Genomic DNA, 114,268 nt, shown 5'->3' with positions numbered 1-114,268 from the left:
GATCCTGGCAGCCTTCACCTAAACCCTATTCGTCAGCTTCATCTGGCTAAAAATATCCTCGGGGGGAATCGCGCCCAAGGCGCGATGGGGGGCAGACAGCCCCCCTGCTCCGGTGGGGATCAGAGCCGCTCGAACGCGATGGCAATACCCTGTCCGCCGCCGATGCACATGGTGACCAACCCTTTGGATCCACCAATGCGCTCCAACTCATACAGCGCCTTCAATGTGATGATCGCGCCCGTCGCTCCGACCGGATGACCCAAGGCGATCGCGCCACCGTTCGGATTCACCTTGCCGGCGTCCAAACCCAGCTCTTTGTTCACAGCCAATGCCTGAGAAGCGAAGGCTTCGTTGCTTTCAATCACGTCAAAGTCGTCCACGGTCAGGCCAGTACGCGCCATAAGGTTCTGCACGGCGGGCACCGGTCCGATCCCCATGACCTCGGGGCGGACACCTGCGTGGCCATAACCCAGAATGCGCGCCTTGGGTTTAAGACCCGCTTTTTCCGCAGCCTCCGCCGTAGCGAGTACCATCGCTGCCGCACCGTCATTGATCCCCGACGCGTTACCGGCAGTCACGCGTCCGTCTTTCTTGAATGCCGGACGCAGACCAGCCAGAGCCTCAACCGAGGTCTTTTTCGGGTGCTCGTCGACCATGAAATCGACCATGTCGCGCTTTACTTTGATCTGAACCGGGGCGATCTGGCTTTGGAAATAGCCCGACTCGATGGCCGCTGCTGCGCGGGTCTGGCTGGTCAGGGCAAACTCGTCCATCTGTTCGCGAGTGACCTGATGTTCGTCAGCCACGTTTTCAGCCGTCACCCCCATATGGCCGGTGCCAAAGGGGCAGTTCAGCGCGCCCAGCATCATGTCCAAAGACGTGACATCGCCCATTTTGGCACCCCAGCGCGCCTGAGGAACGATGTACGGGCTGCGCGACATGCTTTCCGCGCCGCCAGCCACGGCGAACTCTGCATCGCCCAGCATTAGTGACTGCACGGCGGAAACAATCGCCTGAGCCCCCGACCCGCACAACCGGTTTACGTTCATCGCTGGAGTCTCGTTCGGAATGCCCGCCTGTTTTGCGGCTGCACGGGACAAATACATGTCACGCGGTTCGGTGTTAATGACATGACCAAAAACCACGTTGCCGATCTGGGCCGCCTCGACCCCGGACTTCTCCATCGCCGCCTCGGTCACGACGGTTGCAAGATCAATCGGTGCGGTTGACGCCAGCGCCCCGCCAAACGTGCCGATCGCGGTGCGGGCACCATCAAGAATCACGATGTCTTTCATGTCTCTTCTCCTCTGGGGTTTGGCGGAACTATGCATCTGCGGCATCAGGCTGTCCCATGGAACGTACCGTCACAAGCAGAATTGACATCCGCAGGTCAAAAGCGCATGAGATTCCGTCATGACGGAAAACTCAGACGATATCCTGACACGCCTGCCTGCTCGCCTGAAAGAGGCACGCCGCGCCAAGGGCCTGTCGCTTGAAGCCGTTGCAAACCTCAGCGGTGTATCCCGATCCATGGTCAGCCAGATCGAACGGGGCGAAAGCAGCCCGACGATTTCGACCCTGTGGAACCTGACCCGCGCCTTGCAGGTCGATTTCGCCGGGCTGCTGGAAGAAGCGAACAGCGCGGACCAGATCGAGGTTCTCAGGAAATCCGAAGTGCCCAGCATCGACAACATGGGCCAGAATTGCCGGATTCGCATTCTGTCGCCACCCGAAGAGGCGGGTGGTCACGAGGTCTACGACATTGAATTCGACAAAGACGGCGCCCTGAACAGCCAGCCCCATGCTCGTGGAGCAAGAGAGCAACTGACTGTGCTGGAAGGCGCCGTACGCGTGACCTCTGGAACTGCTGTCAGTGACATGCAGCAGGGTGACACCGCACGCTATGCGGCAGATGTCGCGCATTCGATCATCGCCAATGGGCCTGCGCGGGTCTTCCTGATTGTAAAAAACGCCTGACGCCGGCAAAAATCCGCCTTCACGGATTTTTTTCTCGTATATTGTAATTCCCCCATTTGGGAATTACGTCCGTTATGTTAGATATGCGACTCAGACAAACGGAGACCGCCATGGCTGATGCATTCCTGTCCCACATCACGGACACCCTCGCGCAGATCGAATCTGAGGGTCTGTATAAACGCGAACGAATGATCACCTCGCCTCAGGGCGGTGAGATTACGGTGGGCGACAAACAGGTGATCAACCTGTGCGCCAACAACTATCTGGGTCTGGCCGACCACCCTGCCCTGATAGACGCCGCCAAAGGCGCGATGGAGCCCAAGGGGTTCGGCATGGCCTCGGTCCGCTTCATCTGCGGCACGCAGGACATTCACCGTGAGCTTGAGCAGAGGTTGGCAGGGTTCCTGAACAAGGACGATTCGATCCTGTTCGCCGCCTGTTTCGATGCCAATGGCGGACTGTTTGAGCCCTTGTTAGGGCCGGAAGACGCCATCATCTCGGACAGTCTGAACCACGCCTCGATCATCGACGGGGTGCGGTTGTGCAAGGCGAAACGCTATCGCTATCTGAACAATGACATGAACGACCTCGAAGCCTGGTTGAAACAGGCGCGCGAGGATGGCGCACGGCACATCATGATCGCCACCGATGGTGTATTCTCGATGGACGGCTATCTGGCCAACCTGCCCAAAATCCGGGAACTGGCCGACAAATACGACGCCATCGTCATGGTGGATGACTGCCACGCCACAGGCTTCATGGGGCCAAACGGCGCGGGCACACCGGATCATTTCGGTGTCGATGTGGACATCCTGACAGGGACTTTGGGCAAGGCACTTGGGGGGGCAATCGGCGGTTATATCGCCGGGCCGCAGCCAGTGATCGATCTGCTGCGGCAGCGGGCGCGGCCCTATCTGTTCTCAAACTCGCTGCCGCCATCCATCGTCGCCGCAGGTATTGAGGCGATCCGTTTGGTCGAAGAGGGCGATATGCTGCGCGCCCAACTGTTCGGTAATGCCAAATACTGGCGCGCGGGGCTTGAGAAGCTGGGCTTCGACCTGCTGCCGGGTGAACATCCGATCATCCCTGTCATGCTGGGTGAAGCAACGCTGGCGCAGGAGATGGCATCCCGTCTGTTCGATGAGGGTGTCTATGTTTCGGGCTTCTTCTTCCCCGTCGTCCCGCGCGGGCAAGCGCGGATCAGAACGCAGATGAATGCGGCTCTAACAAAAGGCGAATTGGACCGTGCACTGGCGGCCTTTGGGAAGGTCGGCAAGGAACTGGGAGTGATCTGATGCGACCCAACACGATGAAAGCCCTTGAGAAATCCAAGCCTGAGGAAGGCCTGTGGATGGTCCAGGCCCCGGTGCCTGATATCAACGCGGACGAAGTTCTGATCCGCATCAACAAAACCGGCATCTGCGGGACGGATATTCATATCTGGAACTGGGATGAGTGGGCCGCAGCCACGGTGCCAATCCCGATGATCACCGGCCACGAATTCGCAGGTGAGATCGTCGAGATTGGCCGCAACGTGTCCGGTCTTGAGATCGGTCAGCGCTGTTCAGGCGAGGGTCATCTGATCACCACCGACAGCCGCCAGAGCCGCGCCGGGAAGTTCCACCTCGACCCCGGCACTCGCGGGATCGGCGTGAACGAACAGGGCGCTTTTGCCCAGTACCTGAAACTGCCCGCTTTCAACGTAGTACCATTGCCTGATGATGTGCCTGATGAGATCGGCGCGATACTCGACCCGTTGGGCAACGCCGTTCACACCGCGCTCAGCTTTGATCTGCTGGGCGAAGACGTTCTGATAACCGGCGCAGGCCCTATCGGGATCATGGCCGCCGCCGTTGCGCGCCATGCCGGCGCCCGGCATGTGGTAATAACGGATATCAACCCCGATCGCCTGACGCTTGCCGAACATGTGGTACCAACGGTACGGACGGTCGATGTCAGCAAAGAAGACCTGCAGGACGTGATCGCGGAACTGGGCATGAAAGAAGGCTTTGACGTTGGCCTTGAAATGTCCGGTTCGCAAATCGCGCTGGACCAGATGGTCGAGGCGCTTGTGATGGGCGGCAAGATCGCTTTGCTGGGCATTCCGCCCGGAAAATCTCCGGTCGATTGGTCCCGTATCGTGTTCAAGGCAATCACCATCAAAGGCGTTTACGGCCGAGAGATGTTTGAGACCTGGTACAAGATGATCGCCATGCTGCAGAACGGTCTGGACGTGAGCCGGGTGATCACTCACCGCTTCGGTGTCGATGATTTTGCCGAAGGCTTTGCGGCTATGAAATCGGGTCAATCCGGCAAGGTCGTTCTGGACTGGACCTGATGCTCTGGAACTGCGCCGGTTCAGCCCCTAAACAGGGGTGAACTCAGGCGTTGGAGGGGCAAATGGGTGACAAAAAAGAAGACAGGTTTCAGGAGCGCGGGATCGAGGACTCGCTGGTTACCGATTTCGCAGAAGCCCATCGCAACAGCTATGGCGATTTCCTTCAGCTTAAGACCCTGCTGAACCTGCAAAAGACCTTTCAGGACCCGGCTCAACCGGATGAGATGTTGTTCATCATCATCCATCAGGTCAGTGAGCTGTGGCTGAAACTGATGCACCACCAATTGCTCGAGGTGCGCCGGTTCCTGCAACAGGACGATTTTGGTCAGGCGATGAAAAATCTCGACCGGATCAAGGCGATCCAGCGGCAATTGATCGCCGCGTGGGAAACGTTGCTGACCATGACCCCCGCCGACTACATGACCTTTCGGCAGGCCTTGGGCAGTTCCTCTGGCTTTCAGAGCTATGGCTATCGCCAGATTGAGTTCATTCTGGGCAACAAGGACGCCTCGACCCTGAAGGTTCATGAACATGATCCCGAGGTCATGGAGATGCTGAACGCCGCCCTGACCAAACCATCGCTGTATGACGAGGTGCTGTTCATGCTGGCCCGCCAAGGGTTTGACGTGCCGCGGGAACTACTCGATCGCGACTTTGCGCAGCCCTATTCCGGCGATCCGCGCATCGTGAAAATATGGGTTCAGGTGTTCCAAAACACCGAGAAACACTGGGATTTTTATGCGCTGGCAGAAAAGCTTATGGACGTAGAATCGCTGTTCCAGCGTTGGCGCTTTGATCACGTCACGGCGGTGGAACGCGTGATCGGCAACCAGCCGGGCACCGGCGGTTCCAGTGGCGTGTCCTTCTTACGTAAAGCCTTGGATTTGCGATTCTTCCATGATCTCTACGACATGCGCACCGAACTGATGTATGCCGAACAGGAGTAAGTGATGCTGTACCGTGGATTTTCTCAGGACGAGTTGGAACGGGAATACGCGCCCAGTTCGATGATCGGCGGCGACTTGACCCCATATCTGGAAAGCTACGCCGCACTCAGCGCGCAACATCGGGCACAGATGGAGGTGATCGGGAACGTCTCGTACGGTGAGCCTACGGCGCAGGTATTGGATTTCTTTCCTGCGAAAGGTGCGGGCGCGCCGCTGCATGTCTTTATTCACGGCGGCTATTGGCAGGCTCTAAGTCAGCGAGAATCGGCGATTATGGCCCCGGCATTGGTTGAGGCCGAACAGTCCTTTGCGACCCTGAATTACACGCTGGCCCCGGATGCACGGATTGGCGACATGATCGATGAATGCCGCGACGCCTTACTGTGGTTGGCAGCCAACGCGCCTGATCTGGGGTTCGATCCATCCCGCGTCACACTGTCGGGACACAGCGCCGGGGCGCATCTGGCGGCAATGGTCATGGCGACCTCGGCCGATGCATTGGCCCGCGCAGGATTACGCGTGCGCGATGTGATTCTGATCAGTGGTATCTATGACTTAGAGCCTATCAGCCAGACATCGGTAAACGACCCTCTGCAACTGACCCCAGTCGAAGTGCATGATCTGTCCCCAATCCTGCATCTGCCCACCCCCGGCTCGCGCTATCACGTGACAGTGGCCGAGCGTGACACGCCCGAATTCATCCGTCAAAGCCGGGACTATGCGGAATTGCTGCGCAAGGGCGGACACTCGGTCAGTTTCGACCTGAAAAAGGGCATGCATCATTTCGATATCATCCTGCATCCCGGCACCTTCCTACCCGCGTCGCAGTAATTCTTTACCGCACGAAAGACCCGCAACCGTGTTTCAGTGTTCTCTGAGCGGCTAGGCCGCCACGGCCTTCGTCACGACGGAAGGGATCGGCACATCCCAGATTGGCCCGGTTCCATGCTTTTCCAGCACCCGGTCAATGACAGACTTGCGGATTGCAGAGGCGTATTCTTCCGGCTGCGGGCGCAACAAGCCCCCCCCGCGCGCGGTGCCTTCGCGAAAAACTCAAAGGGCGCACCAGGGTCGTCCACGCGCCACATCGAATCGACCGTTACAATTGAGAAATCCTCAAACCCGGCGGTAGACAGGGCCGGAAAGGACAGCGCAGGGTCTGCGTAGTCGTTCGCACCAGGCACGGGCGGTAATGTGATATCAGGGTGGCCGTGCTCTGCAATTGCATCAAAGACATACCCGAGCGCGGAATCTACCTCGGGTCCACACCAGACTGAGAAAGCCAGTTTTCCCCCGGGGCGCAAAACGCGACGGGCCTCTTCAAAGACCGCCAGAGGATCGGGGACATGCGGAATGCCGAACCCGATGGTAACGGTGTCAAATTCTTCATCATCGAAATCCAGGCCCATCGCGTCGCCCTCTACAAATCGCGCCCCGGGCACCGCGTCCCGCGCCATTGCGAGCATAGCTGGCGAGAAATCGACACCAATTGCGTTTGCCCCGGCGCGAACCAGTCCAGCGGTCACATTGCCATGTCCGCAGCACAGGTCGAGCGATTTGGTGCCCGGTCCGGATGCAACTGCCGCGATGAGATGGGGAACCACCATGTTGGCGGCCCGGGCGAAAGTCTGAGCGTAGGATCGCGCAACATGCGCATCCGATCACTCGCGCTTTTCAAGCGCCGCGAAACTATCTGCTTCCGCCATCGGCTGTCCTTTCCGGCACCATTTGCAAGCTTAGCACATTTCTCGGCTATTCTCGCCCCGCGCAGGTCAGGCGTCGCCCGTTGGTCAACACCCTGAATGTTTGAAGGATTCGGACTGCCGGGGCATGTAGGTATCCCACAAAAAAAGCGGCCCCGAAGAGCCGCTTATTTCTGTTTCCATGCTGTACCAAATCAGTCCAGCGTACGTGTGACCTCTTCGCGCTCGAAGATTTCGATTACGTCGCCGGCGCGGATATCGTCGTAGTTTTCGAACGCCATACCGCATTCCTGACCCGACTGAACCTCGGCCACTTCGTCCTTGAAGCGCTTCAGCGTCTTCAGCGTGCCTTCGTGGATCACCACGTTGTCGCGCAGCAGACGGACGCCTGCGGAACGGCGGGCAACGCCTTCGGTAACCAGGCAGCCGGCAACCTTGCCAACGCCAGTGACCTTGAAGACTTCTCGGATCTCTGCGTAACCGATGAACTTCTCACGGATCTCGGCGCTCAGCAGGCCGGAAGCGGCGGCTTTCACGTCGTCCACGAGGTCATAGATCACTGAGTAGTAGCGAATCTCGACGCCCTTCTGGTTCGCGGTATTCCGCGCCGACGCGTTGGCACGGACGTTGAACCCGAAGATCGGCGCGCCTGAGGCTTCGGCAAGACCAACGTCTGTCTCAGTAATCGCACCAACACCCGAGTGCAGAACGCGCACGCGCACTTCGTCATTGCCGATCTTCTCCATCGCCTGAACGATGGCTTCGGCGGACCCTTGCACGTCCGCTTTCATCAGAATCGGCAGCTCGGTGACGTTTTCATCTTCCTTGGCCTTCTGCATCAGTTGCTCAAGTGTGGTCGCGGCACCGGCGGCGGCGCGTTTGTCCTTGGCGGCCTGTTCGCGATATTCGGCGATCTCGCGGGCTTGCGCTTCGGTCTCGGTCACGTTCAGAACGTCACCGGCCTCGGGCGTGCCGTTCAGACCCAGAACCTCGACCGGAACCGAGGGGCCAGCTTCCTTGACGCGTTCGCCTTTGTCGTTGATCAGCGCACGAACCTTACCGTACTGCTCACCCACAACGAAGATGTCACCCTGATGCAGCGTGCCGTTCTGAACCAGAACGGTGGCCACAGGACCACGACCCACATCCAGCTGTGCTTCGATCACAGCACCTTGGGCGGCGCGGTTCGGGTTGGCTTTCAGTTCAAGGATTTCGGCCTGCAGCGCGATGGCTTCCAGCAACTCGTCCAGACCCTGGCCGGTGATGGCGGACACTTCGACGTCCTGAACCTCACCCGACATTTTCTCAACGATCACTTCGTGTTGCAGAAGATCGGTGCGGACCTTGTCCGGGTTTGCATCCGGCTTGTCGACCTTGTTGATCGCCACGATCATCGGCACACCGGCCGCTTTCGCGTGGTTGATCGCCTCGATCGTCTGCGGCATCACCGCGTCGTCTGCGGCAACAACCAGAACCACGATATCCGTGACCTGAGCACCGCGCGAACGCATCGACGTAAAGGCCGCGTGGCCCGGCGTGTCCAGGAAGGTCAGCGTGGTGCCGCCATCGGTTTTCACCTGATAGGCGCCGATATGCTGGGTGATGCCACCGGCCTCCCCCGCCACAACGCGCGCGTCGCGGATCGCATCCAGTAGCGAGGTCTTACCGTGGTCAACGTGGCCCATGATGGTGATGACCGGCGGACGCGGCTGCAGATCGCCTTCGTCGTCTTCGACCTCTTTGATGACGTCTTCCACGTCCGAATCAGAGACGCGAGTCACCTTGTGGCCAAATTCTTCGATGATCAGCTCGGCAGTATCGGCGTCGATGGTCTGGTTCTGCGTGACCATCATGCCCATCTGCATCAGCGATTTGACAACGTCAGCCACACGCTCGGCCATACGGTTGGCCAGCTCCGAGACCATGATCGCCTCGGGCAGTTGAACGTCGCGGATCACCTTTTCCCGCTCGACCGGGCCGCCCATGGCCTTCTGACGCGCGCGCTCCTGCTTGCGCTTCATCGACGCCATCGAGCGTTGACGGTTGCCTTCGCCACCGGTCGCCTGACCAAGTGTCAGCTTGCCCGAGCGACGGTTGTCGTCACGACCCTTGCCACGACCACGCTGTTCGCGTTCGCGGTCCTGTTTGCGCGGAGTTGCAGCCGGTGCAGGTTTACTTGCCGGGGTGCGGGCCGCTTTGGGCTCTTCCGGTGCAGGCGCTGCAGCAGCGTGTTTGGCGGCTTCTTCCGCTTCTTTGCGCTTGCGTTCTTCTTCTTCGGCCTTGGCGCGTGCACGTTCTTCGGCCTCACGCTGTTCGCGTTCCTTGGCCTCTTGTTCCGCACGGCGGCGGGCGCGCTCTTCTTCACGCGCCTTTTCCGCGGCTTCGCGCGCAGCGGCCTCTTCGGCCTCGCGGGCCTTGGCGGCCTGCAACGCCTTCATCCGGCGTGCCATTTCCGCGTCAGAGATACCCGCAGGGCGACGCGACGGATCACCCGAGGGCGTTGCTCCGCCACCCGGTTTGCCGGCGCCCGGCTTGGGAACCACCACGCGTTTGCGTTTGGTTTCCACCACGACATTCTTGGTGCGTCCGTGGCTGAAACTCTGTTTCACATTTCCGGGACGTGCCCCGCCACGAAGACCCAATGTCTTTTTGCCGTCATTATCGCTCATAAAGCTTCTTACCCTTCCGCGCGGCCCCTGCCGCCGTCATCCGTTTCGCGCAAGCCACGCAGGCGCTGCGCTTCCTCTACAACACGTTTGGCGAGTCCACCAGAGGCCAAGGCCGCATGAATCACCGTTTGGCGCCCAAATGCCTGTCCTAACTCGTCCGCAGTCAGCCAACCGATGTATTTTCCGAAATGCGGCGTACTCAGTTTCGACTTGCCGCGTCCCGATCCATCAGAGGCCTGTATCAGCACCTGGGCCTCTTCCCGGTCCAGCCACGTTTTGACCTTTTCATATCCGGCGACCGCATCGCCGGACTTGCGCGCAAGGCTCAGCAACTCGATCACACGGCGCGCAACCTGACGTTCCACTTCATCCGCCAGATCCCTTGGCACGCTTACTTGCGCCTTAAAACCTCGCGCAAACAGCTTCTTACCAACGGCCTTGTCCAAGGCGCTGCGATCCGCAGCAACATAGACACCACGCCCCGGCAGCTTCGCCGCGACATCCGGAAAGACCTGACCGTCCGGTCCCGTCACAAAGCGGATCAACCCAAATTTCGGTTGAACTTCGCCCGTGGCGATGCACTTGCGTTCAGGTCCTTCGGACCGATCCTTATGGATACCACCGCGACCCATATGCGCCACCCGAGGCCTGAAATCAGGCCTCGGCCTCCTCTTCGGCAACTTCACCGTCAACGTCTTCTTCGGCCTGTTCCAGCTCAGCCGGATCGACCCAGCCCAGCATGACACGGGCGGTCATGACCAAATCCTGCGCTTCTTCCAGCGAAACGCCGAATGGTTCGAGTACACCGTCATCCTTGATTCGCTGGCCGTCGACCGTGGTCCAACCACCGGCCAGTTCCCAGTCGGCGCAGGTGGCGAAGTCTTCCAGAGTCTTTACATCGTCCTTGGCCAGTGCCTCAACCATCTGGGGTGTCAGGCCTTCGAATTCAATAAGGCTGTCTTCGGCACCCAGTGAACGGGCGCTTTCCAGTGCGGCCTTGGCCTGAGCCTCAAGGAACTCGCGTGCACGAGTTTGCAGCTCTTGCGCGGTGCCTTCGTCGACGCCGTCGATGACCAGAAGTTCGTCAATCTCGACATAGGCAACCTCTTCGAGGTTGGTGAACCCTTCCGAGACCAGCAGCTGCGCGAAGAACTCGTCCAGATCCAGACTGTCCATGAACAGCTTGGTACGGGCTTCGAATTCCTTCTGACGACGTGCTGATTCTTCGGCTTCGGTCATGATGTCGATATCCAGACCGGTCAACTGGCTGGCCAGACGCACGTTCTGGCCGCGGCGACCGATGGCCAGCGAAAGCTGCTCTTCCGGAACAACCACTTCGATCTTGCCGGCTTCTTCGTCCAGAACCACCTTGGAGACCTCGGCGGGCTGCAGCGCGTTCACCAGGAAGGTCGGCTGATCTTCGTTCCACGGGATGATGTCGATCTTTTCACCCTGCAGCTCGTTCACAACGGCCTGCACGCGGCTACCGCGCATACCTACACAGGCACCGACGGGGTCGATCGAGCCATCATAAGAAATTACAGCGATCTTCGCGCGCGAGCCGGGGTCACGGGCCACAGCTTTGACCTCAATGATGCCGTCATAAATTTCCGGCACTTCCATCTTGAACAGCTCGGCCATGAATTCCGGCGCGGTGCGCGACAGGAAGATCTGGTGGCCACGCACTTCGCGGCGGACTTCCTTGATGTACGCACGCACGCGGTCATTCGGGCGATAGCTTTCGCGACCGATCTTGTCATTGCGGCGCAGAACAGCCTCGGCACCGCCCAGGTCGACGATGACATTACCAAATTCTTCGCGCTTGACCGCACCGTTGATGATGGTGCCCGCGCGATCCTTGAATTCTTCGTATTGACGATCACGCTCGGCTTCGCGAACCTTCTGCAGGATCACCTGCTTGGCGGATTGAGCAGCAATACGGCCCATTTCAACCGGCGGAACCTCTTCGACGAAGACATCGCCAACTTCGGGAGCTTCCATGTACTGCTTGGCTTGCTCGACGGTCATCTCGGACTGATAGTTCTCCAGCTCTTCATCCTCAACCACGGTGCGGACGCGGGTGAAGGTCGCCTTTCCGGTCTTGCGGTCGATGGAAACGCGGATGTCCATTTCCGCGCCGTAGCGGCTCTTGGCGGCGCGGGCGAGCGATTCCTCCATCGCTTCGACAACCAGACCGGGGTCGATCATCTTTTCGCGGGCCACGGCCTCGGCGGTCTGCAGCAGCTCCAGCTGGTTGGCTGAGGTGATTGCCATCAGTTCGTCTCCTCTTCGGACCCTTCGGTCTCAATCTCGTCGAAAGCGTTTTCGTTCAGGGCACCGGCGTCTTTGCGCTGGCGCAGCATTTCCTTGATCAGGTCATCGGTCAGGACCAGCTTGGCATCACTCAGCCAGTCGAATTGAAGACCGATGGTAATCGTCTCGTCCCCTTCCGGGATATTGATCAGAACCTCATCCCCTTCGATCCCGGCCAGTTCGCCTTTGAAGCGGCGGCGGCCATCGATCAGTTCAGCCGTTTCAACCTTGGCCTCATACCCCTCAAAGGTCTCGAAGTCTTTGAGGCGCGTCAAAGGACGGTCGATACCGGGGCTGGATACCTCAAGCGTATAGGCGTCGAGGATCGGGTCCTCGACATCCAGCGTGGCGCTGACTGCGTTCGAGATTTCGGCGCAATCATCCACTTCGATGCCGCCATCGGGCTTGTCTGCCATGATCTGCAGCGTGGTCTGCTTGCCGCTCATCAGGCGGATACGGACCAGCTCATACCCCAGATCCTCGATCACGGGGGTGATGATCTCGGCCAGTCGCCGATCAATGGCCGCTTTGGCTATCAGGTCGTTTGTCATCTGGTACTCTACCCTTCAACCGGGCACAAAAAAACGGGCGCGCGGCCCGTCGATCTTTTCCGGTGGTGCCCCGGACCGTAGCCCGACACGCCGCTGTTAACGGCCATATAGCCGCGCAAATGCGAGATTGCAAGCCCACAGCACCCGCTTTAGCAATCACAATATCATTCCGAGATTATCCACTCGCCATCGTCACAGACATAAGGGCCAACGCGATCCCCGTCTTCGTAAACTTCGCCGTCAAAAAGGCATTGCCTGCTCTGTGCCATTGCGGCACTGGTCGGGGCGACAGTTAACACTGAGATGGCAGCGGCCAGAACAACGAATCCCTTCATTCCAAGCTCCTATTCCGCCGATGACGCAAAAAGCGCCGGTTGCGTGTTGCGCGGGTAGATGATCACGGACAACGTCCCCCTACCCAATAATTGTTCGGACTGCGCCAACCTGGGTGGGAACAACTGATCGAAGGCGGCACGGTTCAACCCCAGCTTCATTTCCGACCCCGAAAGAAACTCGAACGGAGTCCGGGCGGCACAGGAATGAAAAACCGCGTTTTGGTTCAAAGTGAACTGGCGCATGATGTTGGATGAACCACCTGTCGATTTGACCAGAACGGTGATCCCCTGTTTCAGAAAGCTGTCCGGACAGGTGAACACCATCGGTTTGCCGCTTCCATCCGTCTGAGACAGCAATACGCCTTCGGCCGTCACCTCATGCTTGAAAGGGCTGAATACGGTCTCCTGTTCGATGAAGTTGGTGTAGAGCGTCGCAAACAGCTGGCTGTCGTCATGCGGTTCGGCCTTTAGCCCGTCATACAGGTCGGCAATTGCTTGCCACATCCGGGAATCAGCCCCGCGCAAGGTTCCCGGCAGAGAGAATGGGCCCTCCAGATCATATAACACGTCGCGGAGCCGGACCGACAAAGGATGATCTTTCTCCAGATCTCGTATCCGGTCAGCCAACGCCGTATCGTCCACCGAATAGTAGCCGTGCGACTGCAATGTCCGCGTCAAAGCCCGCATATCCGAGGTCTTTTGAGCGATGCTTTCGCTGTCGTCGCCAGGCGTTGGCTCAACAGCTTCAAACCCGATATCCAGCAGTTGGGTCAGTGACTGCCCATCGCGGGCATCGAAGACGATTGTGCCGTCTTTGCTGACTTTTACCGTCACGTCTTTGCCCGTTTCCAAGGCAAACAGAGCGACATAGGCAAGAACGCCCGATAAAACGATTATTGTTATGTTCTTTAATACTTCGACCTTCATGGGACTTCTCCCATTCGCGAAACATTTAAACTAATGAAGTGTACACAATAGCAAATATTTGCACAAAGTTGAAGTCAGGCGAGTTGTCGGCGATTAAATCAACCACCACCGTTCAGCGACTCGCCCATCGTCCAGTGGTCGGTCCGTTCCGACCTGACGCGGCATGCCGACATGCCCGGCAACGGCCAGCGCCATGTCCGTTTCGCTTGGGAAAAAGCGCAATCCGCGTTGACCGTTCAACCCCTGACCATGCGGCAGCGCTGCGATATCCACATAACCGTCGCGCAAGGCTTCGGCGCGGACGCGCGCGTCGGGAATCACGATGATCTCCAAGGTTTCAGCCCAGCCTGCCGAACCGTCCTTGTAGTGACCCGCGATCCGACGCCCAAAGAAGTGGCGATCGTCTTCCGCGCGCTCGACGCGATAGCATCCCGTGCCATTTGCATTCTGCAAGGGCGTCACACCCTGCCCGTCTTGGGTAATGACAAATCGGCTGTCGGCAAGCAGGAACGGCAGGCCCGGATTGGCCTCGGTCAACTCCAGCCGCACGCGGTTGTCAGCCAATGCTTCGACCCGTCCGACATCGCCCAGCACCGCCATCACATCTTGTAAATCCAGACGGGCACCATCGTGGAACACAGCGTTATCACGCAGGTCAAAGGTCCAGACACGGGCCTGCGCGTCGGTCTGCCAGCCGGTGGCCAGCTCACCCCGCAGGGTTCCGTCGGGCGCAATTTCGGTGAGTGTATCGAACACTGCGCCACGGGCGACCTGCTCAAGGCTGTCATCGCGCGGCACCGCCAGACGCAGCGATCCGCCGACCTTGGGTGTATCCGCCAGCGAAGCACCCGTTGCGGCAAGCAGGGCAGCAGCGGCACCAGATGCAAACAAAGCTCGGCGGTCGATCCGGGTCATGATGCGCCCTCTACCACACGGTCCATGATGCGGACAAGTTCAGCGCTGATTCCGGGTTCGGACAGGGCGTGGCCTGCCTGACGAACCATCTTCAGCTCGGCATTCGGCCAGCGCTCGGCCAGGTTCCAAGCGGCCTGAGGCGGACAGATCATGTCATACCGTCCTTGCACGATGTGGCCGGGAATATGCGCGATCCGGTCCATCTGATCCAGAATCTGACCGTCCCATTCCAGAAACGCCTTGTTGATGAAATAGTGATTCTCAAGCCGCGCAAAGGCCCGCGCATATTCACCCGGACTTTCACCGGTCGCACCGTGCGAATGGATCGAAGCCAGCGCGTTTTCCCAGCTGGACCAGGCCCGCGCATACAGAATCTCCGTGGCGCGATCGCCCGAGAACAGACGTTTGTTATAAGCGCTGATGGCATCGCTCAGCTCATTTTCGGACAGCAGGGCTGTGAACTTGGACCATTGCTCCGGCCAGAACTTGCCTGCGCCACCTCCGTAGAACCAGTCCAGCTCGGCTTGCGTCGCCAGAAATACACCGCGCAGCACCAGCCTGTTCACCCGGTCCGGGTGAGATTGGGCGTAGACCAGCGCCAGAGTCGCCCCCCAGCTGCCGCCAAAAACGGTCCAGTCTTCGATGTCCAGCAAGGTCCGCAACCGTTCGATATCGGCCACCAGATGCCAGGTGGTGTTGTCCGTGACCGAGGCGTGCGGGCGCGATCGTCCACATCCGCGCTGATCAAACAGAATCACCCGATAGACGTTCGGATCGAAATAGCGCCGCATGGCAGGGCTGCAGCCGCCGCCCGGTCCCCCGTGCAGAATCACCACCGGAATGCCGTTGGGACTTCCGCATTGCTCCATATAAATACGGTGCCCGTCGCCCACATCGACCATGCGCTGGTCGAAAGGGTCGATCGGCGGGTACAGATATTGAACTGCGCGCTTTTGGTCCGGGTACTTGTCCATTATGGCCCTATATAGTCCTTAAGCGTAAAAGAGCATACGGAGACAGGAATGCAAGCGCATCCGAACACGGTTGACCCTTCCGAGATCGCAAAATTCGAAGCGATGGCTGCGGAATGGTGGGACCCGCATGGAAAATTCAAACCGCTGCACATGCTCAACCCCTGTCGTCTGGATTATATCACACAGCAGATCGCAGGCGAATTTGATCGCGATTTGAAGTCGCCAAAGCCCTTCGAAGGTCTTCGTTTACTGGATATCGGCTGCGGCGGCGGGTTGCTGAGCGAACCAATGGCGCGGTTGGGGGCCGAGGTCGTGGGAGCCGATGCCGCCGAGGGCAACCTTCCCGTCGCCCGCATTCACGCGGAACAGTCCGGGTTGGACATTGACTATCGCCACACCACTGCCGAGGACATGGCCGCTGCGGGTGAGCAGTTTGACGTGGTTTTGAACATGGAGGTGGTCGAACACGTGGCCGACCCCCTTGGCTTTCTGACCGCATCGCAAGACTTGCTGAAACCGGGCGGATTGCTGATCTGTTCGACCATCAACCGCAATCCGAAATCCTATGCGATGGCCATCTTCGGGGCCGAGGTCGTCATGCGTTGGCTGCCGCGCGGCACGCATGAATGGAACAAGTTCATCACCCCCGATGAGTTGTTCGACCTATTGCGCCAAGCTGGGTTGGAGCCGGTGGACCGCAAGGGATTCGTGTTCAACCCGATCTTGTGGAGCTGGTCGATCTCGGACCGGGATTTGAGCGTGAATTATGTGACGGCGAGTGTGAAGCCGGGGTAAGATGTGTTTTCAACCCATCTTGCAAGCTTTTTTGATCTTGAGCGATGGGTTAGAAGCCCATCCTAGGCTTGCCGGGCTTTTCTAAAGTTTAATCGGCAAGCTCTGTTTATTCCTCCCTAATAAACTTGTTTCGAGTCAACTCTGCCGCAAGCGAATCAAAGAATTTGTCATTGGAACCACGGGCCAAGGCCGCTTTTCTCATTGCGGCTCCGTCTCTGAAGAAGTCACTATTCAACACCGCCTCAACACGCCCTTTAGTCAAAGGTTCTTCCGTCACCTGAATTGTAACTCTGCTAAGCGAATAACCATTGTCAAAGGCTGCGGCGATATTAGCGGGGTCAAAAAGTTCAACCGAAGTTGGATTCTTAACATCTTTGTAAGTGACCAATCGTGGCCAAAGCTTCATGGGCAAATCTAAGGGCTCGGTCTGTTTTTTGATCCAGCGAATAGAGCTTTTAAATGACTGCCCCTTTTTGTCTGGAGGTAGCGCACGCACAATCATCCTGCCTGCGTCTTCTTCTATCAACGCAAACAAATACCGTCCGCCGAGATCAGCGACCACTGCTTCACCTGTCAGATCAGTGTGATCATGATCCAGATCACCAGCCCATTCCATAGCACCGGTGAAATCCACCCGGATCACGCTCGACGCGGTCATGGGACCGTCGGGTGTGTCGAAATACAGCACCATTTTCTGATGCCAGTCCGCCTTTTTGGTGCAACCTGTCAACAAAGCGGCCATGATAGCGAACAAGGCTATGTAATATCTCAATCCACTTCTTCCCGCCGGGGTTGATACCCAGCCTGAACAGCTCAATCAATGGGAAGAAACTCTACTCCCCCTCCAACTGCAACCGCAAATCCCGCAGCACCGGCAAGGTACTCCGCACCCGCTCCAGCCCCAACTCTCCGACCACGCGGTTTATCAGCGGGGCAATCGACGAAATCGCCTGATCGCGCGCGCGGCGGCCGGCTGGGCTGATGGCGACCATCTTGCGGCGGGCGTCGTCCCAGTCGGGGCGGATATGGATGTATCCGGCCCATTCCAGTTTGGCCAAAGTGTTGGTCATCGCGCCTCGGGTCACGTGGAACGTATTGGCCAGTTGTGCCGGGCTGCGTTCGCCCCCAACGAACACCAGATGGTTCAACACCGAGAAGTGCGAGATTTCCATGCCCTTGGGCAGCACCCGGCTGAGCCGGTTACGCAATAGCTGGTCTGCGGTCAAAATCTCGCTGAACAGCGTAACCGCGAGGGCATTGGTGTCGTCTGTCATAGTCCGGTTCTGGGTCAGGGCCCGTCGAAGGGCCGCACGTGAGTCAGTGAGGGCACGCGACTGCGCGCCTCTGTCACAGAACTATCATCCAAATCGAAAAAGTGAATGCCCGGATCGGTCCCTGCGTCGATGACGACGTCCCCCCAAGGCGCCACCACCATGCTGTGGCCGTAGGTATAGCGCGTTTTTCCGCGGGTTTTGGGATGTTCCCCGGTTTGGGCCGGGGCCAGTACCCAGCAGCCGTTCTCGATCGCGCGCGCGCGCAGCAGGGATTCCCAGTGTGCAGCACCCGTCACCGGCGAAAAGGCTGCCGGGACCGTCAGAATGCGCGCTCCGGCTTTTGCCAATGCTGAATAGAGATGCGGGAACCGGACATCGTAGCAGACCGTCATCCCGACTTTGCCGAAATCGGTGTCGGCAATCACGGCCTTGTTGCCGGGTCGGTAGTTTTTTGATTCGCGGAAGGTCTCGGATTCGGTGACCTGCACGTCGAACATGTGAATCTTGTCGTACCGCGCCACGATCTGCCCCTGCGGGTCGATCATGAAGGATCGATTGGCAAAGCGGCCATCCGCGTCATGGGTCTTGATCGCAAGAGAGCCAATCAGCAACCAGACACCCAGCGCGGCGGCCCGTTCCCGCAGGCCCGCCAGCGTCTGGTCATCTTCTTCGTGCTGCAGGACTTCGTGCTGCCGCGTGATGCTGGTGGACACGCAGTTCGTCACCTCGGGCGTGAGGATGAACCGCGCGCCTTGCTCCGCTGCCTCGGCCATCATGGCGCGAACCCTGTCCATATTTTCGGCCGGATCGTCCGACGAGGTGATCTGCAGCAGCGCGGTTTTCATCAGGCTGCGAGCAGGCTGTCCAGCTTGCCCTGGCGCTCCAACTCATACAGGTCGTCGCAACCACCTACATGCTGCGTACCAATAAAGATCTGCGGCACGGTCCGCTTGCCACCGGCGCGCTGGATCATCTCGGGCTTGCGCTTGGGATGCATCAGCACGTCGACTTCCTTAAATTCGACGCCTTTCTGCTTCAGCAAGCGCTTGGCCGCGTGACAAAAGCCGCAGAGCGGTGAGGTGTAGATTTCTACCGGTTTCATATTCCGTACCTTCGCGTTTCGCATAACCTTGGGCGAATTAGGCATCCTTGGCAACGCGCGCTAGGGTCAACACGAAAATATGATTTGCCCCGGATGCAAGACAGACACGCGCACAGGCGGCCAAGGTTGCGCCAGAGGTCATCACGTCGTCGACCAGAAGAACATCGCGCCCCTGCATCCGATGTACCCGCTTTGGGTGGGCTGTAATGGCATTCCCAAGAGTCTCTGCCCGCTCAGCCGCTGTCTTGCCGTCCAAAACAGGTGTCCGAACACGGCGAAGCAGAAGGTCCGGACATACCTCAAGCCCAACCTCTTTCCCCAGATGCTGCGCCAGCAAGGCAGATTGGTTGTAGCGGCGCTTAAGCAGCCGGGACCAATGCAGAGGCACCGGCGCGAACAGCATACCTTCCCGGAACAACTCTCGCCCGGCCTGGGCCATCCAGCGGGCGGCAGGACGCGCCAGTTCCGGCCTGTCACCGTGTTTCAGCGCCAGAATCAACGACCGCGCCTTGCGGTCGTACAAAAGGGCCGAACGACCATCCCGCCACGGGCGCGGCGCGGCCATGCAATCGTCACACTCGATCCGATGCCCATCCGAAGACCCCGGCAGCGGCACGCCGCAACTTTCGCAGACGACCCCACCGATGAAAGGTGTATCGCGCCAACAGAACCCGCAGAGGCCAAAATCTGCTTCGGTCAGATCCCCACATCCCAGACAACGCGGGGGGTAGATCAGCGCGACAGCGGTTTGAATTCGCTGCCACATGCGATAATTGCGCCCTATGAAACTGCCTGAGTCCAAAGCACCCTCATTGTTTGATCGCCCGACACTTGCCCGGCACCGCGCCCGCGCGCAGGACGATGCGCTGTTCCTGCACCGCGCTGCTGTGGACGAGGTGGAGGATCGGCTCTCCATGGTTAACAAAACCTTTACGGCTCCGGCGATCGTGACGCCGTTTGCCCCTATCTGGCGTGATTTTCTGCCGGGTGCCGAAGTCGTTGCGGATGATGACGTGCTGGCCCTGACCCCGGGCGCGCATGATCTGGTGATCCACGCCATGGGGTTGCATTGGGCCAACGATCCGGTGGGGCAGCTGATCCAGTGCCACCGCGCCCTGCGACCCGATGGCTTGCTGCTGGCGGTATGTCTAGGCGGTGAAACCCTGCACGAGCTGCGCGCAGCCCTCGGGCAGGCCGAGATCGAGGTGTCCGGAGGCCTTAGCCCCCGCATCGCCCCCATGGCCGAGCTGCGTGATCTGGGAGGATTGCTGCAAAGGGCGGGCTTGGCCCTGCCGGTAGCGGACTCCGCGCGCCTTACGGCGGAATATCGCGATCTGACCCACCTGATGCACGATCTGCGTGCGATGGGTGAAACCAACAGCTTGTCCGGGCGTATCAAACAGCCGACCCGACGGCAGATCTTTGCCCGGGCACAGCAAGTATACGCCGACCATTTCACAACACCTCAGGGGCGTCTGGCAGCCACTTTTGAACTGATATGCCTGACGGGCTGGTCGCCCGACGACAGCCAGCAAAAACCGTTGCGCCCCGGATCAGCTCAGGCGCGCCTTGCAGACGCGCTTGGGACAAATGAAGGCAAACTGTCCAATTGACGATTGGACGATTCCGGTTATCTCAGCCGGAACAGAGAAATCTCAGGAAGCATCAAATGTTTGACGCCACTCGCCCCGATCATGCCCCCGCCGACCACCCCAAGGTCAAAATGGGCCGCGTCGGCATTCTGCTGGCCAATCTAGGCACGCCGGATGACTACAGCTATTGGCCGATGCGCCGCTACCTGAACGAGTTCCTGTCGGATCAACGCGTGATCGACTATCCCAAGTGGAAATGGCAGCCGATCCTGCAGGGGATCATCCTGACCAAACGCCCGTTCAGCTCGGGCGAGGCGTACAAGTCGATCTGGAACCACGACAAGGGCGAAAGCCCGCTGATGACGATTACCAAGGATCAGACGGCCAAACTGCGGGACGCAATGCAGGAACGGTATGGCGATCGAGTGATGGTCGATTTTTGCATGCGGTACGGCAACCCATCGACCAAATCCAAAGTGCGCGAGATGGTTGCAGCAGGCTGCGACCGCATTCTGTTCTTCCCGCTCTACCCACAATATGCGGGCGCAACGACCGCCACGGCAAACGATCAGTTCTTTCGGGCGTTGATGGAGGAAGCCTGGCAGCCGGCCTCCCGCACTGTTCCTGCCTATTTCGACGAACCCGCCTATATCGCCGCTTTGGCGGAATCTGTTGAAAAAGCCTATGCAGCGATGGAAACCAAACCGGACATTCTGGTGTGCTCCTATCACGGTATGCCCGAGCGGTACTTGCAGCAAGGCGACCCTTATCACTGCCAATGCGCAAAGACGACCCGGCTGCTGAAAGACCGGCTGGGATGGTCAGACGAGCAGCTTGTCTCGACCTTCCAGTCGCGATTCGGGCCGGAGGAATGGCTGAAACCATACACGGTCGATCACGTGGCGGATTTGGCGCGTCAGGGAAAGAAAAACATCGCCGTCATCGCACCGGCATTTTCCGCCGATTGCATCGAAACGCTGGAAGAGATCAACGAAGAGATTAAGGAAAGCTTTGAGGAAGCGGGCGGTGAAACCTTCACCTATATCCCCTGCCTCAATGACGATGATTCGCACATCGCAGCGTTGGGCAAAGTGATTCAGGACAATCTGCGCGGCTGGCTGGATTGACCGGCCCGATCATCCGGACGTGAAAAAAGGCGGTGGAGCGATCCACCGCCTTTTCTCTAGATTGTGCTCGTCAAATTAGCTTGCTGCAACAGCTGCGGCAACGACGACCAGCAGGATCAGCGGCAGGATGATGCCCTGCGACGTACCCTGAGTTTCCTCAACAACAACCGGTGCTTCAACAACCGGCTCTTCCAGGTTGCCAGCATATGCGGTCGAAGCAGCAGCAGTCAGTGCAGCGGCGAGAACGAGTTTCTTCATATTAACCTCCAGAATTTGCACGATTCCATATAGCGAAACCGCACACTCAAGACTTACCTCGTGGTTTTTTCTAATCAGCTATCCGGCTGGAATGCAATTGGAACTTAAACCGCAAGCGGGTTCGTGCGCGGAAATGTCGTCAAATTAGCAACACTTGCGTGCCGACCTTCGCCATTGAGAACAGTTCGGCAATGTCCTCGTTAAACAGACCAATACAGCCGTTTGACGAACGGCGCCCGATTTTGCGCGTATCGTGCGTTCCGTGAATGCGATAATACTTCCAGCTGAGGTACAAAGCGTGTGTTCCCAACGGGTTATCCGGACCCGGCGGAATATAGTCCGGCCATTCAGGATTTCTTTTCTTCATTGACGGCGTCGGCGACCAGCTTGGGCCTTCGACCTTGCGAATGACGCTGGTGCGTCCGCGACGAGTCAGTTCTTCGGTCAGTGGAACTGAAGAAGGATAGAGTTTGTAAACCGATTGGTCGTCAGACCAATAATGCAGCGCCCGCGACACCGTATCGACCAGAATGGCCCCATTTCTTGTGTTCGAAAAATAAGGCTGCCAGTCGAGCGCTCTGAAACCCGACACATTGCGGCGGACTTGTGGTTCGGGTTCGGGCGCGGGACGCAGCGGATCTCCGGGGATATATTGTGCGATCGCCGGCGAGGCCAACAAAGCCGAGGCACCGGCCAGAAATCCGCGGCGGCTTGACGAGGGAATGGTTTTCTTGACCATCACGAGCGGTCCTTTGCTAAAGCTGACTTGAAATTTTCACGCATTTTATTGCCAGAATGCGTCAATCGCAAATCAAACCGGCAGATTCACGCAAGAATCAGCCATTGCAGGTTTGCCCAAGCCCGCATGGCGCGCTATGCCGTATGTCGACACAATAATCAGGTCGATCATGACGCGTATCTTTTCTTTACTGCTCCTTTGCTTTGTTGCGCTGGCTGCATGTACCCCAAGCAGCACCCCAACATACGGCTCGGACGGCCGCCCTTTGCCGACGGTCTATAAAATCCGAGGCAACCCGGAAAAACTCCAATTCCGCATGCTGGACTCCGTGAATGCGCTGCGCCAGGCGCAGGGTCTGCAAGCGGTTCAACTCAATTCTCAACTGAACGCCGCTGCGGCCACACATTCCAAAGACATGGCCCGGCAAAACCGCCCCTGGCATTTCGGTTCAGACGGATCGTCGCCATTGGACCGCGCACAACGCGTCGGCTACTACGGATCGTTCCTGGGCGAAGCGATTTCGGAAACCTACGAGACCGAAACCGAAACACTGGCCGCCTGGATGCAGGAGCCCGGTCCGCGCGCGGTGATTATGGATCCCAGAGCGACCCAGATGGGGTTCGCGTGGCATCAGGAAAACGGTGGCAAAATCTGGTGGACATTGGAAATGGGCACAGGCGGTTAACCACAGCCCATATCAAACAAAAAAGCCCCCGAAATTCGGGGGCTTTTTTGTGTTCGATACTTCAGGCAGCCTGCATGGACTGCGCCTCGGTCAGAATTGCATAGAGCTTGACCGGATCGGGATTGGCCCGCAGCTTTGTGCACACGGATGTGTCGCGCAGCGTCCGGGAAACCAACGCAAGGGCTTTGAGGTGATCCACGCCCGCCTCTTCCGGAGCGAAAAGCGCAAACGCGATATCAACGGGCTGCCGGTCTACCGATCCGAAATCAATCGGCTTCTCCAGCATGACAAACACACCGGCGACAGCCTCCAGATCAGTAAGCCGGGCGTGCGGCAATGCCACGCCATGCCCAACGCCGGTTGGTCCCAGGCTTTCACGTTCCAACAAACAATCGACGATTGCCTGCGCGTCCATACCCAGGGTACCGGCCGCAACGTCGCCGATCTCCTGAAACAACCGCTTCTTACTGGAAGCGGCGGACAACACACGTACTGCTTCGGGCTTTAGAATGCTCGAAAGCTCCATGATCACGCTCCACGGCGATGCCCCCGCCAAAGCAGGGGCGCGCCTTGCTACTCTTGCCTGTTACGGATCGATCCAGCCAATATTCCCGTCTTCCCGACGGTACACGACATTCAATCCGTCCTTGTTCTCATTCCGGAACACCAGCACCGGGGCGCCGGCAAGTTCCATCTGCATTACGGCTTCGCCAACACTCAGCGATGGGATCTTGGTTTCCATCTCAGCCACAATCATGGGCTGCAGTGTGTCCGGTTCGTCAGCCGTTTCCGATTCGTCAGAAGCGAGGATATAAGACGACGCCCCGAAGAGTTCAACAGGCTCAGACCGATCCTTGTGATGGTCTTTCAGGCGGCGTTTATACCGGCGCAGTTGTGTTTCCATCTTATCGCAGCATCCCTCAAACGCCGCGTAAATTTCGGTTGCGTGTGCCTTGGCCTGAGCCGTCAGGCCAGTGGAAAGATGCACTGTTGTTTCGCATACATATTCATGCGCTGAACGGGAAAAGACGACGTTGGCATCCGTAGGACGTTGGGCATATTTGCCCACGACCTCGCCCAGTTCGGTCTGCACGTGAGTCTGCAAGGCCGCACCGATGTCGATCTGTTTTCCGCTGATTTGGTAACGCATGTGATCTCCTTCACAATTCACACCCATTTCTGACGTCACGTTACACGACGCACTTGTTTTTATCGGGTGGGGGATATCGGCATTACCTGCGGTAGCCGCACCGGTTCCCCTTCCAGGAAGGGGCGTCGTGATCCAGTCGGGAACCGAGGAAATGCCATGTGCCAATTGAGGCAAGAGACGGCGGAAGAGTCAATCAAAACAGGCGTGTATATACGTGATTTCCGCCATGCACTCGGCGCAAATCTGCGCAAACCTATGAAATACGGAAATTTTCGCCCAGATAGACGCGACGCACGTTTTCGTTTTCGACCACCTCGTCGGGCGTTCCGGACATCAGGACCTGACCGTCGTGAAGGATATAGGCGCGATCGACAATTTCCAGCGTTTCCCGGACGTTGTGGTCCGTGATCAGAACACCGATTCCGCGCTTTTTCAGATCCGCAACCAGATGGCGGATATCACCAACGCTGATCGGGTCGACCCCTGCAAAAGGTTCATCCAGCAGCAAATATTTCGGATCAGCGGCCAGACAGCGCGCGATTTCGACTCGACGGCGTTCACCACCCGACAAAGCCAACGCCGGTGCGCGGCGCAGGTGCTCGATCGAGAAATCGGACAGCAGCTCTTCCAGTCGCTCTTTGCGGCGGTGGGCATGTTTGACGGTGATATCCAGAACGGCGGCAATGTTATCCTCGACGCTCATACCGCGGAAAATCGACATCTCCTGAGGCAGGTAGCCAATCCCCAAACGCGCCCGGCGATACATCGGCAATGTCGTGACCGTCTGCCCGTCAATCGTAACAGTGCCGGCCTCGGGGAACACCAAACCCGCGACCGAGTAGAAGGTCGTGGTCTTGCCCGACCCGTTCGGCCCCAGCAGCGCAACGACTTCGGACCGGCCCAGCGTCATGGACACGTCGCGGATCACCGTCTTTTTGCGATAGGACTTGCGGAGTTTTTCGATTTTCAGGCCGGAGGCACCTTCAGCCACGGTCAGATTTGGTTGGGCCATCAGTTGGCCCCCTGCTGCAGGATCGTCTTCACGTTGCCCGTCATCGTCGCCTTGCCCGTGGTCAGGTTGGCGTTCATCTGGTCGCCGCTGATCGTGCTTGGCCCCTGCAACAGCAGAACGTTGCCCTTCATGACGATCTCGCCCGAGTCGATGGTGTATTCCGCCCAATCACCTTCGGCTGCATCCGGTGGGCTGACCAGGACGACATCCTCGGTCGCTTCCATCCGCTCGATGCCCGAACGTTCTTCGTTGTAGATGACAAGCACGCGTTCTGCGGTCAGACGCATTTCACCCTGAATCACGATCACGTTGCCCAAAAACTCGGCCGAGCCATCTTCCTGATTTACGTTCAGCTTTTCCGATGTCACCTCGACCGGCAGGCTGGGATCAGCATTCGCGGATCCAAAGGCGATCTGTGTTTCCTGTGCGGATACAGAGAACGCGCCGGTTACCAGAGCACAGCTTGCAAGGGCTAAACGAAAATAGAACACAGGTTATCTTTCTGCTTTTTTTGGCTCATACACCAACTTTACACCGTCTGTAAAAATAATATGGACCGGGCCGTCTTTTTTTTCCGTTCCAAATGTCATTCTTCCAGCGGTGAAATCACCGATAATACCGGTTCCGTCGACCTGACCGGGCGTGTCGCCGCGAATTTCGTCCAGCGCAGTGTTCAACAGATCGGTCGTAACGACGATACCGTCCGTTGTTGTTATAACCACATCACCTACAAAGGTAGCCGTATTCTTGTCCGGACGGATCAATCCTGAGTTGGAATCCAGCGTAATTACACCGCCGCTCAAAAGGCCCAGACGGCCGCGGAATTCGGCGGCGGTTGGCGCTTCGCCCTCGGTCCCCTGGGTGGCCCTGGTGGCTTCGATCTGAACGTCCTCTCCCTTTCGAGTGGTGCCGCGATAGTCGGGTTGCGTGACCACCTGGTCCGCCAAGCGCTTATCAATGTCCTGTTGCGTGAAGGGAACGCTCACGTTGGTTTCGATGCTGCGTGACAGCAGGAAGACGGTCGACAGCATTCCAATGGCCACCAGCGGCAGCACCACCTTAAGGAATTGCACCATGCGTGAATGTCCGTCCACCGGTCCGTCCTCCGCCTAGCCCAGCCCAACGCGCAGGCAGTCGTGGATGTGCAACAGCCCTTCGGCCGGGCCCCGCGTCTCGGGATCGACCACGAACAGCGAGGTGATCTTTCGGTCGTTCATAATCGCCACGGCCTCCTCCGCCATTGCGTTCGGGGCAATGGTCAGCGGGTTCGTGGTCATGACCTCTTTGGCGGTCTTGTCCAGAAGCCCATCCATATTCCGGCGCAAGTCACCGTCCGTCACGATCCCCACCAGACGGCCGGAGTCATCGGTTACGCCAACAACGCCAAAGCTTTTCTGGCTCATCACCAGCAACGCCTCGCTCATCGGGGTTCCATTGGGCACCAGCGGTAGATCGGAGTGCATCAGGTCACGCACCGTGGAAAGCTGCGCGCCCAGCTTGCCTCCGGGGTGGAAGGCGCGGAAGTCCTCGGGTTGGAAATCGCGGTACTTCATCAGCGCGATAGCCAGCGCATCGCCCATAGCCAGCGTTAAGGTGGTCGAAATCGACGGTACCATGCCAAAACCGCAGGCCTCGCCCATCGACGGGATCAGCAGGTGAACATCCGCCTGCTTCATCAATGTGCTTTCCGGCTTGCTGGAAAGCCCGATCAGCGGAATGCCGAACCGGCGCGTAAACGCCAGAAGATTAGCCAGTTCCGGCGCTTCGCCCGAATTGGAAATGGCCAGAACCACATCACCCTTCGACACCATGCCCAGATCGCCATGGCTGGCCTCGGCCGGGTGCACAAAATACGCGGGCGTTCCGGTACTGGCCAAAGTGGCAGCGATTTTGTGGCCGATATGGCCAGACTTGCCGATGCCACTGATGATGATGCGGCCCGGAGCCTGCAGGATCAGCTGAACGGCCTCGGCAAAGTGTTCGTCCAAACTTTCCGCCAGAACGTCCAGCGCGCGGGCTTCATCGGTGACAACCTGTCGGGCGGTTCTCAGGAATGCTTCGGTATCGGTCATGAGTGCGCAAAGATATCCGTTTCGGGCCAACCGGCGAGATCCAGTTTCGCACGCATCGGCAGGAAGTCAAAACAGGCTTGCGCCATCTCGGTGCGGCCTTCACGGGCAAGACGCCTGTCCAGAGCGTCTCGAAGCTGGTGCAGGTACAGCACGTCCGAGGCGGCGTATTCCAGTTGGGCGTCGGTCAGGGACTCAGCCCCCCAGTCGCTCATCTGTTGCTGTTTCGAGATATCGACGCCAATCAACTCCTGGCACAAGTTCTTCAAACCGTGCCGGTCGGTATAGGTGCGCACCAATCGACTGGCGATCTTGGTGCAGTATACCGGGGCGGCCAATGCCCCAAACGCGTGATACATCGCAGCGATATCGAACCGACCAAAGTGGAACAGTTTCAATACGTCCGGGTTTTCCAACATGGCGCACAGGTTTGGAGCCTGCACCTGCCCCTTTTCCACCTGAACGATATGGCTGTCGCCGTCGCCACCCGACATCTGGATCACACACAGGCGATCCCGATGCGGGTTCAAACCCATGGTTTCACAGTCAATGGCCACAACAGGGCCCAGATCCAACCCGTCCGGCAGGTCGTTTTTATAGAGGTGGTTCGCCACGGGGCTTGTCCTTTGTCCGGTATCGCCCCCGAGATAGGGGGTTTGGTCCGCAAACTCAACGGCATCAATGCGATTGCAGCGGGTCGGCGCAGGCCGCATTGACTATATCCCCATGGGGAGGATAGGGATATTGCATGACGCAACACAAACACGCTTCCCATCCGCAGATCACAGCGCGCCTCAAAAGGGCAAACGGGCATCTGGCCAAGGTCATCGCCATGCTGGAGGATCAGGCCCCCTGTACCGATATAGCCCAACAGTTGTTTGCGGTCGAAAAGGCGATCTCCAACGCCAAACGGGTCTTGATACATGACCATATCGATCACTGCCTGTCGCCAGCGGACGACAACAATGAGCCAGACGTGGACGATTTCAAAGCCATCACAAAGTACCTGTAACCAATGCTGAGCGTCCTGAAAAACCGCGTTTACCGCCATTTACTGGCAGCACAGGTTGTCGCCCTTGCAGGAACCGGCCTGGCGACGGTTGCTTTGGGGCTGCTGGCTTTTGATCTGGCCGGTGACGCGGCGGGGATGGTTTTGGGAACGGCCCTGACCATCAAGATGGTGGCTTATGTGATCATCGCCCCGCTGGCGGCGGCCTTTGCCGAGCGGTGGGACCGGCGCAAAATGCTGGTCGTGCTGGACCTCGTGCGGGCGGCGGTTGCCATGTGCCTGCCATTCGTAAACGAAATCTGGCAGATCTATGTGCTGATCTTTGTTCTGCAATCGGCCTCTGCCGGTTTCACGCCAGCCTTTCAGGCAACGATCCCGGACGTTCTGACGGACGAACAGGACTATACCAAAGCGCTGTCGCTATCCCGGTTGGCTTATGATCTCGAAAGTCTACTCAGCCCGGCCCTAGCTGCAGCGCTTTTGTTGCTCGTTAGCTTTGACAGCCTGTTCTGGGGAACAAGCCTGGGGTTCATTGCCTCTGCCATCCTAGTTGTATCGGTCGCTCTGCCCTCATCCAAACCAGCGAAACGCCGGGGGATTTATGACCGTACGACACGCGGAATTCGCATTTACCTGGGTACGATGCGGTTGCGTGGCTTGCTGGCGCTGACGTGGACCGCTGCGGCACTCAGCGCGATGGTTATCGTCAATACAGTTGTCATCGTGCGTGCCGATCTTGGACTTTCAGAAAGTGCGGTGGCCGTCGTCCTGGCAGGGTACGGCAGCGGATCCATGCTGGCGGCCTTCGTGCTGCCCTCACTTCTGAACAGTTTCGAGGACCGCAGCGTTATGCTCGCCGGCGCAACGTTCGGGACATTTATGATGGCCGTTGCGGGCAGCCTGTTCGCCTTGGTCCCCATGAACCTGTTGGGCTTAACCGTTCTATGGGCCGGCGTGGGCTTTGGGTATTCGGCGACCCTGACACCCTCTGGCCGCCTGCTGACACGCTCGGCCAACCCCGAAGACCGCCCGGCGGTTTTTGCAGCCCAATTCACCCTGTCCCATGCCTGCTGGCTGGTTCTGTACCCGCTGGCCGGTTGGCTCATGACCTCGCAAGGCGCGGAACAAGCTTTGCTCTGGATGACCTGCGCGGCAATTCTCGGACTGGGCACCGCGTTGTTCATCTGGCCCCGCACCGACCGGAAGCTTGTGTCCGGGGAACACACTGACAAACCTTGAGCTTCCCGAGCGCTTTGCACTACACCTTGACCTCATGGATCAGCTCGACCGCCGCATCATCTCGGCCCTGCAACATAACGCCCGCGAGTCCACGACCAAGATCGCGGCAAAGCTGGGCGTGGCCCGAACCACCGTGCATGAACGCATTCAGCGGATGGAAGAACGCGGCGTGATAGCCGGATATTCGGTGGTTTTGAATGCCCCCGAAGATGCCCCGCGCGTTCAGGTCGTTGTGCTACTGGAAGTTCAGCAGAAAGAGACGACACGCATCATCAAGCGGCTGGAGGCCTACCCGGAGGTCAAGCTTTGTCTGTCCATCAATGGCGAGTTTGACCTGCTCTTGTCCGCTGAGGCCCCGAGGATCGAGGATCTGGATATTCTGGTCGACGATCTGGCCAAAATACCCGGCGTTTTGCGCACCAATACCAGCGTCGTCTTCGGTCGCCGGATCGACCGAAACTGAGCCGTCAATAACCCTCTGTAAACCTTGGCGCGGCTAGCTTGGCACGGACTGATCAGAATCCCGGACCGGCAGAATGCCCCATCGAACGATCTTAGGACTGACCCTGACGGCGTTGTTGATTGCGCAACAGGGTTTCGCGATGTCCGATGCACGAATAGCCAGCGTGTGCGACCACGCCGCCCAGCGCGCGGCCCGGTCCGAAGGTGTGCCGCTGGACGTCATGCGTGCGATAACCCGTGTTGAGACAGGCCGCACGGTGGACGGTGCCTTGCAGCCCTGGCCCTGGACTATCAATGTTGAGGGGAAGGGCACTTGGTTCACCTCTGAATTCGAAGCGAAGTCCTATGTGTTCAACATCTTCAAAGCAGGTAAGCGCAGCTTTGATGTCGGCTGTTTCCAGATCAATTACCGCTGGCACGGCAAGGCGTTTCGGTCGATTGATGCAATGTTCGACCCTAACGAGAACGCCACCTACGCGGCGCGGTTCCTGAAAGAACTCTATTCGGAACTGGGGTCATGGCCCGCCGCCGCCGGGGCGTATCACTCACGCACGCCTACTCTGGCAAACGCCTATATGGAGCGGTTTAAATCCATTTTGGCACAGCTGGATCACAAAGCCCCGACCGCATTGGCTTCGCGCGATCCTTTCACTGGAGCCGCAGGCCCGCTGATCCCGCTGCAAATGCCCGCCAACAACGGCGCGATGGGTTCTCTGGTGCCGGTGACCGGCGCCTCCACCGCCTTTATCTCGTTCAACTAGGAGCCCCGCGTGCCCAAGATCGACGCCCGTTCCCTGTTCTCTCCGACCGTGCTGCTGGCGCTGGCACTGATGACGGTCATAGTGATGATGATCCTGCCCATGCCCGCTTGGGTGCTGGATGTCGGCTTGTCGGCCTCGTTTGCGCTCGCCATCCTGATCTTCACACTGACGCTGTTTATCGAGCGGCCTCTGGATTTCTCGTCTTTCCCAACAATTCTGCTGGCCTCGCTGATGCTGAGACTCTCGCTGAACGTATCGTCGACCAAGTTGATCATCGGTCAGGGGCACACTGGCCCCAACGCCGCAGGCGACGTGATCGAAGGTTTCGCGAATTTCGTCATGGGCGGCAGCATTTTTCTGGGGCTGGTCGTGTTTGGCGTTCTGTTGATCGTGAACTTCATGGTCATCACCAAAGGGGCCGCCCGCATGGCCGAGGTCGGTGCCCGTTTTGCGCTGGACGGTATGCCCGGCAAACAGCTGGCCATCGACAGCGACATGTCCGCCGGGGCTATCGACCACCAGCAGGCCAAGGAACGGCGCGAGCGTGAACAGCAGGAAACGACGTTCTTCGGCTCGCTCGACGGCGCTTCGAAATTCGTCAAGGGCGACGCGATTGCAGGGCTCCTGATCACGCTTCTGAACCTTGTTATGGGTCTGATCATGGGCGTGGTCGTACATGGCATGCCGATCACATCGGCATTTGAAACCTACGCAATCCTGACCGTCGGCGACGGGTTGGTGTCACAGATTCCGGCCGTGATCATCTCGATTGCCTCTGCTCTTTTGCTGGCGCGAGGCGGGACGCAGGGCGCGACGGACAACGCGATCTTTTCGCAACTGGGACGGCATCCCGCCGCGCTGGGAACGGTCGCGGTATTGATGGTGCTGTTTGCACTGGTGCCCGGCCTGCCGTTTTTGCCCTTTATCCTGGGTGCGGGTGTTCTGGGTTATGCGGCTTACGCTGTTCAAAGGAAACAAAAGGCCGAGGCCGACGCGGACCAGACCTCAACATCTGAAGTCGAAGCCCCTGTTTCCCAGGCGATCGGAGACATTCTGGATCTGGATGATGTTCATCTGGAATTCGCCCCGGACCTGGTCAGCATGGTCCTCAACCCCGGCACCGGACTAGATGCGCGGATTGCCAACATGCGGACCTATGTGGCCTCAAGCTTTGGTCTCATCCTGCCGGACATACGCCTGACCGACCGCGCGGAACTGCCGCTGGGAACCTATGTGATCAAGGTACAGGGCGTCGAACAGGCGCGCGGTGTGCTGAACCCCGATCTGGTTCTTGCGCTGGTGCAGGACGGCCATGACATGCTGCCCGACGGCAATGACGTGACCGAACCCGTCTATGGTGCGCCCGCCCGTTGGATTCTGCCAAAGGATCAGGAAGCCGCGGCGCTGAGCGGGGCAACGATTGTGTCTCCGCCGGAAATTCTGGCAACACATCTGCTGGAGATCATAAAGCAGAACTTTGCGCGGCTTCTGACGCTGAAATCCCTGCGCCGTTTGCTGTCCGAGATGACGCGGCTCAGCGATCCGACTCGGGCCGAAGCCAACCGCAAACTGCTGGACGAATTGATCCCCGACAAGGTGCCGATTGACACTCTGCATTCCGTGCTGCGCCTGTTGCTTGAGGAAAAGGTCTCGATCCGCAACATGGCCCTGATCCTGGAAAGCGTGGCCGAAGCGCGCCTGACCACCACCCAGCCCGAGGGGATTTGCGAACTGGTCCGGCAAAAACTGGGCTTCCAGCTTGTCGCAGATATGAAACGCAGCGATGGGTCCATCCCCCTGATCCAGCTTGCGCCCGAGTGGGAGGACACCTTTGCCTCGTATCAAATCGACGCACCTGGTACCGGTCTGGATGTCGCGCTGCCACCGAACCTGTTCAACAAACTGGCGGATGGTGTGGTCGACTCGGTAACGCAATCCGCTGATCACGGGCTATTCCCGGCGGTGGTGACGTCGACGCGCCGGCGCCGGCTGTTGCGCACGATCATGCAGGCGCGCGGTGTGTCGAACCCTGTTCTGTCCTTCGAGGAAATCGGGCTCGAGGCCCGCCCGGCGCTGGTTGGAACGGTGTCCGCATGATCGGTCTGCCCCCCGCCTTGCTACCGCAGCTTGGGGAAGGTTTGTGGCATGTTTTCGCTGTTTTCCTGCGCGTGTCAGCCATGGCTTCCCTTTTGCCCGCATTCGGGGAACGCAGCATTCCAACCCGGGTGAAACTTGGAATCGCTGTCGCGTTTACCTTCGTGATCACACCCGCCGTGCAAGCCCCCAATTCTGATCCCGCATTGCTGGCCTTGGTTCAAATAATCGGAACCGAGGTTCTGATCGGAATCGCACTTGGCGTGGGTCTGCGCCTGTTCGTGCTGGCACTGCAAACGGCGGGATCCATTGCAGCGCAGTCAACGTCCCTGTCGCAAATCCTCGGCGGCGCAGCGACCGACCCGGTCCCGGCGATGGGATATTTGTTGACCTTTGCAGGTCTTGCTCTGGCCGTTTTGCTGGGCTTGCACATCCGCGTCGCCCAGTTCCTGATCCACAGTTACGCTTTGTTTCCCATGGGTGTTGCCCCGCTGGCACCGGATTTGTCACAATGGGGCGTGCAGCAAATCGCACGCAGTTTCAGTCTGGCATTCAGTCTAGCCATGCCCTTCGTCATTGCGTCATTGATCTACAACCTCGCACTAGGGGTCATCAACCGGGCGATGCCGCAGTTGATGGTCGCATTTGTCGGCGCTCCGGCGATCGCCTTTGCCGGTCTGTTTTTGCTGTTTGCAGGCGCGCCCTTGATCCTGTCGGTGTGGTCCGACGCATTGTTTGCTTTCTTCCTGAACCCGCTTGAGGCCACCAGATGAGCGGGCAGGACGATGATAGTGACAAGTCGTTTGAACCGACGCCGCAAAAGCTTCAGAAAGCGCGCGATAAAGGCGAGGTCGCCAAGTCAAACGACCTTTCCGTTGTCGCAGCCTATGTCGGCCTGCTGATCGCGTTACTGGCTGCAGGTCAATTCGCAGTGCAGCGCATGGGGTCCATGTTTGTCGTTTTCATCGACCAATCGGATGAGTTCGCCCAATTGCTTTCCACAGGCCCGGCGTCCGGCCTTGTGGGCGGGATGCTCCGGTCGGCCTTAATATCCGCATCCATCTTGTTTGCTTTGCCCGCCGCGGCCGTTCTTCTCAGCCTTATTGCGCAGCGCGCGTTAGTCTTTGCCCCCAGTAAACTGAAACCCAAACTGTCGCGTATTTCGATCCCATCCAACGCAAAGAACAAGTTTGGTCGCAGCGGCCTGTTCGAGTTTGCCAAAAGTTTCGCAAAACTGGTGATTTACTGCACCTGTCTGGCCCTGTTCCTGCGCGCCAACCTCAACGAACTACTCTCCGCCAGCGCCGCACCGGCGCGGTCTTCGGTCATGCTGATGATGAACCTTCTGTTTCGCTTTTTGTTCATCGTCATAGCAGTCGCGCTGGCCATCGGCGTAGTCGATTACCTTTGGCAATACGCCGAACACATGCGCAAGAACCGCATGTCGCGCAAAGAAATTCAGGATGAGACCAAAGATGCCGAGGGCGACCCGCATATGAAACAGCAGCGCCGCCAGCGTGCTCAGGAAATTGCGACCAATCAGATGATGGCGGATGTGCCACAGGCTGACGTGGTCATAGTTAACCCAACCCATTTTTCCGTCGCCTTGAAGTGGTCCAGAACAGCCGGATCTGCGCCGGTCTGCGTCGCCAAGGGGGTGGATGAAGTCGCCGCGGCAATTCGTGAGGCGGCAGGACAGGCGGGTGTTCCGATCCACTCGGACCCGCCGACGGCGCGCGCGCTGCATGCAACCGTGGAGATCGGTCAGGAGATTTCAGAAGAGCATTACCGCCCCGTGGCAGCGGCGATCCGGTTCGCAGAGGCGATGCGCAAACGGGCAAAGGAGCAAATTTAATGAAACGCAAACAGTTGACGGATCTGGAAAAGGTAACCGACGCCGTGTTTCAGCGGGAGTACCAATCCCTGCGCCCTGTTCTGGAGGCCGAGGCGCGCGTTCAACACCAGTTGGCCCGGCTCGACGCCCAGGTACAACAGTCCAGGCAAGAGATTGAACTGGCAGAAGGGTATCAGGTCACTGGTACGGACGTGCTCTGGAACGGTTGGGAATCCGCGACCCGTCGGCGGTTGAACATCCAACTCTCCGGCCTTCGGGCGCAAAAACTGGCGGCCCTGGAAAGTTTGCGCATCGCATTCGGGCGCAAGCAGGCCGTGGCTAAGCTGGCTGAAAAAAGTTCATCGGCACGTCGGGCTTCGCATGGTTGCAGTTCAAAACTCTAAACAAGACCGGCGCGCAGCAAATCGTTCAGTACGTCAGGTATCCTGACGGCTGACACTCATAATCAGAACCTTTGAAACGTCGTCGCCCAAGTCCTTGCGGGCCTCGTCCAGCAGTGCCTTGCGCAGAACATCAAGATTACCGGAGTGGGTGAAGTTCCCATTAAACCCGCCGGTATTGGCGTGGTCGAAAAGCACCTGCAGAAAACGGTCACGCAGCTTGGGCTCTACGGCGTAAAGAGACTCGGTCATTCCTGGTGTGACCTCAAGGCTGAGGGACATGGTGACCAGGGCGGCAATTCGGTCTGACTCCACGACTGGAACCACGAATTGCTTTGTCAGTTTCAGATACTCATACGCGCCCGAACCTTCCTTTTTCTCTCCCTCACCGGACTTGTTGGCCTTTTTAGTCTCTGATTTGGCAGTTTTTTTCGTCGATTTCTCTTCGCTAAGGTCCGAGGTCGTTTTCTCGCCAGCGTCTACCTCTTTCTCGGAAGGGGCCAGGACCAGGCCTGCCGCAACTCCGCCTCCGAGGCCAACCAACAGAAAGATAAACGGGGTCAATTTCTTTATCACGGTCACACCTCAGAACGGCAAAATTGAGTCCAGGATTTGCTGTCCATATCGGGGCTGCTGAACATCGGTGATCTGACCGCGGCCACCGTATGACACACGCGCCGAAGCAATCTTGTCATAGGTAATCTCGTTCTGGCGCGAGATATCCTGAGGGCGGACATAACCGGCGACCAAAAGCTCACGGAGTTCAAAATTGACCCGCAGTTCCTGCGAACCCGAGATTGAAAGCACGCCGTTCGGCAGCACATCAATCACAGTTGCGGCAACCCGCAATGTCAGCTTTTCTTTCCGCTTCACCGACCCTTTGCCTTTACTGGTCGACGCAGAATCAATCGACACAGCTTCGTCCAGGGATGCGCCATCCGGCAACTTCTCCGCCGCGCGCTGAGGCAAACCAAACAGCCCTGGCACCTCAAGGCTTTCTGACCCACTGCGGGATCGGTTGGTGTCGTTCGAGATTTCGGCCTTTTCATCCAGCTCGATCACGACCGTCAGGATATCGCCCTTCTTGATCGCCCGCTGGTCGCCCAGCAAGGACTGTTGACCGCCGCTCCAAAGCGAGGATCTGTCGACGTTGCGTTGAGGTTGTGTATGCAGGGGCAGCCCCGGCCAGAGCATCGCCACATGTTCCGGAGATTCCTCGTTCGGCGTAAAGCTTGGCGGCTTGCCAAGATGATCCACACGACCGCAAGCCGACACTGCCAGCGTGGCGATCAACAAAGACTTCGAAAGTGCTGACATCATTTTACCTCGATCTGGCCGTCGGACCGGACAAAGCCGGTGACGGTCGTTCGGGACGAAAGATTCATGACGCGAATGCGGTCCCCGGCCGCACCACGCCCCAGCGCGCGACCTTCTGCGGTGATGGACAATGGCTGTCGGTCAAAGACCAACACAACAAGGTCGTTGCGGCCCACGATTGCCGGAGGCCCAACATCGCCCTCACGAATTGGACGCCCGGGGTACAGCGCTACACGCGCTTCCTGTCCAATCAGAAACTCCGGATTTACTACCGCATTCGGGACGACCTGATTTTTGATCTCAAGATCCGCAGCCGAAATGATCTCCTTGGCTCGAATGGTGCGTCTTGACACAACGATTTCAGCCTGAGCGGATATCGGTGACATCAAGGCCAGAGCCATGCAGAATGCCCTCATCAGCGCACCTGTGTGGTCGCGCCCATCATCTGATCGACGGCTGATATGACCTTGGCGTTCATTTCATACCCGCGCTGTGCCTCGATCAGTTCGGTGACCTCGCGCACAGCGTCGACCGAGCTGTCTTCGAGATACCCCTGCCGCAGCGTGCCCAACCCGTCCTCTCCCGGCGCGCCAACCACAGGCGCGCCCGAGGCCTCGGTCTCTTTGAACAGGTTGCTGCCAATCGCCTCGAGACCCTTGGCATTGGAAAAACTGGCAAGAGTGAACTCTCCCAACAGCTGGCCTTCGGGTGCGTCATCGAAATAGGCGTAGACCTCACCCGAGGCGTTGATCGAGATTGACAGCGCGTCGTCGGGAATGGTGATTTCAGGTGCCACAGCAAACCCGTCAGACGTTACGATCAAACCCTCGGCGGACCGTTTCAGGCTACCGTCCCGCGTGTAGCCGGACTGGCCATTGGGCAGCGTCACTTCCAGATATCCACGCCCTTCGATCGCGACGTCCAGATCGCTGCCGGTGGCCGAGAGCGCGCCCTGCGACAGTTGCACGGTCACAGCTGCAGGGCGGACACCCAGCCCAAGCTGGATACCGGTCGGGAGCACCGTTCCGTCATTGGCGTTCACTGTCCCTGCGCGCGCCACCTGTTGATAGTGCAGATCGGCAAACTCTGCCCGTCTCGCGTTAAAGCCGGTTGTGTTCATATTCGCCAGGTTGTTCGAGATCGTCTCGACCCGCATTTGCTGTGCAGTCATACCCGTGGCTGCGATTTTTAAAGCCCGCATATCAAATTCTCCTTATGCAAATCAGCGCACCAGCGCCTTGAGCGCACCGCGCATGCGTTCGTGTTCGGAATCCAGAAAGCTCTGGCCCAACTCATAGGCCCGCTGGATCTCAACCAGCCGCGAGACCTGCGCGATGGCATTCACATTCGACCCTTCGAGAAACCGATGGACGACCACGGGTTCTCCGACCGGTTCAATGTCACCCTCGGCCCGAAACTGTGTGCTGCCTTCACGCACCAGTGTTTTGGGGTCGGCCACGCGATAGACCCCGATCTGGCCCAGCAACTGTCCGTCAACGCTCAGCGTTCCGTCGCTGCCAACATCAATCGATGCGGCATCCGGCGGGATAAAGACCGGCGCCCCATTGCTGTCCAAAACCCGATGGCCATCCATGGTCACCAGATCTCCGTCCGCGTTGGGCGAGAACGCACCGGCCCGGGTCAGCCGATTGCCCGCCGGGGTCTCGACCATGAAAAACCCGTCGCCTTCGATGGCAAAATCAAACTGCCCGCCGGTCTCGGTCAAAACACCTTGCTGCAGCGAGGTATTGCGCACCTCGGCACGGCTCATGGACAGGGACGGGTTGCCCGGCATGTCGCGAACGAACTCCGAAAACACCAGACCTTGAGCGCGGTAGCCGGTGGTATTGGCGTTGGCGACGTTGTTCGCCACCAGCCGCATTTCGGTCATCAGACCCGACTGTCGAGACAGGGTGACATAGGCGGTATCCATCAGCGACCTCCTGCGATCAAAGGGATGAGTGTTCCGGTGAAAAACGTGACCAGTGTCTGAGTCATGAAACCCATCGAAATCCAGAACACGATGACGATGGCGATCAATTTGGGCACGAAGGTCAGCGTCATCTCCTGAACCGAGGTCAGTGCCTGAAACAGACCTACGATCAGGCCCGAAACGAGTGCCACGGCGAGGATCGGAACCGAGGTGATAACCGCGACCCACAGCGCCTGACGCACGATGTCATAGAAGAGACCTTCGCTGAGCATTGCGTCAGACCGGCATCCGAAGGATTTCCTGATAGGCCTCGACCACCTTGTTACGCACGATCACGGCTGTTTCCACGGCGAGTTCAGTCTGCGCCAGGGCCTGCACCAGCGCATGCGGATCGGCCTGACCCACCATTGACGATTGCGCCACCTGCTCACTGTGTCTCAGCGTTGCGGCAAAGTCCTGAAAGGTTGACCGCAGACCCTGCGGCATCCCGGCGTGGTCAGGATCGGCTTGGGTGGCAGGGCGTGCAAACGCATAACTCTGGGCGGCATTGAGGGATCGGATATCCATTCTGGTTTCCTTTATTTTCGGAGGAGTTCCATCAGGCTCGACGACATCTGTCGTGTCTGGTCGAACATCTTGAGGTTGGCTTCGTAGCTGCGCTGCGCCTCGCGGGCGTCGGCAATCTCGATCATCAGATCAACGTTCGAACCGCGATAGTGGCCCGTGTCGTCGGCCATCGGGTGACTGGGGTCATAGATGCGTGACAATGCACGACGATCCAGCTTGACCCGTCCCGCCTGCACCATTTCTTTGCCGCCTTTTTCGACGGCCTCGAACGGTACGGTCTTGCGGCGATAACCCGGAGTATCCGCGTTCGAGATGTTCTCGGACACATGGCGCAACCGAGCGGCCTGCGCCCGCAAAGCGCTGGCAGAGGCGGTCAGGGAATGGGAAAAATCACTCATCCTTCGCCCCCTTACGCCCGACCCAGACTGCTGCGCAGAATGTTCATCGAGGATTTGTAGATCGTCAGCGCGCGGTCGTGCTGGCGCTTGACCTCAACAGCCTTGAGCATTTCTTCCTCGACCGAGACACCATTGCCGTTCGGATCACCCGACGGCGAGGCATTGATCTCGGCCCAGGGTTTGGGACCACTACTGCCGTGAAGATGACCCTGTCGCGTGGCGGTCATGGCAACCTCGCGGCCAGTGTTTTCGAAGGCTTTCTGAAAGGCCTCGATATCGCGGGGCTGGTAGCCCGGCGTATCCGCATTGGCCATGTTGCGCGCAATCACTGCCTGCCGTTGCCCGGCATGGGTTGCCATTGCGTACGCGGTCTTAAAGACGTTCAGGTCATAGAACATCGGGGCTTCTCCCTCGATCGATTTCAATCAAGGCTTAACCCCGATTCCTTTAGAAACCGTTTTCAGAAACCGTTGGAGAACCCACGATGTCCGATTTCGACCCGATGCTTCTGAAACATGAATTCGACCGTCTGTCTGCGACGCGCCATATGGGGCGCGTGGTCAGCGTCGCGCGCGGGGTCATAGAAATAGAAGGTCTGCAACAACATGCCCGGATCGGTGACCACCTTACTTTGCGCCGACGCAATGCTCCGGATCTGGCGGGTGAAGTTCTGCATGTCGAATCGGAACTGATTCACATGCTTCCGACTGCCGCCCCGGACGGTGTTTGCCTGGGCGACCGGGTGATTCTGAACCAGACACCCGCCTTTGCACCGGGTATGCACTGGCTTGGTCGGGTGGTTGATCCGTTTGGCAAGCCGCTGGACGGAAAGCCCTTGTTGTCGGGCACTCAGAAGCAGGACATCATGCAAGCCCCGCCCCCGGCGGTCGCGCGCAAACCGCTGGGCGCACGGATGGAAACCGGGCTCGCGATACTCAACACCATGCTGCCTGTTGTTCAGGGTCAGCGTATTGGGCTGTTTGCCGGGTCTGGCGTTGGCAAGTCCACGTTGCTGGCGACGCTGGCGAAATCGATGCAGGCGGATGCGGTTGTCGTGGCGTTGGTGGGCGAGCGCGGGCGCGAGGTAAGTGAATTCGTCGAAAACGCGCTTGGGGTCGAAGGAATGAAACGGTCTGTGGTCGTGGCCGCAACATCGGACCAGTCCGCGCTGGCCCGCAGGCGCTGCGCATGGTCGGCGATGTCCGTGGCGGAATATCTGCGCGATCAGGGGCTGAATGTCCTGTTTCTGGCCGATTCAGTGACGCGCTTTGCCGAAGCGCATCGAGAAATCGCCGTTGCGATGGGTGAAACACCTTCCCTTCGGGGATTTCCGCCCTCGGTCACGCCCCTGATCGCCGGTCTGTGCGAGCGAGCCGGCCCGGGAACGGCGGAACAAGGCGATATCACAGCTGTATTTAGCGTGCTGGTCGCCGGATCGGATATGGACGAACCCATCGCCGACATCCTGCGCGGTGTTCTGGACGGCCACATCGTGCTGAACCGCGATATTGCCGAGCGTGGCCGGTTTCCCGCCATCGACCTGAGTCGATCCGTCTCACGCAGCTTGCCGGGCGCGGCATCGCCAGAGGAAAACCAGGTGATATCCGAAACTCGACGGTTGGTTGGAAGTTACGAACAATCCGAAGTGATGATCAAAGCCGGGCTCTACTCGGAAGGCGCTGATCCTCTGCTTGATCAGGCGGTACGCGTGCATGATGAGTTGGACAGCTTTTTCGCCAAGCCCGAAACCGAAGGCATCAAGAATAGCTTCGACCGCCTGCAACTGATCCTAAGACGCGCAGGAACCGCGCTGACGCTTTAGGGAATTCCAGACAGTTTTAAGTGTTAAGGCCACCTTAAGACCTGCACTGCTACCCCGGTAGCGGGTGATAAGAAGGTGGTGGAGATGGGTGCGCAATCCAATGCGGCGCCAATCATCATCAAGAAGAAACGTGTGTCCGGTGGCGATAGTCACCACGGTGGCGCGTGGAAAGTCGCATATGCCGACTTTGTCACAGCCATGATGGCGTTCTTCATGTTGATGTGGCTGCTGAATGCAACGACGGAAAAACAACGCAAAGGGCTGGCGGACTATTTCTCGCCAACAATCCCCGTGAACCCGGTATCGGGCGGCGGAGATGGGGCCTTTGGCGGTAACAACATGTTCTCGGAAAAAACCATGGTTATGGACGGATCCGGCGCCAGCCAGAGAAGCCCGACAGTCGCCCGCGAGGCGCGCGGATCGGTCGGTGTGAACATGGACGGCGGCGGAAAAGAGAGTTTCGAAGACTTCTCCACGCTCGAAGCCGAACTTCTCGGACGCACGGGTGAAAGCCTGGTCTCAGACAAGGTCCTGAAGCACATCGTCACGCGTGTCACCGACGAAGGCCTGGTGGTTGAGCTGTTCGACACAGAAGATCAACCGCTTTTCGAATCGGGCACCGATAATCCGACGAATATTTTGCGCGCCCTAGCTTTACTGGTCGCTCGGTCTTCGGATCTGGTGAAAAACGCCATCGCCGTTGAAGGCCATGTCCGCGCGTCGCCTGTGGTTTTGGTCCATAACCCGGCCTGGGATCTATCGACAGCACGCGCGCAGACCGTTCGCCAGATGCTGCAGAACAAGGGCGTAACCGCCCAAAGGCTGGATCGCGTCACGGGGCATGCGGATCGGGAACTGTCTGTCGAAAACCCGATGGCGGTTCGAAATAACCGGATCGAGATCATCTTTTTGCGTAACCGCTAAGACCAAAAGGATAGAACGCATTTTACCTGTTAGCGTGCTGTTAAGGGCCAGCACGTTAGCTGTTGCATCAAGATTTGACGCAACAGAAGGGCGTGCCAATGACAATTTCCTCTTCGCTGAATGCCGGTGTGGCCGCTTTGAAGGCCAATGCCAACCGGCTGGCGACCATCTCCGACAACATCGCCAATTCATCTACTTTTGGCTACAAACGGGTCGAGACGGATTTTCATTCCATGGTCACATCCGGTCAGGGCGGCAGCTATTCTGCGGGCGGTGTCAGAACCACAAGCCAGCGCATGATCGATCAACGTGGATCGTTGGTGACAACGAACAACTCGACCGACCTTGCGGTGCGCGGTCGCGGCTTGCTTCCTGTACGGCCCAGCTCTCAGATTTCGTCGAATTCGAACGAGATGTTGCTGACCACAACCGGCTCGTTCCGCACCAATGAGCAAGGTCATCTGGTCACGCAATCCGGTCTTGTACTACTGGGCTGGCCTGCTGGGCCGGACGGGTCGATCCCAACTGTCCCAAGGGATACGCCTGCGGCGCTTGAGCCGGTCAAGCTTAGTGTGAACCAACTGACCGGATCGCCGACCACCAGCATGAATCTGCGCATGAACCTGCCGGCCACCGCGACGGATGCAGGCGCGCCGGGCGACACGCAGCCCCTGTCGGTCGAGTATTTCGACAACCTCGGTAAATCCGAGTCCGTCAATATTGAGCTTGTGCCAACGGTTCCGGCCACCGGGTCAAGCAATGAATGGACCATGACACTGCGGGATTCCGCATCGGGCGGTGCCGTGATCGGAGAATACCGGCTGACCTTCACTGACTCCCGGACGGCCGGCGGCACCCTGGCCAGCGTCACCGCCATTTCGGGCGGGGCCTATGATCCGGCCAATGGCAGCTTCGTGGTGAACGTGGATGGCGGTCCGATGGAAATCAATATCGGGCAGATCGGCGACAAGGCCGGGATTACCCAACTGTCCGATACCTTTGCCCCGGTGTCGATCACGCGCGACGGGGCACCGGTTGCAACGATGACCGGTGTCAAGGTGGATGAGAAAGGGTACGTCTACGCGCAATATGACAGCGGTGTCAGCCGACGCGTGTATCAGATCCCCCTTGTCGATGTTCCTAATCCGAACGGCCTGAAGGCGCTGGACAACCAGACCTACGCGCCGTCCCGCGATAGTGGCACGTTCTTTCTGTGGAACGCGGGTGAGGGACCAACCGGCGATCTGGTGGCCTTTGCGCGCGAGGAATCCACGACCGATGTGGCAACCGAACTGACCTCGATGATCCAGACGCAGCGCGCTTTTTCGTCCAGCGCGAAAGTGATCCAGACAGTCGATGAAATGCTGCAGGAAACCACAAACATCAAACGCTGATCCGGGCTTTGAGCTAGCGAAAGGACCTGTCCGATGAACATGACGACAGCATTGAACAACGCGTTGGGCGGCCTGACCGCCGCAAGCCGCGGGGCCGCCGTTGTCTCGGGCAATGTCGCAAACGCGCTGACGCCGGGCTATGCGCGCCGTTCGCTCGAATTGGCGACCAGCCCGATTTCCGGCAACGGAGTGCGCACCGTCGGCGTCACGCGCCATCAGGATCCGGTTTTGACCGCCAATCGGCGGGAGTCCGACGCAAATCTGGCAAGCGCAAACGCGATTGCAGATTTCCACACCCGTTTTGAAAAGGCTGTGGGGTCCGTTGACGATCCCAAATCGTTCGCCGCGCGATTGACTGCCTTTGAAAACAGCCTGACCACGGCGGCAAGCCTTCCCGACTCGAAGGTGCGGTTGGATCAGGCTGCGCGCGCCGCGCGCGATTTGGCGGATAGTCTGAATTCGGCGTCCGAAGGGTTGCGTCAGGCCCGGTCGGATGCCGACAGAACCATCGGCAAACAGGTTGATCGCCTGAACCAAAGCTTGCAGGACATCGAAGATCTGAACGACAAAATCCCCAGCATCAAGAACTCGGGCGGTGACATCAACGCCCTGCTGGATCAGCGCCAGATTTTGATCGACCAGGTAAACGAACTGATCCCGGTAAACGTTGTAGCCCGGGAAAACAACCGCGTGTCCCTGTATTCCGATGGTGGATTGATCCTTCTTGAAGGGACGGCAGCACGGTTCGACTTCATGACTACGGGCGAAACCAAGCCGCACATGACAGTTGCGAACAACTTTCTTTCGGGTCTGGAGATGAACGGTCAACCAGTACGCACAAGTGGCGACATGGCGCAAATTCGGGGCGGAGCGTTGGCGGCTCAGTTCGAAATTCGCGATGAACTGTCGGTTGAGGCACAGGTTCATTTGGATACGGCCGCCCGTGACTTGATAGAACGGTTCGAAACCGCTGGTCTGGACCCGACCGCTGCGGCCACTGACCCCGGCCTCTTCACTGACGATGGCAATCGTTTCAATGCCGCCAGCGTGACCGGTTTAGCCTCGCGCATCAGCCTGAACGCGGTGGTCGATCCCGATGCTGGCGGAAACAGCTGGAAATTACGGGCGGGCCTGGGCGCGGCCACACCAGGAGATCCGGGCGATGCGGCGCGGCTCCGGGCGTTTGGATCAGTCCTGAATGACGCGCGCCCAGTTTCAGGCGGGCTATTCGGCACCAGCAATATGCGCGCGGCAGAAATTGCCGAGGCGATGCTGTCAAAGGCAGGGGCAGATGCCCACGCCGCCGAAGGGCGCATGACTTTCGCGAAAAACTCGCAACTGGAAATGGCCAAGATCGAAGCCGAACACGGCGTTGATACCGACACCGAACTGCAAAATCTGATGCAGATCGAGAAAACCTATGCCGCAAATGCACGGCTCATCTCGACCGTGGACGAGATGATGGACACTCTGCTGAGGTTGTGATGATTAATCTGACATCCATTGGTGATCTGGCCCGCGGGCTGACGTTGCGCACCCGGTCGACCGAGATTAAAAATCAGATCGAAACGTTGTCTTACGAGTTGTCGTCGGGAAAGGTGCAAGATCTGTCTGGTCACCTGGACGGCGACTACTCTCATCTTCTGGATCTGGATCGCAGCCTGTCCAGATTGGACGCCTTCAAAGTGTCTACCGCCGAAGCGGGGCTGTTCACCGATGCAATGCAGTTAAGCCTGAACACGGTTGCCGGGTCCGTTGACAATATCACCTCGTCGCTGCTGTCATTTGGAACGTCAAACCAGGCGGTGACCCACGAAAACGCTTCGGTTCAGGCCAGAAACGAACTGAATACAATCATGTCAGCGCTCAACACCCGCGCCGGTGGACGCAGCCTGTATTCCGGCACCGCAACAGACGTCTCTCCGCTGCCATCCTCAGACGACCTGATCAACGCGCTCAAGGCGGAGTTGACCGGGGCCACCACGGTCGCGGATATCAGGCAAAGGGCCGAGGACTGGTTCAATGATCCTGCCGGATTTGACGCGGTGATCTATCAGGGTTCCAACACGACCCTTGCCCCCATGCAGGTTTCCGAGAACGAAAGCGTCTCGATTCCTGTAACCGCAACTGATCCGGCTATCAAAGCCGCACTGAGGGACATCGCAGTCGCCGCGGTGGTCTCGGACAGCGGTCTGAATGTTCCGACCGAGCAGCGTACAGCATTGTTCAAACAACTCGGCGTGGATCTGGTCAACGCAAAGGATCAACTTGTGAAGCTAAGGGCGGATGTTGGCGCGACCGAGGCCCGGATTGAGCAGGCCAAAACGCGAAACAATGCGGCACGGACTAGTCTGCAAAGCAGTCGGAATACTCTGGTCGCGGCGGACCCTTATGAAACTGCCTCACAGTTGAACACAGTCCAGTTCCAACTGGAAAGTCTATATTCCGTCACCGTTCGCAACGCGAACCTTTCGCTGGTGAACTTCCTGAGATGAGGGTTCTTGTTTTCCTGCTTCTGCTGCTGCCCGGATTGGCCTCTGCTGGCGCAATCCGCCTGAAAGACCTTGTGGATTTCGATGGAGTCCGCGGAAACGATCTGGTCGGCTATGGCCTTGTCGTCGGTTTAAACGGAACCGGCGACGGGCTAAGGAACTCTCCTTTCACCGAAGAGATCATGTCCAATATCCTCGAAAGGTTGGGCGTCAACGTTAATGGTGAGGATTTCCGGCCCAAGAATGTCGCCGCGGTGCTGGTCACTGCAAGTCTGCCGCCGTTTTCCCGAGTCGGCGGGCAGATCGACGTTACGGTATCAGCCATCGGAGATTCCAAAAGCCTGCTGGGCGGCACCCTGATCATGACGCCCCTGAACGCCGCAGATGGTCAGATTTATGCAGTCGCTCAGGGCACGGTTCTGGCTGGCGGTGCCGTGGCAGAAGGTGAGGCAGCCTCGGTCGTGCAAGGGGTTCCGACTTCCGGCGTTATCCCTTCTGGCGCGCGTGTCGAACGTGAGATCGACTTTGACCTTTCGACCCTAACCCAAATGCGTTTGGCCCTGAGAGAGCCTGATTTTACAACTGCCGGCCGAATTGAGGCTGCAATCAACTCTGAGTTCAATCGTGCCGTTGCCATCATGCGCGATTCCGGGACGGTGGAGCTGAACATCGCAGCAACTCAGGCTATTTCGACAGCCCACGCTCTGGGGCGGATTGAGAACATTCTAGTCGAACCCGAAACCAAAGCCCGCGTCGTGGTGGATCAACGTTCGGGCACAATCGTCATGGGACAGGAGGTCCGGATTTCCCGTGTCGCGGTCTCACAAGGTAACCTGACCCTGACGGTCGAAGAGGCACCGATTGCAGTTCAGCCCAACCCGTTCGCGCGCGGAGAAACCGTGGTGGTGCCCAGAACTATCGCAGGCATTGAAGAGGAAGAAGGCACCGGACTGGCAGAAATCCCCGAAGCCACAACTCTGTCCGAGGTTGTGGCTGGCCTGAACGCTCTTGGGGTGTCCCCGCGCGACATGATCGATATTCTGAAAACGATCAAAGCCGCCGGGGCTCTGCATGCCGAGTTTGTCGTCAGGTAATCTGACGGAAAAAGTCAAAGCTGGAACCGGCTGGTCACAGCCTACCTTAATTTGATTTCCAGCTATTCAGCCATTTCCTGAACTTTCCGCCCTGCTCTTCGATGGCGTCGCCGGCGGCATAGAGGCCGTCCTCCACATTCTCCATCATTGGATCAATGCGCGCCTCGCGAAATCGGCGCCAGCGTACCCAGATTGCCCAAACCAGAGCGAAGAATATGGTCAGGAAAATGATGTTGAACCACGGAATGATCCGGACATCCGGACTGTCCACCTGCCAGATTTTCACGGCATTCGGGAAAATCGACAGGAATTCGCTGCGCCAGCCGTAGTGGCGTACAACCACCCAACGCGGTGCCTCGGTCGTCGATTTCAGATCCGCCGCTTCGGCCTGCAGGTTCGACGAGTTCAGTTTGAAATACGGCGGCCAACCCCAACCTGTATCCTCGTTCCGGTAGACCATGACCTTGCCATTGGTCTTGCGAGTCTGGATGAAGAACACATCGCGGTTCGGCGTAGTCGGGTCGCTGCCGACATCATGAACCGACCAGAAGATGCTGTTCTCACCGGGGTCGATCCGTTTCTCGTACGTATCCGAAATCCGGACAACGTCGTGCTGCGGCAAGGTGTAGTTCAACACCGCTGCTATCGTGCCCCAGAACAGGATGATGATGGCCCATTTGACGTAACGCATCAGCGAAACCCTCACATGAAATTCGTAACATAAATCAGGATCGCGATCAGGCCCAGCGGCACGACGTAAATCCCCAAGATCAATTTGCGGCGAAACGATCCGTCGTATTTTTTTAACCCGCGCTGGACAAAGGCGTCCCGGTCGCCGGTCATGCCCTTCTTCTTCCAATGCGCGATCAGTTTACCCCGTCGCACCCGGCGGGAATAGATTGATACGCCCACATACAGGACGGTCAGTACGATCAGCAACGGGATCAGAAAGCGGAGTGCCACCAACATTTAACTTCTCCCTACTGCGCCCCAGGGACCAACGCGCGCGATAACCTCATCGCTGACCCGATCATCGCCGCTCATGTCGGGCTCATGCCCGAACAGCGCGGCCCGGGCGCCTGCTTTGTCCACCTGATACTCTCGCGCAAGGAACTCGGCAACATAGGCTTTTTTGGATTCAGGCCACGTGGCATAGGTGCGGTAGAACAGCTCCTTATGGCAAATGAACATCTGGCGCGGGTCCAGCGGGGCAAGCTCGGCCAGCAGCATATTCACCAGATCGCGGTTTGGCGTGTTGGTTGCACGCAGTGTATAGAAATAGGCCGGGTGATCCGAGGTGATGCGCGGCCACGGTCCCCCATCCTTCGCCCATCGCAGCAGTTGCGCTAAACCGTGATAGGCCTCGGGCAACCCATCCGCGTGGTTGCGGGCCAGCCGCCGCATGTCGCCACGGTCCAGCCCCTTAAGATCCACGCCTGCATCCGCTGCGGCGTCGATAGTGAGAAAGTCCATTTTTTGCTGCAGAATCGCGGCGGAATTGACACCGCGCGCCTCAACGATCGTTTCGACCAGATTGTTAAGCCCAAGGAACTTCGCGATCTGATTTCGCTGGGAGGGGTCGAAAACGTATTTGATTGGCATATCGTCGGGCTTGTCGCCCATGCAAATCGCCGCCGGGTGGTCCAGGTCCGGGAAAAGATACAGCCCGCCGAAATGCGCCGTCCAGAAGTTGCGCTGCTCAAACGTCGTATGGCGCAAGCGGACCGGATTGCGGGTGACGTCGCCGGTTTCCTTGGCTGTTTCGATCATCTTGGCGATCAGCACGTCGTCGAACCAGGCGTCCTCTTTGGTTTTGAACTGTTCCACCATGCCCGCCAGTTGCTGTGCCTTGCGCAGGGTGCCGCCTGCGGTATCAGCCTCGATCTCAATTTTGCGCAGGTTCAGCAGGTCCCGCGGCGTGGCGAGTTTGATGACCGAGTTCACCAGCTCGCCGGCCACCGCATCGGTGGCGGTCAGGGCAAACAGCTGCGCCTCGTTCATCTCGATGAATTCGCGCAGGATATCGCGCGAGGTCGAGAATTTGACGTTCAGCAGAGGCGCGCGTTTCTGTTCGGTCGTCAGCAGGATGAACTGCCGGTTGACCCCGTTGGGGTTGAGGTAGAGCGGGTTGTTCAGTTCCTGTCCGATCTCGGGCGAATAGCCCGAGATATCGACGTGGAAATCCGTCAGCGCCGTGATCTTGCCCGCCAGATGCTGCAGCGCCCGGTTATACCGCTCGACCAGAGCCGGGCTGGAGATGTGGACGAGGTTGCCGAACATCAGGCCTTTTTCGATGAGGCGGATCATTGGCCACCTTCCTGTTGCGTTTTCTTTTCCTCAATGTTCCAAAGAAAATCGTCCTGCTTGGCTAGTCGGTGCGATTGATGCTCGGAATACATATCAACTTTGCCAGAATTTCGGCTACTCACTGAAAAAGCCGCCAGACAAATAACCAGGCTCAAAATCAACGTTGCCCACATGATACCCGAACCGGCAATGATACCACCAACAACGATGAACAATGCGGCGGTCCACATGTTTAAAAGGTGGTTCAAGCTTTCTGCGTCTCCTGCCAAAACGGCTGAAACCGCGACAGTGACGAGTGGAACCACCGTGAAAAACAATGTCACAGTTATCATCACTGCGCGAAACCTTGTGAAGGTAGTTCTATTCGAAGCTGTCTTTCCTGCACGCCAGCCAACTAGAGCGGAAGTCACCAAACTGAAAACAAAAAAGATAACTATTACGACGTTACTGGTCACCCTTTCCCCTCCAGATACCGACGCTTGGCGGCAATACCCGCAAAGACGATTATTGCAATGGATGCTAAGAGAGAACTTAGCAAAAATGACGCCCAACCCGTTGCCGCGTAAGTCGTCCGATCATGATCAAGTAGCTGATGACCAAGTCCGACATCGAACAACATCCCGATCAAAGAAAGACATAGGATCGACACTGCCAGTGCCGCAATCCATGCCGCAAACAATCGCAGGAAGAAGGGCAAGCGAAGTGATTTTTGAGCAACCAACAGGCACGTTGACAGACTTAGAGCGGCTGGAAGCGCAAAGATCAGAAAATTAGCAATCACGACCCCTTCCCCTCCAAATACCGTCGCTTGGCCTCTTCCATCCGTCCCATCTCGCGGACGGCGTTTTCGATGGCGACCTCGTCGCTCTTGTCGGCATAGCGGAACTCGCTGTCGGCGTAGCGGTTGATTTCCTGGATCACCATCTCGACCGTGATCGGCTGACGCAGGTCCTCGATCATAGCCTTCTTGGTGTCGTAGTCGCGGAACAGGAACAGGTCGGGGTTCTCCATCCATTCGTCGGGCAGTTCGAAATCCATCGCGCGGACCTTGACCGCGTCGGTGATGTTCTTGATCGCGCGACCGGTGAACCGCTCATCTGCCTGTTGGATCGCCTTGAGGTAGGTGCCCAGCTTGGCGATCGTGTCCATCTGGCCGATATCGCCTGAAACGCGGTCATAGACCTGCAGCAGGGCTTCCTCATGCGGGCGGGAATGGCTTTCGAAACTGGCGGCGACGGCTTTCTTGATCTCCTGTGCGGCATATGCTTCGTGCTCGCCCAGCGGGATGTCGTGGTTGCGGCCCATCAGTAGGTGCAGGATGTCGATGTAATCCTCGCGCGTTTGCGGCCCGTCCACCAGGAACCGAGCGCCAGCCCGCTGGCGCAGGGCGTCGTCCACATTCTCGGGGTAGTTCGAGAACATGCCAAAGGTGCAGTTGCCGCGCACGACGGTGTTGGCGCCGGCAAAGCTCTCCATCAATACGGCGGTAATTTCCAACTGCCCGGCCGAGGACTGCCGGTCGCCGCGCTTACCTGCCAGTTGGTCAATATCGTCGATAGTGCCGAAGCCAATGACCGAAGGGTCGATGATCGTGTTAATAAAGGCTTTGGCATTCTGGCCGGATTTGCCCTGATAGCTGTCGATATTGTCGGTGCTCAGGTTCTGATAGCGAAACGGATAGCCCGCGTTCTGGCAATAGTCGTTGATCAGCCCGGCCATCATCTGGATCAGGGTGGTTTTGCCGGTGCCCGGTTTGCCGTCGCCCATGAAGGTAAAGATGAACCCGCCGAGTTCCGCGAACGGGTTCAGGCGGCGGTCGAAATCATAGGCCATCAGCATCTTGGCCAGCTTCATCGCCTGATATTTGGCGATATGGTTGCCCACTACTTCGTTCGGTTTCTTGAACGTCATGGTCAGGGTGGTGGATTTAGCCTTCGAGGCGGGTTCGAACCCCCGGATCGTCAGGTCGTCCGACTCGATATGCCAGGCGGCGTTCTGGAACGGGGCCAGATGACCAGCGGATTGGGCGCGCAGGGCGGCCTTTTCCATCAGTTGCTCAGCATAAGCACTGGTGGCTGCAATCAGATGCGCATCATCAGGGGCGTGTTTGGCCAGGATCTGGTCCAGCTCCCACAATGCGCCGTGCAGGGCGAGTTGGCCGTTGTCGGTCAGAACTTCTTCGACCTCACCGATATCGACCGTGGTCTCGCCCAGATGTGAGGACATCAGATAGGCCAGCGCATTGCCGAAGGTATGCGACGTGATCAGAGCCTCAGCTGTCAGGAGTTCCGAGAATTCGGTCTTGCGGGCAGCAGGTAGATCGCCAGCGAGATTGGCGCGTTTCAGGTCGGCCAGTGGGGTCTGCTCCGCATAAGCTTCTGCCACGGCCAGAGCGATAGAGATCGCCCGCCGGATTGCCTGCTGTGCAGTCGCCTGTGCGGGCGAGACCAACGCATCGCCCTCATCCGAGGCTTCGATCCGTTCGACCAGATGCACCCCATCCGCGCGCACGGTGCGACGGGTCACAAGCCCCGGTGTGGTGGATCGGAATCGACGCCCAGTAGACACGCCCGGGGACCGTTCAATGGTGGCCTCAACCGCTTTCGCAATCCGCGGCGCGTGTTCAAATCCGTTCAGCAAGGCGGTCGCAGCAGGATAGTGCTTGCGAATGTCGTCTTCGCGCAATTCCATCTGATCTGACGTCAAACTCATTTCAAAATCGCCTTTGCTGTCTTCAATATCTCAAAACCTGCCCGGTCTTGCTGACGACAAACTTGCGCACATCGGCAAAACCCGGCGGGTTACGTTCGGCCAGAACCTGAAACGGGCGCTGGGGCAGGATGATCGACCGCTGGGTGCGGGTGGCGCCGGTTTCTGCCCCCTGCCCGCCGAACGGATCGAGCGCAAAGACCTCGCGCTCAACAGTCGAGAACCACCCGGCGCGTTCTTCGATCACCTCTTCGCTTTCCAGTTCTTCGGTGGTCCAGGCCAAAGCCCAGTCCTGACCTTGCGGAGATTGCGCGTCCTCAAGCACTTGCCGCAAAGGGCCGGATTGCTCGGTATAGGCCGAGGAATACATTGGCCCCACATGGATGCGGCGCAGGTGCTTGGGGTGCAGGTCGTCGAAATCCTGATCGAAGCCTTTGGCGATGGTCACCAGTTTCAGCCCGCCCAAGGATTGCGCCATCAGATGCGCCTGTACTTCGGGCCAGCGGCGTTGGTCCTTGGGCAGGGCGGTTTTGCCACTGTCCTCCAACTGCATCAGATAGATAACCGGCAGGTTGATCTGGCTGTCATAGACTGCCCAGTGGATCATGAACTTGCGCCGCTCGCCCTCATTCCCGATCCAGTGACATTCCGGATCGTTGCGGGACCAGAACAGCTGACCTTTCAGCAATTCCTCGTAATAGAGCCTTTGGGACAGCGCGAATTGCAATTTGGTGGGGATTGCCTGATCGCCAATGATGGTGCGCACCATGTCGGTCTTCAGGTCGTCTTCCGAGGGCATATTCGCCAGATGCACCTGCGCCTGCTGCGCGTCATTGGCCATGGTCAGCAACTCAGCCGCCACCGGAAACCCGCTGTCGCGCTTGTCCATGGCGAGGCTGCCAAAGAACCGCCCCGTGTCCCGCCCGACCAGCAGGTATTTCATGGATAGCGCGCGGAAGGTGTAGAGCAGCCCCGAGAGGTAGCGCGACACGATCCGCACCTCTTGCTTACTGATCGCACCCTCGGCCTCCATCGTCGCAGCCACGCGCAGAAGGTGGACGGTAATCACCTCGAATTTGCGGAAATAGCGGCGCGAGGCGAAGGTGTCGGTCAGTCCGACATGGTCTTGGGTGGGGTTAGTCACTAGTAGAACCTCCAATCCAAGTCATGTTCTAGCCAACCAATTAGCTTGGAAGCTTTGAGCTCAAGCTGTGGCCGCCAATGACCCAAAAAACTGACGACCTTTGGGAAAATTACGATTGCAATTAAAACGCCGTACGTGACGAAACCTCCAAGCCCTGCAATCGACGCCACCCATTTTGCACCAGACAACACTCCGACAATCGCCAACAGTGCAGACACTGCCATTACAACAACCAGTCCTATGCAAATTCGGAACCACCTAGGTTTAAACCCCGGTTGCAGTTCCTTGACGCTCTTGATTTTGGTGGGCTGGTGTTCCTTTACATATCCAAAGAACATCACCCACCATACAGGTTCTTATCATGCTTCTCGACAATCGAGGCGAACCGGCGGGCAAAGCGTTCATCCGCCTTGGCCTTTTTCTCCAGAACGTCGCGGGCAAAGACCATGTGGTCCTCATGCGCCTCAAGCATGTCGGCCATTTTCTGGTTGGTCGCGGTGCCGATGGCGGCCATGGCGGTTTGCGCCTCCTGGTCGGTCTGCACACCGATCTCGTTGATGCGGTGGGCCACGTCCTGCTGCTGAGCCGTTTTCAGCGATTTGGTCAGGGCGTCATACAGCACCACGCGCTGCTGCGTGTCAGTCTGTAGTTTGTTGATCAGCACCATCTGCGTCGCTGCCTGGTTCTGCAGCGAGTCGACCCAGGTCTTGCCCTTTTCGATATAGCGCTCCAGCGTTTGGCTTTTGGCCAGCTTGACCTGCTCCTCCTGAACCTTGGCGTTGTATTGCTTGTTCAGCTCGGCCAGTTCGGTTTCCAACTGAGTGCGCGCGGCAGCGTCCTGTTCGACGCTGATCTTGTTTTCCAGCGTGATGATTGTCGGGTCCATGCCCTGAATTTCAGCTCGCAATGCCTCCAGTTCCGCCACAGTCGCCTCACGGTCATCCAATGTGCCGGTCAGGTTGTCTTCGACTTTGACGCGCTGTTCTTCCAGCACCGACAACTGGCCTTCGAGCAACTTTACGATCACATCCGACTTGGCAATCAGGTCCTGCAGCTTGTCATCGATATTGGCAGTGCGCATGCGCTCTTGCCGCATCGACTCGGATTTGGCCTTGGCGAAGATGCCCACAAACGACTCCCACCCGGTTTTCGAACGCATCTCGTCGAAATCCTTGGAAAACGCATTGGTGACATCATCCAGCCCCATAATCAGTTCGGCAATGTTGGCGTTCATCACTTCGGTATGGGCGTGCACATCCTCAAGCGTGGCGTTTTCGATGTCGATATCGGCCTCGGCGGTGCCGATCTTGGCGCGCGCGGCCTCGATCCGTGAGGTCAGCCCTTCGATCTGTGACTGACTTTCGCGCACTTTTTGCTGCGTTTCCTGAATCAACGCGTCAAACTGCTGGTTCGACATCTGTCCTATCCCTTTTTTACTTATGCACCCAATAAGATAGGGAATGTTACGATGATTTACATCCCCTTGGGCATCAAATATCAGCAGGACTTTGGCAAACTCCGGAGAAAAAAGATAGGCGGCTTGACACTTACGCCGCAGATCGCATGAATGCGCGCGGTAGGCAAAAAAACGTCACGTTTACCATACGAAAACTGGATTGATCTGACGGCTAGGGTGGCCATAGACAATCCGGAGGGCACCTGTTTGAGTGCTAACAAATTTTTACTGCCGGAGGCTGACTTATGCTGGACGCGACAACCGACCTGAAATCAATCCTGAAAAACCCCGATCTGCTGGTGACCAAAGCCTATATCGGCGGTCAATGGGTTGATGGGGACAATGGCACATTTGCCGTAACAAACCCGGCACGCGGGGACGTGATCGCTGAAGTCGCAGACCTGAGCCGCGCACAGGTCGCCGGTGCAATTGCGCAGGCCGAAGCAGCGCAAAAGGAATGGGCTAAACTGACCGGCAAGGAACGTGCAGTGATCCTGCGTCGCTGGTACGACCTGATGATGGAAAACGCCGAGGATCTGGGCAAAATCCTGACCGCTGAGCAAGGCAAGCCACTGGCCGAAGCCGTTGGCGAGATCGGCTATGGCGCGTCCTTCATCGAATTCTTCGGCGAAGAGGCAAAGCGCGTCTACGGTGAGACAATCCCCGGCCATCAGCGCGACAAGCGGATTATGGTGCTGAAACAGCCAATCGGCGTTGCTGCCTCGATCACGCCCTGGAACTTTCCCAACGCGATGATCACCCGCAAGGCAGCCCCGGCGCTGGCTGCAGGTTGTGCATTCGTCGCGCGCCCGGCCAAAGAGACCCCGCTGTCGGCGCTGGTCATGGGCGTGCTTGCGGAGCAAGCTGGCATCCCGGCGGGCGTGTTCAACGTTCTGCCATCCTCCAGCGCCAGCGAGATTGGCAAGGAATTCTGCGAGAACCCCGGCGTGCGCAAACTGACCTTTACCGGCTCGACCGAAGTGGGTCGCATCCTGCTGAAACAGGCCGCCGATCAAGTCATGAAATGTTCGATGGAGTTGGGCGGCAACGCGCCGTTCATCGTATTTGACGATGCTGATCTGGATGCAGCCGTCGAAGGCGCAATGATGTGCAAGTTCCGCAACAACGGCCAGACCTGCGTTTGCGCCAACCGGATCTATGTGCAAGCTGGTGTATACGACGAATTTGCCGCCAAACTGAAAGCTGCTGTCGAAGCGCTGAAAATCGGCGATGGTCTGGACGAGGGCACAACCACCGGTCCGCTGATCAATGAAGAAGCGGTCGCCAAGGTCGAAGAGCATATCAAGGACGTGACCGACAAGGGCGGCGCGGTTCTGACTGGCGGTCTGCCACATGATCTGGGCGGCACCTTCTTCCAGCCGACTATCGTGACCGGCGTGACTCAGGACATGATGGTTGCGCAGGACGAGACCTTTGGCCCGCTGGCACCGCTGTTTAAGTTCGAAAACGAAGATGACGTGATCGCCATGGCCAATGACACGATCTTTGGTCTGGCGTCGTACTTCTATGCTAAGGACCTGAGCCGCGTCTACAAAGTGGCCGAGGCGCTGGAATACGGCATTGTCGGCGTGAACACCGGTATCATCTCGACCGAGCTTGGCCCGTTCGGCGGTGTCAAACAGTCCGGCCTGGGCCGCGAAGGCAGCCATCACGGCATGGAAGACTATCTGGAAATGAAATACGTCTGCCTGTCGGTCTGATCGAACATGGCCCTGGCGCAAGCGCGCCGGGGCCACCCGGTTTGTCACAAAACTGCAAACAAACCGTCACATCCCTGCAATGACCCGCGTTCATCCCCCTTTCATCCAAGTGAGAGAGGATCCCAACCGATGTCATTGCGCTTTGTCTGCCTGACATCTGCCCTTGCGCTGACCGCTGGTCAGGCTGCGGCAGAAATGAATTTCAACCGAATTGCGTCTTTCCCCGTCGTCAAGAACATGGCCGAGGGGGCTGATACCGCCCGTGAAACCTCGCCCGAGATCATCGCGGCGACCGCGGACGGCATGACGCTGGTTTACACCGACAGCCCGCTGGGCGTGATCGGCATGGTCGATATCACCGACCCCGCAAACCCCGCGCCTCTGGGGGCGATGGAGGTTGGTGGCGAACCGACCTCGGTTGGGATCATTGGCGGGACAGCCTTTGTCGGCGTCAACACATCCGAGAGCTATACCGCTCCGTCGGGCAAGCTGATCTCGGTCGATATCGCAGGCAAATCGGAAATCGGTGCCTGTGATCTGGGCGGTCAGCCCGACAGCGTCGCCATCGCCCCCGATGGCAGCTTTGTCGCCGTGGCAATCGAAAACGAGCGTGACGAAGACCTGAACGACGGCGTCATCCCGCAACTGCCCGCCGGGTCGCTGGCACTGGTACCGGTGAAAGACGGCGCGCTGGAGTGTTCGGGCATGAAGATGGCCTCGCTGACCGGTCTGGCCGAGGTTGCCCCGACCGACCCCGAGCCTGAATTTGTCGACATCAACAACCTTGGCGAAACCGTCATAACCCTGCAGGAAAACAACCACATCACGGTGGTCGACAGGGACGGCAACGTGGTCAGCCATTTTTCGGCAGGCGCGGTTGATCTGGAAGACATCGACGCCACCGACGAGCGCGGTGCTTTGATCTTTACCGAAGGCCAAAAGGACCGCCTGCGCGAGCCGGATGCGGTGAAATGGATCGACGACAACCACTTCGCCACCGCTAACGAGGGCGACTATCAGGGCGGTTCGCGCGGCTGGACCATTTTCCACAAGGACGGCACCGTTGTTTACGAGAACGGCACCGATTTTGAAAAGGCCATCATCCAGATCGGCCATTACCCTGACAAGCGCTCTGATGCCAAAGGCGTTGAGCCAGAAAGCGTGACAGCAGCCACCTTCGGGGGCACACCGATGATCTTTGTTGGGGCTGAGCGCGCCTCGGTCGTGGGCGTCTACGACGCCACCGATCCAGCCAATCCGGTGTTGAAACAACTGCTGCCGTCGGGTGTTGGCCCCGAAGGTTTTGTGGCGATCCCCGAGCGCAACCTGCTGGTCTCGGCCAATGAAAAGGACCTGATCGAAGATGGCGGCCCGCGCGCGCATGTCTCGATTTTTGAGTATCAGGACGCCCCCGCCAACTATCCGCATCTGACCTCTGCAGGCGCAGACGAGCTGATCGGATGGGGTGCCCTGTCCGGTCTGGTCGCGGATGAAGATGGCATGATCTTTGCGGTCAACGACAGCTTTTATGGCTTCCAACCTTCGATCTTCAAGATCGACCCCAGCCAGCAACCGGCCCGTATCGTCGACGTGATCCGCATCCACCGTCAGGATGGCAATCCCGCGCAGAAACTGGACCTTGAAGGCATCACGCTGGACGGCAAGGGTGGCTTCTACGTCGCCTCCGAAGGCCGCACCGACCGTGTCATCCCGCATGCGATCTACCATGTATCCGAAGATGGCCTGATCAAGGATCGCAAGGGTGAAATCGGCCTGCCGCCGGAATTGATGGTGGTCGAGAAGCGCTTTGGTTTTGAGGGCATCACCAAGGTCGGTGACACCCTGTGGATGGCCGTTCAGCGCGAATGGAAAGACGACCCCAAGAACCACGTGAAACTGGTCGCCTACAATCTGGACACCAAGGAATGGGGTGCCGTTTATTATCCCAAAGCCGACCCGGAAACGGGCTGGGTGGGCCTATCGGAAATCGTGGCCTTTGGTGACCATGTCTATGTCATCGAACGCGACAACCAGCACGACCACCGCGCCGTGACCAAGAAGATCTACCGCATCCCGCTGTCCGAGATGACCCCGGCCCCATTGGGTGGAGACCTGCCTGTGGTCAGTAAGCAAGAGGTCCGCGACCTGCTGCCCGATCTAACCTCGACCGGCGGTTACGTTCTGGACAAGATCGAAGGCCTGGCGATTCTTCCCTCGGGCGAAGGATTCGTCATGACAGACAATGACGGCGTCGATGACGCCTCGGGCGAGACGATGTTCTGGTCGATTGGATCGGTTACGGCTGGGAACTGATTCACTGGCAAAATGTCGAGGGACCCCGCACGAAACTGTGCGGGGTCATTCTACTTCTTACGTCAGCTTTACGCCCACTTTGACCGATGCTGCGCGATGCCCCAATTACAGCAATGCGTAGAAAGCTGACTTTGCAAAGTCTCGCGCTCGGCCCGTAGGCGAGGAACACCAACTGGCAAATTCCTGCCGGGGAATAAGCTGGGCTCTTTTCATAACCCGCAAGATCGCCTTAAAACTCCGCAACCCCAAAAACCGGCAATGTAGTTTCTTGCAAAACAGCGACAGCAAAACGAATACGAAACGGCCGCGGCTGCCCGGTACAGCTCGCGCGGCGTTTGCGATGGGGCTTTATGCTCTTGTATCTGCCTGCGCTCAGGGCTCAAACGACGTGGATCTCGATCCAGAACGTCAGGCCATGGCGTTGCGCGAAGTCTCACAAAAACAGGCTCGAGGGCAAAGGGTGTGGTGTGTACCCTACGCACGTAACCTCAGTGGTATCGAAATTCGCGGAAACGCCAAGGACTGGTGGGGCAAGGCGCGCAGTACATTTGAGCGGGGTAGTGAACCTGTTGTCGGTGCGGTCATGTCATTTAGAGCAACCCGAGGGATGCCCCTTGGGCACGTGGCCGTCGTATCCGATGTTATCACCGACAGGGAAGTCATCGTGAACCACGCCAATTGGCACCGCAACAAGGTATCATTGAAAATGGGCGTTAAGGATGTATCCAAAAACAATGATTGGACGCTTGTCCGGGTCGAAAGCCATCCGGGCCGGTATGGCAGTTTCTACCCGGTGAACGGGTTCATTTATCCCAAAGTCGACGGTTAGCCTTAATCATTTATGTGTCGCATCCTAAGCACATCCGGCGGATGCGTCACAAGCGACCCTTTTTTCGGAAACAAAGTAAATACACCAGCCCCCTGCATATGGAACAAGTGTGGCGGTGCTCACTCGCATATCAGAAAGCGCAAAGCCTGACCTTGAATGTCAGGTTTCGGCTACGAAGTTGCCATCGGAGCCGCGGCAATCCAACGTCCGCAAAGTCCGCTTAGCGGACATCTTGGTACCACAAAAATAACAACGCCCCGCGTCTGGAGGAACGCGGGGCGTATGGTGCGATAATCCAGAGAGGAACGATTATCGCGGCGCGGTGATCGACCGCCTTAGTTCACGGCTTTGGCGTCGACCACGTCTTTTTCAATGGCCTTGGCCGAAGTGATCTCGATCCGGCGCGGCTTCAGTGCTTCGGGCACTTCGCGCTTCAGGTCGATATTCAGCATGCCGTTTTCGTGGCTCGCGCCGGTGACGCGCACGTGATCGGCCAGCGCAAAGCGGCGTTCGAACGCGCGGGTGGCGATGCCACGGTGCAGATAGCTGCGCGCTTTGTCCTCGGCGGCTTTCTTGCCAGCGACGACCAGCGAGTTTTCCTTTACTTCGACCGACAGGTCATTTTCCGAAAAACCGGCGACAGCCACAGAGATACGATAGGTGTCGGCATCGGTTTTCTCGATGTTATACGGCGGATAGCTGGGCTGAGCCCCGTCATTTGTCAGAACGCGATCCATCATGTCGGCGATCTGGTCGAAACCAACGGTGGCGCGGTGCAGCGGTGCAAAATCAAAAGTGCGCATGTGTCATATCCTCATATCAGAGCGATGTACGTTTTGCCCTCCGTTCGGACGGGCGATGAGTTGTGCCAGGCCCCGTTTGTGGCGACCCGGTACAGTTCACATGGGTAGCGAATTGAGTGAGTTCAACCCCCGCCGGAGCTGATGAATTTGGCACCTGTATTCGACTTGCCCGAACCGACCTGCAAACGGCGGATTGTCGCCTGTGGGCGGGGCGCATCACGCCGCAAATCTGACTTAAGTTCAGACACTATTTCGGCCAATTCCATCCCATATCCGACTTTCCTGCGGCCATCCGTTCCCACGGCTGAGACAACGGACAGAATTTGCCAGCGTGGTCCGTTTTTGGTCAGAATGGCCGACCCGGACGACCCGAACGTGACATCGCAGTTAAAGCTGATGATCCCCTGTGCGCGTTGCAGGATTTTGCAGGACCTTTGACGCGTAATCGCCTCTGCCCGCCCCCGCCCATAGGACGCAACACTGATTTCATTACCTGAGACCACCCGACCACTGTGCAAGGCAAAAGGATCGGCGATGGAATAGGGGATCGGCTCTTCCAGACGCATCAGAGCCACATCAACGCGAACGCGCGGGGCCGACACAGGTCCGTTCGCGACAAAATCAGGGTGGGCCGCAATCTGGATGACTTTGCGGTCAGCCAATGAGTTGCCGTTGCTCAGTCCAGCGCGGAATGTCACCTTTCCCGGGGGGTATGGCTTGCCTGTGGCCTTGTCCAGGGCACAGTGTGCTGCCGTCAAAACCAGATCCTGCGCAATCAGGGTGCCGGTGCAAAACCCCTGTTCGCCAATGTCCAGACGTCCGACTGCCTCCCAACCATAAAGGTCGTCGCGATCCGTCAGCTTGCGCTTGACGCCTTGGGCATATGTGGCTGACGCAGAAATCGAAAGAAATAAAAGAATGTTCAGAAAAAAACGCATCATGGTTTGATGAACCTAGCTCCTATGTTCCGTCTCGTCCCGCTCTGCGACGTGGACGCACCAAATCCGCGGCCGGCGGACAATTCAGCCTGCAACAGTTCCAGAGCGTTCTCGACTGCAGTGCCGACAGCGACACGCTGCCCGTTGTATTCAGCCTTGGCCGCGACCACCGAAACGATGCGCGGCCGGTCGCCTTCAAAGGAAAACACAGGGGCACCCGAGGACCCGAACTCAACGTCACAGGACAGGATCAGAACGTTGGACCTTCGGGTCATGACCGAGCACACTTCCTGCAGCGACGGGGCCTCAGCCCGGTCCTGAGCGTAAGAAACAACACCGACCTCAGCGCCGCGCGCGGGGCGCTTTCCGGTCTCAAACGGGATCACCGTCGTGTTCCGGATCGGTTGCCACAGCTCGATCAGCGCGATGTCATTGTAAACGCGTGAGGCTGTGGCCTCGGTGCTGTACTCATAGTCGGGGTGGATGACGGCTTGACGCGCGGCACGATAGGCCGACGCGCGCCCAAGGCGCCAAGCGGCCAGAAACTCGACCTCGGACAGATCAACCCGCTGCCCCGTGACCTTGTCAAAAAGGCAATGGGCGGCCGTCAGAACAAGGGTAGGCGAAATTAATGTTCCCGTACAAAAACCCGCACCATTCTTGATATCCAGCCGACCGACGGCCATCCAAGCACGACCAGCATCGGTGGTATCCAGACTTTTCAGCCCGGTATCCTGGGCTGCGGCGGCCATTGGCATCAAAGCCAGCGCCAATGCTATGATCCAGTTTCGCAAATGGCTCTCCGGCTTTGCTGTTGGCATATCTTCATACGCCCAGCGTGCGGCGAAAATAGGGCGATCTTGCCATGGCCGAGTTCGCCCGGAGTCTGATGCGCGAACGCATCAGCCCCCGTTACTTTAAGATCGGAACCTGTGAAGTGTGCCTTTGCTCGTGCATCGCCTGAGGCACAGGACCCCCGGTTGCCCAATCCAACAACTCGACCGTGTGCAAAATGGGCAGGCTAGTGCCCGAGCCAATCTGCATCATGCACCCAATATTGCCCGCAGCGATCACATCCGGGTTCTTCGCCTCAAGCGTTTTGACCTTGCGCTGCTTCAGCTTGCCCGAGATCTCAGGCTGCATCAGGTTGTAAGTTCCCGCGCTGCCGCAACACAGATGGCTGTCCGCGGGCTCAACCACAGTGAAACCGGCCTGCTTCAAAAGGGTTTTGGGGTGGGATTTGATTTTCTGACCGTGCTGCAATGAGCAAGCAGCATGGTATGCCACTGTCATTTCTTTGTCTTTGCCCTCGGGCAGGCCCAGCTGCACAAGTAACTCGCTGATATCCATCGCAATCGATGAGACCCGAGCGGCGTCCTCGGCCAATGGGTCATTTCGGAACATATGGCCATAATCTTTGACCGTAGTGCCGCAGCCCGACGTGTTAATGACGATCGCGTCAAGCCCGTCGCCCTCCATTTCTGCAGCCCAGGCTCTGATATTGGCTTCAGCGGCTTTGTGACTTTCGCTGGTTTTGCCCATGTGATGGGTCAGTGCACCACAGCACCCGGCCCCGTCGGCCACCACGACCTCGCATCCCATGCGCGTCAGCAAACGGATTGTCGCGTCGTTGATGTCGGTGTTCAGCGCCTTTTGCGCGCATCCGGTCATAAGCGCCACACGTTTGATACGCGGACCATCGGGTGCGAAAGTTTGCGGGTCGTCATTTCGACTGACCGGAGGGATATGTTTCGGTGCCATGTCCAACATCGCGCGCAGTCGTGCGTCCGGCATCAAGAAACGGAACGGTCGACCCAGCTTGGCCCCGATCAGGGCCCAGCGGAATCGCATCGGATAGGGCAGGATCTGCGCCAAGACCCAGCGCAATGCGCGATCCGTGAACGGGCGTTTGTAGTTTTCTTCGATGTATTCCCGCGCGTGATCGACCAGATGCATATAGTGCACGCCCGAAGGGCATGTGGTCATGCACGCCAGACAGGACAGACAACGGTCGATATGCTTGACTGTTTTCTCATCCGGGACACGCTCGTTCTCCAGCATATCCTTGATCAAGTAGATGCGCCCTCGTGGGCTGTCCAGCTCATCCCCCAGCACCTGATAAGTTGGGCACGTAGCGGTACAGAACCCACAATGCACGCAGCTGCGCAGGATCTCATTTGACCGCTGGATCGCCGGGTCTTGCAGCTGTTTTTCGGTGAACGTCGTCTGCATCGGCCTACCCCATCAGTCCCGGATTGAACAAACCGCGCGGATCAAATCTCTGCCGTAGCCCCTTTGTTAGAGCCGAAATACCTGCGGATTCCGGTTGGAACCGGCCCAGGCGCACCACCGCCTCAGCGTCGGCCCGCACAATCGTCGCATGGCCATCAAATTCACCCACGCGCGCGCGTACATCAGTTCCATGCGGCACGAGAGCCCAGATCAGTCCCCCTCCCCAATCGAACAACGCCCGGTCTGCCCGGATGCGCGCCGCAACTTCAGGAGCATCTGTAGGTTTGACTGAAATCCGCCACACATCGCCGTCCTGATCATGGAATGCGGCGGCATCGCGAATTGCTGTCCAAAGCAAGTCGGACTGCGCGACATCGGAAACATCACCGAAATCGGACAGCGCGGATGTCAGTTGCTTGGATCTGTAGGCGACCGAATCCGCGAACCCTTCAAGACGCAACAAGGCACAGCCGGTCTTCTGATCATAGGCGGCACCGTTCACCTCGAAAGGGGATTTGAGCGCCGCGGAGAGGACCTGAATTCCCACGGTTGCGTCCGGTACTTGAATGGACAGGGTTGCGCGAGAGTCGGGTTTCGGCAGCACCTTCAACGACACTTCGGTCAGAACGCCCAAGGTTCCCCATGACCCCGCCATGAGTTTCACAAGATCGTACCCGGTCACGTTCTTCATCACCCGACCGCCATTCTTGACGATCTGCCCCATACCGTTGACGTATCGCACACCCAACAGAAAGTCGCGACATGCGCCCGCCTGTATGCGCCGCGGACCTGAGATGTTTGCCGCGACAACTCCTCCGATCGTCGGCGTGCCATTGGTTCCCAACAAACCCCGATGATCCATCGGCTCAAACGCCAATTGCTGACCCTCGGCTTCCAAGGCGGCTTCGATCTCAGACACTGGTGTTCCAGCTTGCGCCACAAGCGTCAGTGCGCCGGGCTCATAGAGCGTGATGCCGCTCAGCCCGCTGGCCTCAATCGCATTGTCCGGCCCGGCGATGCCCCGGGTACCGCCTCCGGCAATACGCACAGGTTCCTTCAGCCCGGCCACCATCTCGGCCAGTTCGGCTTCTGTCTCAGGTCTCATGGCAATTCTTCTTTGTTAGAGCCAATTATTCCGCAGCAATCCGCGCTTCACGACGAGCCTCGGACGCGTCCAGCGGGAATACCTTAGCGGGGTTCAGCAACCAGTTCGGGTCGAACGCATCCTTGACCGCCATCTGCGCCTCAAGATCCACAGGCGCGTATTGATGGGACATCAGATCCCGCTTTTCGATGCCGACGCCGTGCTCACCAGTCAGACAACCACCAACATCAACGCAGAGTTTCAGGATATCAGCCCCGAACGCTTCGCATTTCTCAAGATCACCCGGTTTGTTGGCATCGAACAGGATCAGCGGGTGCATGTTGCCGTCGCCTGCGTGGAACACATTGCCAACCGGCAGACCGTATTCCTTGCTCATCTCGCCGATCCGGCGCAGGACCACTGGCAGCGACGACACCGGGATCGTGCCATCCAGACACATGTAGTCGTTCAACTGTCCCATCGCACCAAAGGCCGACTTACGCCCCAGCCAGATTTTTGCGCTTTCTTCGACTGACTGGCTTTCGCGCAGTTCAACCGGGTTGTGGCGCTTGGCGATCTCAATGATCTTTGCCAGTTGATAGTCGATCTCGGCCTCGGACCCTTCAACCTCAACAATCAAAAGCGCAGTGCAATCGGGATAACCCGCATGGGCGAAATTTTCGCAGGCCTGGATGCAAAGAGTATCCATGAACTCGATCGCCACAGGCAGAATTCCTGACTTGATGATATCGGATACACATTGGCCCGCGACCTCATTGTCATCAAAGCCCATAAGCACGGGTCGTGCACCTTCGGGTTTGCGTAGAATTCGCAGAGTAGCCTCGGTCACCACGCCCAATTGGCCTTCGGAACCGCAAATGACGGCCAGAAGGTCCAACTTGCCCGCATCCAGATGTGCGCCGCCGATTTCAATGATGCTGCCATCCATCATGACCATCTTCACACCCAACAGGTTGTTGGTGGTCACGCCGTATTTCAGACAATGTGCCCCGCCCGAATTCATGGCGATGTTCCCAGCGATGGCGCAAGCCAGTTGCGACGACGGGTCAGGGGCGTAAAAGAAATCATACTCCTCGACCGCGCCGGTCACACTCAGATTGGTGCGGCCCGCCTGTACGCGGATGAAACGGTTGTCGTAATCGACCTCCAGCACCTCATTCATCCGGGCGATCCCCAAAATGACGCAATCCGCCGTTGGCAACGCCCCGCCCGCCAGCGAGGTGCCGGAACCACGCGGTACAACGGGCACGCCTTCTTCATTGCAGATCCGCAAAATGTCCGAGACCTCTTGCGTGGTCGATGGCAGAACTGCCAGCATCGGAGGACATTTGTACGCCGTCAGCGCATCGCATTCATATGCGCGCGTCTCGGACGGCTCGTGAATCACCGCGTCTTCGGGCAAGACTTGCAACAAACGCTGTAGAACCGCGGCCTTGCGGCGCAGGACGTCAGGATTTGGCGTTGGCATTTCCATGGCTGATCCTCCATTTGGTAAAATAATATTACCAATTTACCCATCTGGCAAGTTCCGATCCCCGCCCCTAATGTCGCGGGTATGACGTGGATTGACCGGGCACAATTGTTTTCAACACTGGATTATACAGCCATCGCCGCCTTGCTGGCCGCTTGGCTGTGGATCGGTTGGCGGATTGAGAATCCGTCGCCGGCCAAGAAATCCGTCACAATGATGATGGATGACTATCGTCGCGACTGGATGCGGGAAATGGTCACCCGGCAACCCCGAATGTTCGATGCACAAGTGGTGGCAGCCATGCGACAAGGCAGCACGTTTTTTGCCTCGACAACGATGATCGCCATCGGGGGCGGGCTGGCCCTGCTGGGCAATACGGAACGTCTGGCCGGGGTTGCCAACGATCCGGCCATCGGCCGCGCACCGGCCATGGTGTGGGAGATCAAGATCCTGATCATCATCCTGTTTCTGGCCAATGCATTTCTGAAGTACGTTTGGGCCCACCGCTTGTTTGGGTACTGCGCGGTTCTTATGGCCGCCGTCCCAAATGATCCTTCGGATCCGCTAGCCTATCCACGCGCGTCTCAGGCTGCCGAGATTTGCGTCACCGCGGCGCGCAGTTTTAATCGCGGATTGCGCGCGACCTATTTCGCGCTGGCGTCCGTGGCATGGATTCTGGGGCCGGTCGCGCTGTTGCTGGGCACAATTGTCACATTTGGCGTCCTGTATCGGCGCGAGTTTGCCTCGCACTCGCGCCAGATCCTGCTATCCCAACCGCGTGACACGGATTCGTGATCGCGATGCGGCCGGCGAAACCCTAAAGTCGCCGCATGCGTTATTTGATTCTCAGCCTTCTTCTGGCCAGTCAGGCCCTTGCCGATCCCTCAATAATTGAAGACGTTGCCGCAAACCAAAGTGGCGACACATGGCGATTCGATGTCACGATCCGTCATCCCGATACGGGCTGGGATCATTATGCAGACGGCTGGCGGGTGCTGGACATGGACGGGAACGAATTGGGCATGCGCGTGCTTCACCACCCGCATGAGAACGAGCAGCCTTTCACTCGGTCGCTGACAGGAGTCATGATCCCCGAAGGCGCAACACAGGTCCAGATCCAGGCGCGATGCAGTGTCGACGGCTGGGGTGATAACATGACCATTGTCACCCTGAACTGATCCTCAGAACACACCCAAGGTCAGGCCCGCACCCAGCGCTGCACCAATGTCACGGCATTGATCCAGTTGATCCTGCGGGATGATCTTCTCGGCCAGTATAGCTTCGGGCGTCTGCGCATGAGTGCAGATGATCAATGGAGGCTGCACCTCTTTCAATCGCCAACCGGTCGCGATGCGCGCGGTTTGCCGGGCCGCGTTTTCGCCGTCCGACCCGGCGCATACCATCTGCGCATAGGGGCGCCCTTCGATCTTGCCCAACGCAGGGTAATAGCAGCGATCGAAAAACTCCTTCATTAGACCCGATATCGCCGCCAGATTCTCGGGCGCGCAGAAAATATAGCCATTGGCGGCCAGCAGGTCTTCGGGCGAGGTCTGATCTGCGGTTTTCAAAATCGTTTCCGCCTCATCCCCTGCCCCTGCCGCAGCAGCCTCGGCCATTTGCCGGGCGCCGCCGGTGCGCGAATGGTAGACGATCAAAAGCTGCGCCATGTCAGACCCGGTGGTAAGGACCGCCAGACAGGATCGTTGCGGCCCGGTAAAGTTGTTCAGCCAGCATCACACGGACAAGCATATGGGGCCAGACCATCGACCCGAATGAGATGGAAAAATCCGCCTCAGCCCTGAGGTTAGGGTCTATACCGTCGGCTCCGCCAATAATCAGCGCCAGATCCTGCCGCCCGGCATCTCGCCAACCACCCAGTTTTTTCGCAAAATCCGGCGAGGACATAACCCGCCCGCGTTCATCCAAAGTGCAGATCACCGCACCTTTGGGCAGCGCCTTTCGCAACAGCGCGGCCTCGGCCCCCATGCCTGCGTTTTTCTTGTCTTCGACCTCGATCACGCGTGCGGGACCAAGGCCCAGCGCGCGGCCGGTCCGTTCAAATCGTGTCAGATAATCGTCAAGCAGGGTCTTCTCCGGTCCGGAACGCAATCGCCCGACCGCACAAATGCTTATACGCATATTTCTCTCGCCGCCGACCTGTTAATGCAGGCCGGGATGGCGCCTCAGTTGGCTGAGGCGCTGCCGCCCTGAGGCAACCACATCTTTTCCAGCTGATAGAATTCACGCACTTCGGGGCGGAAGATATGGACGATCACGTCGCCCGTATCGATCAGCACCCAGTCGCCGGCGTCCTTGCCTTCGACCTTCGAGGTGAAACCGAATTCCTGCTTGATGCGATCCGTCAGCTTTTCCGCCATGGCCGAGACCTGACGGGTCGACCGACCTGAGGCAATCACCATGTGATCCGCAACCGAGGATTTGCCCTGCAGGTTGATCTGCACGACGTCTTCGGCCTTGTCATCGGAAAGTGAGGAAAGGATGCGTTCAAGCAGCTTGTCGCTGATTGACTGAGAGTGGGCCATTACATTGGCCCGGTCATCGGCGGGCAAACCCGCCTGGGTATGTAGAGACAGGACATAGTCCTCCTTTGCTGCGCGCCGCCAAACCCCGGCGCAGGGGTACTAATAAGGTAACAAGCGGATTGCAACATTTCAATGAACGGGCGTTTTGGGAGCCAGACGGGCGCTCACTCTTTGGCGATCTGTTGCGAGTCTGCGCCGTCGGCCAACAATCGAACCTCGCGCTGCGGGAAGGGAATCGAGATGTTTTCGGCTTTGAACGCATCCCAAAGAGCCAGATAGACATTACCCCGGATATTGGTCAGACCCTTGGTCGGGTCGCTGATCCAGAACCGCAGGACATAATCCACGCTGCTGTCGCCAAACCCGGTGATGTGGCAAACCGGTTCATGCGTCCCGCCGCTGAGAACGCGTTGCACCGATTTGACCGCCCGGATCGCCGTGGCCCGCACCTGATGCGGGTCGTCGTCATAACTGGTGCCAAAATCCAGATCCAATCGCACATAACGATCCGAATGTGACCAGTTCACCACCTGATTGGTGATCAGATCTTCGTTCGGGATCAGATATTCGCGCCCGTCCCGTGTCACGACCGAGACGTACCGCGCCCCCAGCGCGTTGATCCATCCGAAGGTGTCACCCAGCGAGATCACGTCGCCGGGTTTGATAGATCGGTCCATCAGGATGATGATCCCGGAAATCAGGTTCGAGACCACCTTTTGCAGCCCAAAACCGATACCCACGCCGATGGCACCCGATAGAAGCGCTATGCCTGTCAGGTCGAAACCAAGGGTTCGAATGGCAGCCAGAAACACCGCGCCATACAGTAAAACCTGAATGCCTTTGGCCAACAGGACCTGCATTGATGGGGTGATGTCATCGTTGTTCATCAGCCCGCGCTCGGCGGCGCGAGTGCCAAGACGGGCCAGAGTCAACAGGACACCGATCAGCAAAATGGCCTTGAGAATGCCCAGCGCCGAGATGTGCAGATCACCGATGGATATCGCCACACCATCCAGGAAACCGGCCACGTCATCGGTCAGATTCAGCGCAATCAGCGTTGCATAGACCCACATCGCCCATTTGAAGATTCGCCTCAGGGTGCGGTTCCGCACCAGCCGCGCCACCAGCGCAATCGCCAGCCATGCAACAGCCAGAGTTGCGATCACACCAATGATATAGCTGCGCGACGGCCACGTAACATGCTGCATGATCAGGTAGAGTGACCAGGACATGACCACGAAATAGACCAGCGTCAGACGCCGCATCAGCTGGACCAGAATGCGCAGACGCCATTTGGGCCAGCCTGTGCGTGCGCGTGCCCATGCGTCCCAACGCCCTTGTGTCATCAGCTTCAGGATGTAGGCCAGCGCCCACAGAAACAGAACAATGATCAGCTGGTATTGCCTCCAGCCCGGCGTGACGATCAGTTCGACCAGATTTCCCAATTGCAAGGAAAACCCCGCAACCATGTTGTCGTAGAGATCTGCGAGGGAACTGGGGATAAGGTCTTGGTTCATGAACATCTCCTGCGGGCCAGCTTGGACAGCGTTGCCCTCGGATGCAACCTGGACGCAGGATTGAACCTTGATTGACGCGAAAGCCCGATATATCTGAGGCGCATGAGACTCAATCTGGCCCCAGCTCCGACGTTGCAAGACCGCACGCGCCTGCGTGAACGGTTCTTTGGGGCCGCCCGCACGGTTCTGGCACGCCTATAATCGGCGTCCAGCCACTCGCCAGCTATTTCTCATTTACATACGGGAGAGGACCGATGTCCCCCAAAACACTCTATGACAAGATCTGGGATGCCCATGTCGCGCACGAAGCCGATGATGGCACCTGCCTGCTTTATATCGACCGCCACCTGGTGCACGAAGTCACCAGCCCGCAGGCGTTCGAAGGCCTGCGCATGGCGGGCCGCAAAGTACGCGCCCCGGAAAAGACCATCGCCGTTCCGGACCACAACGTTCCGACGACGCCGGACCGCGTAAACGGGATCGAAAACCCCGAATCGCGCATTCAGGTCGAAGCGCTGGACAAGAACGCCAAGGATTTCGGCATTCACTATTATCCGGTGAATGACGTCCGTCAGGGCATCGTGCACATCGTCGGCCCGGAACAGGGCTGGACCCTGCCGGGCATGACAGTCGTCTGCGGCGACAGCCACACTGCCACGCACGGCGCGTTTGGCGCACTGGCCCACGGCATCGGTACGTCTGAGGTTGAGCATGTTCTGGCAACCCAGACCCTGATCCAGAAGAAGTCCAAGAACATGAAGGTGGAAATCACCGGCAAATTGCAGCCGGGCGTGACCGCCAAGGATATCACTCTGGCCGTGATCGGTGAGACCGGCACGGCTGGCGGCACCGGCTATGTCATCGAATATTGCGGTGAAGCGATCTGCGATCTGTCGATGGAAGGCCGCATGACCGTCTGCAACATGGCCATCGAAGGTGGCGCCCGCGCTGGTCTGATCGCGCCGGACGAAACCACCTTTGAGTATGTCAAAGGTCGCCCGCATGCGCCGAAAGGTGCCCAGTGGGAAGCGGCTCTGAACTGGTGGAAAACGCTCTTCACCGACGAAGACGCCCATTTCGACAAGGTCATCACCTTGCGTGGCGAAGACATCGCGCCGGTCGTAACTTGGGGCACCAGCCCCGAGGACGTTCTGCCGATCACCGCGACCGTGCCGAACCCGGAAGATTTCGAAGGCGGCAAGGTCGATGCGGCCCGCCGGTCGATCGAATACATGGGTCTGGAAGCCGGACAAAAGCTGAGCGACGTAGAAATCGACACCGTCTTCATCGGCTCGTGCACCAATGGCCGTATCGAAGACCTGCGTGCTGCAGCCGAGATCCTGAAAGGCAAAAAGATCAAGGACGGCATGCGTGCCATGGTCGTACCCGGCTCCGGTCTCGTCCGCGCTCAGGCCGAAGAGGAAGGTCTGGCCGACATCTTCAAAGAGGCCGGTTTCGAATGGCGTCTGGCAGGTTGTTCGATGTGTCTGGCCATGAACCCCGATCAGTTGCAGCCGGGTGAGCGCTGTGCCGCAACCTCGAACCGTAACTTCGAGGGTCGCCAGGGCCGGGGCGGACGCACCCATCTGCTGAGCCCGGCGATGGCTGCCGCAGCGGCAATCACAGGACGGCTGACAGACGTCCGTGAATTGATGTAAGGTCTCCTCATATCTAGATATTTGAGGGAGAGACTGAAATGAGTGATTGGGTCAAATGGCTCTTGTTGGGGCTGCTGTCTATCGCGTTTGGCATCTTTGTGCTGGGCGCGCCGGTGGTGGCTTCAATCGCGGTGACGCTGGTGACCGGTGTGTTGCTGCTGATCTCGGGCGTATTGCAAGTTGTAGGCGGGTTCACCGTTGAGGGAACCGGCAACAAGATTCTGTCATTCATCATGGGTGCCGTGATGCTGTTTCTGGGTTGGAACTTCATGTCCCAGCCGCTTGAAGGAACCGTCACTCTGGCGATCGTCATGCTGATCCTGTTCATGGCAGGCGGCATCGCGCGGGTCATCCTGTCGTTCCAGATGCGCGGAACGCAGTTTTTCTGGCCGACGATGATCTCGGGCATCTTGTCGATCGTCCTTGCAGCTATCATCTGGACCTATGTGGGAAGTGAACCCGCAGTGCTGATGAGCATTCTGGGAATCTTCCTGGGCATCGAGATGCTGTTCAACGGGTTCGGATTGGTCTTCATGGCGTTCTTCGTCAAGAACGCACCCAACGACGCAACAACTGAAGCAAAACAAGCTTAAACGCGGGGCTAGGGGTCGGCCCTCTCCCGCAGGAGTGTGAACATGGAAAAGTTTGAAAAAGTCCACGGGGTGGCCGCCCCAATGCCGCTGATCAATATCGACACCGATATGATCATTCCCAAGGTACACCTGAAGACCATCAAACGGTCCGGCCTTGGCGTCGTTCTGTTTGACGAAATGCGCTATCACGACGACGGGCAGGAGAATGAAGAGTTCGTCCTGAACAAACCCGCCTATCGCCAGACAGAGATCTTGGTCGCGGGCGATAACTTCGGCTGCGGCTCGTCGCGCGAACACGCGCCATGGGCGATCAAGGATTTTGGCATCAAGGTCGTGATCTCGACCAGCTTTGCCGACATCTTCTTTAACAACTGCTTCAAGAACGGCATCCTGCCCATCGTGGTCGAGGAAGAACACCACGCGGTTCTGATGGAAGACGCGCATAAGGGCGAAAACGCCCGCATGACCGTGCATCTGGAAGATCAGCAGATCACCACGTCGGATGGCGTCGTGATCGCGTTCGACATCGACCCTCATCGTAAGCACTGCCTGCTGAACGGTCTGGACGATATCGGTCTGACGATGGAGAAAGACCACCACATCGACAAGTTCGAGGATCACGCAAGCCAGGCCCGCCCCTGGGTGTGATTCCAAGCACGAATCTTTGGATACTCAACTTATCGGGGTCGCTTCGGCGGCCCCGCTCGCATTCTTGGGGTTTTGTTTTCAGCAACCACAACATGTAGTGAATGACCCCTGATGCACGTCGAATTTGCGACACAAATGATGCAAAGGCGCACCAGTTTCGCCATCATTTTGCCCGAAATCACGTGTTTTCTGCACCTTGGCTTGAGCGGAATGCCGCTTATCGTCAGTGTTGGCGCTAAGAGAGGCGCCCGTCGAAAAAAGAATGTCGGGCACAAGTTGGGACGAAACCGTCAAAGAAGCGGTCAATCCGGTTTGAAAGGGTTTGGATAGTGATTGCGCGCACAACAGGGGCGGCGATTCGGGGATTGTTGGTCGCACTCATGGTGCTGACACCCGCGTTGTACCTGCCTGTAACGTCTACGAATGGGACCGAGATCGTCGTCTTTCTCGCCATTCTCGCGTTCTTCCTGACGTTTGCGGAATACAACTCTGCCTTTCCCAGCTTTATCGAATTTCGCGACGCGCCCCCAGTGAACCGTTTGCGTTTTGTGGGGCTGATGTCGATGATCACGTTCCTGACGCTGATCTGCAAAAACGCATATGCGCCGACGACTCTGACAGCAACTTTCTATTCGGTCGGTCTGGGCGTCGCCAATGTGGTCGACTTCCCGTATTCGCCCGTTCGGCTGATCATCCTGATGCTGCCCGCCGACGCAAGCGCGCCTTTGATCGAACTCGTTCGCATTTCCGCCAGTGTCGCTTACGTCGCCGCGCTGGTTACCATAGGCAGCTTTGTATATGCGGTGAAAGTGCGGGGCTGGCCCACGGGGAATGGCGCCTTCAATGTCTGGACCAATCTGCCGCTGTTTGACCCGACCAAGGGTGGAGATGTGGTAACGCGCCTGCAGCGTGACGGACGCCTGAACATCTCAATCGGAATTCTGCTGCCGTTCCTGATTCCGGCCCTGATCAAGTTGCTGACCGATTACGCGGACCCGATTTCGCTAAGCAATCCTCAGACCCTGATCTGGACCCTGAGCGCATGGGCCTTCCTTCCTGCCAGCATGATCATGCGCGGTATCGCGACCCTGCGGATTGCGAACCTGATCGTCGAAAAACGGCGGGCCTATTCCACAGCCGAGAACACACAGACCGCATGATCCGCATCCTTGTCCTGCTGCTGTTGCCCGTATTGGCGCAAGCAGAGACGGTGCGCGTTGCCACCTACAACACAGAACTCAGCCGCGACGGGCCGGGCTTGTTGCTCCGCGACATTCGCCGCGAAGACGCTCAGGTGATGGCGGTCGTTGATGTTGTGGTGGCTGCGCACCCCGATATTATCGCCCTGCAAGGCATCGACTGGGATTTGGATGGCCTAACCCTTTCGGCACTGGCCGACCGGCTGCGGGAAAATGGTGTCGACTACCCATACCAATTTGCGAACCAGCCGAACTCGGGCTTGGAAACCGAGTTGGATCTGGATGGAGACGGCCGCACCCACGGCCCGGGCGACGCACAAGGCTGGGGCCGTTTCACCGGGCAGAACGGCCTGGCTGTGTTGTCGCGCTATCCCATCGCCATGCAAGAGGCGCAGGACTTCTCGACGGTGCTATGGCGGGAGTTACCCGGCGCAGAACTACCCGTAACCGACGCAGGCCCCTACCCGTCTGAACAGGCGCAAAGCATTCAGCGTTTGTCTTCTGTGGCGCATTGGGTTTTACCTATCGACACTCCGGTCGGGCCGCTCGATCTGATGACCTTTCACGCCGCGCCGCCGGTGTTTGACGGGCCAGAGGACCGCAATGGCCTCAGAAACAAAGACGAGCTTCGCCTGTGGTCCGCTGTGCTGGATGGCAAACTTGGGCCCGGACGCAAAGGCCCCTTCGTAATCGCCGGGGACGCTAATCTGGACCCGACGCGCGGTGATGGGCGCAAGGAGGCAATCCTGGAATTGTTAGCCGATCAACGCCTGCAGGACCCGAAGCCCGCAGACCCCAATGGCAAGCTGACGACAGTAGTTTGGAAAAGCGTCGGTCCGATGCGGGTAGATTACGTGCTGCCCTCCACGCATTGGACAGTGGTCGAAGCCGGGGTGTACTGGCCCGCCGCAGGCACGAAAGAGCGCGAAACCGCCGAATCCGCCAGCCGCCACCGACTTGTGTGGGTTGATCTGGCAGGGAACTAGCGCTTCGACACGCTGTAAAATGGCCCTAGAATCCAGGCTTGCGCAATTTTCAGCGCCGGAACAGAGCTTCTGAGACATAAACTGAAATTTCCCAGCAAACAGTCGGATTCGTCTCATTGACCCGATGCCGCGCAGGCGCTAGGGCCTGTGCTGTAAAACGCAAGGAGATCCTTCATGTCCAACCCCTCGCTCCTCATCCTGCCCGGAGACGGAATTGGCCCCGAAGTCATGGCCGAAGTGCGCAGAGTCATCGACTGGTTCGGTGCAAAACGTGGCCTGGAATTCGACGTGAGCGAGGATCTGGTCGGGGGTGCGGCCTACGACGCGCACGGCAAGCCCTTGTCGGACGAAACCATGGCCAAGGCGCAAGAGGTCGATGCGGTTCTTCTGGGTGCCGTTGGCGGCCCGAAATACGACGATCTGGATTTCAGCCTCAAGCCCGAGCGTGGCCTGCTGCGCCTGCGCAAGGAAATGGACCTGTATTCCAATCTGCGCCCGGCGCAGTGCTTTGACGCGCTGGCCGATTTCTCATCGCTGAAAAAAGACATCGTTGCCGGTCTCGACATCATGATCGTGCGCGAGCTGACCTCGGGCGTCTATTTCGGCGAGCCGCGCGGCATCTTCGAAGAAGGTAACGAACGCGTCGGCATCAACACCCAGCGCTATACCGAGTCCGAAATTGAACGCGCCGCGCGCTCGGCCTTTGAGCTGGCAATGCGCCGGAACAAAAAGCTGTGCTCGATGGAGAAAGCCAACGTGATGGAATCGGGCATTCTGTGGCGCGAGGTCGTTGACCGTGTTGCCAAGGAATACCCCGAGGTCGAGCTGAGCCATATGTATGCCGATAACGGCGCCATGCAGCTGGTGCGCGCACCCAAGCAGTTTGACGTCATCCTGACCGACAACCTGTTTGGCGACATCCTGTCCGACTGTGCCGCGATGCTGACCGGTTCGCTGGGTATGCTGCCTTCGGCCTCGCTGGGCGCTCCGATGGCCAATGGCCGTCCCAAGGCGATGTACGAGCCGGTCCACGGGTCGGCCCCGGACATTTCGGGTCAGGGCAAGGCCAACCCGATCGCCTGCATTCTCAGCTTTGCGATGGCGCTGCGCTATAGCTTTGATCAAGGCGAGGAAGCAGATCGTCTGGAAGCCGCGATCGAAAAGGTTCTGGCCGATGGTGTCCGCACCGGCGATCTGCTGGCTGATGAAGGAGTCCAGCCGGTCTCGACCTCGGAGATGGGCGATGCGATTCTGGCGGCCCTCGACGAAAGCCTCTGACTAAATCCCCATTCAATTGAAAAGGCGGTGCACAGTGCACCGCCTTTTTTTCGCCTGTTCAGTTCCCGAAGATATTGTTCAACAGGTTGTTTATAGCCCGGTCCAACCCGGTTTGTTTCTTGCGCCGTTGTTGCTGCGGCTGCGCCGTTCGTACCGGGGGTTCAGGTGCCATCATCGGCAATGGGGTGGGCGTCATACCCTCGGTCACGCGCAGCATGGTTTCTTTCCAGATTTCAGCCGGCAACCCGCCTCCGGTCACGCCGGACAGCGGGGTATTGTCGTCATACCCCATCCAGACACCCGTCACGTAATCCGCCGTAAATCCAATGAACCAGGCGTCCCGGGCAGCCTGAGTGGTTCCGGTCTTACCCGCCACCTGCCATCCGGGCAGTTGCGCGCGCCCACCGGTTCCTTGAGACACCACACGTTCCATCATCCAGGTCAGCTGCTTGGCCGCGTTATCGTTGATGACCCGCTCGCCGATACCGCTTGTGGTAACCATCATTGGTGTTTCGTCGCCCAGCAGTTTCAGCTCGGACAAACCATAGGGTTCAACGGCCGACCCTCCGTTCAGGATACCGGCATAAGCACCCGTCATCTCGATCAGCGTGCTTTCCGACGCGCCCAGCGCTAACGCCGGACCCTCGGCCAGATCACTTTCAATGCCGAATTCGCTGGCAACTGTGCGGACATTATCCAAACCGGCGATTTCGGCCACTTTGACGGCCGGAATGTTCAGCGAGTTTTTCAGCGCATCCGCCAATGTGACCCGACCATAGTACTTGTTGGTATAGTTCTTGGGGCACCACTGGCCCGAGCCGGGTATGTCCCAGCATGTGGGCTCATCCACAACAATATCCAGCGGCGAATAGCCCAGTTCCAGCGCCGTCGCGTAGACAAACGGCTTGAAGGAGGACCCGGTCTGCCGCAAAGCCTGCGTCGCCCGGTTGAACGCGCCAGACACCCGCGTCTTGCGCCCGCCGACCATCGCGCGAACAGCGCCGTCCGCAGACATCACGACGATGGCGGCCTGCGCCTTGGATCCTTCACGCACCTTTTCTTGAAAGATGTACTGCAGGGCCTCTTCCGCCGATTTCTGCAGGCGTTGATCAAGTGTAGTCTTGATCACCACATCATCCGTTGTATCCGAGCCAAAGAAACTGGGCAGCTCGGTGATGACCCAATCGGCAAAATAGCCTCCTGCCCGCGCAGCTGCGGCCTCGGACAGTTGCGCCGGTTTACTGCGCGCACTGCTGGCCTGCGAGGCTGTCAGATAGCCCTGCGCCTCCATCAGCCCGATCACCAGTTGCGCCCGATCCTGAGACCGTTTGAGGTTATTCGTTGGGGCATACCGTGTGGGGGCCACCAGCAGACCGGCCAGCATGGCGGCCTGTGACGGGCTTACCTCGGCTGCCGAGATACCGAAATAGCGTTGGCTGGCCGCTTCGAACCCGCGCGCACCGGCACCCAGGAACGCCCGGTTCAGATAGATGGTCAGGATTTCATCCTTGGAGTATTTCACCTCCATCGCCATCGCATAGACCGCTTCCTTGGCCTTGCGCCACAAGGAGCCCTGACGGCAATCCGCTTCATACGCGGCCTCGGAGTCCCATTCGCCGGGTATGTAAGGCACGCCCAGACACAACAGTTTGGCCGTCTGCTGTGTGATGGTCGAACCGCCATGGCCCGACAATGGACCACGCCCTTCGCTCAGGTTGATGCGCACCGCGCTTGCGACGCCGCGCGGACTGACGCCGAAATGCCGGTAGAACCGCTTGTCCTCTGTCGCGACGACCGCGTTCTTCAGATGGCGCGAGACGGTATCCGCCGTGATGACGCCGCCAAACTGGTCACCGCGCCAGGCAAAGACCTTGCCATCGCGATCCAGCAGAGTCACCGATCCGCGCGCGCGCCCATCCAACAGAGCGTCGACATCGGGCAGGCTGGAATAGACAACGCCCACAGCCAGCGCCAGCAACAAAGCGGCCACTGCGCCCATGCGCCAGGTCACACCCCAGATCACCCGCCAGACCCAACGGAAAAGGCGGCGGAAGAAACCACCGCCACTGCCACCACCAGAGGTTTTGCGTGTTTTCTTTCGCGTAGATTTGCGCGTTGCCGTTTTTCGAGCCGTCGCCTTTTTGCCAGCGGGCTTTGCGGCACGCTTTGTTGCCGTGGGTTTGCGCCCCTTCGAAGGGTATCTTTTGTCCGCAACAAGCGGTGTCTTGCGGCGCCTGGACTCAGTCATGCTCAAACTCTGCCCGGTTATCATTTTGACGCACCATACCCTGCCACAGACATGAAGTAGAGGTATGATTTTCCCCTAAACACCCTCCATACTCCGCCCGCTTTTTAGGCAGAAGTGTTTTTTTGTGCAAAAATTGTGCACCTAAGCTCTGTTTTCCCCTGCGTCCTGTCCCCCATGCCGTTCCTTAACACGGTCAGGCGCGCTCTTTTTCTGCAGGTGCAAACAAACCGGGCAGACCGGGGAAGCAGAGGGGAAAGACGTGAAACTGATCATTGCGACAATCAAGCCGTTCAAGCTGGAGGAGGTGCGTGAGGCACTGACCGACGCGGGCGTGCGCGGCATGATGGTGACCGAAATCAAGGGCTTCGGCTCGCAATCCGGTCACACGGAAATCTATCGCGGCGCCGAATACGCCGTGAACTTTGTACCCAAGATCAAGCTGGAAATCGTGGTGCCCGCCACGATGGCCGACCAGATCGTCGAAACCATCACCAAAACCGCCAAGACCGGCAAGATCGGTGACGGCAAGATTTTCGTCCTCGATGTCGAGCAGGCCCTGCGCGTACGGACCGGGGAAACGAACGAAGAGGCGCTCTAAGTGCCGCCACTCACAACCATTCGAGGAAGTCACATGAACCTGATGAAATCTCTCATCCCTGCCGCCGCGCTTGTCGCGCTGCCGCAGATGGGCCTTGCGCAAGAGGCCGCCGCTGGTGAAACTGCGCAGCACACGCAATACATCCTGACCTCGCTGCTGTTTCTGGTCGGCGGCTTCCTGGTGTTCTGGATGGCCGCGGGCTTTGCCATGCTCGAGGCCGGTCTGGTACGCTCCAAGAACGTGGCCATGCAGCTGATCAAGAACATGGGCCTGTTTTCGTTTGCCGCCATCATGTACTGGCTGGTCGGTTTCAACCTGATGTATCCGGGCGATGGCTGGACCATCACAGGCGTTCTTGGCGCATTCTCGCCAACATCTCTGGAACCCGTTGGTCTCGACGGCGTCGAGACCGATCTGTCCTACGCTTCGGTAGGCTCGGATTTCTTCTTTCAGTTAATGTTCTGTGCGACCACCGCGTCGATCGTTTCGGGCACTGTGGCCGAGCGGATCAAACTGTGGCCCTTCTTCATCTTCGTAATCGTCCTGACCGGCATCATCTACCCGATCGAAGCGTCCTGGCAGTGGGGCGGCGGCTGGTTGTCCGAAATGGGCTTCAGCGACTTCGCAGGCTCAACCCTGGTGCACGCCGCTGGTGGTTTCGCAGCGCTGGCAGGTGCCATAGTTCTGGGCCCGCGTATCGGCAAGTACAACAAAGAGGGCAAGGTTGTTCCGATCCCCGGCTCGAATCTGGCGCTGGCAACCCTGGGTACGTTTATCCTGTGGCTGGGCTGGTTCGGCTTTAACGGCGGCTCGCAGCTTGCGATGGGCACCATTGGTGACATGGCCGACATCAGCCGCATCTTCGCGAACACCAACATGGCCGCCGCAGCGGGTGCCGTTGCCGCGCTGATCCTGACACAGCTGATGTATGGCAAGGTCGACCTCACCATGGTTCTGAACGGCGCGCTGGCCGGTCTGGTGTCAATCACCGCCGAGCCGCTGGCCCCGTCGCTGTTCCAGGCGCTGATCATCGGTGCCGTGGGTGGCGTGATCGTCGTCCTGACCGTTCCGATGTTGGACCGCATGAAGATCGACGACGTCGTCGGTGCCATCCCGGTTCACCTGATCGCAGGCTTCTGGGGTACTTTCATCGTGGCATGGACCAACGGGGACGCGTCCTTCGTGACGCAGATCATCGGCTTCGCAGCGATCGGTATCTTTGTCTTCGTGGTCAGCTTCATCCTCTTCTCGATCCTGAAGGCAACGGTTGGCCTGCGGGTTGGCGAGGAAGAAGAGATCAACGGCCTGGATATGGGCGAGCTGGGTATGGAAGCGTATCCTGAGTTCTCCAAGGGATAAAACCGGAGTAAACCACTCGAGAGGCCGGGCGTTCGCGCCCGGCTTTTTCTTTTCTGATAATACATCCTGTGGAAAAAGTCGTCTGTTTAGGTTCTGATCTTCAAAACCAGTGAATTCCAAGACTCCTCGCATTTATATGACAAAATCAACAGGCACACCGCGGTTACGGATGTCCCGCCTTCGCGACATCGGCTGGAAGCTATGGGACCCCATTGGACTGCTGGGGCCTGAAGACAACTGGCAGGACGAGGAATGCGCGCCGTTCGCTGACGAATACGACACATATCTGCAAAAGGCCGCGGGAATGCTGCACAGGGGAGAAGAGCGCCGAAAAGTTGTCGACTATCTTGTTCAAATTGAAGCGGTGCATATGGGTTTGGGAGAAAGAAAGAGCTCCCGCAAGCAAGCCGAAGACGTGGTGAACGCAATCCTCGGCGACAAAGAGCTTTGGACCCAGAGATCACAAATAACCTGATTGAACCTGTCGTTCACACTTCAGAAAAAAGAGCCGCGCTGGGTAGCGCGGCTATCTGTCATTTTGCCAATAGTACTCAGACACCTACATCGACAATCGCCTTGGCCAGAATCGGCACGGTGTTTGCATTCAGCCCGGCAATGTTCAAACGGCTGTCGCCGACCATGTAGATGCCGTGATCGGCGCGCAGCTGCTCGACCAGGTCAGGGGCCGCCCCCAGACGCGAGAACATGCCACGGTGCTGGGCGATAAAGCCGAAACGGTCAGACCCGCTGAGGCGTTGCAGCTCGTCGGCCAGTTGCTGACGCAGACCCAGCATGGACAGGCGGATCTCTTCCAGTTCAGCCTTCCAATCGGCGCGCAGGGCGTCGTCGTTCAGGATCGTGGTCACAACGCGGGCACCGTGATCGGGCGGGAAGGAATAGTTCTGGCGGTTTAAGAACGCCAAAGTCGCCTGGTTCAGAGCCGTCTGTTCCGCATCGTCGCTGATCGCCATCAGCAGGCCGGTACGCTCGCGGTAAACGCCAAAATTCTTCGAGCACGACGCTGCAATCAAGCAGCGCTTGACCGACGAGGCCACCAGACGGGTTGCCTGCGCGTCTTCCTCGAGTCCGTCGCCGAAGCCCTGATAGGCGATGTCGATCATTGCCACGAGGCCGCGCTCGTTGATAAGATTCACGACCTCCTGCCACTGCACCATGTTCAGGTTGGCCCCGGTCGGGTTGTGGCAGCAGCCATGCAGCAGAACCACATCGCCCGCTTTGGCGGTCTTCAGGTCCTCGATCATGCCATCAAAATCGACGCCACGGGTTTCACCGTCAAAGTAACGATACTGGACCGTCTCCATACCCAGGTAGTTCAGGATCGACAGGTGGTTGGGCCAGGTTGGGTTCGACACGAAAACGCGGGCCGAAGGGTTGGCCATGCGGATCATCTCGAACGCCTGACGGCAAGCACCGGTTCCGCCGGGCGTTGCCACGGCAGCGATGTTTCCGCGCGGCACAGATGTGCCCAGGATCAGGCCAATCATCGCGTCGGCATAGGCAGGATCGCCCGCCAGGCCGGTATAGGCCTTGGATTCCTGCTCTTCGAGAATACGCTTCTCGGCCGCTTTCACCGCACGCATCACCGGGGTCACGCCCTCGGCATTCTTGTAGACGCCAACACCCAGATCGATTTTCTGATCGCGCGGGTCTTCGCGGTACGCCTGCATCAGCGCCAGGATCTTGTCGGCGGGCTGCGGTTTGAGGTTTTCGAACATCAGTTCTCTCCGGTTGCGACGGGCAGGGTCGGGAAGGCACCCCATTCAGCCCAGGAGCCGTCATAAAGCGAGTGGTCTTTCTTGCCCATGCGTTCAAGCGCAAGGCTGAGGATCGCAGCCGTCACGCCCGATCCGCACGAAGTAATGGCTGGCTTGGACAGGTCCACACCGGCGGCCTCAAATACGGCACGGCAATCGTCGGGCGATTTCATCGTGCCGTTCTTGTTCAAAAGGTTTCCAAATGGCACGTTGCGCGAGCCCGGAATGTGACCCGAACGCAGGCCTTCTCGCGGTTCGGTCCCGGTTCCGGCAAAGCGGTCGGCCGCGCGCGCGTCAATGATCTCGTGATCTGCCAGCTTGGCAGCAGCAGAAACCTGCGTGACATCGCGGACCAGGTGATTCTGAACCCGCACGGTCATGTGGCGGTCGCGGATCACGGGCGGAAGATCCTCGATCTCGCGCCCTTCAGCCTGCCACTTGGGCAGACCGCCGTCCAGAACGGCGATGTTTTCCTGCCCCATCAGGCGGAACAACCACCAGACCCGCGCCGCTGACATCAGCCCGGCGCCGTCATAGACCACGACCTGATGGCCATCGCCCACGCCCATTGCCCGCAGGCGCGACATGAACTTTTCTACCGGCGGCGCCATATGCGGCAGATCCGAGCGGTGATCGGAAATCTCGTCGATGTCAAAGAACCGCGCTCCGGGGATGTGGGCCGTGTCATATTCGGCCTTTGCGTTACGTCCCTGCTGCGGCAAATACCACGACCCGTCCAGCACCCGCAGATCCGGGTCCTTGAGATGGGCGGCAAGCCATTCGGTAGAAACGAGGGTTTTCGGATCGTCCTGCATCAAAGCCTCCCCTAAACGCGCTTGGTTTTTCCCTATACGCGCGCGCTTTAGGGTTCAAGGCTGGATAAGATGTTGTACCGCAAACGGACGCGTCTTGACCGGAAAAACAGAAAATTCCCGCCTTGGGCGCGAAGGCGCAAGCCGTTCAGGATCACCACGGGGGCTTGCCAAACAGGGAACAGATCGACCTCAATCCGCGCAACGCTTGGGAAAGCGCAGTCCGGAATTAGTTCAGACGATGAAATTTGCGCTATTTTATTCGTATTTCGATTCTTAAACACAGTCCCACACTCCGGTGAACCTCGCAAAATTGCCTGACAACTAGAATCTGCCTGAGAGGCCAGATCTGTTTGGCCCAGTGGGTGGTTTGGAATACAAACCTGATTTCGTTGTCAAAAGTGATCACCTTCGATCATTCCATGGCCGGGTGACTCCGTCCACAGCCCGTTTTGCGGCCAAACCTAAGCAACAGGTCAGCGGCTCCACTATAGGTTGAGCGTAAAAATGCGCCTTTTTTGCCCAAAAATAGCCGGTTTTCCTTACGTCACTCGGCCTTGGAGAATCTGCAAAACTGCCTGCGTGAGGGCTGCGGATTTTACCATCGCAACTACGCCACTCTGCGCAGGGAATACGAGAGATTTTGTTAGATAGGAAATACGCGTTTCTCGATTCCCCATCCAAATCGGAAATGGTGTGTCGCAGCATTCCCAGCAAGCCAGAACCGCAAGGACAATGCGCGACCGCAACAGGGCGATAGAACAAAAACATCCCAGGGCCCTATTGCGACCAAAGAAATACTCACCCAACAGGAGAACGAAATGAATAACGCAGGAATTAAGTTTGGCCTCATGGCCCTGGGCCTGGCCGCCTTAATCTCGCCAATGAGTGCCTCGGCACAGGTCGCATGCGAAACGTATACCGTAAAAGTGGGGGATACGCTCGCAACCATTTCAGAAACTGCTTATGGCTCCCGGGATTATCAGATCATTTTCAACGCAAACCGGAATGCCGTTGCCGGAAACCCGAACAATCTGACTCCCGGCACCGTTCTGAATCTGCCGTGTGCAGACGGTCGTCTGACAGCAACAACGCAGTTTAATGAGGTCGTCGAACGTGAAGAAGAAAAAGCCTCGAAAGTTCAAGCCCGGAACGTCTATGAACCGCCGATCCGTTTGCTGGCCGGCAACGATTGGGCGCCCTACACGGACGAAGGTCTTTCGGGTGGCGGTTTCCTGATGCGACTAACGACAACGGCCCTTCATCGCGCTGGTAACAAACGCGAATTCAATCAGGGCTGGGTGAACGACTTCAACTCGCACCTGTATACGCTGCTGCCCGCCGGGGCCTATGACATCGCCGTTGCCTGGGTCGTTCCCGACTGCGCAAAAAACCCGGATGCGATGGGCGAAGACAGCCTTTATCGCTGCAATGGATTTTACGCATCCCAACCATTGTATGAATCTGTCGTTGGGTACTTCACCCTGCCTGACAGCAAATACGCCAGCGCGACCTCAATCGAAGAACTGGAAGGCGCCGTCTTCTGCCGCATGGAAGGGTTCTTCACCAACGACCTCGAAGAAGCGGGCATGGTAGAGCCGAAAATCACGCTTGTCCGTCCCCGTACTCCGGAAGAGTGCATCGAAGCGGTCATGAATGGAACGGCCGACGCAACAGGCATGGCCATTCAGCAAGCCAACGGGGCGATCGCGACACTTGGTATGGAAAACGAAGTTGTTCAGAACGAGAACTTCACACACCTGTCCACGATCCGCCTGCTGGCGCATAAATCCAACCCGTACGGGCTGCAGTACATCTCGATGCTCAACAATGGCTTGAACGAGATGCGCAAGTCGGGTGAGTGGTACGATATCGTTTCCAGTTCGCTGGCCGAGTACAGCGCCCAGAACCTGGCTGCATCGAACTAATAGCCCCAAACTTCATGCACAGCGCTGTCCGGGCGCTGTGCATAGCCTCGGCACGGAGCCACGTTCAGTTTAGCTGCCTGCGCCCCGCCAAACTCACCTGAAATCAGCTAGCCGGCACCGCATCCGCAGGTTGTGCATAGTGATGCATATTCAGAAATGCCGCGCCTTCCGCCCCGGCGCGATAGCCGTGCGGCAGGTCTGCCGCAAAGCGCAATCCCTGCCCCGCCTGCAACGGAACCCAATCTCCGTCGCGCAAAATCTCCAGCGAGCCATTCAGCACAAAGACTTCCTCGGTGACGCCGACAGCATGGGCCGGGGACTCGTGGCTTTGGTTCGGTGCAAGGTCGACGTGAAACGTCTCGGCCGCCAAAGCGGGATCAAAGGGAAAGACGATCTTGACCTCAATACTGCCGGGAAAGGTCACAGTGCGAAAGACACCATTACTGGTCGTATCGCGCAAAGCTCCGGGTCCGATCAGGGCGCTCAGCGGCAGCTGGAACCCCTTGGCGATTTTCCACAGCGTCGCGATGGTCGGGCTGGATTCGCCACGCTCGATCTGGCCCAGCATGGCTTTGCTGACCCCGGTCATCTCGGCCACTTTGGACAGGCTCAGCCCCGAGGCCGCCCGCACATCGCGTAGTTTCAACGTAATTTCATCCGGTGCCATCTCGTCGTCTCTCGAATCCTCTTGTGCGTTATAGCGCACATGTGGTACGTGCGCTATAACGTACGCATCCCGCATATCGCAACCGGGGCAAAAGGGAAACAGCATCATGCCAATGTACCGATCCAGAACTTCAACCCATGGCCGCAACATGGCCGGTGCCCGCGGCCTGTGGCGCGCCACCGGTATGCAGGATGACGATTTCGGCAAGCCAATTATTGCCATCGTCAACTCGTTCACTCAGTTCGTGCCGGGTCACGTGCACCTGAAGGATCTGGGCCAGATGGTCGCGCGCGAAGTTGAGGCCGCAGGCGGTGTTGCAAAAGAGTTCAACACCATCGCCGTGGATGACGGTATCGCCATGGGCCACGACGGGATGCTGTATTCGCTGCCCTCGCGTGAGGTCATCGCGGATTCGGTTGAATACATGGTTAATGCGCACTGCGCTGATGCGATGGTGTGTATTTCGAACTGCGATAAGATCACTCCCGGCATGCTGATGGCCGCCATGCGCCTGAACATCCCTGCGATCTTCGTCTCTGGCGGCCCGATGGAAGCCGGCAAGATCGACATCGCGGATCTGGACGTCAAGAAGATCGACCTCGTGGATGCAATGGTTGCGGCAGCCAACGAAGACTTTACCGATGAGCAGGTCCAGCACATCGAGGAAAACGCCTGCCCGACCTGTGGGTCATGCTCGGGCATGTTCACTGCGAACTCGATGAACTGTCTGGCCGAGGCTCTGGGCCTGGCGCTGCCGGGCAACGGCTCGACTTTGGCGACACATGCCGACCGCAAGAACCTGTTCCTTGAGGCCGGGCGCCGGATCGTCGAAATCACCAAGCGGCATTATGACTTGGACGAAAAAGGCTTCCTGCCGCGCGAAATCGCCACCTTCGACGCGTTTGAAAACGCCATGAGCCTTGATATCGCCATGGGCGGATCGACCAACACCGTTCTGCACCTGCTGGCCATCGCGCATGAGGGCGAGGTGCATTTCACCATGTCCGACATGGATCGCCTCAGCCGCAAGGTGCCGTGCCTGTGCAAGGTCGCACCCAACACCGAGAATGTTCACATGGAAGACGTGCACCGCGCTGGTGGCATCTTCTCAATCCTTGGCGAGCTTAGCCGCGCCGGACTGCTGCACGAACATTGCAGCACCGTTCACTCGGCCACGATGGGCGAGGCGATCGCCAACTGGGACATCAAGATTGCAAATAACCCGGCGGCGCAGGAACTGTTCAAGGCGGCCCCCGGTGGCGTGCGCACGACACAGGCATTCAGCCAGTCGAACCGCTATAAGGACCTCGACACCGACCGAGAAGGCGGCGTGATCCGGTCCAAGGAACACGCCTTCAGTCAGGATGGCGGTCTGGCGGTTCTGTTCGGCAACATCGCGCGCGACGGCTGCATCGTGAAAACCGCAGGCGTTGATCCCAACAGCCTGACGTTTACCGGGTCGGCCTATGTTTGCGAAAGCCAGGATCAGGCGGTCAACGATATCCTGACCGGCAAGGTCAAAGAAGGCGACGTGGTGGTGATCCGCTATGAAGGCCCGCGTGGTGGTCCGGGGATGCAGGAAATGCTGTATCCGACATCCTATCTGAAGTCCAAAGGTCTGGGCAAAGCCTGCGCGCTTTTGACCGACGGCCGGTTCTCGGGCGGCACATCGGGCCTGTCGATTGGCCACGTTTCGCCAGAAGCGGCAGAAGGTGGTGAAATCGGACTGGTGAAGCAGGGCGACAAGATCGAGATCGACATTCCAAACCGTACGATCCATCTGGCCGTGTCAGACGAAGAACTGGCCGCCCGTCGTGAAGAGCAGGACGAAAAGGGCTGGGCGCCCGTCGCGCCACGCAAGCGCAAGGTGTCCACGGCGCTCAAGGCCTATGCCAAACTGACGACCAGCGCCGCGAAAGGTGCGGTACGTCAAGTGTGACGAGGTGGTTTTCAAACAACCAAAACTGCAATAGCTTCAAAGGCCTCGCTAATTGGATTAGCGGGGTCTTTTTTTTTGCATTCAATGAAATCCACAGCTTAATCGGTGAGAAGAATGACATTCTGGCGCCCGCATAACGGTATCCGCGTCAAAGCTATCGGCTTGCATTGGCGTGAGGACAGGCTCCTCGCAGCAGAAGTTCCGGATGACAGCGGTCGCATCAAGGGTGTGCGCCCTTTAGGTGGATCAATTGAATTCGGCGAAACATGGCACGAAGCACTGAAACGTGAGTTCAAGGAAGAGCTTGATGTGACGGTTGAAATCAGTGGCCAACCGTTTGTGATCGAAAACATTTATCATCACGAAGGACACCAAGGCCATGAGGTCATCTTTGTGGCAGAGGTGTCAAGCGCCGAGCTTTTGGCCCGCCCTGACGATCCAATCTTATTCGCCGAGGATAATGGGATGCGTTGCACAGCTCGATGGTTCGATCTCGAAACGCTGGATGTCGGCGGTCCGGAACTCTACCCAACGGGCTTGAAAGAGCGTCTGCTCAACCGCTGACCGTCAGTTCAATCGCCCAGCTTGGCGTGAACCTCTTCCAGATCGATCTCTCCGATCGGCATCTTGTTGCCCGGGTTTTCAAAGTCGTATTTGAACAACTCGAAATCCTGTTTGTAGATTTCGTAGACGAGGTGCATCGACAGGTCGTCAAAATAGTCCTCGACCGGATGCGCTCGTTTTGGGCCGTGGCCTTCGGATTCGTTGAAGCGCGGGATTTCGGACAGGTTCACGGCATGAGGCGTTTGCAGCTGATCCAGTACGCCCTGCATTCCGTCGTTAAACTTCTCGGTCCAGAAAATCTGATCGTACCGCCCGCCATTCACGATAAAGGTCGAAACGTGCCCTGACATGGCTGACCAGTGAATATCCGGATCCATCGGGCGCCGCCACCGGATCGTATCGCGGGCAAACAGCAGAAACCGACGGAAGCTGGCGATCTGATCGAATTCACCCTTGCCGTCATCGCCTCCAACCTCGATCCCATAGTTGTAGATGAGCGTGGGCACCAGATTGCCCCGATACCGCTTGCCGTTGCGCTGAATGCCGCAGATCTTGTCGAAGAACGAGCTGAGGATCCGGGTGTATGGATTGCGCACACAAGTAAAGGCCAGCGACTTGTGATCCCGAACATTGCCCGAAATCGATGCCTGACTCGATCCGAACGCCCATTTGTGCATGCCGTCCTTCGCGTCGTGAATATCACCGTCAAAGAACTGTCCATGATCCGAATAAAACATAATCTGACCAATGGTCGAGCAGGCACATTTCGGCACAACACGGTAAACCATGCTTTCGCTTTCGGTCATCCATGTTCCGGGAAAACCCATATGCTGTGCCTCCTTTGCCGATCTGGTCTCAAAATGACGCGCCAGCATTTGAAACCAAAAAACCAAAAATATTCTGTTTATTCAATCGTTCATCCTCAGTATCACGGGTGGATACAGGCGGAAACGGAAAACAATGGGCTGAAATGGCAAGGATTGCCTACATATTGCTGTGTCATAAGGACCCCGACGCGATTATTGCGCAGGCCGAACAACTGACCGCCGCCGGGGATTGCATGGCGATCCACTTTGACGCGCGCGCCAGCATGGTTGCATTTGCGCGGATTCGCGAGGCTCTGAAAGACAATCCAAACGTTACCTTTGCAACTAAACGTATCAAATGTGGTTGGGGTGAGTGGTCGCTGGTTCAGGCCACACTTTACGCTGTGATAGCAGCCGTAGATGCGTTTCCCCGCGCCACCCATTTCTACATGGTGTCAGGGGATTGCATGCCGATCAAATCGGCGGAATACATCCATCGCTTTCTGGAAGAGACCGACAAGGACTTTGTCGAGAGCCACGATTTCCTGGAAAGCAACTGGATCAAGACCGGAATGGTCGAGGACCGGCTGGTCTATCGGCATTATTTCAACGAACGCACCCAAAGCAGACTGTTTTACACCTCGTACAACTTGCAGAAACGGTTCGGTCTGACGCGTGACATCCCGTCCGATATTCAGGTCATGATCGGCAGCCAATGGTGGCTTTTGCGCCGCAGGACCATTGAAATGATCCTGGACTTCCTGCAGCAGCGCCCTGATGTGACCCGTTTCTTCTCGACCACCTGGATTCCGGACGAAACCTTTTTTCAGACGCTGGTCCGTCACCTGATCCCGAAGAACGAGATTGAAAACCGAACGCCCACTTTTCTGATGTTCTCGGATTATGGCATGCCGGTGACCTTCTACAATGATCACTACGACATGCTGCTCGCGCAGGACTATCTGTTTGCGCGCAAGATCAGCCCCGAAGCGCATGAGTTGAAGGATCGTCTGGGCCAGATGTACGCAAGCGAGGACGGCACGTTTCATATCTCAAACGAAGGGCGCAACCTATATGGATTTTTGACCGGGCGCGGCCGTGTCGGGCGACGTCACACCCAGCGTTTCTGGGAAGCAAGCAATTCTCTGGGTGCAGAGCGTGACGTGTATCTGCTCGTGTGCAAAAAATGGCATGTCGCCAAGCGTCTGGTCGACCAGATTGTCTCGGAAACAGACATCCCTTGCGTCGAATACCTGTTCAATGAAGAGAACACCGTCCTGCCTGATCTGGGCGGCATCGAAACGTCCCTAGCCAAGCGCTCGCGTCACAGGCGCGCAGTGGTGCGCATGCTGTTTGAAAGCTTCGAATCTGACAAGCTGGTTTTCTGCGTCGACCCTTCCAGCCTCGATATTATTCAGGATTTCTGCTCGGTGCGGGCCCGCACCCATGTTCTGGAAATCGAATGCGAATACTCCGACGACTACCTGATCGGTCACGCCCGTCGCGTGGGGTTGGCTGGTGACAGCAGCCCAAGAGAGACCGTGGCCCGTCTTGTCCCGGCGTTGCGCAACTCTCTGCTCCATGAATCCGAACTGATCCGCGAAGCGGAATTCGACGGATACCTGCGTATCCGGGAAACCAACTCGCGGGCAGAAAATGAAGCGGCAATTGTCGAGTTTCTTGGGGTGTCACAGGACAAGGCGCAAGCAGTCATGCGCCTTGATTACCTGTTTTCGGACTGATCCGGCGGCGCGTCAGCAGCGCCGGATCATTGGCTCAGATGTCAAACTTGACGCCCTGCGCCAGAGGCAGTTCAGCAGAATAGTTCACCGTATTCGTCTGGCGGCGCATATAGGCCTTCCACGCGTCCGATCCGCTTTCGCGACCGCCGCCAGTTTCCTTTTCGCCACCGAATGCGCCACCGATCTCGGCACCTGAAGGCCCGATATTAACGTTGGCGATCCCGCAGTCCGATCCGGCCGCGGTCAGGAACTGTTCTGCCTCGCGCATGTTCAGGGTGAACACGCAGGAAGACAGACCCTGCGGCACGTCGTTTTGCAGCTCAAGGGCATCGTCGAAATCGTCGTAGCCCATGACGTAAAGGATCGGAGCAAAGGTCTCGGTCTTCACGACATCCGTCTGGCCGGGCATCTCGACGATGGCCGGTTCCATATAGACGCCGGCAGGCACGTTTTCAGTCACGCGATTGCCTCCGAACACGGTGCCGCCCTCGGCCTTCGCGGCCTCCAAAGCAGCGGTCATTGCCGCGCCCGATGCCTCATCCACCAACGGGCCGATCAGAGTACCCTCGGCCAGCGGGTTGCCGATGGGCAGACCGGCATAGGCTTTTTTCAGACGGCTCACCAGTTCCTCGCGGATCGAATTGTGCACGATCAGGCGGCGCAGCGTGGTACAACGCTGACCGGCCGTCCCAACGGCCGAGAACACGATCGCGCGCACTGCCATTTCCAGATCGGCCGAGGGTCCGACGATCATCGCGTTGTTGCCGCCCAGCTCCAGAATGCACTTGCCGAAGCGTTGTGCCACGATGGGTGCCACCGCACGGCCCATGCGGGTGGACCCGGTAGCCGAAATCACCGGAACGTCTTCGCTGGCAACCAGCGCTTCGCCCAGCGCGGCACCACCGATCAGCGTCTGCAGCAGACCTTCGGGCGCATCGCCGAACCGGGCCAGCGCGCGTTCAAAAATCTTCTGGCAGGCCATCGCGGTCAACGGGGTTTTTTCGGACGGTTTCCAGATCACCGGATCACCGCAGACCAGCGCCAGCGCTGCGTTCCACGACCAGACAGCGACGGGGAAGTTAAAGGCCGAGATCACGCCGACCGGGCCTGCGGGGTGCCAGGTTTCCATCATCCTGTGGCCGGGACGTTCCGATGCAATGGTCAGACCGTACAGCTGGCGTGAAAGTCCAACGGCGAAATCGCAGATGTCGATCATCTCCTGCACTTCGCCAAGGCCTTCCGAGGTGATCTTGCCCGCCTCCCAGCTGACCAGCGCACCCAGATCGTCTTTTGCCGCGCGCAGTTCCTCACCCAACAGGCGGATCAATTCACCCCGACGCGGGGCGGGGACAACGCGCCATGCTTTGAACGCTGCCTTTGCGTTGGCAAAGATCGCGCCCATCTCGGACACCGGCGTCTCAGGCACTTCTGCCAACAGACTGCCGTCAATCGGAGAGGTCACCTTGAGCGTTCCGCCCGTCAGTTCCGCCTCTGTCAGGTCCAGATTTGCGAGTGTGGTTTGCGCATTCATCACGATGTCTTTCATATCTCACGCCGCCTTGTTCTGTTCGGTTACGTCACCGGCGCGATAGAGCCGGCCAAATTCAGTGTTGAGGAAATCGGCAAGCTTCACCTGCTCTTGCCGGACAAACCCTTTCGTGGGCAGGGCACTTGTCCGCATCAGATCGACAACGCCCAGAACGCCTGCAGCGGTGGTGACCTGAATGGCGCTCCAGACCTGTCCGTTGATGGTGCGGGCAAAGCTTTTGTTGATCAGGGATTTCTCGCGCAGCGTTCCGTCGATCATGCCTTTGGCCGTGCAATAGACCAGAACCACATCCTGATCCGTGCGCGGCAGCGCGGTTTCAAAAATGTCCTTCAGCAGGTCGCGGCGGCGTTCCAGCCCTAGATCCTTGAGCAACAGTTTCAGGATGTCGCAATGGCCGGGATAGCGGATCGAGCGGTAGGACACCGCCCGCGCTTTGCCATCCAGCGTTTCAGGCAGCGTGCCCAGCCCGCCCGAGGTATTGAAGCATTCATACTCCACACCGTCATGACCCAGCACTTCGTAATCTTCCAACGGCGCGGTCTTGACGCGCTTGCCATTTACGATGGCGTCGCAGGGATTGCAGTACTCATTGATCAAGCCATCCGTTGACCACGTCAGGTTGTATTTCAACGCATTGGTCGGATAGAGCGGCAGCGCGCCCACCCGCATATGCAGACTGTCCAGTTCATCGAACTCTGCCGCCAGCGAAGCGCCCGCGATACCGACAAAGCCCGGAGCCAGCCCGCATTGCGGCATGAACGCCGTATCACTGTCTTTCGCCAGTTCACGTACGGCGTTGGTGGCCGCAACATCCTCGGTCAGGTCAAAGTAATGGGCACCTGCAGTCTTGGCCGCCTTTGCGATGTTTGGCGTCAAAAAGAACGGGGCCGCCGAGATAACGGCGTCAAATCCCGCCAACCCTTCGGCCAGTTGAGCATCGTCATCAACATCAATTTGCCGGGTCGAGATTCCCTGCCGGTTCAATGCTGACAGCGCAGCCAAATCCCGGTCGGCCACTGTGACCGAATAGTTGGACGATGATTGCAGCAGGGTGGCGATCATCTGACCGATCTTGCCTGCTCCGATGACACAAATATTCCAGCTCAAACCGCGCCTCCTCTTTCGGGTTTATTAAAGTATGAGGCCGCATCTGTTCGAAATGCAGGGGTAATCTTGACGAAACAGCGGGTGAGTTTGTCATTTTAACGGCGTTTTCGACATTTTGCCAAACCTGCACACGAAACGCCGCATTCGCCAAATCGATAGGATACCCGACCAACCCTTGGTTGCAACTCGGTTGGACAAATCAACAACGCCAGTGATTTTTATATTCAAATATTATACGCTGCAGTGAATTGGGCCGTATTGTTCGCACAAATTGCTGCAGACAATCGACCCGCCCAGCGCATGAGTTCACGTCGGGCCGGTCTTGTTATTCTGATTGACCGGTGGGTGCCTGACACCAGAAACAAGTTTCAGCGTTGGTTCTTTGACGACTTTCACGGCGAAGCTCAGAGGGGGGACAAGGCGTGCCTAAAGATCCAATTGATAGCTCAATTCCATTCGACCCAACCCAGGAAGACCTGAAACTGATAATCGAGGTGCTGCCGGCAGGGGACCCTTCGCTTATCCAAACACATTTCGAGTTTTTTGAAGTCTCCGAAGAAACGGTACTGCCTTCGAAGGGCATGTTTGTCGTTCTTGGTGGCGTGGTCCAGTTGCGGCAGAATGAAACCGTTCTGGCAACCGCAGATACCGGGGATTATTTTTACGAAGAACATCTGGAAATCTATGACATACCCGTCAGCCTCGAGGCGCTTGCAACACCCGGCACCCGGCTGGCCTACCTCTCCAGAAGCCGCTGGTCGGAGATCCCGAAAAAGCTCAGAGAAGCCTGTTACGACACGCTGTTCGGCGATCTGGTCAGTGTTCACATGCAGAACTTTCAGCAACCGATCAATTGCTGCAGCGTGACTGCGGCGGCGCTCAGCATGTCGGCGCTTGGCTTCAGTTGCGAGGTCAACGACATCTTCCGCGAATGCGGTCTGCCGACGTCGTTTGTGGTCAATGACGGGATTTCGCTGGGTGAGCTTTTCGACGTCGCCTGCACCTTCATCCACTCGCAGGGACTGCGCGATGTCGTTCAGGTGCAGGCGTATTTCATGGATGAGACTACGACATCCGTAGACCTGTTGCTTGAGGCAATCGACGAATCTAACCGGCTGGGAGGGGACAACGACATCCTCGTCGCGAATTTCCAGGTTGGCGTGGCGCATGGCAAAGACAACATGCCAGGCGGTCATTTTGCGATCATCGCAAAGTGCAATCCCAGCACGGGTCTGGTGCATATGATGGATGTCCACCCTGAGAAATACGGCAAGCTGTGGGTCACCACCATCGATCGCCTGTGGGCCGGGATGTCCGATCGCGACGGAACCTCGATGCGATCGCGGGGCATCCTGCGGTTCTCGGCGCGGGAGGCGGTCAAAACCCACCTGCAAACGCTACAACAAGATTGCAACTATGTCGACAGCACGCTCTATCTGGCCAAGGACCCCAAAAAGAGGCGCAATCTGTTCCGGCGTGCCAGCCCAAATATGAACTCGATGGGCGTTCTTGCCGAAAGCCTTGCCATTCTTGGCGATGACAACGTCGACGAAGACAAGTTGCTAATGGCGACGCAGGTTGATCTGACAGATGCGCTCAGCCGCGTCTCCACAGCCAGGGAAATGCACGCGATGGCGCAGCGGTATCTTATTCAGGAACCGGACGTCGATCTGGGCAGCGCTTTCCGCAGTTTTGACGAGCGTCCGGACAAAAGCGTCCAAGCGCCCGAAGACTGGTTCCGCGATCAGTTGCACAGCCTGAATGAACATGATGGCCGCCACCTGATGATCAACATCGACTTCAACAAGGTTCTGGGGTCCAAAGTCATTCGTCCCCCGGCGAATGCATATCGGGAAACGGCCCTGCTTGAGGAGTTCTGGTGTCTTTGCATCGCCTATGATGACGAGACTGAGTTGGTGACCGTCGTCGACATGAGCCCGGCAACCTCGCAGGTCTGGCAGGCGCCGCGCGGGCATATCTTCCGCGGTCTTCGCGATCTGAAAGACCCCGCGCTTTTGGTCATCGAAGAACAGGAACCACCCGAAGACCCCAGCGACGTGGTCCGCATTACCAAAAAGCATCCCCTCGTGTTGTTCTATGCGGACGAAGACCCGTGGTCCTACATGTTGCGGAGTATCCTGGCCAATATCGGCATCACCGAGATCAAATTGATCGATGTCGAGGGACACGGGGCCAATGTCATGAAAATGCGGCGGCAACTGATTTCGATGACCGGCAAGGAAACCGTCCCGTATCTGTTTTTCCAGGGTGAGTGCCTGGGCAGGAGACAAGACATTGTCGACAGAATCCTAAAAGGTCAGTTTCAAAAGGACGTAAAAGAGGCCGGATTGCCGGTCTTGCTGCGCCACGAGTCCCCGAGCCTGGACAAGAACATCTTTGGCTATCCGAAGGGTGGATTGACAGATGCGCCCTGCGAAAAGCGCAATGTCCTTCTGTGCGCCTGCGGGTCCTCTGCCGCAGACAAGGTGCCGCAACTGGTGAAGAAGATCACCGCAGCTGGCCACAACGTGAAACTCATCCCGTCAGTTTCGGCCGAGAAGTTCTTTCGCGATATCGAGATTGAGAAGGGTGTTGAGATCGAACGCGGTTATGAGCCCGAGAAGGTCGAGGATTACATCTCGCACAACGACTATTACCGCGACGATGACGAATGGAATTTCCGTTATACCCAGTTCGGAATGCCCCTACGCGCCTCGCATCTTGCCCTCTGTGACTGGGCCGATTGCGTGATCGTCGCGCCGGTGACCTGCAACACGATGGGCAAGATCGCCAACGGAATTGCCGACAACCTGCTGACCTCGGTCTTTGTCGCGTGGCAGTACCGGAACAAGCCCGCGATCCTCTGCCCGGCGTGCAACACCAACATGTGGAACAACGTCACCACCCAGCGGAATGTCGAAAAGTTGCGGGACCTTGGCGTTGACCTTGTGGGGCCGCGCAAGGGGCGGCTGTCAAACGGCATGATGGGGATCGGCATGATGGCGACCCCGGATCAGATCATGGACGTTCTGGAAGAGGCCTTCGAAGAACTGGCCGATCAGGAACACAACATCTGCAAATGGGCGCAAGAGGCCGCCGCGTCGGACGAGTTCGCACAATGGAGCCGCGTGTTTGAAGCAATCGACAATGGAATGGCCGGGATCGACATCGTGGACGATCAGAACGGAGACACGCTGCTCCACTACGCGGCAGGCGGTGAAGGCGAGGTACATGAGAACGGCAAGAACCTCGGGAAACCCGATCTGGCGGCGGCGCAAGAGCTGATAAAGCGGGGCATCAACGTCAACGCCACCAATGATCACGGCTTTACCAGCCTGCATGTGGCGGTGATGAACAACTCGGTCGACATGGTCAAAACCCTGCTTGGCGCCGATGGGATCGACGCGAGCGCGTGCATCCATTTCCTGCTGAACCCCCAAAACGCCAAGGACGTCAGAGAAGCCAACGTCTCGGAAGAGATACTGACGATGTTAGAAGACTGGGCCGACACGCACACACTGACGGAACTTGAGGAAGAGGATGAAACTTGTCTGCTCGAAGACCGAGAACGTACTTATCTCTACTTCACTTACGGCTCGCTGAAGAAAGGCTTTCCAAACCACGAGGCCCATGCCGAAGTTCTGGACGACTTTGTGGGTGAAGCCGTAACCCGGCAGCGGATGCCGCTGGTCGTGCCGCATGAGCCGCATTGCGACAATCCGAACTGTGGCTACCTGCACCGAATGGCCACGCTGATTGATCAGAAAGGGCGAGGTAAACCGATCCGTGGAGAGGTGTATCGGGTAACGTCATCGGGGCTGAAAGAACTGGATAAGCTGGAAGGCTACCATGGCCCCGGATCGCCCGAGAACGTCTATGTCCGCAAGCGAATCAATGTGATGATCAACGGTGTGAAAAAGCCCGCCTATGCCTATGTGATCGCGCATCCCACCAAATATCTGGATCAATGGGAGCAGGGTACCTCGGGGATTGTTGCGGAATACACACTGGACATGGCAACAGGCACACCCAAGCCTGGATTTCAACCGCCTGCCTCGTCGTGACGCTGTATCGCAACCTCATCCTCGGGGTCTTCCTTGAGGCTGAGGTTGTAGGCCGTGATGATCACCATGCACAAAAGGACAAAAGGCCAGAACGCGGCCTTGGGGAGCAGGTTGTCCTTGTAGTGGATGAACCACAAGGACGGCACGGCCTCGGCGGCAAAGAAATAGGTGTTCACCGACACGGCCAGCAGCAGGAAGTACATCAGGAAAAAGAACGACTCCATGTAAATCACCGGTGATCCGGCAAACCCCTCGCGCAGCTGTACGTGCGCCAGCAGTATCACGAAGAACAGGACCGAGCAGGTGCCGATGACGGTCGAGGTGCTGAAATCGTGCCGTTCCACCAGATTGGGTCGGCGCGTCACGGTCATGACAGCCCCGAACAGCAGCATCGTCACCACGATCAGCGGGATCATGTGGACGATGAAAGCGTTCGCAAAGTTCCGCTTGATGACAAAATTATAGTGCAGCTCGGGCAGGTTGGTCTGATATTCATTCTGACCTATGCCCAGGGTGGTATCCAGATCGGACTGGCGATAATCGAAATAGGTGTTTTCGCGGTCCCATGTACCCATGACGATGCGGTTGTCGATGCCAAAAATGTCGTTCGGCCCAGTGGCCGGATAGGCCGAAAAGTCCGGTATTAGAGCCACATCAATCTCAAACTGACCCGGCCAGAACCGAACCCAGACGGTTTTGTGGTCGAACGGATAGCTGGTGTAGTCAAAGGACTGACGTAGGGTCTGTTCAAAGTACCAGCCGATCAATTCGGAACCGTCCTGATCTATCCGATAGGCCTCGTCGATCAGACCGTTCGCCGCGTCCGCGGCTTCGGGCAGAATGAACCCCACTTCCCCTTCGTCCGGCTTTATGGCGTCATGCACACCGTCTTCGTAATGTTGCCAGATGTAACCGCTGATGTGGACATCGCTGGCCCCGGTGAAGCTGAAGGATTTGATGAAGATACCCGTTCTGACCTGATACGCCGGAACGCGGGGCAACTCCTGTAGATACGCATCGACCGCGGTCTGATCCGGCAGTTGTGTCGGGTCTTCTTCGAAATGGTTCAGGTCGCTCCAGAGTTTGATCAGAAGAATGGTCAGACCCAGTGTGACGACACCCGAAATCAGCCAGACTTTCTTTTCGATGCTCATTCAGCTCCTCGCCTGCCAGTCCAGCCGCCCGATCAGCGACTGTGTGATGTCGAGGTCCTGAAACCTGGAATTTAATTCTTCAAACCCCTCATGCGCTGCCAGCGGAATGCCCCAGGCCCCACATTCGGCCAGTGTTCGAGCCTGTTGTATCGACAGATCAACCATCGGAAGGGGTTCATCCGCGGTGAACGCCGCCAGTGCATCCGCATAGCGCGTGGCTTCATCCCATTCCTGTCGCGCCAGCATAACGGCGCTGGCATCCGTGTAGAAGTGCAGATGGCTGTGGCCGACACAGCCTTCGGCGATGATCTCTTCGCCAAGCTTGAGGTGGCGGACCTGCGCTTCGGCATCTTCTTCCGCCATGGCAAGCGCCGACAACGCCTTGGGCCCTACGAAGTTTCGCCCGTGCTCAAGGGCGATTTCCACCGCGCGGCGCCCAGTTTCCCGCGCCTGCTCCAGTTGTCCGACATAAACCTGTGTGCGGGCCAGATGCTCCAACGCCTGCGCCTCAAGCCGTTTGGCGCCAACGCGGTTCGCGATTTCTGCCGAGAGCGTAAAGGCGTCCAGCGCCTGATCCAGTTCCCCCAGAAAGGTATGCGCCACACCCAGACAGGTCTGCGCCACACATTCCGGAACAAAGGCAAAATATTTCTGAGACACCTCGATGGCTTCCTGCGCGTCCACCTTGCCCTGTGCCACATCCCCCGTATAGCTGCGCGCCACGCTCAGATTGTGCAGGTTCGCGGCCAGATCGCGAACCAAACCCTTTTCCCGCGCCCGTTCGACTGCCTGTGTGTAGAAAACCGTTGCCGTCTGCATCGTGGCGTTCATGAAATTGGCATCGCCAAATCCGCTCAGCGCCCCGACCTCCAGGCGTGCCGATTCCAGCATTCTAGCCAGTGTTAGAGCCTTTTCATTGCTCTCCAGCGCTTTCTGGACCTGCCCCAATGGGAAATACACGTTGCCGCGTACATAGTTGATCTGCGCGATGTCTCGGTCGGATCCACAGCGCTCGGCGGCGGCCTCGGCGATGTCAAGGCTTTCCAGCGCTTCCTGATAGAGACTGGCCTGGCGCGCGGCCTGCGCCAACCCGATATGCGCCCTGCAAACCTGCTCGTTCGTGTCGGCCAGTTCGGCGGCTTCCTTGAACTCGCGTAACGCTTCATCCGACAAGCCTTGCAACCGGTGCGTTTCACCTCGGGCGCAGAGCAGATCAAAGCGCACGCCGGCGGGCGCGGGCAGCTCCAGCGCCCGTTCGATCAGCGGGCTCGCGTCGTCAAATTGGAAGGCCAGGATCAATTTGTCGGCAGCCTCCAGATAGGCTTGGGCCGCATTGGTCGCGCCCGCACGGTCCAGATGTTGCGCCCGCAGTGTGGCATCGCGTTCTTCGAACCATTTCGCCGCCTGACGGTGCAATCGCGCGCGTTCGGATTTCACCAGCGTTGCATATGACCCATCGCGGATCAGAGCATGCGCAAACATCAGATCTGCCCCAGCCTCACGGATCAGGGCCGAGCGGATCAGGGTCGAGGTGTCCAGATGCCCCTCACCCAAAACAAAGTTCAGAACCTCGGGCGAGAACCTTTGTCCAAGGACCGACGCCGCCTGAATCGCCGCCCGACTGGCCCGATCCAACGAGTCCAGACGTGACTGAACAATGCCCTGAATGCTGCCCGGAACGGATTCCTGTTTCAGCACGTCGATATTGCGCAGCAGCTGTTCCAGAAACAACGGATTACCCCCCGCGCGTTTCACGCAGGTATCCAGAAGCTCGGGATCAATCCCGGTGAATTCCTCGACCAGCTTGCGGGCCTGTTCATCCCCCATCGGTGCCAGTTCCAGTTTGGAAATCAGCGCCCCATCTGTGGCCGATTGCCATTCGCGGTTGATCGGATCGCCTTCCACCCGGCTGGTCATCATCAGAACACAAGGCAGATCACGCGTCATCGCCGCGATATGCGCGCAGGACGTCAGGATCTCTGGTGCGGCCCAGTGGATGTCTTCGATCTGGATCAGCAACGGCGCCTCGTCACTGCGGGCTGCGATCAACTCGTCAATGACCTGACGCCGCCCCCGCAAACGGGTTGCGTTGTCCATCACCGCATAGACCTCGGCCAAACCGGGGTCCTGCTCCAACTCCAGCAAGGCGTTCAAATGCGTAGCGTTGGCTGGCGAGACCCAACCCTTTCTGATTGCGTCCTCCGCCGCTGCGGCGCTCATTGTGGGGTTATCCGACGGTTCCAGTCCCAGGATACTGCGCGTCACCGATTGGATGGCCGAGTGCCCCTCGCGCGCGCCGAAATCCATAACGACGCCATTGTGGATCGAGTAAGACAGGCTGTCGGCCAGCTCGGCCACTTGTTCGGACAGGTGCGTCTTGCCGATGCCGGGTTCGCCCAGAATGATGTGGACTTCGCCCTTACCATGCCGCTGGCACCGGTCGAAGGTCGCCGAGAACAAGGACAGTTCGCGTTCGCGGCCTACAAAGCGATGCCGGCGCGACCGGATGTTACGCGCCATACGGTCCAGCCGCCATAGCTCGACCGGGTCATTCAGCCCCTTGATTGCCTTTTCGCCCATGGACTCACCGACAAAAAGCGGCCCTAACGCACGCTGAATGTCATGTGACACCAAAGTTTCGCCCGGTACTGCCATCTCGGTAATGCGCGAGGCCAGATTCACACCGTCACCGGTTACGGTGTATTCCGTATGCGCCTGACTGCCCGTCGTGCTGGCGATAACTTGTCCCGAGGCAATCCCGATATGGCAGGACAGCGGAGGGTTCAGGCTGGGCAAGATTGCGTGGATTTCCAGAGCGGCCCGCGCGGCCCTTTCGGTATCGTTTGTATGCGAAATAGGCGCGCCAAAAACCGCCATGACAGCATCGCCGATATGCTTGTCGATTCGACCGCCGTATTTCTCGACCACGTGGTCCACCTTGGCGAAGAAAGCGTTGAGCAGCGCATGCATGTCCTCGGCATCCAACTCGCTGGTCAAACGAGTGAACCCCGTCAGGTCGGCAAACATGACGGTCACCTGCCGTTTCGCAGGCTCCAGCGGCGCGTCCGGTTCATAGGGCTGAACGGTTTCGACCGCCTCAAGCTCGGCAATCGCGCGCAGCAACCTTCGGCGGTCGCCGACGGCAGTTACTCCGATTTCGGTCAGATCTTCACCCGTCAGATCGGGCAAAATTCCAAAATCAATTTTGTTATCCAAAAAGGCTTGCGCGTAGTCAGATAATCCAAGTGCGCTTAGCCAGTCCCTAAGGTCCTGAGACATTTCGCCCCTCTGAAGTCCCCAACTCCAAAGACAGACGTAGCACAACAGACCCGCATGAGTCTGCAAAGTTTGAATATTTTAATGTTTATGCACACCCAATTGCCCGTTTGGCGGGCAATCGGGCTAATAATTTCAGGCCTCGGCCTCCAATCCGTCGGTCGACAGATCGTCCAGTTTCGGCATCAGCCGCAGCAGTTCCGCCGCATATTCGGTTTGCGGGTTGGCAAACAGCGCGTTGGTCTCTTGCAGTTCGACCACCTTGCCCTGTTTCATCACGGCCACCCGGTCGCACATCTGACGCACCACCGGCAGGTCGTGGCTGATGAACAGCAAGGTCAGGCCCAGATGTTCCTGCAAATCTTTCAGGATGTTCAGGATCTGCGCCTGAATGGACACGTCCAGCGCACTGGTCGGCTCATCACAGATCAGGAAGCGCGGCTGTGTCGCCAATGCGCGGGCAATAGAAATCCGCTGCCGCTGACCGCCGGAGAACTCGTGTGGATATTTCAGCCCGGCCTCGTGGCCCAGACCGACCTGATCCAGCAATTCGTCGACACGGCGCTTGATGTCAGCCCCGTCCATCAGTTTGTGATGGCGGATCGGCTCGGCCACGATATCGTCCACCCGCATACGAGGGTTCAGCGACGAATACGGGTCCTGGAAGATCATCTGGATGTTTTTACGATAGGCATCCAGCGCGGCCTTGTTTGTCAGGTCGCTGACCACCTGTCCCTGAAACGAGATCGTGCCGCCGTCAACGGGATACAGCCCCGCGATCATCCGTGCGACGGTCGACTTGCCCGAGCCGGACTCGCCTACAACACCGAATACTTCACCTGCACGGATGTCGAAGCTCACGTCGTCAACGGCAGTGAAATAGGCGCGATCCCACGGCAGCAGACCTTTGCGCTGCAGGAACTTCTTGGTCAGGTTGCGGATTTCGAACACCGGTTTGCTGGCGTCATTGTCCACTTTTGGCCAGTGGCGCGCCATGTCTTCGATCGCGAAACGGGTTTCACGCCCGCCATAGCTGATCTGTGGAAAACGGTGCAGTTTCAGCGTCGGGCGCGGCACAGCGGCGATCAGTGACTTGGTGTATTCGTGGCTGGGCTGGCCCATCACTTGCGAGGTCGGGCCGGTTTCAACCACCTTGCCCGCATACATTACCGTCACCTTGTCCGTCGTATCCGCGATCACACCCATATCGTGGGTGATCAGGATAACGCCAACCTGACGCTCCTGCGCCAGTTCCTTGATCAGGTCCAGAATCTGCGCCTGAACGGACACGTCCAGCGCCGTTGTCGGTTCGTCCGCGATGATCACATCCGGTTCGGTGCACAGTGCCAGCGCGATCACAACACGCTGCCGCATCCCGCCCGAGAACTGGTGCGGGTACTGATCCAGTCGCGTGTCCGGATCCGGGATACCAACCCTGTCGATCAGATCGCGCGCGCGTTGGTTCGCCTCAGCATCGGTTCCACCCAAATGGGCCTGGATCGTCTCAACCAGTTGCTCGCGCACAGTGAACAACGGGTTCAGCGAGGTCAGCGGATCCTGAAAGATCATCGAGATCTTCTTGCCGCGCAGGCTGCGCATCGCGTCGGCGTCCAGACCGCTGATCTGGTCGCCGCTCAGCTTGATGGTGCCGCTTGCTATCCGGCCGGGCCGGTCCAGCAGACCCATGATAGCTGCACCGATGGTGGATTTACCCGCACCGGATTCACCCACCAGACCGTGGATTTCACCCGGCTCAACGGACAGGTCCACATGGTCCACGGCGGTGAACAGTTGGCGGCGCGTCGGGAATTCGACCGTCAGGTCATTGATCGTCAGAAGGCTCATGTAATCACCGCAGCTTGGGGTTCAGCGCATCGCGCAGCCAGTCGCCCAGCAGGTTGACCGAAAGGGCCAACGCCAGAAGGGTGCAGGCCGGGAAGAACAGGATCCACCACTCACCCGAGAATAGGAAACCCTGCCCGATGCGGATCAGTGTCCCCAGCGACGGTTGCGTCGGAGGCGCCCCCACACCCAGAAAGCTGAGCGTTGCCTCGGCTATAATCGCCAGCGCCAGCGAGATCGTGGCGATCACCAGAACCGGGCTGAGGACGTTGGGCAGGATGTGGCGGAACATGATCGGGAAGGAACCCCTTCCGATCAGGCGTGCGGCCTGAACGTATTCTTTGTTCTTTTCCACCAGCGCGGCACCGCGCACGACCCGGGCGAACTGCACCCAGTCGGACAACGCGATCGCGATGATCAGAACATAAATCGCCATCTCGTTCCGGTATTCCGGGGGTGTCACACCCTTGGCGATACCAAAGATCAGCATCGCCACCAGAATTGCCGGGAAGGTCAGCTGTACATCCGCAATCCGCATGATCAGCGTCTCGATCCAACCACCAAAATAGGCGGCGATCAGACCCAGAACCACGCCGATGATCATCGCGAGAAGCACAGCCGACACGCCCACGAACAACGAGATGCGCATGCCATACAAGATGGTCGAGAGCACATCGCGCCCCTGATCGTCTGTGCCCAGCAGGAAGGTCTCTTGCGTAAAGGCGTTGGGCGTTCCCGGCGGTGTAAAGCCGTTCATCAGGTTCAGAGACCCAGGGTCGAACGGGTTATACGGAGCCAGAACGGGCGCGAAAATCGCCGCCAGAACAAGGATCAGCACCACCAGCGAGGCGATCATGGCAACCGGTGAATGCCGGAAGGACCATGCAAAGTCGCTGTCCCAGAATTTGGCAAAGCGCGACTTGGCGGGGGCTTTGGGGGTTTCGATAGTATCGGTCATGTGGCCCTCGCGTCGACACGCAGGCGCGGGTCAATGGCATAGTAAAGAAGATCCACGATCAGGTTGATCGTAACGAACATGACCGAAATCAGCATCAGATAAGCGGCCATGACGGGGATATCGACGAACTGGATCGCGTTGATGAACAGCAGGCCAACGCCCGGCCACTGGAACACCGTCTCGGTGATGATGGCGAAAGCGATGATCGAGCCCAGCTGCAATCCGGTGATGGTAATTACGGGAACCAGAGTGTTCTTCAGCGCGTGGCGGAAGTTGATCACTCGGTCCGACAACCCGCGGGCGCGGGCAAAACGGACATAATCGGCACGCATCACCTCAAGCATTTCCGACCGGACAAGGCGCATGATCAGCGTCATCTGATACAGACCCAGCGTGATCGCGGGCAGGATCAGCGCCTTGAGGCCCGAAGCCGTCAGGAAGCCGGTGGACCAGCCGCCAATCATAACGGTTTCGCCCCTCCCAAAGCTGGGTAAGAGGTCTAATTCAACCGAGAAGATGTAGATAAGTAAGATCCCGATCAGGAAGGTGGGCAGGGACACCCCGATCAGGGACACGGTCATGATAACATTCGCAGCGATCCCTTGTCGTCGGATGGCGGTGAACACGCCCAGAGCGATCCCCAGTGTGATGGCCAGAAAGCCCGAGACAAAGGCCAGTTCCAGCGTCGCGGGCGCCCGTTCGGCGATGATGGTCGAGACCGGTCGTCCCTGACGGTAAGACACACCAAAATTGCCTTGCACGGCCCCTTTAAGGAACTTGTAGTACTGAACCGGAAATGGCTGATCCAGCCCCAGCTCAGTCCGCAGCCGGTCGATATCGGCTTGCGTACGCTCCTGACCCAGCATGTTGTCGATCGGGTCGCCAACAAACCGGAACATAGAAAATGCAACCAGACCCACGACCAGCAGTACGATCACGGATTGGAACATCCTTCGGACGATATATGCGAACATTCACTTTCCCCATTGATCCGCTTCTCTATGCATGGGTTAACCAAATGGTCAAGGTATCGCTAACGGATGGTATCATAGCGATCCTTTTTCCTTGCGTTATTGGTTGTGCACGTTGTGCGGCGCAGATTGGCGCTGCCGCGCCAGACCGCGCCAATCCCACGTTTAAGCGACTTCAGTTCACCGTCACCCAGCGCAGCAGGAAGAAGTTATCGGGGCGCTGCGTCAGCTCGATGTTGCTGCGTGTGCCCCAGACCAGAGGTTGCACGTACATCGGCACATAGACCTGTTCGTCCTGAATGATTTGGGCCACCTCATCCAACATGGCCTGACGTTTGGTCTGGTCCAGCTCGGATTGGATGGCTGGCAACAGCTCGTCCACACGCGCGTTCGAGAAACCACCAAAGTTCCAGCTTCCCAGTTTTTTCTCTTCGTTCGGAGTTGCAACAAGGAACCGGACCGGGTGCTCGGCATCAAAGGTACCCGGGCTCCAACCCAGCAGGTACATGTCATAGTTGTCCTCGCGCAGTTCCGGCCAGTAGTTGCGCACGGGCATCGCTTCCAGCTCCGCCGTGATCCCGATCTGGGCCAGCATGCTGACGACAGCCTGGCAGACGGCTTCGTCATTCAGATAGCGGTCGTTGGGGCATTTCAGCCCGAACGAAAACCCGTCGGCGTATCCCGCCTCGGCCAACAGGGCCTTGGCAGCCTCGACATCAAATGCCGGACGTTCGGCCTTCGCCTCGGAGTAACCGCTCATCGCCGGGCTGACCAACTGCGATGCGGCTTCTGCGTTTCCACGCATAATCGTAGCCAGAATGGCATCCACATTCACCGCCTGCGCGACAGCCTTTCGCACGCGCGGGTCGCGGAACGGGTTGGGCTGGCCTGCATCGTCGGTATACTTCAGCGTCTCGGCCTGATGATCAAAGCCCAGCATGATCACGCGGGCCTCGATCCCCTGAATGACCTCGACATCGCCGTTTTCCTTGAGGCGCGCGACGTCCTGGATTGGCACCGGGTTGATCATGTCCACGTCGCCCGACAACAGCGCTGCCACGGCGGTCGCCGGGTTCTGAATCGGGTTGAATTCAGCCCGGGTGATATTGTGTTCGACCTCGCCCCACCAATCTTCATGCGGTTCCAGCACGGTTTTCAGACCCGGCTCACGCTCGGTGACCTTGAATGCGCCGGTGCCATTGGCATTGATGGTCGCATAGTTTCCGGCCTCTTTGTCCGGAACGGCAGCATCATTCGCCTCGGTCCAGCCCTGGTCCATGATCATCCAGTTTGCAATAGACGACGGAAACAGCGGGTTCGGTGCGGTCATCATGAAATCGACGGTATAGTCGTCGACCACGATCACGTCGCTAACAGGCGCAAACCAACTGCGTGTATCTGCGGCCTCACCAGAGGCACGTTGATAACTGAACAGAACATCCTGCGCGTCAAAGGTGCTGCCGTCATGAAAGGTCACGCCCTCACGCAGCTTGAAGCGCCATCCTTCGCCTTCACCGATCGGCTCCCAGCTGACCGCCAAAGCGGGTTGGACGCTCATGTCCTTATCGCGGCGAACCAGGCCTTCGTAGACATTGTTGAGGAACCCCAGAACCGGGGCCGAGTTGACCGCGTGCGGGTCCATGGTTTGCGGGTCGGTGGTCGAGGCCCATTTGAAATCTGCGGCATGGACACCGGTGGCAGCCAGCATAGCCAGGCCAATGGCACTGTTCCTGAGGATCATCGCGAAGTCTCCCTGTTTATTGCCTGAGTGTTCTAGGTTTTTGGCAAAGGCGCAAGGAAATCTCAGACGGCAACCATCAACTCCGGGCTCAGTCTGACGGATCGGGGATTGAGCGTCCAAAACAAAACAGGGCGCGAAAACCGCGCCCTGCCAAATCATTATCGTGATTGTCTTAGTTCATAGTGAAGTATTTGATCTTCGGCGAATCTTCCGGCTCAACCACGGTGCCGACATTCGACTTCATGCCCCAGTTCAGAACCTGGTGATGGATCGGGATGTAAAGCTGCTCATCCTGAACGACCTGCCAGATTTCGGCAATCTGCTTGTCACGCTCGGGCAGGTTGGTCTCGGACGCCAGTCCCTGGATTTTCGCATCCAGTTCCGGGTTGCTGTAGCGCGTGCCGTTCCACGAACCGTACTTCTCGCCCTTGGTGTGCGCCAGGAAGTTGAAGATGTATTCCGAGTCATATGTCGGAACACCCCAACCCAGCATGTAGAAGTCGGTCTCCAGGTTGTTGATCAGTGGGAAGTGCTGCGCCTTGGGTTTCGCGTCCAGATTCACCGTCACGCCGATTTGCGCCAGCATGCCAACCGCCGCCTGACAGATCGCTTCATCATTGATGTAGCGGTCGTTCGGGCAGTTCAGCGTCAGCGAGAAGCCATCCGGATAACCTGCTTCGGCCATCAACGCCTTGGCTTTTTCGATGTCGGTGGTAGACGAGCTGTCCATCGCTTCGTCCCAGCCGTTCACAAATGGCGGAGCGATCATGCCCGCAGGCTCGGACTGGCCACGCATAACAACCTGCTTGATCGCATCGCGGTTGATCGCCATCGACATCGCCTGACGCACGCGCACGTCGGACAGAGGATTCTTGCCGTCGACGTTGTCCGAGGTCAGATCCGCATCACCCATGTTCATGCCGAAGAAGATCACGCGGTTCTGCGGTGCAGTGCGCACGTCCAGACCGTCGGTACCGGCAACACGCTCAAGGTCTTGCACAGGAACGTCCTGGATAAAGTCCACCTCACCCGACAGCAGGGCTGCGACGCGGGTCGCTGCGTTCTGGATCGGCGTATAGACGATCTCGGTCACCTGCATCGGGAACTCGCCCGCGCCCCAGTAGTTCTCGTTTGCGGCCAGAACCGTTTTTACATCCGGTTCGCGGCTGACTAGCTTGTAGGGGCCGGTGCCGTTGGCGTTCTTGGCTGCGAATGTGTCTTCGCCGCCTTCATAGTCCTGCACCTTGACGGCGTTGTTCGCCTCGGCCCAGGCTTTGTCCATCATGAACATGTTGGTCAGGTTGTTGGGCATGATCGGGTTCGGACCATCGGTTTCGATCTCGACGGTGTATTTGTCCGTCGCACGCACCTCTTTCACAGAAGCCAGCAGTTCCTTGTAATCGGAATCTGGTGTCATCGCGCGGTTCAGCGAGAAAACGACGTCTTCGCTGTCGAACTCAGCACCGTCATGGAAAGTGACGCCTTCGCGCAGCTTGAAAACCCAGATATTCGGGTTTTCCTCGGAAGGTGCCCATTCAGTGGCCAGCGACGGCACCAGAGCACCGGAATGGTCACGCATGACAAGCGTTTCCATGATCTGGTGGGCCAGCGCCGAAGTCGGGCCTTCGTTCTGAGCGTGCGGGTCCAGCGTCAGCGAGTCTCCGGCACGTGCCCAACGCAGCGTTTCAGCCGATGCGCCTGCCGCCATCAATGCGGTTGCACTGGCGGCAATCATCAGGTTCTTCAGGATCATTATAATCTCCCCGGTTTTCGTTTGTACCGTTTCAGGAACGGCAGACCGTTTTCTACGGTCTTGATGGTGCTGATCATCCAGATCATTTTGTCAGTTGCAACACCAGATTGTGACCTGACCGAAAATCCGATCAAATTTGACAGACCGTAAGCCAGTGCGGACTAGCGTTTGGGCAATCCCGCTGTCAGCCCAAAATAACTGACCGTTGATGCGGATCATCCGGAAACACACGGCCGGATTGCACACATTGAAAGATGTGCCGGAACACCAGCCCGGCTTCACCTCCGGGTGACTTGGGACCAAAGTACTTATGTCCGGTCGGTGTGTCGTACAGGGTGTTCACGTCGTCACAGTCCACCTGAAACACATTGCGGGGTGTTCGATCAATGTTTTCCGGGCCGGTGTGACCCAGGCGGCGCGAAGCGATCTTGTTCTTGAGATTTGCAGCCTTGCTGGCCCGCAGCGCCAGATCGTCCGACGCAAAATACACGACCACATTGCGAGAGGCGTGGCTGATCAGAACGCCGGGCTCCTGTTCATGCACGCTTTCATTGACGACATCGGCCGCGACCATGAAGGTGTTGCGAAACAACAGCGGTACACCTGAGGCCAGATCATATCTGTTCCACTCGATCAGCGTCTGTCGCAACACCCTGTTGCCCATTGAATGCGCCAGCAGATTGATCCGTTTTAGGCAGGGTGCAATTTCAGGCTCGTTGTCCTCGCTGTTGCGCCATTCCAGAAACCGTTCCAACACGCGGGCAAATGAGAACCCGCTCTGATCCGCGGACTTCTGATCGTCCCAGTATTTCTGCACGATCCCCTGCTTGTTGTCGCTGGGCCAGATCAGTGGCAACACCAAGATTTCGTCGGGCTTGGCCTGATCGCACAGGCGCTGAAGTTCGGCCGTCGTTTCGAACACATCGTCGGGCAAATTGTTAAAGCCATGGAGATACAGCAGGACCTGACGGCGCTGGCTGTCACGAACCCGCCGCAGCAACTCCTTGCTGGTGATTTCGGTATTATGTTCGGCCTCGCCCTTTTCGCAGTAAAAGACCGAGTTGGACGGGGCGTTGTTATCCAGGTCAAAGGTAAAGCGGCGCCCTTTACGGGTGCGAATACTTTGGGTCGGGAATCTGTTTGTGATAAAAAGCATAAAAAAACCCTCGTAATCAGGATAAACAGAGCCTAGCAAGCCAACCTACGGCTGTCAGCTTTGGCATTGGGCTGCCGCGCCTTTCAAAACTCTATACAAGTCAGGATTTCCATGGCCTTCAAATGATCGCCGGTCCAACAACCAATGAGGCCAAGCGCCTGACTGCTTTGGCGCCTGATGCGCAGCCTGTGGTCTTGCAAGGCTTTGGACATATCCCGCAGATTAAAAGCCCATCGGCTTTTCTGGGCGCGCTGACGATAATGCAAAAAATGTTTCAGGCTGGAACTTCCAAGAGGCGGGCTCGTGAAGACATTCACCAGAAGGGCCGCGCTGCTTGCAGATGATTTCGGCTCTTGACCCTTCGGGATGGTCGCCGAAAGTGATGCGGTCCAACTTCGACTTTGGCGTCGCCGCCACTTGTTCGACCAACGCCCAGGGTTGGCCGTGCCCATTGGGCCGATGGGCTCAACCCTTCGATCCCTGTGCATGATCTTGCCCTCGGGTAGTGTTGTCACTTGTTCAGCCAGCAAAAAACGCCGATCTCTTCAACCTTACCATGGGCGGATACGGTCTTGTCGGAATAATCGTCGATCTTGAGGTCAAGATGGTCACTAACACTCGGTTGTCGCCTACCTTTGACGTAATAGACGCCGTGACGTTTGCCGGCGCCTTTAAGGCAGCGATCGACGATCCAGCTGGGACGATGGCCTATGGCAGGCCCAACGCGGCGAAGCCGGCATGGCGCGGGCGCTGATCGACCGGATCGTCGAGATTGGCGGCGCATACTACTTGCGCGACCGTCCACACGTGACGCCGAAGTAACTGACTTCGACATGTCCTCGAGCTACCGAGTTTGCGCTGGCCGAACACCAGCTAGAACCGCAGTTTGTGCTGACAAATATACTTTGGGGCAGTTATTATGGCGCCTCTAGCCAAACTACAAAACACTCTGCTTCGTGTGTTTCGTCGCGCTGCATGTGGCCTCGGCGTTTTGGGCGTTAATTGCAGGGCTGATATCGCACCGAGCTGCTCGCACGTTCCTGACCCTGCTCGCGCTGGCCTATTTGGGTGACGGTATTTTCGGGTTCTTCACTGGCCGTGGGTATCTGGATCTGGGTTTCTTTATCAACCGATCCGCAAGATTTGATCTGTCCCATTGCAGGATTTTTGCGAACCTGCCTCACTAGGCATTGGGCCGCGTAGCGGTATGGGCCGGGTGCGCGGGCCGCAGCGTCCGCAACTGGGTAATCTGTCGGCGCAACAAGGCGCCGAATATGCCGCGCTACTACAGAAAGTTCCGCAACATAAATGGCCTGTTGCCGAAGATGCCCAAAGCCTGCGCGACCACTTTGGCGACACACCGCGGGACAACGAAAGACAGGCTGCGCTTGGTCGCGAATACGCGGTGAAGGATGCTTATGCCGGAGTGATCGAGCAGGCCGAGGAGCAAGTTGGCTCGGATGGGTTGACGTTGCGCATGATCCTGACGGGGGCGACCGCAGAAGATCTTACAGGCTATTCCAACACTCGAAAAACAGGCTCTAACAAATGGCTAGTTGAACTTAATTCGCCCGATACAGCACGCTCACGTATTTGCTTGTACAGATGGCCCTCGACGGTGCGGATGTTGTGGAAATGGCCGGGGGTGATGATGTTCTTTTTACGGCGATCTCGGATCAGCCCTCGGTCGACGGCGCGATCTTCAGTGCGCAAAAGCAACGGTTCGGCAACTATCGCCACCCGATCATGGTGGACGTTGCAAATCTTATGCAGCGACTGGGGGAATTGGAGGGCTGCGGCTGGAGCATATTCACGACTAACAGATCGGTCCCGTTTGCCCCGCCGCTGTTGATTCTGGGGAAGCTGGCCACTCTGGCAGTTGTCGCCCCTCTGATTGACGAAGCCCCGGCCTGTGGTGTGGTGTTCCCGCAAAGCACGCTGTTTCAAAACACGCATGAGGACGTACCAGCTCTCGCCACCTCGAAGTTCAGCGTCACCGTGGCAACCGACAGCGCAGGGTTTGCAAAGTCGCTTTACCGTCAGGGTGCTCGGCTTGTTCTGCCGGCGGGTCGCCGGGCTGCCTCCTCCTGCCCAAGCGCTGAAGACTAGTTGGAGAGGCGCGCGCGGTGTTTACCGGGTTACACAGAAATCCATACCGCGCACAGAACATTGACGTTACAGAAAGAGCATAGTTCGAACTCCGGACGGGCAGTGTTTTCTGTCCCGTACCCTCCAAATCGTGGAACTTGTCCCCGAAAGTTGTGTGCGAGGCGGAGATACCACTATATACACCCCAAGATATTTAAGAGGCGGGTTGCTTACCGCTTTTCAAGTGCGAGGGCAGAAGAATGAAAATTGCGGTTGCAGGCCTGGGCTATGTCGGCCTGTCCAATTCGGTTTTGTTGGCGCAGAATCATGATGTCACGGCGATAGACATTTCGTCGGACCGCGTTCAAATGGTCAATTCTGGCCAATGCCCGATTGTCGACGCCGAACTGCAAGATTTTCTTTCAAGCCGAAACCTCTCGCTCAGGGCGACAACCGAACCAGCGTATGAAGACGCTGAATTCGTCGTCGTGGCGACACCTACAAACTATGATCCCAGGTCCAACTACTTCGATACATCCAGTGTCGAGGACGTGATCCGGCAGGTAAGCGCGGTCAACCAGGATGCCACAATCGTTATTAAATCGACCATCCCTGTGGGTTACGTCCAGTCCCTGCGGGCTGAATTGAACAGTGAGCAATTTTTGTTTTCTCCGGAATTCCTGCGCGAGGGAAACGCGCTTTATGACAACTTGCATCCGTCTCGCATTATCGTTGGTGAGCGTTCCGAACGGGCACGGGTATTTGCCGACCTGTTGCTTGAAGGTGCGGAAACCAAGGATGCCCAGGTCCTGTTCACCGACCCTGACGAAGCCGAAGCGATCAAGCTATTCGCCAATACCTACCTGGCTATGCGGGTGGCTTTCTTTAACGAATTGGACAGCTATGCGATGGCCGGCGGCATGAACACGCGCCAGATTATCGAAGGCGTCTCATTGGATCCTCGCATTGGCGAGCATTACAACAATCCGTCTTTCGGGTATGGCGGCTATTGCCTGCCCAAGGATACCAAACAACTTTTGGCCAATTACAACCATGTCCCGCAAAACCTTATCCGCGCGATCGTGGACGCCAACCGGACACGGAAAGACTTTCTAGCCGATCAGATATTGATGAGAGGGCCACGCGTGGTGGGTATTCACCGGTTGGTCATGAAAGCCGGCAGCGACAATTTCCGCCAATCGTCGATTCAGGGCATCATGAAACGCCTGAAAGCCAAAGGCGTCGAGGTCATCGTCTATGAACCGACACTGGAGGACGGAGAATTTTATCGCTCGCGTGTTGTGCAGGATCTGGATGCGTTCAAGGACGAAGCTGACGTGATAGTTGCGAACCGATTTCACCCTGACCTTGAGGATGTTGTATCTAAGGTATTCACGCGCGATTTGTTTGGCGCTGACTAATTGCGGTTGTGTGCTGCGGCGTAGTTTCAAGTGGTTTGATTGCGCACCGCCTTTGGTATCTGGCGGTGCTTTTTATCAGTTTATCGCGGCGTTGATGGGTGTTGTGA

At 58.0% G+C, this 114,268-nt stretch carries 112 protein-coding genes (1 of these 112 cut by a window edge); 46 read left to right on the top strand and 66 right to left on the bottom strand.

Annotated elements, in window-relative coordinates; genetic code table 11:
* On the top strand, positions 1-22 hold the 3' portion of the coding sequence (gene ubiB, locus ACR0AA_RS18320; protein WP_480665427.1) for a 2-polyprenylphenol 6-hydroxylase. It extends 1,508 nt beyond the left edge of the window; the window shows 22 of its 1,530 coding nt (coding positions 1,509-1,530); its start codon lies beyond the left edge, outside the window; the stop codon is at positions 20-22.
* A 97-nt stretch (positions 23-119) separates the two neighbouring features.
* On the opposite strand, the gene ACR0AA_RS18315 is transcribed toward ubiB, so the two are convergent.
* Positions 120-1,295, bottom strand: coding sequence for an acetyl-CoA C-acyltransferase family protein (locus ACR0AA_RS18315; RefSeq protein WP_480756615.1), 1,176 nt, complete (start codon positions 1,293-1,295; stop codon positions 120-122).
* Between the two features lie 118 nt (positions 1,296-1,413).
* Between ACR0AA_RS18315 and ACR0AA_RS18310 the strand changes: the two genes are divergently transcribed.
* The 5 genes from ACR0AA_RS18310 (at position 1,414) to ACR0AA_RS18290 (ending at position 6,093) form a co-directional block, all read left to right on the top strand.
* Positions 1,414-1,977 carry a helix-turn-helix domain-containing protein gene (locus tag ACR0AA_RS18310; RefSeq protein ID WP_480665429.1) on the top strand — a complete coding sequence of 188 codons (564 nt, stop codon included), beginning with the start codon at positions 1,414-1,416 and terminating at the stop codon, positions 1,975-1,977.
* A 110-nt stretch (positions 1,978-2,087) separates the two neighbouring features.
* Positions 2,088-3,272 carry a glycine C-acetyltransferase gene (locus ACR0AA_RS18305; RefSeq protein ID WP_480665430.1) on the top strand — a complete coding sequence of 395 codons (1,185 nt, stop codon included), beginning with the start codon at positions 2,088-2,090 and terminating at the stop codon, positions 3,270-3,272.
* A gap of 14 nt (positions 3,273-3,286) precedes the next feature.
* The gene (tdh, locus tag ACR0AA_RS18300) at positions 3,287-4,315 is read left to right on the top strand and encodes an L-threonine 3-dehydrogenase (protein ID WP_480665530.1); all 1,029 of its coding nucleotides are present in this window, start codon (positions 3,287-3,289) and stop codon (positions 4,313-4,315) included.
* A gap of 62 nt (positions 4,316-4,377) precedes the next feature.
* A complete protein-coding gene (locus tag ACR0AA_RS18295) occupies positions 4,378-5,262 on the top strand; it encodes a tryptophan 2,3-dioxygenase (RefSeq protein ID WP_480756610.1) in 885 nt (294 codons plus the stop codon).
* Between the two features lie 3 nt (positions 5,263-5,265).
* On the top strand, positions 5,266-6,093 hold the full coding sequence (locus ACR0AA_RS18290; protein ID WP_480665432.1) for an alpha/beta hydrolase: 828 nt from the start codon (positions 5,266-5,268) through the stop codon (positions 6,091-6,093).
* Between the two features lie 71 nt (positions 6,094-6,164).
* Here the strand turns inward: ACR0AA_RS18290 and ACR0AA_RS18285 are convergent, their stop codons facing one another.
* From ACR0AA_RS18285 to pip, 9 genes are all read right to left on the bottom strand, one after another.
* Positions 6,165-6,869, bottom strand: a complete 705-nt coding sequence (locus ACR0AA_RS18285) for a class I SAM-dependent methyltransferase (RefSeq protein ID WP_480756608.1) — start codon at positions 6,867-6,869, stop codon at positions 6,165-6,167.
* Positions 6,870-7,159: 290 nt separating this feature from the next.
* Complete coding sequence (infB, locus tag ACR0AA_RS18280; RefSeq protein ID WP_480665434.1) at positions 7,160-9,634, bottom strand: translation initiation factor IF-2; 2,475 nt, start codon at positions 9,632-9,634, stop codon at positions 7,160-7,162.
* Positions 9,635-9,642: 8 nt separating this feature from the next.
* Positions 9,643-10,266, bottom strand: coding sequence for an RNA-binding protein (locus tag ACR0AA_RS18275; RefSeq protein ID WP_480665435.1), 624 nt, complete (start codon positions 10,264-10,266; stop codon positions 9,643-9,645).
* A gap of 22 nt (positions 10,267-10,288) precedes the next feature.
* Positions 10,289-11,908: a transcription termination factor NusA gene (nusA, locus tag ACR0AA_RS18270; RefSeq protein ID WP_480665436.1), complete on the bottom strand. Its 1,620-nt coding sequence runs from the start codon at positions 11,906-11,908 to the stop codon at positions 10,289-10,291.
* Positions 11,908-12,498 carry a ribosome maturation factor RimP gene (gene rimP / locus ACR0AA_RS18265; protein ID WP_480575208.1) on the bottom strand — a complete coding sequence of 197 codons (591 nt, stop codon included), beginning with the start codon at positions 12,496-12,498 and terminating at the stop codon, positions 11,908-11,910. The genes nusA and rimP overlap by 1 nt, the downstream gene beginning before the upstream one ends.
* A 164-nt stretch (positions 12,499-12,662) precedes the next feature.
* Positions 12,663-12,833 carry a hypothetical protein gene (locus tag ACR0AA_RS18260; RefSeq protein WP_480665437.1) on the bottom strand — a complete coding sequence of 57 codons (171 nt, stop codon included), beginning with the start codon at positions 12,831-12,833 and terminating at the stop codon, positions 12,663-12,665.
* Positions 12,834-12,842: 9 nt separating this feature from the next.
* On the bottom strand, positions 12,843-13,760 hold the full coding sequence (locus ACR0AA_RS18255) for a hypothetical protein (protein WP_480756603.1): 918 nt from the start codon (positions 13,758-13,760) through the stop codon (positions 12,843-12,845).
* Between the two features lie 93 nt (positions 13,761-13,853).
* Complete coding sequence (locus tag ACR0AA_RS18250; protein WP_480665439.1) at positions 13,854-14,675, bottom strand: ABC transporter substrate-binding protein; 822 nt, start codon at positions 14,673-14,675, stop codon at positions 13,854-13,856.
* Positions 14,672-15,649, bottom strand: coding sequence for a prolyl aminopeptidase (pip, locus tag ACR0AA_RS18245; protein WP_480756600.1), 978 nt, complete (start codon positions 15,647-15,649; stop codon positions 14,672-14,674). The genes ACR0AA_RS18250 and pip overlap by 4 nt, the downstream gene beginning before the upstream one ends.
* 48 nt (positions 15,650-15,697) lie before the next feature.
* Here pip and ubiG point away from each other — a divergent pair, with 48 nt between their 5' ends.
* On the top strand, positions 15,698-16,444 hold the full coding sequence (gene ubiG / locus ACR0AA_RS18240) for a bifunctional 2-polyprenyl-6-hydroxyphenol methylase/3-demethylubiquinol 3-O-methyltransferase UbiG (protein ID WP_480665441.1): 747 nt from the start codon (positions 15,698-15,700) through the stop codon (positions 16,442-16,444).
* Positions 16,445-16,550: 106 nt separating this feature from the next.
* On the opposite strand, the gene ACR0AA_RS18235 is transcribed toward ubiG, so the two are convergent.
* From ACR0AA_RS18235 to ACR0AA_RS18215, 5 genes are all read right to left on the bottom strand, one after another.
* On the bottom strand, positions 16,551-17,216 hold the full coding sequence (locus ACR0AA_RS18235; protein ID WP_480756598.1) for a hypothetical protein: 666 nt from the start codon (positions 17,214-17,216) through the stop codon (positions 16,551-16,553).
* Between the two features lie 61 nt (positions 17,217-17,277).
* A complete protein-coding gene (locus ACR0AA_RS18230; RefSeq protein ID WP_480756595.1) occupies positions 17,278-17,718 on the bottom strand; it encodes a MarR family winged helix-turn-helix transcriptional regulator in 441 nt (146 codons plus the stop codon).
* Between the two features lie 14 nt (positions 17,719-17,732).
* Positions 17,733-18,563, bottom strand: a complete 831-nt coding sequence (locus ACR0AA_RS18225; RefSeq protein ID WP_480756593.1) for a carbon-nitrogen hydrolase family protein — start codon at positions 18,561-18,563, stop codon at positions 17,733-17,735.
* A complete protein-coding gene (gene grxC, locus ACR0AA_RS18220; RefSeq protein WP_480665444.1) occupies positions 18,563-18,820 on the bottom strand; it encodes a glutaredoxin 3 in 258 nt (85 codons plus the stop codon). The genes ACR0AA_RS18225 and grxC overlap by 1 nt, the downstream gene beginning before the upstream one ends.
* 37 nt (positions 18,821-18,857) lie before the next feature.
* Complete coding sequence (locus ACR0AA_RS18215; protein ID WP_480756589.1) at positions 18,858-19,586, bottom strand: ComF family protein; 729 nt, start codon at positions 19,584-19,586, stop codon at positions 18,858-18,860.
* A 16-nt stretch (positions 19,587-19,602) separates the two neighbouring features.
* Here ACR0AA_RS18215 and ACR0AA_RS18210 point away from each other — a divergent pair, with 16 nt between their 5' ends.
* Complete coding sequence (locus tag ACR0AA_RS18210) at positions 19,603-20,433, top strand: methyltransferase domain-containing protein (RefSeq protein ID WP_480665446.1); 831 nt, start codon at positions 19,603-19,605, stop codon at positions 20,431-20,433.
* 56 nt (positions 20,434-20,489) lie between these two features.
* Positions 20,490-21,539, top strand: a complete 1,050-nt coding sequence (gene hemH, locus ACR0AA_RS18205) for a ferrochelatase (RefSeq protein WP_480756587.1) — start codon at positions 20,490-20,492, stop codon at positions 21,537-21,539.
* 75 nt (positions 21,540-21,614) lie between these two features.
* On the opposite strand, the gene ACR0AA_RS18200 is transcribed toward hemH, so the two are convergent.
* Both ACR0AA_RS18200 and ACR0AA_RS18195 read right to left on the bottom strand, forming a co-directional pair.
* Positions 21,615-21,797, bottom strand: coding sequence for a hypothetical protein (locus ACR0AA_RS18200; protein WP_170379961.1), 183 nt, complete (start codon positions 21,795-21,797; stop codon positions 21,615-21,617).
* Positions 21,798-21,936: 139 nt separating this feature from the next.
* A complete protein-coding gene (locus ACR0AA_RS18195) occupies positions 21,937-22,536 on the bottom strand; it encodes a L,D-transpeptidase (protein WP_480665448.1) in 600 nt (199 codons plus the stop codon).
* A gap of 169 nt (positions 22,537-22,705) precedes the next feature.
* On the opposite strand from ACR0AA_RS18195, the gene dalA reads away from it, so the two are divergent.
* On the top strand, positions 22,706-23,221 hold the full coding sequence (gene dalA / locus ACR0AA_RS18190) for a divisome-associated lipoprotein DalA (protein WP_480665449.1): 516 nt from the start codon (positions 22,706-22,708) through the stop codon (positions 23,219-23,221).
* A gap of 61 nt (positions 23,222-23,282) precedes the next feature.
* Here dalA and ACR0AA_RS18185 read toward each other — a convergent pair whose 3' ends face one another.
* The 7 genes from ACR0AA_RS18185 to ACR0AA_RS18155 form a co-directional block, all read right to left on the bottom strand.
* A complete protein-coding gene (locus tag ACR0AA_RS18185) occupies positions 23,283-23,747 on the bottom strand; it encodes a PTS sugar transporter subunit IIA (protein ID WP_480665450.1) in 465 nt (154 codons plus the stop codon).
* Between the two features lie 60 nt (positions 23,748-23,807).
* A complete protein-coding gene (gene hpf, locus ACR0AA_RS18180; RefSeq protein WP_058273067.1) occupies positions 23,808-24,371 on the bottom strand; it encodes a ribosome hibernation-promoting factor, HPF/YfiA family in 564 nt (187 codons plus the stop codon).
* Positions 24,372-24,624: 253 nt separating this feature from the next.
* A complete protein-coding gene (gene lptB / locus ACR0AA_RS18175) occupies positions 24,625-25,383 on the bottom strand; it encodes an LPS export ABC transporter ATP-binding protein (RefSeq protein ID WP_480665451.1) in 759 nt (252 codons plus the stop codon).
* Positions 25,383-25,874 (bottom strand): LptA/OstA family protein, encoded by a 492-nt coding sequence (locus ACR0AA_RS18170; RefSeq protein ID WP_480665452.1) that lies wholly within the window; start codon positions 25,872-25,874, stop codon positions 25,383-25,385. The genes lptB and ACR0AA_RS18170 overlap by 1 nt, the downstream gene beginning before the upstream one ends.
* Before the next feature lie 3 nt (positions 25,875-25,877).
* The gene (locus ACR0AA_RS18165; protein ID WP_480665453.1) at positions 25,878-26,477 is read right to left on the bottom strand and encodes an LPS export ABC transporter periplasmic protein LptC; all 600 of its coding nucleotides are present in this window, start codon (positions 26,475-26,477) and stop codon (positions 25,878-25,880) included.
* A 15-nt stretch (positions 26,478-26,492) separates the two neighbouring features.
* On the bottom strand, positions 26,493-27,455 hold the full coding sequence (locus tag ACR0AA_RS18160; RefSeq protein WP_480665454.1) for a KpsF/GutQ family sugar-phosphate isomerase: 963 nt from the start codon (positions 27,453-27,455) through the stop codon (positions 26,493-26,495).
* The gene (locus ACR0AA_RS18155) at positions 27,452-28,066 is read right to left on the bottom strand and encodes a ribonuclease D (protein WP_480665455.1); all 615 of its coding nucleotides are present in this window, start codon (positions 28,064-28,066) and stop codon (positions 27,452-27,454) included. The genes ACR0AA_RS18160 and ACR0AA_RS18155 overlap by 4 nt, the downstream gene beginning before the upstream one ends.
* A gap of 134 nt (positions 28,067-28,200) precedes the next feature.
* On the opposite strand from ACR0AA_RS18155, the gene ACR0AA_RS18150 reads away from it, so the two are divergent.
* The 8 genes from ACR0AA_RS18150 (at position 28,201) to ACR0AA_RS18115 (ending at position 35,255) form a co-directional block, all read left to right on the top strand.
* Positions 28,201-28,464, top strand: coding sequence for a metal-sensing transcriptional repressor (locus ACR0AA_RS18150; protein ID WP_480665456.1), 264 nt, complete (start codon positions 28,201-28,203; stop codon positions 28,462-28,464).
* 3 nt (positions 28,465-28,467) lie between these two features.
* Positions 28,468-29,700 (top strand): MFS transporter, encoded by a 1,233-nt coding sequence (locus ACR0AA_RS18145; protein WP_480756580.1) that lies wholly within the window; start codon positions 28,468-28,470, stop codon positions 29,698-29,700.
* A gap of 34 nt (positions 29,701-29,734) precedes the next feature.
* Positions 29,735-30,163 carry an Lrp/AsnC family transcriptional regulator gene (locus ACR0AA_RS18140; RefSeq protein WP_480665458.1) on the top strand — a complete coding sequence of 143 codons (429 nt, stop codon included), beginning with the start codon at positions 29,735-29,737 and terminating at the stop codon, positions 30,161-30,163.
* Positions 30,164-30,236: 73 nt separating this feature from the next.
* Entirely contained in the window at positions 30,237-30,923 is a 687-nt protein-coding gene (locus ACR0AA_RS18135; protein ID WP_480665459.1) for a transglycosylase SLT domain-containing protein, read from the top strand.
* A gap of 9 nt (positions 30,924-30,932) precedes the next feature.
* Positions 30,933-33,020: a flagellar biosynthesis protein FlhA gene (gene flhA, locus ACR0AA_RS18130; RefSeq protein ID WP_480665460.1), complete on the top strand. Its 2,088-nt coding sequence runs from the start codon at positions 30,933-30,935 to the stop codon at positions 33,018-33,020.
* A complete protein-coding gene (locus ACR0AA_RS18125) occupies positions 33,017-33,790 on the top strand; it encodes a flagellar biosynthetic protein FliR (RefSeq protein WP_480665461.1) in 774 nt (257 codons plus the stop codon). Before flhA ends, ACR0AA_RS18125 begins: the two co-directional genes overlap by 4 nt.
* Complete coding sequence (locus ACR0AA_RS18120; protein ID WP_480665462.1) at positions 33,787-34,872, top strand: EscU/YscU/HrcU family type III secretion system export apparatus switch protein; 1,086 nt, start codon at positions 33,787-33,789, stop codon at positions 34,870-34,872. The genes ACR0AA_RS18125 and ACR0AA_RS18120 overlap by 4 nt, the downstream gene beginning before the upstream one ends.
* Positions 34,872-35,255 carry a hypothetical protein gene (locus ACR0AA_RS18115; RefSeq protein ID WP_480665463.1) on the top strand — a complete coding sequence of 128 codons (384 nt, stop codon included), beginning with the start codon at positions 34,872-34,874 and terminating at the stop codon, positions 35,253-35,255. The genes ACR0AA_RS18120 and ACR0AA_RS18115 overlap by 1 nt, the downstream gene beginning before the upstream one ends.
* A 33-nt stretch (positions 35,256-35,288) precedes the next feature.
* On the opposite strand, the gene ACR0AA_RS18110 is transcribed toward ACR0AA_RS18115, so the two are convergent.
* Genes ACR0AA_RS18110 through ACR0AA_RS18070 form a run of 9 tightly spaced genes read right to left on the bottom strand, consistent with a single transcriptional unit; the run spans position 35,289 to position 39,865 of the window.
* Positions 35,289-35,828, bottom strand: a complete 540-nt coding sequence (locus ACR0AA_RS18110; RefSeq protein WP_480665465.1) for a flagellar basal body-associated FliL family protein — start codon at positions 35,826-35,828, stop codon at positions 35,289-35,291.
* 9 nt (positions 35,829-35,837) lie between these two features.
* Positions 35,838-36,569, bottom strand: coding sequence for a flagellar basal body L-ring protein FlgH (gene flgH / locus ACR0AA_RS18105; protein WP_480665531.1), 732 nt, complete (start codon positions 36,567-36,569; stop codon positions 35,838-35,840).
* Positions 36,569-36,985 (bottom strand): flagellar basal body P-ring formation chaperone FlgA, encoded by a 417-nt coding sequence (gene flgA, locus ACR0AA_RS18100; protein WP_480665466.1) that lies wholly within the window; start codon positions 36,983-36,985, stop codon positions 36,569-36,571. Before flgA ends, flgH begins: the two co-directional genes overlap by 1 nt.
* Positions 36,985-37,770: a flagellar basal-body rod protein FlgG gene (gene flgG / locus ACR0AA_RS18095; protein ID WP_480665467.1), complete on the bottom strand. Its 786-nt coding sequence runs from the start codon at positions 37,768-37,770 to the stop codon at positions 36,985-36,987. Before flgG ends, flgA begins: the two co-directional genes overlap by 1 nt.
* A 21-nt stretch (positions 37,771-37,791) precedes the next feature.
* Positions 37,792-38,502: a flagellar hook-basal body complex protein gene (locus tag ACR0AA_RS18090; RefSeq protein ID WP_480665468.1), complete on the bottom strand. Its 711-nt coding sequence runs from the start codon at positions 38,500-38,502 to the stop codon at positions 37,792-37,794.
* Positions 38,502-38,774 (bottom strand): flagellar biosynthetic protein FliQ, encoded by a 273-nt coding sequence (locus ACR0AA_RS18085; RefSeq protein WP_170418319.1) that lies wholly within the window; start codon positions 38,772-38,774, stop codon positions 38,502-38,504. The genes ACR0AA_RS18090 and ACR0AA_RS18085 overlap by 1 nt, the downstream gene beginning before the upstream one ends.
* A 4-nt stretch (positions 38,775-38,778) precedes the next feature.
* A complete protein-coding gene (gene fliE / locus ACR0AA_RS18080; protein WP_480665469.1) occupies positions 38,779-39,069 on the bottom strand; it encodes a flagellar hook-basal body complex protein FliE in 291 nt (96 codons plus the stop codon).
* An 11-nt stretch (positions 39,070-39,080) separates the two neighbouring features.
* Positions 39,081-39,467, bottom strand: a complete 387-nt coding sequence (gene flgC / locus ACR0AA_RS18075) for a flagellar basal body rod protein FlgC (protein WP_480665470.1) — start codon at positions 39,465-39,467, stop codon at positions 39,081-39,083.
* Positions 39,468-39,478: 11 nt separating this feature from the next.
* Positions 39,479-39,865: a FlgB family protein gene (locus ACR0AA_RS18070; RefSeq protein WP_480665471.1), complete on the bottom strand. Its 387-nt coding sequence runs from the start codon at positions 39,863-39,865 to the stop codon at positions 39,479-39,481.
* 86 nt (positions 39,866-39,951) lie between these two features.
* On the opposite strand from ACR0AA_RS18070, the gene ACR0AA_RS18065 reads away from it, so the two are divergent.
* The 6 genes from ACR0AA_RS18065 to ACR0AA_RS18040 all read left to right on the top strand — a co-directional run bounded on the left by ACR0AA_RS18065 (position 39,952) and on the right by ACR0AA_RS18040 (position 47,193).
* Positions 39,952-41,289, top strand: a complete 1,338-nt coding sequence (locus ACR0AA_RS18065) for a FliI/YscN family ATPase (protein WP_480756573.1) — start codon at positions 39,952-39,954, stop codon at positions 41,287-41,289.
* Positions 41,290-41,373: 84 nt separating this feature from the next.
* Positions 41,374-42,213 carry a flagellar motor protein MotB gene (locus ACR0AA_RS18060; RefSeq protein WP_480665473.1) on the top strand — a complete coding sequence of 280 codons (840 nt, stop codon included), beginning with the start codon at positions 41,374-41,376 and terminating at the stop codon, positions 42,211-42,213.
* 98 nt (positions 42,214-42,311) lie between these two features.
* Positions 42,312-43,607 carry a flagellar hook protein FlgE gene (locus ACR0AA_RS18055; protein WP_480756570.1) on the top strand — a complete coding sequence of 432 codons (1,296 nt, stop codon included), beginning with the start codon at positions 42,312-42,314 and terminating at the stop codon, positions 43,605-43,607.
* A 33-nt stretch (positions 43,608-43,640) separates the two neighbouring features.
* On the top strand, positions 43,641-45,092 hold the full coding sequence (gene flgK / locus ACR0AA_RS18050; RefSeq protein WP_480756567.1) for a flagellar hook-associated protein FlgK: 1,452 nt from the start codon (positions 43,641-43,643) through the stop codon (positions 45,090-45,092).
* Positions 45,092-46,102 (top strand): flagellin, encoded by a 1,011-nt coding sequence (locus tag ACR0AA_RS18045; RefSeq protein ID WP_480756565.1) that lies wholly within the window; start codon positions 45,092-45,094, stop codon positions 46,100-46,102. Before flgK ends, ACR0AA_RS18045 begins: the two co-directional genes overlap by 1 nt.
* On the top strand, positions 46,099-47,193 hold the full coding sequence (locus tag ACR0AA_RS18040) for a flagellar basal body P-ring protein FlgI (RefSeq protein ID WP_480756563.1): 1,095 nt from the start codon (positions 46,099-46,101) through the stop codon (positions 47,191-47,193). The genes ACR0AA_RS18045 and ACR0AA_RS18040 overlap by 4 nt, the downstream gene beginning before the upstream one ends.
* Before the next feature lie 46 nt (positions 47,194-47,239).
* Here the strand turns inward: ACR0AA_RS18040 and ACR0AA_RS18035 are convergent, their stop codons facing one another.
* From ACR0AA_RS18035 to ACR0AA_RS18000, 8 genes are all read right to left on the bottom strand, one after another.
* Positions 47,240-47,884: a DUF1523 family protein gene (locus ACR0AA_RS18035; RefSeq protein ID WP_480665478.1), complete on the bottom strand. Its 645-nt coding sequence runs from the start codon at positions 47,882-47,884 to the stop codon at positions 47,240-47,242.
* 11 nt (positions 47,885-47,895) lie between these two features.
* Complete coding sequence (locus ACR0AA_RS18030; protein ID WP_480665479.1) at positions 47,896-48,162, bottom strand: hypothetical protein; 267 nt, start codon at positions 48,160-48,162, stop codon at positions 47,896-47,898.
* Entirely contained in the window at positions 48,163-49,500 is a 1,338-nt protein-coding gene (locus tag ACR0AA_RS18025) for a DUF6638 family protein (RefSeq protein WP_480665480.1), read from the bottom strand.
* Complete coding sequence (locus ACR0AA_RS18020; RefSeq protein WP_480665481.1) at positions 49,497-49,955, bottom strand: hypothetical protein; 459 nt, start codon at positions 49,953-49,955, stop codon at positions 49,497-49,499. Before ACR0AA_RS18020 ends, ACR0AA_RS18025 begins: the two co-directional genes overlap by 4 nt.
* Complete coding sequence (locus ACR0AA_RS18015; RefSeq protein WP_480665482.1) at positions 49,952-50,281, bottom strand: hypothetical protein; 330 nt, start codon at positions 50,279-50,281, stop codon at positions 49,952-49,954. The genes ACR0AA_RS18020 and ACR0AA_RS18015 overlap by 4 nt, the downstream gene beginning before the upstream one ends.
* Positions 50,278-52,212, bottom strand: coding sequence for an AAA family ATPase (locus tag ACR0AA_RS18010; protein ID WP_480756560.1), 1,935 nt, complete (start codon positions 52,210-52,212; stop codon positions 50,278-50,280). The genes ACR0AA_RS18015 and ACR0AA_RS18010 overlap by 4 nt, the downstream gene beginning before the upstream one ends.
* A gap of 22 nt (positions 52,213-52,234) precedes the next feature.
* Positions 52,235-53,353 (bottom strand): hypothetical protein, encoded by a 1,119-nt coding sequence (locus ACR0AA_RS18005; protein WP_480756558.1) that lies wholly within the window; start codon positions 53,351-53,353, stop codon positions 52,235-52,237.
* Between the two features lie 337 nt (positions 53,354-53,690).
* Positions 53,691-54,770, bottom strand: a complete 1,080-nt coding sequence (locus tag ACR0AA_RS18000; protein WP_480665485.1) for a hypothetical protein — start codon at positions 54,768-54,770, stop codon at positions 53,691-53,693.
* 284 nt (positions 54,771-55,054) lie between these two features.
* Here ACR0AA_RS18000 and ACR0AA_RS17995 point away from each other — a divergent pair, with 284 nt between their 5' ends.
* The 3 genes from ACR0AA_RS17995 to ACR0AA_RS17985 all read left to right on the top strand — a co-directional run bounded on the left by ACR0AA_RS17995 (position 55,055) and on the right by ACR0AA_RS17985 (position 59,672).
* Positions 55,055-56,530, top strand: a complete 1,476-nt coding sequence (locus tag ACR0AA_RS17995) for an NAD-dependent succinate-semialdehyde dehydrogenase (protein ID WP_480756556.1) — start codon at positions 55,055-55,057, stop codon at positions 56,528-56,530.
* Between the two features lie 129 nt (positions 56,531-56,659).
* Positions 56,660-58,843: an esterase-like activity of phytase family protein gene (locus tag ACR0AA_RS17990; protein WP_480756554.1), complete on the top strand. Its 2,184-nt coding sequence runs from the start codon at positions 56,660-56,662 to the stop codon at positions 58,841-58,843.
* A gap of 340 nt (positions 58,844-59,183) precedes the next feature.
* Complete coding sequence (locus ACR0AA_RS17985) at positions 59,184-59,672, top strand: CHAP domain-containing protein (RefSeq protein WP_480665488.1); 489 nt, start codon at positions 59,184-59,186, stop codon at positions 59,670-59,672.
* A 335-nt stretch (positions 59,673-60,007) separates the two neighbouring features.
* Here ACR0AA_RS17985 and ACR0AA_RS17980 read toward each other — a convergent pair whose 3' ends face one another.
* The 6 genes from ACR0AA_RS17980 to ACR0AA_RS17955 form a co-directional block, all read right to left on the bottom strand.
* Positions 60,008-60,475 (bottom strand): Hsp20 family protein, encoded by a 468-nt coding sequence (locus tag ACR0AA_RS17980; RefSeq protein WP_480665489.1) that lies wholly within the window; start codon positions 60,473-60,475, stop codon positions 60,008-60,010.
* Between the two features lie 122 nt (positions 60,476-60,597).
* Positions 60,598-61,416, bottom strand: coding sequence for a trypsin-like serine peptidase (locus tag ACR0AA_RS17975; RefSeq protein ID WP_480665490.1), 819 nt, complete (start codon positions 61,414-61,416; stop codon positions 60,598-60,600).
* Positions 61,413-62,234, bottom strand: coding sequence for a trypsin-like serine peptidase (locus ACR0AA_RS17970; RefSeq protein ID WP_480756552.1), 822 nt, complete (start codon positions 62,232-62,234; stop codon positions 61,413-61,415). Before ACR0AA_RS17970 ends, ACR0AA_RS17975 begins: the two co-directional genes overlap by 4 nt.
* A 91-nt stretch (positions 62,235-62,325) precedes the next feature.
* Complete coding sequence (glcF, locus tag ACR0AA_RS17965) at positions 62,326-63,645, bottom strand: glycolate oxidase subunit GlcF (RefSeq protein ID WP_480756550.1); 1,320 nt, start codon at positions 63,643-63,645, stop codon at positions 62,326-62,328.
* A 4-nt stretch (positions 63,646-63,649) separates the two neighbouring features.
* Complete coding sequence (locus ACR0AA_RS17960; protein ID WP_480665493.1) at positions 63,650-64,750, bottom strand: FAD-binding protein; 1,101 nt, start codon at positions 64,748-64,750, stop codon at positions 63,650-63,652.
* Positions 64,751-64,775: 25 nt separating this feature from the next.
* A complete protein-coding gene (locus tag ACR0AA_RS17955) occupies positions 64,776-66,224 on the bottom strand; it encodes an FAD-linked oxidase C-terminal domain-containing protein (protein WP_480665494.1) in 1,449 nt (482 codons plus the stop codon).
* Between the two features lie 81 nt (positions 66,225-66,305).
* Between ACR0AA_RS17955 and ACR0AA_RS17950 the strand changes: the two genes are divergently transcribed.
* Together ACR0AA_RS17950 and ACR0AA_RS17945 are read left to right on the top strand one after the other, a co-directional pair.
* Positions 66,306-67,016, top strand: a complete 711-nt coding sequence (locus ACR0AA_RS17950) for a DUF599 domain-containing protein (RefSeq protein ID WP_480756548.1) — start codon at positions 66,306-66,308, stop codon at positions 67,014-67,016.
* A gap of 35 nt (positions 67,017-67,051) precedes the next feature.
* Positions 67,052-67,399, top strand: a complete 348-nt coding sequence (locus tag ACR0AA_RS17945) for a hypothetical protein (protein ID WP_480665496.1) — start codon at positions 67,052-67,054, stop codon at positions 67,397-67,399.
* Between the two features lie 3 nt (positions 67,400-67,402).
* On the opposite strand, the gene ACR0AA_RS17940 is transcribed toward ACR0AA_RS17945, so the two are convergent.
* The 4 genes from ACR0AA_RS17940 to ACR0AA_RS17925 all read right to left on the bottom strand — a co-directional run bounded on the left by ACR0AA_RS17940 (position 67,403) and on the right by ACR0AA_RS17925 (position 70,281).
* Positions 67,403-67,888: a flavodoxin family protein gene (locus tag ACR0AA_RS17940; RefSeq protein WP_480665497.1), complete on the bottom strand. Its 486-nt coding sequence runs from the start codon at positions 67,886-67,888 to the stop codon at positions 67,403-67,405.
* A gap of 1 nt (position 67,889) precedes the next feature.
* A complete protein-coding gene (gene rlmH, locus ACR0AA_RS17935; protein WP_480756545.1) occupies positions 67,890-68,360 on the bottom strand; it encodes a 23S rRNA (pseudouridine(1915)-N(3))-methyltransferase RlmH in 471 nt (156 codons plus the stop codon).
* Positions 68,361-68,404: 44 nt separating this feature from the next.
* Positions 68,405-68,764, bottom strand: a complete 360-nt coding sequence (gene rsfS / locus ACR0AA_RS17930) for a ribosome silencing factor (protein ID WP_058276550.1) — start codon at positions 68,762-68,764, stop codon at positions 68,405-68,407.
* Positions 68,765-68,928: 164 nt separating this feature from the next.
* On the bottom strand, positions 68,929-70,281 hold the full coding sequence (locus tag ACR0AA_RS17925; RefSeq protein WP_480665499.1) for a mechanosensitive ion channel family protein: 1,353 nt from the start codon (positions 70,279-70,281) through the stop codon (positions 68,929-68,931).
* A 254-nt stretch (positions 70,282-70,535) separates the two neighbouring features.
* Between ACR0AA_RS17925 and leuC the strand changes: the two genes are divergently transcribed.
* From leuC to leuB, 6 genes are all read left to right on the top strand, one after another.
* The gene (leuC, locus tag ACR0AA_RS17920; protein ID WP_480756543.1) at positions 70,536-71,939 is read left to right on the top strand and encodes a 3-isopropylmalate dehydratase large subunit; all 1,404 of its coding nucleotides are present in this window, start codon (positions 70,536-70,538) and stop codon (positions 71,937-71,939) included.
* Positions 71,940-71,977: 38 nt separating this feature from the next.
* Complete coding sequence (locus tag ACR0AA_RS17915; RefSeq protein ID WP_480665501.1) at positions 71,978-72,532, top strand: HdeD family acid-resistance protein; 555 nt, start codon at positions 71,978-71,980, stop codon at positions 72,530-72,532.
* A gap of 42 nt (positions 72,533-72,574) precedes the next feature.
* On the top strand, positions 72,575-73,180 hold the full coding sequence (leuD, locus tag ACR0AA_RS17910) for a 3-isopropylmalate dehydratase small subunit (protein ID WP_480756541.1): 606 nt from the start codon (positions 72,575-72,577) through the stop codon (positions 73,178-73,180).
* A gap of 329 nt (positions 73,181-73,509) precedes the next feature.
* On the top strand, positions 73,510-74,340 hold the full coding sequence (locus ACR0AA_RS17905; RefSeq protein ID WP_480756539.1) for a hypothetical protein: 831 nt from the start codon (positions 73,510-73,512) through the stop codon (positions 74,338-74,340).
* The gene (locus ACR0AA_RS17900; protein ID WP_480665504.1) at positions 74,337-75,365 is read left to right on the top strand and encodes an endonuclease/exonuclease/phosphatase family protein; all 1,029 of its coding nucleotides are present in this window, start codon (positions 74,337-74,339) and stop codon (positions 75,363-75,365) included. The genes ACR0AA_RS17905 and ACR0AA_RS17900 overlap by 4 nt, the downstream gene beginning before the upstream one ends.
* 174 nt (positions 75,366-75,539) lie before the next feature.
* Positions 75,540-76,643 (top strand): 3-isopropylmalate dehydrogenase, encoded by a 1,104-nt coding sequence (leuB, locus tag ACR0AA_RS17895; RefSeq protein ID WP_480665505.1) that lies wholly within the window; start codon positions 75,540-75,542, stop codon positions 76,641-76,643.
* A gap of 58 nt (positions 76,644-76,701) precedes the next feature.
* Here leuB and ACR0AA_RS17890 read toward each other — a convergent pair whose 3' ends face one another.
* Complete coding sequence (locus ACR0AA_RS17890) at positions 76,702-78,891, bottom strand: transglycosylase domain-containing protein (RefSeq protein ID WP_480665506.1); 2,190 nt, start codon at positions 78,889-78,891, stop codon at positions 76,702-76,704.
* A 259-nt stretch (positions 78,892-79,150) separates the two neighbouring features.
* On the opposite strand from ACR0AA_RS17890, the gene ACR0AA_RS17885 reads away from it, so the two are divergent.
* The 3 genes from ACR0AA_RS17885 (at position 79,151) to ACR0AA_RS17875 (ending at position 81,323) form a co-directional block, all read left to right on the top strand.
* Positions 79,151-79,489: a P-II family nitrogen regulator gene (locus tag ACR0AA_RS17885; RefSeq protein ID WP_170336579.1), complete on the top strand. Its 339-nt coding sequence runs from the start codon at positions 79,151-79,153 to the stop codon at positions 79,487-79,489.
* A gap of 33 nt (positions 79,490-79,522) precedes the next feature.
* Positions 79,523-80,848, top strand: coding sequence for an ammonium transporter (locus ACR0AA_RS17880; protein WP_480665507.1), 1,326 nt, complete (start codon positions 79,523-79,525; stop codon positions 80,846-80,848).
* 169 nt (positions 80,849-81,017) lie between these two features.
* The gene (locus ACR0AA_RS17875) at positions 81,018-81,323 is read left to right on the top strand and encodes a hypothetical protein (RefSeq protein ID WP_480665508.1); all 306 of its coding nucleotides are present in this window, start codon (positions 81,018-81,020) and stop codon (positions 81,321-81,323) included.
* Between the two features lie 76 nt (positions 81,324-81,399).
* On the opposite strand, the gene ACR0AA_RS17870 is transcribed toward ACR0AA_RS17875, so the two are convergent.
* Both ACR0AA_RS17870 and sseA read right to left on the bottom strand, forming a co-directional pair.
* A complete protein-coding gene (locus ACR0AA_RS17870; RefSeq protein WP_480756535.1) occupies positions 81,400-82,584 on the bottom strand; it encodes an amino acid aminotransferase in 1,185 nt (394 codons plus the stop codon).
* Positions 82,584-83,438 carry a 3-mercaptopyruvate sulfurtransferase gene (sseA, locus tag ACR0AA_RS17865; RefSeq protein ID WP_480665510.1) on the bottom strand — a complete coding sequence of 285 codons (855 nt, stop codon included), beginning with the start codon at positions 83,436-83,438 and terminating at the stop codon, positions 82,584-82,586. Before sseA ends, ACR0AA_RS17870 begins: the two co-directional genes overlap by 1 nt.
* Before the next feature lie 818 nt (positions 83,439-84,256).
* On the opposite strand from sseA, the gene ACR0AA_RS17860 reads away from it, so the two are divergent.
* A complete protein-coding gene (locus ACR0AA_RS17860) occupies positions 84,257-85,363 on the top strand; it encodes a peptidoglycan-binding protein LysM (protein WP_480756532.1) in 1,107 nt (368 codons plus the stop codon).
* 103 nt (positions 85,364-85,466) lie between these two features.
* Here ACR0AA_RS17860 and ACR0AA_RS17855 read toward each other — a convergent pair whose 3' ends face one another.
* Positions 85,467-86,030 (bottom strand): helix-turn-helix domain-containing protein, encoded by a 564-nt coding sequence (locus tag ACR0AA_RS17855; protein WP_480756529.1) that lies wholly within the window; start codon positions 86,028-86,030, stop codon positions 85,467-85,469.
* 106 nt (positions 86,031-86,136) lie between these two features.
* Between ACR0AA_RS17855 and ilvD the strand changes: the two genes are divergently transcribed.
* Positions 86,137-87,969: a dihydroxy-acid dehydratase gene (ilvD, locus tag ACR0AA_RS17850; RefSeq protein ID WP_480756527.1), complete on the top strand. Its 1,833-nt coding sequence runs from the start codon at positions 86,137-86,139 to the stop codon at positions 87,967-87,969.
* Between the two features lie 114 nt (positions 87,970-88,083).
* The gene (locus ACR0AA_RS17845) at positions 88,084-88,533 is read left to right on the top strand and encodes an NUDIX hydrolase (protein WP_480756525.1); all 450 of its coding nucleotides are present in this window, start codon (positions 88,084-88,086) and stop codon (positions 88,531-88,533) included.
* Positions 88,534-88,541: 8 nt separating this feature from the next.
* Here the strand turns inward: ACR0AA_RS17845 and ACR0AA_RS17840 are convergent, their stop codons facing one another.
* Positions 88,542-89,360, bottom strand: a complete 819-nt coding sequence (locus ACR0AA_RS17840; RefSeq protein WP_480756523.1) for a sulfotransferase family protein — start codon at positions 89,358-89,360, stop codon at positions 88,542-88,544.
* Positions 89,361-89,503: 143 nt separating this feature from the next.
* On the opposite strand from ACR0AA_RS17840, the gene ACR0AA_RS17835 reads away from it, so the two are divergent.
* Positions 89,504-91,081, top strand: coding sequence for a DUF5928 domain-containing protein (locus ACR0AA_RS17835; protein WP_480665516.1), 1,578 nt, complete (start codon positions 89,504-89,506; stop codon positions 91,079-91,081).
* 34 nt (positions 91,082-91,115) lie between these two features.
* Here the strand turns inward: ACR0AA_RS17835 and amaB are convergent, their stop codons facing one another.
* Both amaB and ACR0AA_RS17825 read right to left on the bottom strand, forming a co-directional pair.
* Positions 91,116-92,612 (bottom strand): L-piperidine-6-carboxylate dehydrogenase, encoded by a 1,497-nt coding sequence (gene amaB / locus ACR0AA_RS17830; protein ID WP_480665532.1) that lies wholly within the window; start codon positions 92,610-92,612, stop codon positions 91,116-91,118.
* An 18-nt stretch (positions 92,613-92,630) separates the two neighbouring features.
* Positions 92,631-93,737 (bottom strand): saccharopine dehydrogenase family protein, encoded by a 1,107-nt coding sequence (locus ACR0AA_RS17825; protein ID WP_480665517.1) that lies wholly within the window; start codon positions 93,735-93,737, stop codon positions 92,631-92,633.
* Between the two features lie 422 nt (positions 93,738-94,159).
* On the opposite strand from ACR0AA_RS17825, the gene ACR0AA_RS17820 reads away from it, so the two are divergent.
* Entirely contained in the window at positions 94,160-97,801 is a 3,642-nt protein-coding gene (locus tag ACR0AA_RS17820; RefSeq protein WP_480665518.1) for a flavoprotein, read from the top strand.
* Here the strand turns inward: ACR0AA_RS17820 and ACR0AA_RS17815 are convergent.
* From ACR0AA_RS17815 to ACR0AA_RS17780, 8 genes are all read right to left on the bottom strand, one after another.
* The gene (locus ACR0AA_RS17815; protein WP_480665519.1) at positions 97,780-98,955 is read right to left on the bottom strand and encodes a hypothetical protein; all 1,176 of its coding nucleotides are present in this window, start codon (positions 98,953-98,955) and stop codon (positions 97,780-97,782) included. The genes ACR0AA_RS17820 and ACR0AA_RS17815 overlap by 22 nt on opposite strands.
* Positions 98,956-102,234 (bottom strand): adenylate/guanylate cyclase domain-containing protein, encoded by a 3,279-nt coding sequence (locus ACR0AA_RS17810; RefSeq protein WP_480756520.1) that lies wholly within the window; start codon positions 102,232-102,234, stop codon positions 98,956-98,958. It lies immediately after the preceding gene.
* A gap of 132 nt (positions 102,235-102,366) precedes the next feature.
* Complete coding sequence (locus ACR0AA_RS17805) at positions 102,367-104,076, bottom strand: ABC transporter ATP-binding protein (RefSeq protein ID WP_480665521.1); 1,710 nt, start codon at positions 104,074-104,076, stop codon at positions 102,367-102,369.
* A gap of 4 nt (positions 104,077-104,080) precedes the next feature.
* Positions 104,081-105,031: an ABC transporter permease gene (locus ACR0AA_RS17800; RefSeq protein WP_480665522.1), complete on the bottom strand. Its 951-nt coding sequence runs from the start codon at positions 105,029-105,031 to the stop codon at positions 104,081-104,083.
* Complete coding sequence (locus tag ACR0AA_RS17795) at positions 105,028-106,005, bottom strand: ABC transporter permease (RefSeq protein ID WP_480665523.1); 978 nt, start codon at positions 106,003-106,005, stop codon at positions 105,028-105,030. Before ACR0AA_RS17795 ends, ACR0AA_RS17800 begins: the two co-directional genes overlap by 4 nt.
* A 172-nt stretch (positions 106,006-106,177) precedes the next feature.
* Positions 106,178-107,743 (bottom strand): ABC transporter substrate-binding protein, encoded by a 1,566-nt coding sequence (locus tag ACR0AA_RS17790; protein ID WP_480756519.1) that lies wholly within the window; start codon positions 107,741-107,743, stop codon positions 106,178-106,180.
* 172 nt (positions 107,744-107,915) lie between these two features.
* Positions 107,916-109,496 (bottom strand): ABC transporter substrate-binding protein, encoded by a 1,581-nt coding sequence (locus ACR0AA_RS17785; RefSeq protein ID WP_480665525.1) that lies wholly within the window; start codon positions 109,494-109,496, stop codon positions 107,916-107,918.
* A gap of 184 nt (positions 109,497-109,680) precedes the next feature.
* Complete coding sequence (locus ACR0AA_RS17780; RefSeq protein WP_480665526.1) at positions 109,681-110,652, bottom strand: alpha/beta hydrolase; 972 nt, start codon at positions 110,650-110,652, stop codon at positions 109,681-109,683.
* Positions 110,653-111,608: 956 nt separating this feature from the next.
* Here ACR0AA_RS17780 and ACR0AA_RS17775 point away from each other — a divergent pair.
* From ACR0AA_RS17775 to ACR0AA_RS17765, 3 genes are all read left to right on the top strand, one after another.
* Positions 111,609-111,839, top strand: coding sequence for a hypothetical protein (locus tag ACR0AA_RS17775; protein WP_480665527.1), 231 nt, complete (start codon positions 111,609-111,611; stop codon positions 111,837-111,839).
* A 418-nt stretch (positions 111,840-112,257) separates the two neighbouring features.
* Positions 112,258-112,761 carry a hypothetical protein gene (locus ACR0AA_RS17770; protein ID WP_480665528.1) on the top strand — a complete coding sequence of 168 codons (504 nt, stop codon included), beginning with the start codon at positions 112,258-112,260 and terminating at the stop codon, positions 112,759-112,761.
* 239 nt (positions 112,762-113,000) lie between these two features.
* Positions 113,001-114,161: a nucleotide sugar dehydrogenase gene (locus ACR0AA_RS17765; protein WP_480665529.1), complete on the top strand. Its 1,161-nt coding sequence runs from the start codon at positions 113,001-113,003 to the stop codon at positions 114,159-114,161.
* The last annotated feature ends 107 nt before the right edge of the window (positions 114,162-114,268 follow it).

This window comes from Ruegeria sp. CE8, assembly GCF_056537465.1.
This window is presented reverse-complemented; position numbering and strand designations above follow the sequence as displayed.

Coding starts and splice junctions, on each gene's coding strand:
- ACR0AA_RS17790 (WP_480756519.1), bottom strand. CDS start 107,743: ATGATCCTCAGGAACAGTGCCATTGGCCTGGCTATGCTGGCTGCCACC.
- ACR0AA_RS18290 (WP_480665432.1), top strand. CDS start 5,266: ATGCTGTACCGTGGATTTTCTCAGGACGAGTTGGAACGGGAATACGCG.
- ACR0AA_RS17940 (WP_480665497.1), bottom strand. CDS start 67,888: ATGGCGCAGCTTTTGATCGTCTACCATTCGCGCACCGGCGGCGCCCGG.
- ACR0AA_RS18035 (WP_480665478.1), bottom strand. CDS start 47,884: ATGCGTTACGTCAAATGGGCCATCATCATCCTGTTCTGGGGCACGATA.
- ACR0AA_RS18090 (WP_480665468.1), bottom strand. CDS start 38,502: ATGGATACCGCCTATGTCACCCTGTCTCGACAGTCGGGTCTGATGACC.
- sseA (WP_480665510.1), bottom strand. CDS start 83,438: ATGCAGGACGATCCGAAAACCCTCGTTTCTACCGAATGGCTTGCCGCC.
- ACR0AA_RS18185 (WP_480665450.1), bottom strand. CDS start 23,747: ATGGAGCTTTCGAGCATTCTAAAGCCCGAAGCAGTACGTGTGTTGTCC.
- ACR0AA_RS18135 (WP_480665459.1), top strand. CDS start 30,237: ATGCCCCATCGAACGATCTTAGGACTGACCCTGACGGCGTTGTTGATT.
- tdh (WP_480665530.1), top strand. CDS start 3,287: ATGAAAGCCCTTGAGAAATCCAAGCCTGAGGAAGGCCTGTGGATGGTC.
- ACR0AA_RS17925 (WP_480665499.1), bottom strand. CDS start 70,281: ATGAACCAAGACCTTATCCCCAGTTCCCTCGCAGATCTCTACGACAAC.
- ACR0AA_RS17950 (WP_480756548.1), top strand. CDS start 66,306: ATGACGTGGATTGACCGGGCACAATTGTTTTCAACACTGGATTATACA.
- ACR0AA_RS18295 (WP_480756610.1), top strand. CDS start 4,378: ATGGGTGACAAAAAAGAAGACAGGTTTCAGGAGCGCGGGATCGAGGAC.
- ACR0AA_RS17990 (WP_480756554.1), top strand. CDS start 56,660: ATGTCATTGCGCTTTGTCTGCCTGACATCTGCCCTTGCGCTGACCGCT.
- lptB (WP_480665451.1), bottom strand. CDS start 25,383: ATGGCCCAACCAAATCTGACCGTGGCTGAAGGTGCCTCCGGCCTGAAA.
- ACR0AA_RS18255 (WP_480756603.1), bottom strand. CDS start 13,760: ATGAAGGTCGAAGTATTAAAGAACATAACAATAATCGTTTTATCGGGC.
- infB (WP_480665434.1), bottom strand. CDS start 9,634: ATGAGCGATAATGACGGCAAAAAGACATTGGGTCTTCGTGGCGGGGCA.
- ACR0AA_RS18115 (WP_480665463.1), top strand. CDS start 34,872: ATGAAACGCAAACAGTTGACGGATCTGGAAAAGGTAACCGACGCCGTG.
- flgC (WP_480665470.1), bottom strand. CDS start 39,467: ATGAGTGATTTTTCCCATTCCCTGACCGCCTCTGCCAGCGCTTTGCGG.
- ACR0AA_RS18060 (WP_480665473.1), top strand. CDS start 41,374: ATGGGTGCGCAATCCAATGCGGCGCCAATCATCATCAAGAAGAAACGT.
- ACR0AA_RS17840 (WP_480756523.1), bottom strand. CDS start 89,360: ATGGGTTTTCCCGGAACATGGATGACCGAAAGCGAAAGCATGGTTTAC.
- ACR0AA_RS17860 (WP_480756532.1), top strand. CDS start 84,257: ATGAATAACGCAGGAATTAAGTTTGGCCTCATGGCCCTGGGCCTGGCC.
- ACR0AA_RS18000 (WP_480665485.1), bottom strand. CDS start 54,770: ATGTCGAACCAGCAGTTTGACGCGTTGATTCAGGAAACGCAGCAAAAA.
- ACR0AA_RS17870 (WP_480756535.1), bottom strand. CDS start 82,584: ATGTTCGAAAACCTCAAACCGCAGCCCGCCGACAAGATCCTGGCGCTG.
- ACR0AA_RS18195 (WP_480665448.1), bottom strand. CDS start 22,536: ATGGTCAAGAAAACCATTCCCTCGTCAAGCCGCCGCGGATTTCTGGCC.
- rlmH (WP_480756545.1), bottom strand. CDS start 68,360: ATGCGTATAAGCATTTGTGCGGTCGGGCGATTGCGTTCCGGACCGGAG.
- ACR0AA_RS17845 (WP_480756525.1), top strand. CDS start 88,084: ATGACATTCTGGCGCCCGCATAACGGTATCCGCGTCAAAGCTATCGGC.
- ACR0AA_RS18025 (WP_480665480.1), bottom strand. CDS start 49,500: ATGATCCGCCTCATCGAAAAAGGCCTGATGTTCGGCAACCTCGTCCAC.
- leuD (WP_480756541.1), top strand. CDS start 72,575: ATGGAAAAGTTTGAAAAAGTCCACGGGGTGGCCGCCCCAATGCCGCTG.
- ACR0AA_RS17795 (WP_480665523.1), bottom strand. CDS start 106,005: ATGTTCGCATATATCGTCCGAAGGATGTTCCAATCCGTGATCGTACTG.
- ACR0AA_RS18085 (WP_170418319.1), bottom strand. CDS start 38,774: ATGCTCAGCGAAGGTCTCTTCTATGACATCGTGCGTCAGGCGCTGTGG.
- ACR0AA_RS18040 (WP_480756563.1), top strand. CDS start 46,099: ATGAGGGTTCTTGTTTTCCTGCTTCTGCTGCTGCCCGGATTGGCCTCT.
- ubiG (WP_480665441.1), top strand. CDS start 15,698: ATGCAAGCGCATCCGAACACGGTTGACCCTTCCGAGATCGCAAAATTC.
- ACR0AA_RS17980 (WP_480665489.1), bottom strand. CDS start 60,475: ATGCGCACTTTTGATTTTGCACCGCTGCACCGCGCCACCGTTGGTTTC.
- ACR0AA_RS18120 (WP_480665462.1), top strand. CDS start 33,787: ATGAGCGGGCAGGACGATGATAGTGACAAGTCGTTTGAACCGACGCCG.
- ACR0AA_RS17955 (WP_480665494.1), bottom strand. CDS start 66,224: ATGGAAATGCCAACGCCAAATCCTGACGTCCTGCGCCGCAAGGCCGCG.
- dalA (WP_480665449.1), top strand. CDS start 22,706: ATGACGCGTATCTTTTCTTTACTGCTCCTTTGCTTTGTTGCGCTGGCT.
- ACR0AA_RS18210 (WP_480665446.1), top strand. CDS start 19,603: ATGAAACTGCCTGAGTCCAAAGCACCCTCATTGTTTGATCGCCCGACA.
- ACR0AA_RS17945 (WP_480665496.1), top strand. CDS start 67,052: ATGCGTTATTTGATTCTCAGCCTTCTTCTGGCCAGTCAGGCCCTTGCC.
- ilvD (WP_480756527.1), top strand. CDS start 86,137: ATGCCAATGTACCGATCCAGAACTTCAACCCATGGCCGCAACATGGCC.
- ACR0AA_RS17785 (WP_480665525.1), bottom strand. CDS start 109,496: ATGATCCTGAAGAACCTGATGATTGCCGCCAGTGCAACCGCATTGATG.
- ACR0AA_RS18145 (WP_480756580.1), top strand. CDS start 28,468: ATGCTGAGCGTCCTGAAAAACCGCGTTTACCGCCATTTACTGGCAGCA.
- ACR0AA_RS18070 (WP_480665471.1), bottom strand. CDS start 39,865: ATGTTCTATGACCTGAACGTCTTTAAGACCGCGTACGCAATGGCAACC.
- amaB (WP_480665532.1), bottom strand. CDS start 92,612: ATGAATGCGCAAACCACACTCGCAAATCTGGACCTGACAGAGGCGGAA.
- glcF (WP_480756550.1), bottom strand. CDS start 63,645: ATGCAGACGACGTTCACCGAAAAACAGCTGCAAGACCCGGCGATCCAG.
- ACR0AA_RS17900 (WP_480665504.1), top strand. CDS start 74,337: ATGATCCGCATCCTTGTCCTGCTGCTGTTGCCCGTATTGGCGCAAGCA.
- ACR0AA_RS18215 (WP_480756589.1), bottom strand. CDS start 19,586: ATGTGGCAGCGAATTCAAACCGCTGTCGCGCTGATCTACCCCCCGCGT.
- ACR0AA_RS18200 (WP_170379961.1), bottom strand. CDS start 21,797: ATGAAGAAACTCGTTCTCGCCGCTGCACTGACTGCTGCTGCTTCGACC.
- ACR0AA_RS18230 (WP_480756595.1), bottom strand. CDS start 17,718: ATGACAGACGACACCAATGCCCTCGCGGTTACGCTGTTCAGCGAGATT.
- flgA (WP_480665466.1), bottom strand. CDS start 36,985: ATGAGGGCATTCTGCATGGCTCTGGCCTTGATGTCACCGATATCCGCT.
- ACR0AA_RS17985 (WP_480665488.1), top strand. CDS start 59,184: ATGGGGCTTTATGCTCTTGTATCTGCCTGCGCTCAGGGCTCAAACGAC.
- ACR0AA_RS17975 (WP_480665490.1), bottom strand. CDS start 61,416: ATGATGCGTTTTTTTCTGAACATTCTTTTATTTCTTTCGATTTCTGCG.
- ACR0AA_RS18225 (WP_480756593.1), bottom strand. CDS start 18,563: ATGAAAACCGCGCTGCTGCAGATCACCTCGTCGGACGATCCGGCCGAA.
- ACR0AA_RS17805 (WP_480665521.1), bottom strand. CDS start 104,076: ATGAGCCTTCTGACGATCAATGACCTGACGGTCGAATTCCCGACGCGC.
- ACR0AA_RS17770 (WP_480665528.1), top strand. CDS start 112,258: ATGGCCCTCGACGGTGCGGATGTTGTGGAAATGGCCGGGGGTGATGAT.
- hemH (WP_480756587.1), top strand. CDS start 20,490: ATGTTTGACGCCACTCGCCCCGATCATGCCCCCGCCGACCACCCCAAG.
- ACR0AA_RS18160 (WP_480665454.1), bottom strand. CDS start 27,455: ATGACCGATACCGAAGCATTCCTGAGAACCGCCCGACAGGTTGTCACC.
- nusA (WP_480665436.1), bottom strand. CDS start 11,908: ATGGCAATCACCTCAGCCAACCAGCTGGAGCTGCTGCAGACCGCCGAG.
- ACR0AA_RS18275 (WP_480665435.1), bottom strand. CDS start 10,266: ATGGGTCGCGGTGGTATCCATAAGGATCGGTCCGAAGGACCTGAACGC.
- ACR0AA_RS17970 (WP_480756552.1), bottom strand. CDS start 62,234: ATGCCAACAGCAAAGCCGGAGAGCCATTTGCGAAACTGGATCATAGCA.
- ACR0AA_RS17915 (WP_480665501.1), top strand. CDS start 71,978: ATGAGTGATTGGGTCAAATGGCTCTTGTTGGGGCTGCTGTCTATCGCG.
- ACR0AA_RS17765 (WP_480665529.1), top strand. CDS start 113,001: ATGAAAATTGCGGTTGCAGGCCTGGGCTATGTCGGCCTGTCCAATTCG.
- grxC (WP_480665444.1), bottom strand. CDS start 18,820: ATGAAACCGGTAGAAATCTACACCTCACCGCTCTGCGGCTTTTGTCAC.
- ACR0AA_RS17875 (WP_480665508.1), top strand. CDS start 81,018: ATGTCCCGCCTTCGCGACATCGGCTGGAAGCTATGGGACCCCATTGGA.
- ACR0AA_RS17960 (WP_480665493.1), bottom strand. CDS start 64,750: ATGAGACCTGAGACAGAAGCCGAACTGGCCGAGATGGTGGCCGGGCTG.
- ACR0AA_RS18250 (WP_480665439.1), bottom strand. CDS start 14,675: ATGACCCGGATCGACCGCCGAGCTTTGTTTGCATCTGGTGCCGCTGCT.
- ACR0AA_RS18030 (WP_480665479.1), bottom strand. CDS start 48,162: ATGTTGGTGGCACTCCGCTTTCTGATCCCGTTGCTGATCGTACTGACC.
- ACR0AA_RS18065 (WP_480756573.1), top strand. CDS start 39,952: ATGTCCGATTTCGACCCGATGCTTCTGAAACATGAATTCGACCGTCTG.
- ACR0AA_RS18285 (WP_480756608.1), bottom strand. CDS start 6,869: ATGGTGGTTCCCCATCTCATCGCGGCAGTTGCATCCGGACCGGGCACC.
- flgG (WP_480665467.1), bottom strand. CDS start 37,770: ATGCGGGCTTTAAAAATCGCAGCCACGGGTATGACTGCACAGCAAATG.
- ACR0AA_RS18045 (WP_480756565.1), top strand. CDS start 45,092: ATGATTAATCTGACATCCATTGGTGATCTGGCCCGCGGGCTGACGTTG.
- ACR0AA_RS18305 (WP_480665430.1), top strand. CDS start 2,088: ATGGCTGATGCATTCCTGTCCCACATCACGGACACCCTCGCGCAGATC.
- ACR0AA_RS17835 (WP_480665516.1), top strand. CDS start 89,504: ATGGCAAGGATTGCCTACATATTGCTGTGTCATAAGGACCCCGACGCG.
- fliE (WP_480665469.1), bottom strand. CDS start 39,069: ATGGATATCCGATCCCTCAATGCCGCCCAGAGTTATGCGTTTGCACGC.
- ACR0AA_RS17780 (WP_480665526.1), bottom strand. CDS start 110,652: ATGCTTTTTATCACAAACAGATTCCCGACCCAAAGTATTCGCACCCGT.
- ACR0AA_RS17880 (WP_480665507.1), top strand. CDS start 79,523: ATGAACCTGATGAAATCTCTCATCCCTGCCGCCGCGCTTGTCGCGCTG.
- flgK (WP_480756567.1), top strand. CDS start 43,641: ATGAACATGACGACAGCATTGAACAACGCGTTGGGCGGCCTGACCGCC.
- ACR0AA_RS18150 (WP_480665456.1), top strand. CDS start 28,201: ATGACGCAACACAAACACGCTTCCCATCCGCAGATCACAGCGCGCCTC.
- flgH (WP_480665531.1), bottom strand. CDS start 36,569: ATGTCAGCACTTTCGAAGTCTTTGTTGATCGCCACGCTGGCAGTGTCG.
- ACR0AA_RS17855 (WP_480756529.1), bottom strand. CDS start 86,030: ATGGCACCGGATGAAATTACGTTGAAACTACGCGATGTGCGGGCGGCC.
- ACR0AA_RS18140 (WP_480665458.1), top strand. CDS start 29,735: ATGGATCAGCTCGACCGCCGCATCATCTCGGCCCTGCAACATAACGCC.
- ACR0AA_RS17800 (WP_480665522.1), bottom strand. CDS start 105,031: ATGACCGATACTATCGAAACCCCCAAAGCCCCCGCCAAGTCGCGCTTT.
- ACR0AA_RS17815 (WP_480665519.1), bottom strand. CDS start 98,955: ATGAGCATCGAAAAGAAAGTCTGGCTGATTTCGGGTGTCGTCACACTG.
- ACR0AA_RS18010 (WP_480756560.1), bottom strand. CDS start 52,212: ATGAGTTTGACGTCAGATCAGATGGAATTGCGCGAAGACGACATTCGC.
- leuC (WP_480756543.1), top strand. CDS start 70,536: ATGTCCCCCAAAACACTCTATGACAAGATCTGGGATGCCCATGTCGCG.
- pip (WP_480756600.1), bottom strand. CDS start 15,649: ATGGACAAGTACCCGGACCAAAAGCGCGCAGTTCAATATCTGTACCCG.
- rimP (WP_480575208.1), bottom strand. CDS start 12,498: ATGACAAACGACCTGATAGCCAAAGCGGCCATTGATCGGCGACTGGCC.
- ACR0AA_RS17890 (WP_480665506.1), bottom strand. CDS start 78,891: ATGACTGAGTCCAGGCGCCGCAAGACACCGCTTGTTGCGGACAAAAGA.
- ACR0AA_RS18315 (WP_480756615.1), bottom strand. CDS start 1,295: ATGAAAGACATCGTGATTCTTGATGGTGCCCGCACCGCGATCGGCACG.
- hpf (WP_058273067.1), bottom strand. CDS start 24,371: ATGCGTTACCAAATCAGCGGAAAACAGATCGACATCGGTGCGGCCTTG.
- ACR0AA_RS18260 (WP_480665437.1), bottom strand. CDS start 12,833: ATGAAGGGATTCGTTGTTCTGGCCGCTGCCATCTCAGTGTTAACTGTC.
- ACR0AA_RS17995 (WP_480756556.1), top strand. CDS start 55,055: ATGCTGGACGCGACAACCGACCTGAAATCAATCCTGAAAAACCCCGAT.
- ACR0AA_RS18125 (WP_480665461.1), top strand. CDS start 33,017: ATGATCGGTCTGCCCCCCGCCTTGCTACCGCAGCTTGGGGAAGGTTTG.
- rsfS (WP_058276550.1), bottom strand. CDS start 68,764: ATGGCCCACTCTCAGTCAATCAGCGACAAGCTGCTTGAACGCATCCTT.
- ACR0AA_RS17810 (WP_480756520.1), bottom strand. CDS start 102,234: ATGTCTCAGGACCTTAGGGACTGGCTAAGCGCACTTGGATTATCTGAC.
- ACR0AA_RS18055 (WP_480756570.1), top strand. CDS start 42,312: ATGACAATTTCCTCTTCGCTGAATGCCGGTGTGGCCGCTTTGAAGGCC.
- leuB (WP_480665505.1), top strand. CDS start 75,540: ATGTCCAACCCCTCGCTCCTCATCCTGCCCGGAGACGGAATTGGCCCC.
- ACR0AA_RS18310 (WP_480665429.1), top strand. CDS start 1,414: ATGACGGAAAACTCAGACGATATCCTGACACGCCTGCCTGCTCGCCTG.